The 114,290-nt window shown below is 70.5% G+C and carries 99 protein-coding genes, 1 tRNA gene and 1 pseudogene (2 of these 101 only partly in view); 54 read left to right on the top strand and 47 right to left on the bottom strand.

Annotation, left to right across the window (positions count from 1 at the left end; all coding sequences use genetic code 11):
* A protein-coding gene (locus ACZ69M_RS12265) for an SGNH/GDSL hydrolase family protein (RefSeq protein WP_470049100.1) crosses the window boundary here: on the top strand, positions 1-1,219 show its 3' portion. 134 nt of this gene lie to the left of the window's left edge; 1,219 of the gene's 1,353 nt are visible here — the last part of the coding sequence; its start codon lies beyond the left edge, outside the window; its stop codon occupies positions 1,217-1,219.
* Between the two features lie 40 nt (positions 1,220-1,259).
* Here the strand turns inward: ACZ69M_RS12265 and ACZ69M_RS12260 are convergent, their stop codons facing one another.
* Genes ACZ69M_RS12260 through ACZ69M_RS12240 form a run of 5 tightly spaced genes read right to left on the bottom strand, consistent with a single transcriptional unit; the run spans position 1,260 to position 8,602 of the window.
* Positions 1,260-4,085, bottom strand: coding sequence for a DUF5682 family protein (locus ACZ69M_RS12260; RefSeq protein WP_470049098.1), 2,826 nt, complete (start codon positions 4,083-4,085; stop codon positions 1,260-1,262).
* A complete protein-coding gene (locus ACZ69M_RS12255; RefSeq protein ID WP_352050774.1) occupies positions 4,082-5,194 on the bottom strand; it encodes an ATP-binding protein in 1,113 nt (370 codons plus the stop codon). The genes ACZ69M_RS12260 and ACZ69M_RS12255 overlap by 4 nt, the downstream gene beginning before the upstream one ends.
* 59 nt (positions 5,195-5,253) lie before the next feature.
* Positions 5,254-6,714 (bottom strand): vWA domain-containing protein, encoded by a 1,461-nt coding sequence (locus tag ACZ69M_RS12250; protein WP_470049096.1) that lies wholly within the window; start codon positions 6,712-6,714, stop codon positions 5,254-5,256.
* Positions 6,711-8,129, bottom strand: coding sequence for a hypothetical protein (locus ACZ69M_RS12245; protein WP_470049094.1), 1,419 nt, complete (start codon positions 8,127-8,129; stop codon positions 6,711-6,713). Before ACZ69M_RS12245 ends, ACZ69M_RS12250 begins: the two co-directional genes overlap by 4 nt.
* Positions 8,099-8,602, bottom strand: coding sequence for a hypothetical protein (locus ACZ69M_RS12240; RefSeq protein WP_470049092.1), 504 nt, complete (start codon positions 8,600-8,602; stop codon positions 8,099-8,101). Before ACZ69M_RS12240 ends, ACZ69M_RS12245 begins: the two co-directional genes overlap by 31 nt.
* Before the next feature lie 275 nt (positions 8,603-8,877).
* On the opposite strand from ACZ69M_RS12240, the gene ACZ69M_RS12235 reads away from it, so the two are divergent.
* Positions 8,878-9,111 (top strand): hypothetical protein, encoded by a 234-nt coding sequence (locus ACZ69M_RS12235; protein ID WP_470049091.1) that lies wholly within the window; start codon positions 8,878-8,880, stop codon positions 9,109-9,111.
* Positions 9,112-9,211: 100 nt separating this feature from the next.
* Positions 9,212-9,676 (top strand): hypothetical protein, encoded by a 465-nt coding sequence (locus tag ACZ69M_RS12230; RefSeq protein ID WP_470049089.1) that lies wholly within the window; start codon positions 9,212-9,214, stop codon positions 9,674-9,676.
* 79 nt (positions 9,677-9,755) lie between these two features.
* On the opposite strand, the gene ACZ69M_RS12225 is transcribed toward ACZ69M_RS12230, so the two are convergent.
* Entirely contained in the window at positions 9,756-10,247 is a 492-nt protein-coding gene (locus tag ACZ69M_RS12225; RefSeq protein WP_470049087.1) for a hypothetical protein, read from the bottom strand.
* Positions 10,248-10,439: 192 nt separating this feature from the next.
* The gene (locus ACZ69M_RS12220; RefSeq protein WP_060899524.1) at positions 10,440-10,643 is read right to left on the bottom strand and encodes a cold-shock protein; all 204 of its coding nucleotides are present in this window, start codon (positions 10,641-10,643) and stop codon (positions 10,440-10,442) included.
* Positions 10,644-10,939: 296 nt separating this feature from the next.
* Here ACZ69M_RS12220 and ACZ69M_RS12215 point away from each other — a divergent pair, with 296 nt between their 5' ends.
* From ACZ69M_RS12215 to ACZ69M_RS12200, 4 genes are all read left to right on the top strand, one after another.
* The gene (locus ACZ69M_RS12215; protein ID WP_470049085.1) at positions 10,940-11,344 is read left to right on the top strand and encodes a LysE family translocator; all 405 of its coding nucleotides are present in this window, start codon (positions 10,940-10,942) and stop codon (positions 11,342-11,344) included.
* 270 nt (positions 11,345-11,614) lie between these two features.
* Positions 11,615-11,688: transfer RNA gene (locus ACZ69M_RS12210), tRNA-Met, on the top strand.
* A 224-nt stretch (positions 11,689-11,912) separates the two neighbouring features.
* Positions 11,913-12,311 carry a VOC family protein gene (locus ACZ69M_RS12205; RefSeq protein ID WP_470049083.1) on the top strand — a complete coding sequence of 133 codons (399 nt, stop codon included), beginning with the start codon at positions 11,913-11,915 and terminating at the stop codon, positions 12,309-12,311.
* A 447-nt stretch (positions 12,312-12,758) separates the two neighbouring features.
* Positions 12,759-13,256: a helix-turn-helix transcriptional regulator gene (locus ACZ69M_RS12200; protein WP_470049359.1), complete on the top strand. Its 498-nt coding sequence runs from the start codon at positions 12,759-12,761 to the stop codon at positions 13,254-13,256.
* A gap of 364 nt (positions 13,257-13,620) precedes the next feature.
* Here the strand turns inward: ACZ69M_RS12200 and ACZ69M_RS12195 are convergent, their stop codons facing one another.
* Entirely contained in the window at positions 13,621-14,529 is a 909-nt protein-coding gene (locus ACZ69M_RS12195) for a hypothetical protein (protein WP_470049081.1), read from the bottom strand.
* A 348-nt stretch (positions 14,530-14,877) separates the two neighbouring features.
* Here ACZ69M_RS12195 and ACZ69M_RS12190 point away from each other — a divergent pair, with 348 nt between their 5' ends.
* Positions 14,878-15,891 carry a trypsin-like serine peptidase gene (locus ACZ69M_RS12190; protein WP_470049079.1) on the top strand — a complete coding sequence of 338 codons (1,014 nt, stop codon included), beginning with the start codon at positions 14,878-14,880 and terminating at the stop codon, positions 15,889-15,891.
* Here the strand turns inward: ACZ69M_RS12190 and ACZ69M_RS12185 are convergent.
* The gene (locus ACZ69M_RS12185) at positions 15,822-16,292 is read right to left on the bottom strand and encodes a dihydrofolate reductase family protein (protein ID WP_470049077.1); all 471 of its coding nucleotides are present in this window, start codon (positions 16,290-16,292) and stop codon (positions 15,822-15,824) included. The two genes, ACZ69M_RS12190 and ACZ69M_RS12185, sit on opposite strands and share 70 nt — an antisense overlap.
* Before the next feature lie 236 nt (positions 16,293-16,528).
* On the opposite strand from ACZ69M_RS12185, the gene ACZ69M_RS12180 reads away from it, so the two are divergent.
* Positions 16,529-17,269, top strand: a complete 741-nt coding sequence (locus ACZ69M_RS12180) for an SDR family NAD(P)-dependent oxidoreductase (RefSeq protein ID WP_470049075.1) — start codon at positions 16,529-16,531, stop codon at positions 17,267-17,269.
* A 65-nt stretch (positions 17,270-17,334) separates the two neighbouring features.
* Here the strand turns inward: ACZ69M_RS12180 and ACZ69M_RS12175 are convergent, their stop codons facing one another.
* On the bottom strand, positions 17,335-17,760 hold the full coding sequence (locus tag ACZ69M_RS12175) for an SRPBCC family protein (RefSeq protein WP_470049073.1): 426 nt from the start codon (positions 17,758-17,760) through the stop codon (positions 17,335-17,337).
* Between the two features lie 29 nt (positions 17,761-17,789).
* Positions 17,790-18,800, bottom strand: a complete 1,011-nt coding sequence (locus ACZ69M_RS12170) for an aldo/keto reductase (RefSeq protein ID WP_470049072.1) — start codon at positions 18,798-18,800, stop codon at positions 17,790-17,792.
* Between the two features lie 147 nt (positions 18,801-18,947).
* On the opposite strand from ACZ69M_RS12170, the gene ACZ69M_RS12165 reads away from it, so the two are divergent.
* Complete coding sequence (locus tag ACZ69M_RS12165; RefSeq protein ID WP_470049070.1) at positions 18,948-19,847, top strand: LysR substrate-binding domain-containing protein; 900 nt, start codon at positions 18,948-18,950, stop codon at positions 19,845-19,847.
* Between the two features lie 296 nt (positions 19,848-20,143).
* On the opposite strand, the gene ACZ69M_RS12160 is transcribed toward ACZ69M_RS12165, so the two are convergent.
* From ACZ69M_RS12160 to ACZ69M_RS12135, 6 genes are all read right to left on the bottom strand, one after another.
* Positions 20,144-20,365 carry a hypothetical protein gene (locus ACZ69M_RS12160; protein ID WP_470049068.1) on the bottom strand — a complete coding sequence of 74 codons (222 nt, stop codon included), beginning with the start codon at positions 20,363-20,365 and terminating at the stop codon, positions 20,144-20,146.
* A gap of 290 nt (positions 20,366-20,655) precedes the next feature.
* Positions 20,656-21,543 (bottom strand): hypothetical protein, encoded by an 888-nt coding sequence (locus ACZ69M_RS12155; RefSeq protein ID WP_470049357.1) that lies wholly within the window; start codon positions 21,541-21,543, stop codon positions 20,656-20,658.
* A 485-nt stretch (positions 21,544-22,028) separates the two neighbouring features.
* Positions 22,029-22,592 carry a hypothetical protein gene (locus tag ACZ69M_RS12150; protein WP_470049066.1) on the bottom strand — a complete coding sequence of 188 codons (564 nt, stop codon included), beginning with the start codon at positions 22,590-22,592 and terminating at the stop codon, positions 22,029-22,031.
* Positions 22,593-22,761: 169 nt separating this feature from the next.
* Entirely contained in the window at positions 22,762-23,034 is a 273-nt protein-coding gene (locus tag ACZ69M_RS12145; RefSeq protein ID WP_470049064.1) for a helix-turn-helix domain-containing protein, read from the bottom strand.
* Between the two features lie 101 nt (positions 23,035-23,135).
* A complete protein-coding gene (locus ACZ69M_RS12140; RefSeq protein ID WP_470049062.1) occupies positions 23,136-23,573 on the bottom strand; it encodes a glutaredoxin domain-containing protein in 438 nt (145 codons plus the stop codon).
* A gap of 271 nt (positions 23,574-23,844) precedes the next feature.
* Complete coding sequence (locus ACZ69M_RS12135) at positions 23,845-24,099, bottom strand: EamA family transporter (protein ID WP_470049060.1); 255 nt, start codon at positions 24,097-24,099, stop codon at positions 23,845-23,847.
* Positions 24,100-24,157: 58 nt separating this feature from the next.
* On the opposite strand from ACZ69M_RS12135, the gene ACZ69M_RS12130 reads away from it, so the two are divergent.
* Positions 24,158-24,682 carry a P-loop nucleotide/nucleoside kinase family protein gene (locus ACZ69M_RS12130; RefSeq protein WP_470049058.1) on the top strand — a complete coding sequence of 175 codons (525 nt, stop codon included), beginning with the start codon at positions 24,158-24,160 and terminating at the stop codon, positions 24,680-24,682.
* Between the two features lie 118 nt (positions 24,683-24,800).
* Here the strand turns inward: ACZ69M_RS12130 and ACZ69M_RS12125 are convergent, their stop codons facing one another.
* The 3 genes from ACZ69M_RS12125 to ACZ69M_RS12115 form a co-directional block, all read right to left on the bottom strand.
* Positions 24,801-25,205 carry an actin-binding ADF family protein gene (locus ACZ69M_RS12125; protein ID WP_470049056.1) on the bottom strand — a complete coding sequence of 135 codons (405 nt, stop codon included), beginning with the start codon at positions 25,203-25,205 and terminating at the stop codon, positions 24,801-24,803.
* A gap of 281 nt (positions 25,206-25,486) precedes the next feature.
* A complete protein-coding gene (locus ACZ69M_RS12120; protein ID WP_470049355.1) occupies positions 25,487-26,350 on the bottom strand; it encodes an SCO6745 family protein in 864 nt (287 codons plus the stop codon).
* Between the two features lie 58 nt (positions 26,351-26,408).
* Complete coding sequence (locus ACZ69M_RS12115) at positions 26,409-26,951, bottom strand: YbhB/YbcL family Raf kinase inhibitor-like protein (RefSeq protein WP_470049054.1); 543 nt, start codon at positions 26,949-26,951, stop codon at positions 26,409-26,411.
* A gap of 95 nt (positions 26,952-27,046) precedes the next feature.
* On the opposite strand from ACZ69M_RS12115, the gene ACZ69M_RS12110 reads away from it, so the two are divergent.
* On the top strand, positions 27,047-27,727 hold the full coding sequence (locus tag ACZ69M_RS12110; protein ID WP_470049052.1) for a GntR family transcriptional regulator: 681 nt from the start codon (positions 27,047-27,049) through the stop codon (positions 27,725-27,727).
* Between the two features lie 330 nt (positions 27,728-28,057).
* Positions 28,058-28,723, top strand: coding sequence for a nitroreductase (locus ACZ69M_RS12105; protein ID WP_470049050.1), 666 nt, complete (start codon positions 28,058-28,060; stop codon positions 28,721-28,723).
* A gap of 170 nt (positions 28,724-28,893) precedes the next feature.
* Here ACZ69M_RS12105 and ACZ69M_RS12100 read toward each other — a convergent pair whose 3' ends face one another.
* On the bottom strand, positions 28,894-29,400 hold the full coding sequence (locus tag ACZ69M_RS12100) for a hypothetical protein (protein WP_470049048.1): 507 nt from the start codon (positions 29,398-29,400) through the stop codon (positions 28,894-28,896).
* An 86-nt stretch (positions 29,401-29,486) separates the two neighbouring features.
* On the opposite strand from ACZ69M_RS12100, the gene ACZ69M_RS12095 reads away from it, so the two are divergent.
* From ACZ69M_RS12095 to ACZ69M_RS12085, 3 genes are all read left to right on the top strand, one after another.
* A complete protein-coding gene (locus ACZ69M_RS12095; protein ID WP_470049046.1) occupies positions 29,487-30,077 on the top strand; it encodes an SMI1/KNR4 family protein in 591 nt (196 codons plus the stop codon).
* 223 nt (positions 30,078-30,300) lie between these two features.
* Positions 30,301-31,203 (top strand): hypothetical protein, encoded by a 903-nt coding sequence (locus ACZ69M_RS12090; RefSeq protein WP_470049044.1) that lies wholly within the window; start codon positions 30,301-30,303, stop codon positions 31,201-31,203.
* 196 nt (positions 31,204-31,399) lie between these two features.
* Positions 31,400-31,822 (top strand): pentapeptide repeat-containing protein, encoded by a 423-nt coding sequence (locus tag ACZ69M_RS12085; protein WP_470049043.1) that lies wholly within the window; start codon positions 31,400-31,402, stop codon positions 31,820-31,822.
* Between the two features lie 235 nt (positions 31,823-32,057).
* Here ACZ69M_RS12085 and ACZ69M_RS12080 read toward each other — a convergent pair whose 3' ends face one another.
* Positions 32,058-32,780, bottom strand: a complete 723-nt coding sequence (locus ACZ69M_RS12080) for a hypothetical protein (protein WP_470049041.1) — start codon at positions 32,778-32,780, stop codon at positions 32,058-32,060.
* Positions 32,781-33,047: 267 nt separating this feature from the next.
* On the opposite strand from ACZ69M_RS12080, the gene ACZ69M_RS12075 reads away from it, so the two are divergent.
* The gene (locus ACZ69M_RS12075; protein WP_470049039.1) at positions 33,048-34,001 is read left to right on the top strand and encodes an alpha/beta hydrolase; all 954 of its coding nucleotides are present in this window, start codon (positions 33,048-33,050) and stop codon (positions 33,999-34,001) included.
* Complete coding sequence (locus ACZ69M_RS12070) at positions 33,998-34,852, top strand: alpha/beta fold hydrolase (protein ID WP_470049037.1); 855 nt, start codon at positions 33,998-34,000, stop codon at positions 34,850-34,852. The genes ACZ69M_RS12075 and ACZ69M_RS12070 overlap by 4 nt, the downstream gene beginning before the upstream one ends.
* A 66-nt stretch (positions 34,853-34,918) precedes the next feature.
* Here the strand turns inward: ACZ69M_RS12070 and ACZ69M_RS12065 are convergent, their stop codons facing one another.
* Positions 34,919-35,677 (bottom strand): peptidoglycan-binding domain-containing protein, encoded by a 759-nt coding sequence (locus ACZ69M_RS12065; RefSeq protein WP_470049035.1) that lies wholly within the window; start codon positions 35,675-35,677, stop codon positions 34,919-34,921.
* Between the two features lie 220 nt (positions 35,678-35,897).
* On the opposite strand from ACZ69M_RS12065, the gene ACZ69M_RS12060 reads away from it, so the two are divergent.
* Positions 35,898-38,315, top strand: a complete 2,418-nt coding sequence (locus ACZ69M_RS12060; protein WP_470049353.1) for a SpoIIE family protein phosphatase — start codon at positions 35,898-35,900, stop codon at positions 38,313-38,315.
* A gap of 24 nt (positions 38,316-38,339) precedes the next feature.
* Here the strand turns inward: ACZ69M_RS12060 and ACZ69M_RS12055 are convergent, their stop codons facing one another.
* The 3 genes from ACZ69M_RS12055 to rpmF form a co-directional block, all read right to left on the bottom strand.
* Positions 38,340-38,732, bottom strand: coding sequence for an SCO5389 family protein (locus tag ACZ69M_RS12055; protein ID WP_470049033.1), 393 nt, complete (start codon positions 38,730-38,732; stop codon positions 38,340-38,342).
* Between the two features lie 68 nt (positions 38,733-38,800).
* Positions 38,801-39,763 carry an ATP-binding protein gene (locus tag ACZ69M_RS12050; RefSeq protein WP_470049031.1) on the bottom strand — a complete coding sequence of 321 codons (963 nt, stop codon included), beginning with the start codon at positions 39,761-39,763 and terminating at the stop codon, positions 38,801-38,803.
* Position 39,764: 1 nt separating this feature from the next.
* On the bottom strand, positions 39,765-39,935 hold the full coding sequence (gene rpmF, locus ACZ69M_RS12045) for a 50S ribosomal protein L32 (protein ID WP_351704261.1): 171 nt from the start codon (positions 39,933-39,935) through the stop codon (positions 39,765-39,767).
* 208 nt (positions 39,936-40,143) lie between these two features.
* Between rpmF and ACZ69M_RS12040 the strand changes: the two genes are divergently transcribed.
* The 7 genes from ACZ69M_RS12040 to ACZ69M_RS12010 all read left to right on the top strand — a co-directional run bounded on the left by ACZ69M_RS12040 (position 40,144) and on the right by ACZ69M_RS12010 (position 43,756).
* Positions 40,144-40,824: a DUF6445 family protein gene (locus tag ACZ69M_RS12040; RefSeq protein WP_470049030.1), complete on the top strand. Its 681-nt coding sequence runs from the start codon at positions 40,144-40,146 to the stop codon at positions 40,822-40,824.
* Entirely contained in the window at positions 40,821-41,039 is a 219-nt protein-coding gene (locus ACZ69M_RS12035; protein WP_470049028.1) for a hypothetical protein, read from the top strand. The genes ACZ69M_RS12040 and ACZ69M_RS12035 overlap by 4 nt, the downstream gene beginning before the upstream one ends.
* Positions 41,040-41,376: 337 nt before the next feature.
* Positions 41,377-41,523, top strand: coding sequence for a helix-turn-helix domain-containing protein (locus ACZ69M_RS12030; RefSeq protein ID WP_470049026.1), 147 nt, complete (start codon positions 41,377-41,379; stop codon positions 41,521-41,523).
* Between the two features lie 166 nt (positions 41,524-41,689).
* Positions 41,690-42,079, top strand: coding sequence for a luciferase domain-containing protein (locus tag ACZ69M_RS12025; protein WP_470049024.1), 390 nt, complete (start codon positions 41,690-41,692; stop codon positions 42,077-42,079).
* A 112-nt stretch (positions 42,080-42,191) separates the two neighbouring features.
* Positions 42,192-42,362, top strand: coding sequence for a hypothetical protein (locus ACZ69M_RS12020; RefSeq protein ID WP_470049022.1), 171 nt, complete (start codon positions 42,192-42,194; stop codon positions 42,360-42,362).
* A gap of 78 nt (positions 42,363-42,440) precedes the next feature.
* On the top strand, positions 42,441-42,683 hold the full coding sequence (locus ACZ69M_RS12015) for a hypothetical protein (protein WP_470049020.1): 243 nt from the start codon (positions 42,441-42,443) through the stop codon (positions 42,681-42,683).
* 260 nt (positions 42,684-42,943) lie between these two features.
* Positions 42,944-43,756 (top strand): acyl carrier protein, encoded by an 813-nt coding sequence (locus tag ACZ69M_RS12010; protein ID WP_470049018.1) that lies wholly within the window; start codon positions 42,944-42,946, stop codon positions 43,754-43,756.
* 232 nt (positions 43,757-43,988) lie between these two features.
* Here the strand turns inward: ACZ69M_RS12010 and ACZ69M_RS12005 are convergent, their stop codons facing one another.
* On the bottom strand, positions 43,989-44,648 hold the full coding sequence (locus tag ACZ69M_RS12005) for a TetR/AcrR family transcriptional regulator (protein ID WP_470049016.1): 660 nt from the start codon (positions 44,646-44,648) through the stop codon (positions 43,989-43,991).
* 205 nt (positions 44,649-44,853) lie between these two features.
* Between ACZ69M_RS12005 and ACZ69M_RS12000 the strand changes: the two genes are divergently transcribed.
* Positions 44,854-47,094: an MMPL family transporter gene (locus tag ACZ69M_RS12000; RefSeq protein WP_470049014.1), complete on the top strand. Its 2,241-nt coding sequence runs from the start codon at positions 44,854-44,856 to the stop codon at positions 47,092-47,094.
* A 164-nt stretch (positions 47,095-47,258) separates the two neighbouring features.
* Here the strand turns inward: ACZ69M_RS12000 and ACZ69M_RS11995 are convergent.
* Positions 47,259-47,466, bottom strand: a pseudogene (locus ACZ69M_RS11995) (FGGY family carbohydrate kinase); the annotation flags it as partial.
* 11 nt (positions 47,467-47,477) lie between these two features.
* Complete coding sequence (locus ACZ69M_RS11990; RefSeq protein WP_470049013.1) at positions 47,478-48,329, bottom strand: MIP/aquaporin family protein; 852 nt, start codon at positions 48,327-48,329, stop codon at positions 47,478-47,480.
* 502 nt (positions 48,330-48,831) lie between these two features.
* Here ACZ69M_RS11990 and ACZ69M_RS11985 point away from each other — a divergent pair.
* A complete protein-coding gene (locus tag ACZ69M_RS11985; RefSeq protein ID WP_470049011.1) occupies positions 48,832-52,149 on the top strand; it encodes a right-handed parallel beta-helix repeat-containing protein in 3,318 nt (1,105 codons plus the stop codon).
* A gap of 67 nt (positions 52,150-52,216) precedes the next feature.
* Positions 52,217-53,407, top strand: a complete 1,191-nt coding sequence (locus ACZ69M_RS11980; RefSeq protein WP_470049009.1) for a S8 family serine peptidase — start codon at positions 52,217-52,219, stop codon at positions 53,405-53,407.
* 34 nt (positions 53,408-53,441) lie between these two features.
* Here the strand turns inward: ACZ69M_RS11980 and eccCa are convergent, their stop codons facing one another.
* Positions 53,442-57,362: a type VII secretion protein EccCa gene (gene eccCa, locus ACZ69M_RS11975; protein WP_470049351.1), complete on the bottom strand. Its 3,921-nt coding sequence runs from the start codon at positions 57,360-57,362 to the stop codon at positions 53,442-53,444.
* Between the two features lie 224 nt (positions 57,363-57,586).
* Here eccCa and eccD point away from each other — a divergent pair, with 224 nt between their 5' ends.
* The 11 genes from eccD to ACZ69M_RS11920 all read left to right on the top strand — a co-directional run bounded on the left by eccD (position 57,587) and on the right by ACZ69M_RS11920 (position 83,155).
* Positions 57,587-58,987 carry a type VII secretion integral membrane protein EccD gene (eccD, locus tag ACZ69M_RS11970; RefSeq protein ID WP_470049007.1) on the top strand — a complete coding sequence of 467 codons (1,401 nt, stop codon included), beginning with the start codon at positions 57,587-57,589 and terminating at the stop codon, positions 58,985-58,987.
* 35 nt (positions 58,988-59,022) lie between these two features.
* Entirely contained in the window at positions 59,023-60,573 is a 1,551-nt protein-coding gene (eccB, locus tag ACZ69M_RS11965) for a type VII secretion protein EccB (RefSeq protein WP_470049005.1), read from the top strand.
* A gap of 106 nt (positions 60,574-60,679) precedes the next feature.
* Entirely contained in the window at positions 60,680-61,021 is a 342-nt protein-coding gene (locus ACZ69M_RS11960; RefSeq protein ID WP_351296535.1) for a WXG100 family type VII secretion target, read from the top strand.
* Positions 61,022-61,070: 49 nt separating this feature from the next.
* The gene (locus ACZ69M_RS11955) at positions 61,071-61,394 is read left to right on the top strand and encodes a WXG100 family type VII secretion target (RefSeq protein WP_351296532.1); all 324 of its coding nucleotides are present in this window, start codon (positions 61,071-61,073) and stop codon (positions 61,392-61,394) included.
* Between the two features lie 97 nt (positions 61,395-61,491).
* Positions 61,492-61,944 (top strand): type VII secretion system-associated protein, encoded by a 453-nt coding sequence (locus ACZ69M_RS11950; RefSeq protein ID WP_470049002.1) that lies wholly within the window; start codon positions 61,492-61,494, stop codon positions 61,942-61,944.
* Between the two features lie 98 nt (positions 61,945-62,042).
* Complete coding sequence (locus tag ACZ69M_RS11945; RefSeq protein ID WP_470049000.1) at positions 62,043-64,739, top strand: AAWKG family protein; 2,697 nt, start codon at positions 62,043-62,045, stop codon at positions 64,737-64,739.
* Complete coding sequence (locus ACZ69M_RS11940; protein WP_470048998.1) at positions 64,736-65,242, top strand: YbaB/EbfC family nucleoid-associated protein; 507 nt, start codon at positions 64,736-64,738, stop codon at positions 65,240-65,242. Before ACZ69M_RS11945 ends, ACZ69M_RS11940 begins: the two co-directional genes overlap by 4 nt.
* Positions 65,235-65,585: a hypothetical protein gene (locus tag ACZ69M_RS11935; RefSeq protein WP_470048996.1), complete on the top strand. Its 351-nt coding sequence runs from the start codon at positions 65,235-65,237 to the stop codon at positions 65,583-65,585. The genes ACZ69M_RS11940 and ACZ69M_RS11935 overlap by 8 nt, the downstream gene beginning before the upstream one ends.
* Before the next feature lie 6 nt (positions 65,586-65,591).
* Positions 65,592-81,077: a hypothetical protein gene (locus ACZ69M_RS11930; protein WP_470048994.1), complete on the top strand. Its 15,486-nt coding sequence runs from the start codon at positions 65,592-65,594 to the stop codon at positions 81,075-81,077.
* Between the two features lie 184 nt (positions 81,078-81,261).
* Complete coding sequence (locus ACZ69M_RS11925) at positions 81,262-81,879, top strand: type VII secretion system-associated protein (RefSeq protein ID WP_470048992.1); 618 nt, start codon at positions 81,262-81,264, stop codon at positions 81,877-81,879.
* A gap of 76 nt (positions 81,880-81,955) precedes the next feature.
* Positions 81,956-83,155, top strand: coding sequence for an RICIN domain-containing protein (locus ACZ69M_RS11920; protein ID WP_470048990.1), 1,200 nt, complete (start codon positions 81,956-81,958; stop codon positions 83,153-83,155).
* Between the two features lie 43 nt (positions 83,156-83,198).
* Here the strand turns inward: ACZ69M_RS11920 and ACZ69M_RS11915 are convergent, their stop codons facing one another.
* The 3 genes from ACZ69M_RS11915 to ACZ69M_RS11905 are packed head-to-tail and all read right to left on the bottom strand — an operon-like array spanning position 83,199 to position 88,419.
* Positions 83,199-85,343, bottom strand: a complete 2,145-nt coding sequence (locus ACZ69M_RS11915; RefSeq protein WP_470049349.1) for a bifunctional serine/threonine-protein kinase/ABC transporter substrate-binding protein — start codon at positions 85,341-85,343, stop codon at positions 83,199-83,201.
* A 35-nt stretch (positions 85,344-85,378) separates the two neighbouring features.
* The gene (locus tag ACZ69M_RS11910) at positions 85,379-87,601 is read right to left on the bottom strand and encodes a protein kinase domain-containing protein (protein ID WP_470048988.1); all 2,223 of its coding nucleotides are present in this window, start codon (positions 87,599-87,601) and stop codon (positions 85,379-85,381) included.
* Positions 87,598-88,419, bottom strand: coding sequence for a hypothetical protein (locus tag ACZ69M_RS11905; RefSeq protein ID WP_470048987.1), 822 nt, complete (start codon positions 88,417-88,419; stop codon positions 87,598-87,600). The genes ACZ69M_RS11910 and ACZ69M_RS11905 overlap by 4 nt, the downstream gene beginning before the upstream one ends.
* 368 nt (positions 88,420-88,787) lie before the next feature.
* Here ACZ69M_RS11905 and ACZ69M_RS11900 point away from each other — a divergent pair, with 368 nt between their 5' ends.
* Together ACZ69M_RS11900 and ACZ69M_RS11895 are read left to right on the top strand one after the other, a co-directional pair.
* On the top strand, positions 88,788-89,780 hold the full coding sequence (locus ACZ69M_RS11900; RefSeq protein ID WP_470048985.1) for a phospholipase D-like domain-containing protein: 993 nt from the start codon (positions 88,788-88,790) through the stop codon (positions 89,778-89,780).
* 130 nt (positions 89,781-89,910) lie between these two features.
* Positions 89,911-90,480 (top strand): GNAT family N-acetyltransferase, encoded by a 570-nt coding sequence (locus ACZ69M_RS11895; protein ID WP_470048983.1) that lies wholly within the window; start codon positions 89,911-89,913, stop codon positions 90,478-90,480.
* Between the two features lie 61 nt (positions 90,481-90,541).
* Here ACZ69M_RS11895 and ACZ69M_RS11890 read toward each other — a convergent pair whose 3' ends face one another.
* Positions 90,542-91,381 (bottom strand): LysR family transcriptional regulator, encoded by an 840-nt coding sequence (locus ACZ69M_RS11890; protein WP_470048981.1) that lies wholly within the window; start codon positions 91,379-91,381, stop codon positions 90,542-90,544.
* A gap of 93 nt (positions 91,382-91,474) precedes the next feature.
* Between ACZ69M_RS11890 and ACZ69M_RS11885 the strand changes: the two genes are divergently transcribed.
* A complete protein-coding gene (locus ACZ69M_RS11885; RefSeq protein WP_470048979.1) occupies positions 91,475-92,212 on the top strand; it encodes an SDR family oxidoreductase in 738 nt (245 codons plus the stop codon).
* A 30-nt stretch (positions 92,213-92,242) separates the two neighbouring features.
* On the opposite strand, the gene ACZ69M_RS11880 is transcribed toward ACZ69M_RS11885, so the two are convergent.
* Positions 92,243-93,499 (bottom strand): glucarate dehydratase family protein, encoded by a 1,257-nt coding sequence (locus tag ACZ69M_RS11880; protein WP_470048977.1) that lies wholly within the window; start codon positions 93,497-93,499, stop codon positions 92,243-92,245.
* Between the two features lie 231 nt (positions 93,500-93,730).
* Positions 93,731-94,672 carry an LAETG motif-containing sortase-dependent surface protein gene (locus ACZ69M_RS11875; protein ID WP_470048975.1) on the bottom strand — a complete coding sequence of 314 codons (942 nt, stop codon included), beginning with the start codon at positions 94,670-94,672 and terminating at the stop codon, positions 93,731-93,733.
* 487 nt (positions 94,673-95,159) lie between these two features.
* Here ACZ69M_RS11875 and ACZ69M_RS11870 point away from each other — a divergent pair, with 487 nt between their 5' ends.
* Together ACZ69M_RS11870 and ACZ69M_RS11865 are read left to right on the top strand one after the other, a co-directional pair.
* Complete coding sequence (locus ACZ69M_RS11870) at positions 95,160-95,834, top strand: TetR family transcriptional regulator (RefSeq protein WP_470049347.1); 675 nt, start codon at positions 95,160-95,162, stop codon at positions 95,832-95,834.
* Positions 95,835-95,966: 132 nt separating this feature from the next.
* The gene (locus ACZ69M_RS11865; RefSeq protein ID WP_470049346.1) at positions 95,967-96,395 is read left to right on the top strand and encodes a Zn-ribbon domain-containing OB-fold protein; all 429 of its coding nucleotides are present in this window, start codon (positions 95,967-95,969) and stop codon (positions 96,393-96,395) included.
* Positions 96,396-96,457: 62 nt separating this feature from the next.
* Here the strand turns inward: ACZ69M_RS11865 and ACZ69M_RS11860 are convergent, their stop codons facing one another.
* The 3 genes from ACZ69M_RS11860 to ACZ69M_RS11850 all read right to left on the bottom strand — a co-directional run bounded on the left by ACZ69M_RS11860 (position 96,458) and on the right by ACZ69M_RS11850 (position 99,161).
* A complete protein-coding gene (locus tag ACZ69M_RS11860; RefSeq protein WP_470048974.1) occupies positions 96,458-97,264 on the bottom strand; it encodes a pectate lyase in 807 nt (268 codons plus the stop codon).
* Between the two features lie 36 nt (positions 97,265-97,300).
* The gene (locus ACZ69M_RS11855) at positions 97,301-98,281 is read right to left on the bottom strand and encodes a pectate lyase family protein (protein WP_470048972.1); all 981 of its coding nucleotides are present in this window, start codon (positions 98,279-98,281) and stop codon (positions 97,301-97,303) included.
* A gap of 355 nt (positions 98,282-98,636) precedes the next feature.
* Complete coding sequence (locus ACZ69M_RS11850) at positions 98,637-99,161, bottom strand: hypothetical protein (protein WP_470048971.1); 525 nt, start codon at positions 99,159-99,161, stop codon at positions 98,637-98,639.
* A 303-nt stretch (positions 99,162-99,464) separates the two neighbouring features.
* Here ACZ69M_RS11850 and ACZ69M_RS11845 point away from each other — a divergent pair, with 303 nt between their 5' ends.
* From ACZ69M_RS11845 to sigJ, 3 genes are read left to right on the top strand one after another with little or no spacing between them, the layout of a single operon-like run.
* Positions 99,465-99,890: a hypothetical protein gene (locus tag ACZ69M_RS11845; RefSeq protein WP_470048970.1), complete on the top strand. Its 426-nt coding sequence runs from the start codon at positions 99,465-99,467 to the stop codon at positions 99,888-99,890.
* Complete coding sequence (locus ACZ69M_RS11840) at positions 99,887-100,711, top strand: SDR family oxidoreductase (protein ID WP_470048968.1); 825 nt, start codon at positions 99,887-99,889, stop codon at positions 100,709-100,711. Before ACZ69M_RS11845 ends, ACZ69M_RS11840 begins: the two co-directional genes overlap by 4 nt.
* Before the next feature lie 7 nt (positions 100,712-100,718).
* On the top strand, positions 100,719-101,639 hold the full coding sequence (gene sigJ, locus ACZ69M_RS11835) for an RNA polymerase sigma factor SigJ (RefSeq protein ID WP_470048966.1): 921 nt from the start codon (positions 100,719-100,721) through the stop codon (positions 101,637-101,639).
* A gap of 107 nt (positions 101,640-101,746) precedes the next feature.
* Here sigJ and ACZ69M_RS11830 read toward each other — a convergent pair whose 3' ends face one another.
* Together ACZ69M_RS11830 and ACZ69M_RS11825 are read right to left on the bottom strand one after the other, a co-directional pair.
* Entirely contained in the window at positions 101,747-102,133 is a 387-nt protein-coding gene (locus ACZ69M_RS11830) for a PPOX class F420-dependent oxidoreductase (RefSeq protein WP_470048964.1), read from the bottom strand.
* A 44-nt stretch (positions 102,134-102,177) separates the two neighbouring features.
* Entirely contained in the window at positions 102,178-102,816 is a 639-nt protein-coding gene (locus ACZ69M_RS11825) for an HAD family acid phosphatase (RefSeq protein ID WP_470048963.1), read from the bottom strand.
* Between the two features lie 229 nt (positions 102,817-103,045).
* Here ACZ69M_RS11825 and ACZ69M_RS11820 point away from each other — a divergent pair, with 229 nt between their 5' ends.
* Positions 103,046-104,392, top strand: coding sequence for an NAD(P)/FAD-dependent oxidoreductase (locus ACZ69M_RS11820; protein ID WP_470048961.1), 1,347 nt, complete (start codon positions 103,046-103,048; stop codon positions 104,390-104,392).
* A 420-nt stretch (positions 104,393-104,812) separates the two neighbouring features.
* Here ACZ69M_RS11820 and ACZ69M_RS11815 read toward each other — a convergent pair whose 3' ends face one another.
* A complete protein-coding gene (locus ACZ69M_RS11815) occupies positions 104,813-105,193 on the bottom strand; it encodes a type 1 glutamine amidotransferase domain-containing protein (RefSeq protein ID WP_470048959.1) in 381 nt (126 codons plus the stop codon).
* A 137-nt stretch (positions 105,194-105,330) separates the two neighbouring features.
* Here ACZ69M_RS11815 and ACZ69M_RS11810 point away from each other — a divergent pair, with 137 nt between their 5' ends.
* Together ACZ69M_RS11810 and ACZ69M_RS11805 are read left to right on the top strand one after the other, a co-directional pair.
* Entirely contained in the window at positions 105,331-106,161 is an 831-nt protein-coding gene (locus ACZ69M_RS11810; protein ID WP_470048957.1) for an SAM-dependent methyltransferase, read from the top strand.
* 115 nt (positions 106,162-106,276) lie between these two features.
* Entirely contained in the window at positions 106,277-107,659 is a 1,383-nt protein-coding gene (locus ACZ69M_RS11805) for a S1 family peptidase (RefSeq protein WP_470048955.1), read from the top strand.
* Positions 107,660-107,748: 89 nt separating this feature from the next.
* Here ACZ69M_RS11805 and ACZ69M_RS11800 read toward each other — a convergent pair whose 3' ends face one another.
* Both ACZ69M_RS11800 and ACZ69M_RS11795 read right to left on the bottom strand, forming a co-directional pair.
* Positions 107,749-107,937: a hypothetical protein gene (locus ACZ69M_RS11800; protein ID WP_060896602.1), complete on the bottom strand. Its 189-nt coding sequence runs from the start codon at positions 107,935-107,937 to the stop codon at positions 107,749-107,751.
* Between the two features lie 103 nt (positions 107,938-108,040).
* Positions 108,041-109,213, bottom strand: coding sequence for an ROK family protein (locus tag ACZ69M_RS11795; RefSeq protein WP_470048954.1), 1,173 nt, complete (start codon positions 109,211-109,213; stop codon positions 108,041-108,043).
* Positions 109,214-109,397: 184 nt separating this feature from the next.
* On the opposite strand from ACZ69M_RS11795, the gene ACZ69M_RS11790 reads away from it, so the two are divergent.
* The gene (locus ACZ69M_RS11790; RefSeq protein ID WP_470048952.1) at positions 109,398-110,600 is read left to right on the top strand and encodes a Gfo/Idh/MocA family protein; all 1,203 of its coding nucleotides are present in this window, start codon (positions 109,398-109,400) and stop codon (positions 110,598-110,600) included.
* Positions 110,601-110,625: 25 nt separating this feature from the next.
* Here the strand turns inward: ACZ69M_RS11790 and ACZ69M_RS11785 are convergent, their stop codons facing one another.
* Positions 110,626-111,321, bottom strand: a complete 696-nt coding sequence (locus ACZ69M_RS11785; RefSeq protein WP_075028209.1) for a L,D-transpeptidase family protein — start codon at positions 111,319-111,321, stop codon at positions 110,626-110,628.
* Positions 111,322-111,512: 191 nt separating this feature from the next.
* On the opposite strand from ACZ69M_RS11785, the gene ACZ69M_RS11780 reads away from it, so the two are divergent.
* Positions 111,513-112,931, top strand: coding sequence for a pyridoxal phosphate-dependent decarboxylase family protein (locus tag ACZ69M_RS11780; RefSeq protein WP_470048949.1), 1,419 nt, complete (start codon positions 111,513-111,515; stop codon positions 112,929-112,931).
* Here the strand turns inward: ACZ69M_RS11780 and ACZ69M_RS11775 are convergent.
* Positions 112,897-113,673 carry an SDR family NAD(P)-dependent oxidoreductase gene (locus ACZ69M_RS11775; RefSeq protein WP_388517255.1) on the bottom strand — a complete coding sequence of 259 codons (777 nt, stop codon included), beginning with the start codon at positions 113,671-113,673 and terminating at the stop codon, positions 112,897-112,899. The genes ACZ69M_RS11780 and ACZ69M_RS11775 overlap by 35 nt on opposite strands.
* Positions 113,674-113,691: 18 nt before the next feature.
* Here ACZ69M_RS11775 and ACZ69M_RS11770 point away from each other — a divergent pair, with 18 nt between their 5' ends.
* Positions 113,692-114,228 carry a hypothetical protein gene (locus tag ACZ69M_RS11770; RefSeq protein WP_470048947.1) on the top strand — a complete coding sequence of 179 codons (537 nt, stop codon included), beginning with the start codon at positions 113,692-113,694 and terminating at the stop codon, positions 114,226-114,228.
* Positions 114,229-114,230: 2 nt separating this feature from the next.
* On the opposite strand, the gene ACZ69M_RS11765 is transcribed toward ACZ69M_RS11770, so the two are convergent.
* Positions 114,231-114,290, bottom strand: the final stretch of a protein-coding gene (locus ACZ69M_RS11765) for an SDR family oxidoreductase (protein WP_470048946.1). The gene runs 855 nt beyond the window's last position; the window shows 60 of its 915 coding nt (coding positions 856-915); the start codon falls outside the window, past its right edge — the gene reads right to left on this strand; its stop codon occupies positions 114,231-114,233.

Below are 114,290 nucleotides of genomic sequence, written 5' to 3'. Positions count from 1 at the left end.
GTCGAACGGGCACTGGGTGAACACCTGGGTCTCCATGCCTCAGCTCACCGAACCCGCCAACATGCCGCCCGCGCCGTTCACGCGGGACGGCCGGGTGCTCGCCGACGCGACCCTGCGGCAGACCATCCACGTGTCGGTCGGCGGACGGCATCTGCGGCTGCGCTTCTCCAACGCGTTCGGCGGCGCGGAGCTGCCGATCACCTCGGTCCCCGTGGCGCTGCCCCTCGACGGGCAGGCGGGCGTCAGCGCGATCCGGCGCGGCACCTCCCGCCCGGTGACCTTCGGCGGCCGCCCCTCGGTGGTGGTTCCGGTGGGAGCCCCCGTGGTCTCCGACCCCCTGGACTTCGACCTCGCCCCGGGGACCAACCTCACCGTGACGGCCTACCTGGCCGAGGGGCAGGCGTCCACCAGCATCACCTCCCACCCCGGATCCCGGACCACCTCCTACCTCCTGTCCGGCAACCACGTCGGGGACGAGGACCTGCCCGGAGCCACCCCCACCGACCACTGGTACTTCCTCAGCGGCGTCGAGACCTGGTCGCCTCGCACCGGCGCGGCGGCCGTGATGCTGGGCGACTCGCTGACCGACGGTCGCGGCTCCACGACCAACCTCAACAACCGCTGGCCGGACGAGTTGCTCAGGCGGTTGCAGGCCGAGGAGAGTCCGGCCGGGGTCGCGATCCTCAACCAGGCGGCCGGCGGCAACCGCGTGCTCCACGACGGTCTCGGGCCCAATGCTCTCGCCCGACTCGACCGTGACGTCCTCGCGCAGAGTGGTGTCGCATGGCTGCTGGTCTTCGAGGGAGTCAACGACATCGGCACCGCCGAGCCCACCGAAGCCGCCCAGAAACAGGTCACGGCGGATCTGATCGCGGCCTACGAACAGATCGTCGTGAGGGCGCACGCACAGGGCATCCGGGTGTACGGAGCGACCTTGACGCCCTTCGGGGGCAACACCGGGTACGACGACGCGGCCGGATACCGGGAGGCCTCCCGTCAGGCGGTCAACCGGTGGATCCGCACGAGCGGCCGCTTCGACGCCGTCGTCGACTTCGACCGGGCGGCCCAGGACCCCGGGCAACCGGCCCGTCTGCGGACCGCGATCGACGTCGGCGACCACCTCCACCTCAACCCGGCCGGTTACCAGCTCCTCGCCGCCGCCGTCCCCACGCGACTCTTCCGACTCGCTCCACTTCCTGGGGACTTCGGCCTCGATTAGCACCCGGTCGGAATATGGACGAGCGTTCTCGGGCCCGATGTCAGGGGGCGGCCAGCAGCGCCTCCAATGCCAGCGCCGTATCGGGGTGAAGACCGAGCAGCGCCGCCCCGGACGGGCCGGGAGCCGCCGTCCGCCACGTACCCTCACAGCCCAGCAGGCTCGCCAGCGCGTCGCAGGTCGCGGGGTGGGCGGCGAGCAGCGCGGCGCCGGGGCCGTCGTCCGCGCCGGGCGCCGAGGGCACGGCCTCCGGCACCGACTGCGCACGCCACGGCGGCACCCACGCGTCCAGCGCCGCCAGCCGGCCGGGGAAGATCCGTCCGGCCTCCCGGATCAGCAGCGGGGCAAGCTCTGTGCCGCTCGCACGCAAAGTGGTGATCAGGGTGGGCAGCCAGGGCAGGAGCACCGGGTCCGGCAGCCGTCCGAACGCGTTCGACACTGCTTCCACGACGAAGTCGGTGAGGGCAGGGACGGGCTCCAGGGCGTGTACGAAGCCACTGAGGTAGCGCGGATAGGCGGGCACCACCAGCGGGTTGCCGAGAAGCTCGTCGCACCTCGCCCGAAGGTCGGCCCGGGAGAGGTTCCCGAGCTGTGTCTGCGCCGCCCACAGCAGGGCCGTCTTCGAGGGGTCCGCCGGATGGGACTGGCCGACGGCCAGTTCCAGTTGGGTACGGTCGCAGCCCAGCGACAGCGCCAGGCTCTCCATGCTGAACAGGAAGCCCAGCATCGCCGCCACATGACCGACGGTGGCGTCCTCGTCGGTGAACGCCGTGGGCAGCAGGGTGCAGTAGTGCGCGTACCCGGTCTTGACGAAGGACTCGATCCATGGCGGCAGCGTCGGCTCGCTGGTGCGGTAGTACGCCAGCAGCCGGCGCACCCGGCGCAGCACCTCCGGCGCGCCGTCGACGCTGCGTTCGGTCGCCAGCACCTCCAGCGCGCGGGTGCCCAGTTCGTCCGCGAGGCGGCGGCTGCGCAGATACAACGTCGCGTCCTCGACGGTCCCCAGAACGGTCGACGTGGTGGCCTGCGGACCGTACGCCGTCCGGCGCAGCCGCTGTTCAAGGACCTGTTCGATGCTGACGCCCTCGTAGCCGAGCTCGATGAGCGCACGCTGGTGGGTGCCCAGCGCCAGGTCCCACGACTCCTGGATCGACCGCTCCCCCAGCTTCCGCTCGCCCATGATCGGCCGCGCGGCGCCCTGGGGCAGCAGATGGCGGAGCATCCACAGCACGTCGGAGCAACGCTCCAGTTCCGGCTGGGCGGCTATGTTCAGCAACGCCCTCTGCACTCCGCGCTGTTGAAGCTTGAGGTTCAGCGGCGCGAGCCGGTCGTGCACGTCGCGCGCCAGCGGTGGCAGCGCGTCGTAGCCGACCTGTCCGACCCGGTCGCCGCCCATCATGATCTCCACGAGCCGGCGCACATCGCGCCGGCCCGGCACGGTGTCCTTCTCGATGCAGGTGACGGCCGCGTCCTGGAAGTCGTACGGCGTCGGCCTGGCCCGGTCGCGCATCCCGGCCAGCAGGATCGACGTCTCGAACACGGCGATGGCGTCGGCGGTGGAGGCGAGGTAGCCGTTGCGGCGCGCTGCCCGCACGATCTCCACGGACCAGCCGAGCAGTTCCTCCTCGTCCAGCCGGTCGAGGACGGGTGGTCGCCGCAGGAAGCCGGTCAGCTTGTCCGCGGGTGGCAGCGCCGGCACCGGAGCCGCCGCGGCCACGGTCTTCTTCGCCCTCGACTTCTTCGCGCCCGCCTGTCCCGCCAGGCGGTAGGGCCGCACACGGGTGCGGCTGACGTTCTTCGCCCAGACGGTCGCGGCGATCGACACCGAACCGGCGGCGAGTCCGAACTGCGCCTCGATCGCCGCGTGGCTGGACGGGATCAGGCCGTGCTGCCACTTGGTCGCGCTGCGCGGGGCGATCTCGAAAATGTCGGTGCCGTGGACGCCGAACTCCTCGACCCGGCTGGCCGCGTGGAAGGCTCCGCACACATAGAGACAGTCGTCGGGATCGGTGCCGGTCGCGGCCAGGTGCTCGCGCATCCTGGTCCACATGTAGCGCTCGCGGTCCTCGTCCACCCGCACCCGGTGCGGGTCGCCGGGTGCGAGGCGCCGGAAGAGGCTGCCGATCAGGAGCATCACCTGGCGGTAGGTGTCGTGGTCGCTGTCACCGAGCGGCAGTTCTACGTACTGGTGCCACCACTCCGACCAGTGCCGCACCCTGCCGTGCCGCAGCAGGTGTTCCTCCAGTTCGGCGAAGCGCGGGCGCAGGTCGCCGATCTCCACGCCGACCGCGTCGCCGTGCAGTGCGGCCTCCTCCTCGACGGGCGGGGCGTCGGGGTCGGCGGGCTCGCCGGCGTGCGTCCCGCGTGCGTCCCACTGGAAGACGTGGTCCGAGGAACGGTCGACCAGGACGAGTTCGACACCGGGCGTGTCCAGTGCGTAGGCGATCGCCTGGTACTCGGCCGAGGCCTCGGTGATCGGTGCGACCACCGACAGCGGAGACCACTCCGCCGGGAAGCCGTCGATCTCGGTCGCGAAGGCCTGAACCGCCACCGGGAGCCTGCAGTTGCGCAGTTCGGTCAGCAGCGGCGCCATGTCCTCACACAGCTCCAGGTACACGACCTTCGGCTGCTTCTCCCGCAGACGGCGTGCCATGGCCAGCGCGGAGGCGGGCGAGTGGTGGCAGACGGGGAAGATCTCCAGAGGCTCGCGCACCGCGCGGTCCACGTCCTCGACGATGCCGAGGAGGATGCCCTCCAGGGCGTCGGGCCCGTCGGCCAGCGTCGCGGCGGCCCCCTGCAACTGCGCGCGCAGCGCTTCGAAGGTGCCTTCGTGCGTGGTCGAATGCATGCTCTCGTGCGTGCCGCTCATGACAGGGTGGCGATCGCGTCGCGGCCGCCCTCCAGGAACTCCGGCCAGGAGCCGCCCTCTTCCTTGCTGCGCGGCTCGACCACTCCGTGCAGGTACTTGTTGAGGATGGCCAGGTCCTCGGGCTCGCGCCGGGCCAGTGACCCGACGAGCGAGGAGGCCAGGGTGTGGGCGGTCAGGGCGCGTTCGCCGAAGAAGTTGCTGTGCAGGATCGCGTCCTCGAGCACACCGATCTGCTCGGCGGTGGACAGCGCGGACTCCAGCTTCTCGTCGTCGCTGCCGGCCGCGGCCGCGGAGGCGCGCAGGTCGGCGAAGCTCTGCAGCAGCACGTCGAGCAGGGTCGGCGGCACGTCCAGCTCGATCTGGTGACGGCCCAGCAGTTCCTCGGTGCGGAAGCGGACGATCTCCGCCTCGCTCTTCTTGTTCGTCACCACGGGGATGCGTACGAAGTTGAAGCGGCGCTTGAGCGCCGAGGACAGGTCGTTGACGCCCCGGTCCCGGCTGTTGGCGGTGGCGATGATCGAGAAGCCGGGCTGGGCGAAGACGATGTTGTCGCTGTCCAGCTCCGGGACCGAGATGTACTTCTCGGACAGGATCGAGATCAGCGCGTCCTGGACGTCACTGGTGGAGCGGGTGAGTTCCTCGAAACGGCCGATCGCGCCGGTCTCCATCGCGGTCATGATCGGCGACGGGATCATCGAGTCCCGCGACTGCCCCTTGGCGATGACCATGGACACGTTCCAGGAGTACTTGATGTGGTCCTCTGTGGTGCCGGCCGTACCCTGCACCACCAGCGTGGAGTTGCGGGAGATCGCGGCGGACAGCAGCTCGGCCAGCCAGCTCTTGCCGGTGCCGGGGTCGCCGATGAGCAGCAGACCACGGTCGGAGGCGAGCGTGACGATGGAACGCTCGACGAAGCTGCGGTCACCGAACCACTTCTGCGAGATCTCCCGGTCCAGGCCGTCGGAACGCTCGGAACCCAGGATGAACAGACGGACCATCTTCGGGGACAGCCGCCAGGAGAAGGGCTTGGGGTTGTCGTCGATCGACTCCAGCCAGTCCAGTTCCTCGGCGAACTTGATCTCGGCGGGGGCACGCAACAGGTCGGACATCACAGGGCCTTTCTGAACGGAGAAAAGATGAGCGAGGAGTGTCTGAGCGGGCGGGACGCCTAGGCGAGGAACGTCTTGAGCTCGTGGACGAGCTTGCGGATGTGGCCGGAGAGCACCGGCGTACCCAGGTCCTTGAAGCGCTCGCGGAACCACGGGTTGACACTGCCGCGGCCGGAGCTGGTCACCGAGCCGACCGGGATGAACCTGGCTCCCGAGCGGTGGATGGCGGCCATGCTGTCGAACAGCGGCTCGGACCGCCATTCGTAGAAGTCGGAGATCCACACCACGACGGTGTTGCGGGGCTCGGCGATCTTCGGCTGGGCCAGGGCCATGGCGACCGTGCCGTCGGTGCCGCCCCCGAGGTTGGTGCGCAGCAGGGTCTCGAAGGGGTCGTGCACCCATGCGGTGAGATCGAGCGCCTGGGTGTCGTACGCGATCAGATGGACGTCCACCTTGGGCAGCCCGGCGAATATGGAGGCCAGGATGGTGCAGTTCACCATCGAGTCGACCATCGAGCCGGACTGGTCCACGACGACGATCAGCCGTTGCGGCGTCGTCTTGCGTGCGGTGTGCCGGTAGTAGAGGCGGTCGACGTACAGCCGCTCCTCCTCCGGGCTCCAGTTGGTGAGGTTCTTCCAGATCGTGCGATCGAGGTCGAGGTTGCGGAACACCCGCTTGGGCGGGACCGAGCGGTCGAGCGCGCCCACCGTGGTCTTCTCCACCTGGGTGCGCAGCACTTGGGCGACCTCGTCGACGAATCGGCGGATCAGGGCCTTGGCATTGGCCAGGGCTACGCCCGAGAGGTTGTTCTTGTCCCGCAGCAGCTGCTCGATCAGCGACATGCTCGGGGTCAGCTGCGCGGCGAGCTGGGGATCGGCCAGCACCTCGCGCAGGCGCATCCGCTTGACGAGATCGGCCTCGATCGCGCCGAGTTCCGGGCCGATCGCCGGAATCAGCCGGCTGAGGTCGGGGGTCGGGCCCGGGCCGCCGGTACCGGTGGGGCTGACCCCGGGTCCCGCGGTGCCTGCCCCGGACCCCGCGCCGGCGCGGCCACCGCGCAGCTCGCCCGGCTTGCAGCCGAGTGCGCGCTCCAGCCAGCCCGCGTCGGACTGCCAGCGCGCCAGCTGTCCGGCGGTGACCGTGCCGGTGCCGGCGGCGAAGACGTTGAGCAGCACCTTCGACACCAGTGCCGCGCGCCGCACTTCGGCGGCCCGGTCCCGGGCCTCGTCGTCGGCCTCGGGCACCATCAGACCGTCGAACTCCTCGGCCAGGTCCGGGTGGCGCTGCACGATCGAGTCGACGGAGGCTCCCGGGTCCAGCAGCGCGGACGGCAGGCCGATGTCCTCGACGACGGCGAGGCTCGCCGACTCCAGCGTCGCCTGCTCCTCGTGGTCGAAGAGCCGGGCGAGGAGCCGCCAGTACAGAACCTGACGGCGGTTGTCGTGAGAGTGGTGCGGGTCGTGAGAGTCGTGAGGGTCAGCTTCGGGGTGGGGTTGGGGTGAGGTCGTCGCGTCGGTCATTTCCGCAGCAGCCTTCCGGCGCGCTCCCGCAGCACGGCCACGGCGTCGGTGGCGGCCTTCTCGGCCTTGACGCCGACCTTGTCGGTCGTACCCCCGGCCCATGCCCCGGCGTGGAGCGCGACGGGCTTCTTCCGCACGGTCGTCTCGACGGCCAAGGGCTGGACGCGATACGTTCCGGCGTCCCAGCGGAGCAGCCCTATGCAGGCCTTCGATGTCGCGACGGCCTCGGGGGTGAGCGGGCCGGCGGTCGGAACGCGGTCGGTGTCGACGGCGAGAGGGTGTCCGGCGACCGTGAACGTCAGTGTCTCGTCCTCCTGCTGGGCGGCGTAGCCCTCCAGGAACACGGGGACGGCGATGCTCGTCGGGTGCCGGTCCAGCGGTGCGGTCGCCGGGTCGGTGGCGGTGGGCAGGGCGACTCGGGCGGTGGTGAAGGCGTCGGCGGGCTCGCTCGGGCGGGCGTGCTCGTCGCTCCAGATGAGGTCGCCCTCGGCGGTGACCGGCATGTCGGTGAGCTCCATCGAGCGGCCTTCGCCGACGGCTGCCAGAAGCGACATGTGCGGTCGCAGCAGCTGCCAGAGGCCGGCTCCGACGACCGTGTCGGGCTTCGGCACCGACACGGTGGCGCGCACCAGGCCGGGCGCGGAGCCGTCGGCGGGTTCGAACACCGCGTGGACCTGGGCCTGTGCCGCGGTCGCGTGTTCCTGGAGGTCGACTCCCAGGGGCAGCAGGCGACCGGTGGCGGCACCCGGCGCGGGCATGTCGGCGGCACCGGGCAGCGTCAGCAGCATGCCGCGTGACCAGAGGTCGCCCCAGCGGCGTGCCGGGATCCTCTCCAGGGCGGAACCCGGGCAGGACGCGGCGAGTTCGGCGGCGAAGCCGTCGAGGAGCGTCGCCGGTCGGCGCAGGGACGGGTCCGGAAGCATCGCGGAGACGACCTGTGCCGCCCCGGAGACCACCTCGTGGTCGATGCCCTGCCATCCGGCGCGTGCGAGATCGCACAGCCAGGCGCGGGCGGCGGCGAGCACGTTGGCCGCCTGCCGCCCACCGGTTGCCGGGACGGTCTCCTCGCCGCGGGGGCGACCGGTCGCCTCGGTGACGCGGGTCATCAGTGCGTCGTGGGCGGAGCCGAGCAGTGCGGTGCGGGCGGCGGCGAGGGCGACGAAGTGGTCTTCGCCCGCTGCTCCGGCCGCCGCCTTCGCCGCCGCCTCGGCGACCCGGGCGGCCAGCGGTGTCCCCGCGACGGCGTGCGCGAGCTCGGTCAGACCGGCGGCCTGGGCGGGCTGCGGACGGAGCAGGCCCGCGACGAGAGCCTGGTCGAAGGCGTCGACGGCCGCCAGCGCTTCGTCGAGCCCGGCGATGGGGTCGGAGAGCAGGTCCGCGCGCATCACGCCACCGCCCTGGTCGGCGGGAACCACTGCATCTCCGGCAACGGCGCGGTGGTCGGGGCGAGTTCGAGATAGGCCAGGTGGCGCAGGAACCGGCTGAAGACGGGCGCGGCGGCCTTGGTGTCTCCCTGCGCCGGTCGTGTGTTGTCCATGACGTGGGCGATGGCAGGTCCGCTCGGCTCGCCGTCCGCGAGCTCGACCCTCAGATAGCGGGCGACGCGCTCGGCGCCGTACTGAAGCACCGCCTCGTTGATCAGGGCCCGGATGTGATTGCAGAACATGCCCCGCGCGCCGCCGCAGGGGCGGTTGTTGTTGGTGCTGCAGGCGAACGCGTAGGTGCCGGCCGCGACCGACGAGACGTAGACCCGCTCGATGTCCGAGCCGCTGGACACCACACCCTGGAGACGTCCGTCGGCCAGCTCGACGAAGGGCACCTTGGCGAGCTTCCGCGGCCGCGCGGGCACTGTCACCCGTGCCGTGCTCGACCTCTCCCAATCCGACAACGCACCATCTCCTATGCATCAGAGGGGACTTCCACGCCACTTCGGCGGGACACCACTGAACATAGTGGCGACCACTGACAACGCCGTTTCGCGGACGACCACCGAGGCGGGCAGGGTCGGTGCGCGACGCCGTGAGGCCGACTGACTCTGACGTCGGTGGTGGCCGGCACGATGCTCCGCTTCGAACTCGTACACCCGCTCGACGGCTTGGACTCCCACCCCTGGTCCTCCTCCAGCCACGCCTACGCGAAGCGCTGCCGGAGTTGCACGGAAGCGTGCTGCATCAGGGGACGGTCTATGCCGCACGTGCGGAAGTGGCCCCGTTCCTGGCCAGGATCGCGGTGTCCGGCCGCCAGGTGGCTGACATGCTGATGCTGCTCGGAGGCATGGCCGAGAGCGAGGACGAACACGGCGTGGCACGGGGCACGGTCCGGGCGGCCGTTGCCGGACAACTTCCGCTGCTCCTGCCCCTGCTGGACGCCGCGGAGCGGAGCCCGCGGGGACGGTAGGCGCGCTCGGTCCCCGGGCGGCGAAGCGGTCACACCCGCGCTGGACGCGGACACGGCGCTCGCCGAGGCTCTGTGGCACGTCACAAAGGACGCCGCCGCGGTGGTCGCCGCTCTGGACTCGGTCTGCGCCCGGGCCGAACACGACTCCTGGTCCCAGTGGCCGACGGTGCGGGCCGCTCGCACGACGGCGCTCCTCGGCCCGGCGGGACGTCCGCTCACCTCCCGCCTGAAGACCCTGCTGGACAATCCCGTGCGGGTGCCGGCCGCGGTACTGGCCCTCACGGCCGTGGCGGAACCCGCCTCACTGGACCGCACGGCGCTCGCCGCGGCCGTCCTGCGGTCCGCCGGACAGGAAGCCGACCCGACAGGTGCCCGCGACGCCCTGGAGGCCCTCGGTGTCGCCGCCTTGACCGCCGACCACCTGCACCGGCTGTCCGCCCTCGCCGACGGGGACGCGCGGATCATCCGATCGGGAGTGGAAAACCGCATCACTCACCGGGACGCAGCCTTCCGGAACCGCGTCCGGGCACTCGTCACCACCTGCACGGCCCGCACTACCGCCTGACGCAACGGGACATCATCCGCCGCGGCATGCTCGTCCGGGCGTGGCCGCACCCCGCTCCATCGGGGATCTATGGACCGAGTCAACTGGGCTGGTCCCGGTGTTGCAGCTGACGGCTCGCTGCGTTTCGTACGCGGCGGGTTCGTCCGCGTTCGGCCAGCAGCGCGAGGGCCTCGGGCGAGGCCACGATCTGCGGGGTTGTGGCCATGCGCTGGAACCAATCGGATGCGCCGCTCAGATCCTCCGCGGTCCACGGCTCGCCCAGGGCGATATCTCTGAGCAGGGTCCACTCGCGCAGACGGAGGGTGAGGAAGTCGCGATCCACGATCACCCCGGTCATGGCCTGGGCCCAAGCCGTAAACGCAGGACCGGTCAGCAAATCGGCAGCCCGGCGATCCAGATGGCGGCCCACTGCACTGTCCGCCATCGTCGTGTCCTGGTCACGCAGGACGGCAGCCACCAGGTCGGCCTCGTCCGCCTCGGCGACGGCCTCGAGGGCCTGCAAGTAGCGGGCGAAGCGCCGGTGCTCGGCGGGCTCCTCGGTGGGCTCCTCGTCGGTGTGGAGGCCGGTCATGCCGCGAGTCCCTCCGGCCGTTCAACAGGCTCGCCGCGCTCGAAGCGGGCGCAGGGCCGGACCGGGGAAGCCAGGCGGGGTGTGTTCACCGCGTCCCGGCGGACCTGCGTGGATCGGCAAGTGACCGTAAGAGCCACGCCAGGGTCCCGGAGCACGTGCTCCGGGACCCTGACATACGTCCTGACCGCGAGGTCAGGCGGGGGTGATGTTCTCCGCCTGCGGGCCCTTCTGGCCCTGGGTGACGTCGAAGGTCACCGCCTGGCCTTCCTGGAGCTCGCGGAAACCGCTGGCGTTGATGTTGGAGTAGTGCGCGAACACGTCAGGTCCGCCACCGTCCTGGGAGATGAAGCCGAAGCCCTTTTCTGCGTTGAACCACTTGACGGTTCCGCTGGCCATGCTGGTGCCTTCCAGTCGATATCGGGTTCCGCACCGCGCGGACCCGGAGGTGATCGCCCTGGTCCTGCACTGCACAGCAAAACGCCCACGCCGGAGCGCGGGCAGATACTGCGAACCACGACATCTGAGAACGACGCTACACGGCGAAACTGCCCACCGCCAGAGAGCAACAGTCATGATCCGCACGGGTCGCACGGAAGCCCGCCGCAGGCCCATGGCCGGCGCACCGCGAGCCGAGCGGCCGGCGCAGGTCCAGGAAGCAATACAGCGGCGAACAGCCCGCTTGGCAGCAGGTCGTGGACCTGGCGCAGGATGCGGTCGGGCCACGCCGTCGCGTCGAAGTCCGCCCGTACGAGGCGCACGTGATCGGGCCGGGTGAGGAACCGGCGGAAACGGCGGCGGTGTCGCACCGGCGGGCGTACTGGCAGGGGCTGGTCACCAACTTCGCCAATCCCAAGGCGGTCGTGTTCGCCGTCTCCTTCCTGCCGCAGTTCGTGCCGCAGGGCGCTCCCGTACTGCCGACCTTGCTCGCCTTCTCGGTGATCTGGGCCGTGATCGACCTGCTCTGGTACCTCCCGCTGATCTGGCCGGCTGGACGGGTCCGCGGTGTGCTCCAACGGCGGTCGATTCACCGCCGGATGGAGCAGATTTCCGGAGCTGTCCTGGTCGGGCTGGGGCTGCGCCTGGCGGTTGAGTCGTAGGCCGTCGGAACCGGATCCTGTCCCGTCCGCTCGGCCTGTCCGCTTCCGGCCCTGCTCCGGCAATCGAAGGAGACGGCGCGGCAGCGGGGGACAGCGCGGCCGAAGCGGTTGGCCTGCGCGGCGGAGCCCGTCATCCGGTGCAGCCACAGCCCTTACGCCACCGACCCCATCCGTTCCTACGTCAGATACAGCCGACCTCGGTAAGCCGACGGGTCCACGGCGATCATGGTCTCAGGGCCGGGATAATTGGCGTAGGGTGGAGGAATCCGACGCGGGGTGGAGCAGCTCGGTAGCTCGCTGGGCTCATAACCCAGAGGTCGCAGGTTCAAATCCTGTCCCCGCTACTGAAGCCTGAGGGGCCGGCACCATGTGCCGGCCCCTCAGGCATGTCCAACCCCAGGACGCGCGAGGCACGTACCGCTGGGAGCTCAGCGCGGACACAACGCACTGGATGTTCCGCAGCACTGAGGGGCCTTCCCCCCGTGCGGTTGGTCACGGTGGGTGGCAGGTCCTAGCCTCGTCCTCGAAGGACCAACGCCTGTAACCGGAGGGCAGCACCATGGCCTCGATGCCACAGAAGATCACCACTTTCCTCATGTTCGAGGGCAGGGCGGAGGAGGCGCTGACCTTCTATATGTCGCTGTTCGACGACGCCGAGGTGGTCGACATCTCCCGCTACGGCGCCGACGGCCCCGGCGAGGCGGGCACGGTCCAGCGCGCCACGTTCTCGCTCGCTGGACAGCGGTTCATGTGCATCGACAGCTACGTCAAGCACGCCTTCGGGTTCACCCCGGCGGTTTCGCTCTTCGTCGAGTGCGACACCGAGGCCGAGCTCGACCGCCTCTACGGCGCCCTCGCCGAACAGGGCACGGAGCTGATGCCGCTGGGCTCGTACGGCTTCAGTGCCAAGTTCGGCTGGGTGAACGACCGCTTCGGCGTCTCCTGGCAGCTGAACCTGCAGAAGTGACAGTGGTGCGGCACAAAATCCCGAACGGAAGATCGTAAGCGGCTGTCAGTCATCAACTACTGAACGTCACCGCTGCTCATGATCAGCCTACCGGCGTGAAGCCGTCCGGGAGGTGGAGGTTCCCGGCCATGGTGTCGCCGGCGCTGGTGAAGGTGACGTTCCGCACGGTGATGTCCTTGGCTGACCTGTCCGGGAGAGCAGCCGTGAGGCCGCCGCTCCCGTGGTCGAGGTGAAAGCCCGCGGAGCCGGTCCGAAACCATGCGATGCACGGGCTGACCACCATGCAATCGGTGCACCGGCGACTGAGGGAGTCACTGCTGAAACGCGCCCTGACAGGGCACCCCACCAGGCTCTGCGGCTACCTGGCCTGGAAGGCATGGACCACCGCAGCGAGATCCGCGAGTTCCTGACCTCCCGCCGGGCCAGGATCACCCCCGACCAGGTGGGCTGCCCAGCTACGGGGCCCGCCGGGTTCCCGGGCTGCGCCGCGCGGAGGCCGCACAGCTCGCCGAGGTCAGCGTCGAGTACTACGCCCGCCTGGAGCGGGGGAGCCTCGCAGGGGTGTCCTACACCGTCCTGGACGCGCTCGCCCGCGCGCTGCGTATGGACGACACCGAGCGGGCCCACCTCTGCGACCTGGCCCGCGCCGCCGGAACAAGCCCGCGCCGACGCCGCAAACCGGCGGATCCGCAGGGAGTGCGCCCCAACGTTCAGCGGCTCCTCGAGGCGATGACCGACACCCCGGCACTGGTCATCAACGGCCGCACGGACGTACCGGCGAGCAACGCACTCGGCCGGGCCTTGTTCGCACCGCTCCACGACACCACGACGCGGCCTCCCAACCACGCCCGGTTCATCTTCCTCGACGCCCGCTCCCAGGATTTCTGGACCAACTGGGACCACGCAGCGAACGACGCCGTGGCCCTTACTGTCGACGAAACCTGAGCAATCGGCCTGGACCCGTCCGGCGCACCGAGAGTCGCCACTCTCGTGACGGCGTTCTCGCCGGGCTGCGCCCGCACCGCCCGCATCTCGACGAGCAAGCCGGTCTCATGCACATTTGGACCCGGTCCGGAGGCCGATCGGTCATGCAGGAACCAGCGTCCTACCTGCGAACCACGAGTGGTTCCACCCGAACGGCGTGTCCTCCAGGCGCACTTCGCCCGCTGTTCCGAAGCCAACGAACGCGACCGAGCGGTCACGGTGCACCAGCGCCGCCGCAGTCGGCGCGATGAGCTGGGGCCCGCCCGACGTCGAGCTGCTGTCGGAGTCTGCGAACCCGCTTCCGAGGCCGACATCTGTTGCGGCGTCAGCTGCTTGAGCGTGGCGGTGCCCCTGGGATGTTCGCATGGCGGGACCGGAAGCGTTTGAGGAGGAGCGCCGTGCCGGCAGCAGCGAGGAGTACCCCACCCGCGGCCCAGGCCACCACTTCGGTGCGGGATCCCCCGGAGGGACGCGCCGCCTGCCGCGTGGGGCAGGTGGTTGTTCTGGAGGCGGGGGCGACGCGCAGCCGGGCCCAGGGCTGGTTCGGGTGGTTCTTGTCCAGGTCGGGAGTGTGCCGGTAGACGGGGTAGAGGCCGGGCGCAGCATCGCATCTGAGGGTGGCGGTGGCGGTCAGGACCGCTCGTGCGCCGCGCAGGACGGGCCGGTCGGCGAAGGCGGGGGACGAGAGGGCGATGACCCCGTCCAGTCCCTCGTCGTCGTTGTCGGTGATCGTGATGCGGCTGCCGGCGCGGAAGGACCTGACATCCCATTGCGACTGGGGCCAGGTGGTGTCCGCCGCCCAGTGCTCCTCCCGGTCGGGCGGGGGCATCTTCTTGACCTTGTCCTGGCAGGCGCGACGCGCGGCCTCGTCGTCCGGTTCCACGCGTACGTGTGCCCACGGGGCCGCGTGCTCGGCCGGGCGTGAGGATCCGGCGCTGGTCAGCGCGACCGGGTAGGTGCCGGGCCGGGCGTCGCAGGCGATGGTGACGGAGGCCGTCAGCCGGGGTGCCGTCATCCGCATCCGCCCGGCCTTCAGCAATACCGGGGAGGTAATGGTGTCGCCGTTCACGGCCTGTCCGCTCGCTGCGGTAACGGCCAGCCTGTCGCCGGGATGCACCGACCGGACACTGCCGAGGGGCAGCGGTGCCGGTTCGGCGGCGGAGGCCGGGCCGGCGGCGAGGAGGGGCAGGAGGAGCGGCAGTGCCACCATCGCCGCGGTGCGGAATCGGTCCATCGCCTCGCCTGTCTGCCTTATGACGCCACGTCAAGCCGCATGTGACGCTACGCTACCAACCGTCACGACGAACATATGTGCGATTATGCGAGATCTGTATCGCCTGCCGTTCGGCTTCCTCCAAGACGGAAAGACACCTCGTTGAGTTCCAGTTCCACATGGATTCCGGCCCTGGCGCTCGGTCTGTGCGCGGGCATGCTCGGCACGAGCCAGGCGCTTGCCGCCACCGGCGCTCCAGTGCAGTCCCGCACTCCAGTGCAGTCCCGTACTCCGGTGCCGTCCGGCACTCCGCTACCGTCGGTCCCCGCTGCACCGTCGGCCCGTCCGACAGGACCCGGGGCGGCGGCAGTGCCGCCTGTCCCCTCGGCGACGCCGACATCCGCGCAGCCCAGCCACCCCCCTGTCTCTCCGGCCTCCTCCGGCGGCCCCAGCCTGAGCGAGGAGGAGAAGTACTGGACAGCCAACCGCATGGACAACGCGGTGCCCCTCGACAGCGCACCCGGCCGGGCCCCCGTAGCCTCGGCGCCGCACATCGGCACGCGCAGCAGGCCGCCGGCCGGCACGCCCCGTCCCGAGCACTTCGGCGGCCACCCGATGGTGGGCACGTTCTTCTACGACGGAAAGCCCTTGGGCGGAAAGAGCACGTACTGCACGGGCAGCGTGGTGCACACGGCCGCCCATGACATCGTCCTGACCGCCGGGCACTGCGGCCGCGGTCTGCAGGGGGCCACGCACCGCATCTTCGTGCCGCAGTATCGCGACGGGCTGTCCGCCGTGCACCAGCCGCGCGGCGTTTTCGCGGTGTCGCAGATGTACATCGATCCGCGCTACGTGGCCAACACCAAGAAACCCACCTCCGACCTGGACCTGGCCTTCGCACAGGTCGGCCCCAACAGCCGGGGCAAAGTGGAGGACGTGACGGGCGCTCTGACGTTCACTCCCACCAGCAAATACACCCACAAGGTCACGGTGATCGGGTATCCCAGCTCCGAAAGCGTCAATGCGAGGCACCAGGCGATCCGCTGCCCCGTCACCACCTCGCGCCTGCCCGGCTACCAGCAGGTGCGCATGACCTGCACCGGCTTCTACGGAGGGGTCTCCGGCGGCCCGTGGATCGAGGACTACAACCGTGCCACCGGTACCGGCAAGGTCGTCGGCAACACCGGCGGGTACAACGGAGGTGGGAACGACGCCAACGACGACTGGGTGACGTACGCGCCCATCTACGGCAAGGACGCCAAGAACCTGTTCAACGACGCCGCCGCCCATCGCACGGTGGGCGCGAGACCGCCCTACCAACCGTCGACGGACGCCCGGTTCTGCCCGGCCCGGCGGGCACCTGGACGCCCGACCTGGCGATGACGACCGGCGACTGCACCGGAAACGGGGCCATCGACGACCTCCCTGACCGGCTCGAGGTTCCGCCGCCCGGCGCCCAGTCCCTCGAAGAGCCGCAGTCCCTCTCCGAGGAGCACGGGCACCACGTGCAGCCGAAGCTCGTCGATGAGCCCCTCCCTGAGGTACTGCTGCACCGTGCTCGCCCCGCCCGCGATGTCGACGTTCCTGTCCCCCGGCGGCGGCCTTCGCCTGGTCACGGGCGCTGTGGATGCCGTCGGTGACGAAGGTGAAGGTGGTGCCGCCCTCCTTGACCAGGGCCGGCCGGGGACGGTGTGTGAGCACGAAGACCGGGGCCCTGAACGGCGGGTGGATCCACTCGAAGAGCGGCTCGGCGCCGTCGCCTCCCGGGTTGTCGAGGGCGACATTGGTGCCGGCGATGCACCCGTCGAGCGAGATGGCCATGTCCGCGGATACGGTCACGACGGGTTGCTCCTGAAGTGCTGGGATGTGCCTTCACTCTCACGTCGATCGGGAGCCGGCGTATTCGACATGCCCGGTGACACTCGACAGACCCGCCCACCAGAGCGTGCCCTCCCGGCGGCTGAACTCCAGGGCGGATTCCCGCCAGCTTCCGGCACTGGCGCCAGCAATGCTCAACCTGATGAATCGACTTGAAGGAAACGTGGCCCTGATCACGGGCGGAAGCCGGGGTATCGGTGCCGCTGTGGCACTACGACTGGCCGAAGAAGGCGCCGACCTCGTCCTGACCTATGAGAACAACGCGGAACGCGCCGGCGAGGTCGTGGAGCAGATCAAGGCCAGGGGGCGCCGAGCCCTTGCCATCCAAGCCGACAGCGCGGTCCCTGAGGCACTCACCGCCGCCGTGGACGAGGCCGCCGCGACGTTCGGCAGACTCGACATCCTGGTCAACAACGCCGGGGTCTTCCTCGTCGGCCCACTTGAAGACCTGGGGTCGGCAGAGATCGACCGCACTCTGGCGGTGAACGTCCGGGCACCGTTCGCGGCGTCCCAGGCGGCAGTGCGTCATATGGACCAGGGCGGCCGGATCATCAGCATCGGCAGCAATGTCGCCGAGCGTGCGGTCTTTCCCGGACTGGCGCTGTACTCGATGAGCAAGACGGCTCTGGTCGGGATGACGAAGGGCCTGGCCCGGGAGCTCGGCCCGCGTGGAGTCACCGTCAATCTGGTGCACCCCGGCCCCACCGACACGGACACCAACCCCGCCGACGGGCCGAACGCCGAGATGATCGCCGGCTTCACCGCGGTTGGCCGCTATGCGGAAGCGGCCGAGATCGCGGCCACCGTCGCCCACCTGGCAAGTGCGGACGGCGCGTACATCACCGGAGCCTCGATCCACGTCGACGGCGGGTTCACCGCGTGACACGCGAGCTCCACTCCGCAACCAACTCTTCGCCGACCGCAGCTACGAACGGGCCTGCCGCCTCATCACCCACCGACAACTGCGTCGAGTGTCTTCTTCAGCGCGGCCAGACCCTCGGCGTAGATGCCGTGGAACAGGGTGATCGCTTCTTCGTCGCTCGTCCCTGCCGGTGTGAAGGTGCCGGACCACTCCACACGGCTCTGGCCGCCGGACACTTCATGCACGGTGAGGGTGGAGCGGTAGTCGGTGACAGGGAACGGGGCCTGGAGAATGGAGTAGCTGTACGTGCGCGCCTGGTTGTCGAACGCTTCAAGGCGTTCGACGATGACGCCGCCTTCCTCGTTCGCGAGGCTGCGGACACGGCCACCCTCACTGAGCGTGCTCGTGGGAATGTAGGGCAGCCAGTCGGGCAGGGAGTCGAAGCCGCCGATGAGCTGCCAGACGCGCGCGGCGGGCACGGGGATGTCGATGGTTGCGGTCGTAGTGGCCATGGTCGTCTCCTCAACAGGTGCGGTAAAAGTCAGGCGCTGGGTACGGGGGCGTTCTGAGTGACCAGCCCTTCCGTGCGCAGAGCCGTCCAGAAGGCCGCCGGAACCCTCTCGCCGAGTGCGGCGGCGTCCTCTGCGATGCGGCTCGGCCGGGAGGCGCCGGGGATGGCGGCGGCGACCGCGGGGTGAGCAAGGGAGAACTGCAGCGCTGCCGCCTTGATACCGACGCCGCGCCGGCCTGCGAGTGCCTTGATGCGCTCCACCTTGGTGATGACCGGGGCGGGGGCCTTCTGGTACTCGAAGTGCTGCCCACCGGCCAGGACGCCGGAGCTGTACGGTCCGCCTACGACGATGTCGACGTCCTGGGCCTTCGCGGCCGGCAGCAGCCGCTGCAGGGCGCGCTCGTGGTCGAGCAGCGTGTAGCGGCCGGCGAGAAGGAACGCGTCCGGCTTCGGCTCGTCGAGGTCCAGCGTCAGCTCCAGGGGCTCGACCCTGTTGACCCCTAGGCCCCAGGCCCTGATGACGCCTTCGTCGCGCAGCTTCTGCAGCACCCGGAATGCGCCGGTACGGGCGGTCTCGTACGCGGCGAGCCACTCGTCGCCGTAGAAGTCCTGCGCGACGTCGTGCACCCACACGATGTCGAGGCGGTCCGTCTTCAGTCGCTTGAGGCTGTCCTCGATGGAGCGCAGCGTGGCGTCGGCCGAGTAGTCGTTGACGATCTTGTTGGGGCGTCCGTGTTCGAACAGTCCGCCCTTCTCGCCCAGGTCACGGGTGGCGGGATCCTCGATCTCGTCGAGGATGACGCGGCCGACCTTCGTGCTCAGGACGAACTCGTCGCGGGGGCGTCCGGCCAGGGCTTCACCGAGCCGGAGCTCGGACAGGCCCGCGCCGTAGAAGGGCGCGGTGTCGAAGTAGCGGATGCCGTTGTCCCAGGCGGCGTCCACGGTGGCCGCGGCCTCTTCGTCGGGTATGGCCCGGAACATGTTGCCCAGCGGTGCGGTGCCGAAGCCCAGGCGGCCGGGCAGGAAGGACTTGATGGCCATGGTGCGGATCCTTGCTGTACGAGTTGCGATGGATATGCCTTATACGCCGTTCGCGCATTCCGTCGGTCTGACACGTTCGAGGCTAGGATCTAGACTTGAGACTGTCCAAGACTTACTTGGACACACTTGAGTCCCTAGAGGTCTGACATGCTTGACCTGCGGCAACTCCGCTACTTCGTCGCCGTCGCCGAGACCGAACACGTCGGCCAGGCCGCCGAGCGGCTGCACATGTCCCAGTCACCGCTCAGCCGGCAGATCGCGCAACTCGAGCAGAACCTGGGCCTCACCCTGTTCGAACGCGGCCAGCAGAGAATCCGGCTCACCCGGGACGGCCAGGTCTTCCTGGCCGAAGCCCGTGCGCTACTGCGGCATGCTGATCGTCTGGAGAACCTGGGCCGACGGCTGGGCCGCGGAGAAGAGGGCGGCCTGTGCATCGGCTACGTCGCCGACGCCATGCACACCGGCATCCTGCCCGGCGCGCTACGCGCTCTGCACAACGAACGCCCCGGCATCCACATCGCTCTGTACAACCTGCCGCCCACCGAACAGTTTGAAGGCCTGCGGCAGCGCAGCCTCGACATCGCGCTCGTCCATGAACCTCCGACCGCGGATGAGTCTGACCTACTGGCCGCACCCCTGCTCGAGGACCCGCTGCTCCTGGCCCTGCCCGCGGGGCATCCCCTCGCCGACCAGGAAAAGGTGACTCCCGGGGACCTCGATGGTCAGCCATGGATCGCAGTCGAGAATGCCCAGGACCCCTCTTGGCGGGACACCTTCGTCGCCACCTGCACGGCTGCCGGCTTCACCCCCGACATCCGCCTCGACGCCGCCGAGCCACTGACCGCGCTCGGCCTGGTCGCCTCCGGGCTCGGACTCGCACTCGTGCAGAAAAGCATGGTGCGCGCCACCACCGAGGATGTCGCGGTGCGCGAGCTTCCCTGGCACGACACATGCATCCAGCTGTGGGCCGCATGGCACCGAGTCGACCTGCGGCCCCTGGTGACATCGTTCCGCGCCACAGTCCTGAGCACCAGCAGCGCCACCTAGGACCTGCCCGACAGGTCCCCGCCCTGGTGGGCGGGGTGTGCAGATGCCGGCGGGCGCCCGGTCGCCCTATGGAAACCGATCTCGATCAGGCATGGGTGTCGACGCACCATCGCGGACACGCGCTGCTCCATCGTGTCGATTCCACGACCGGCCTGATCGATACGGACTTCGTCGTCATCGACGACTGGTTGCGAGACCGGCGTACTCGGGCTCAGCAACGGAAGCGGACGGAGGCGCCGGGCCGGGCCCACCGTGGCCCCGACCCCGCGCCCACGTGAGAGGTCACGCCCAGGCGCTCAGATGGTGACGCAGATGTTGTCCTCGATGGTGCGGCGGTCGCGCTCCAGGCCGCCGCAGACGAGGCGGTTGGACTGCTCGTAGCCCACCGTCCACTTGTGGGACGCGGCGCTGACTCGAGGGGAGCGGAATTCGCCCCAGTAGGCACGCAGGGTCCCAGGCAGGCCGTCCTTGGTGTAGGCGGTGATGTCCTGGACGAACTTGTTGTGATGTGCGGTCATGACGCAGATGTACTTGCCGCAGTGGGAATCGACTCCGCGCGTCGCGGCGCCGGCCGGCACGCCGGCTGCAAGGGGAGCGACGGCAAGCGCCGCTGCGAGGATGAGGCCGAAGCGAGTGATCTTCATGCCCGGCCCAACGCCCGAAGTGGCCGGCAGACACGCGAACATCCCCGTCCGGCTCGCTGTGGCACCGCCGACTGCGGCCGTTCCCCCACGAGGCCACCGCAATCCCCGCATCGGCGAACGCGGCCAGGCGGCGGCATACCGCCACCGCTCAAGTCCGGCGTTGGTCAGTCGGACTGTTCGGGCCCCGTGGACGGGGTGCTTTCGGCTGACCCCCCGAAGTCCGGGCTGGTGAAGTCCGGGCTGGTGAAGCTCGGGCGCGGACCCGCCGCGGGGCCGCCGTCGGGGCTGCTGAACCCCGGCCGGTCGTAGCCGAGGTGCGGCATGCGGCCGGTGGTCGGTGTCGGTGACGGACGGGTCAGTGCCGCCGTGCCCGGATCGGCGAGGGCCTCCCGGAGGAACGGCATGATGCCGCGCTCCAGCAGGGCCTCGCGCCAGGCTTCCCTGGCCCGGGCCACCTCCGCGTTGAGCTCGCCGGGTGCTCCGGCGTGGAGCGAGGACGAGCCGTCGCGCAGAGCGGTGAGCAGCAGCCCGGCCGCGGCGACCAGGATCGCGGCCGCCGTGACCGCGCCGAAGACCCACCCGGTGGTCAGCAGGGTCTGGGCGAACGCCGACTCGGGGGTGAGGACCTTCAGGACGAACCCCACGAGCAGGAAGATCGCCGCGGCTGTCCCGGCGAGGACGGGCGCGAGCACCGCGACGACGGCGATCACACCGGCCCCGGAGGTCTCGTCGCGCTCTCCCCTGGTGGCGGCGAGCCCCATCGCGCCCGCGTCCGGCTCCCCGGAGCCTGACGCGTAGGCGGACCAGGGGGTGGACGGCGCCGGGCGGCGCAGTTCCTCGCGGACCTTCACGTAGTGCGCGTACTCGGTCGCCGCGGCCGCCGTGATGAGTGCGGTGGCGTTGAGCGCCATGGTGCGCAGCTGTTCGGCATTGAGCCGCCGGCCGACAGCGGCGAGTTCCGGGCGGTGTGGGGCGGAGCGCAGCACCTCATCGAGGATCCGCTCGTATTCCTGGCGGTCCTCGCTCAGCAGGTGCTGCGGAACCGGATCCACCCACCGCGAGCCGTGTTCCCGGCGGCCCTTGCCCGGTTCGCGGTGCGGCACGCCGCCATCTTTGTGCTCGGGGCGTCCCTCCTCTTGCGCCCGTGGTCGCTCGCCCGGTGTGTACGGCGGCAGGACGGGGCTGCTCGTGCGGTCGCTGAACCGTGCTTTCGTCTCCCCTTCCGACTCATTCCGCACGGATGCGTCGGACGCCTTCGCCGGGTGCACCCGGATGCCCAGGACCGAAGTCAGCAGACTGCGCGCACGGGGAGGTCGGCGCGGGCTCGCGACGCCACTCGGTTTTGTCGCAGCGCGGTTGGTGTCGGTGGGGATACCTTCGGGCGGTTCGGAAGTCCTGGAGGAAAAAGGAGTTGGCGAGACGACGGTCCGCACCCGAGTGTCGACCGGCTTGAACGACCCGGTGGGCCGCCGAAAGCCTGGTGAGCGGCGCGAGATGACGGCCAGGACCCGGCCGGCGAAGGATTCAGCGGCCGGCGTCATACCTGCCCCCCTGCGTCTGATGATCCCTGTGGCGCGATGATGCCTGCGTCCGGCTGCGCGCTGTCTGCGGGAGGACCCGCTGCCTGTGGCCGGAGGGGAACACCGTTGGCGTGGCCGTAACCGTAAACCGGCTGCGCTTGCCCCTGAAGGGCTTGCTGCTGTGCCTCCTCGGCCACACCGCCCAAGGCGGCCCGGCCGGCGCTCTTGACCGCCAGTGGCACCAGCGTGGCGAGTTGTTGAACGGCTGACAGTGCCCCTAAGCCGACCATATAGGCCACGAGCGGGTTCACACTGTGCGGGTAGGTCGCGGCGAGGGCGCCCGTCGGGGCCCCACTCACGAACAACCGCAGCACCGCGGCAACGCAGTAACCCGGCCAGCCGGGCGCGGGCAACTGCTCCTCGCCGGGCCGTACATCGGGCCTGCGCCGAGGAGGCTCGACCGTGTCCGGCTGCACGTTCCATGGCATTTTGTGGTGCCACTTGACGGACTTGATGACGTCGACGGCCTCCATGGTGGCACCACCAGCCACCCCCACCCACGCGGCCATCAACCAGTCCATGAGCCGAGATTAGAAGGTCGCACAGTGTCAGGGAACGACCTCGCAATATTCGCCCCAGTCACACGGCATCTTCACCCTGCGTGATCACGACGGGCCACAGCACCGACCACACCGGCCACACCGGCCACACCGAGCAGGACAGCATGATCCGCCACTCCGTCATTTCGCCTCACCAGAGGAACCGACCCCGTACGGCACTGGACCGGGGCCCGTCGCCGAAGGCCGGCCGGCGCACCCTGCGGAACCGGCACGTGGTCTCCATCCTCGGCGGCAGCGAGCGGCCGCCGAGGTAGCGCTGCCAGGAGCTGACGCTGAATCCGGTCTTGGCGGCGAGCGACGTCAGGCTCAGCTCACACCGGTCCTCGCACCGCCGCAACTCCCCCACCAGCCGCTGCAATTCCACCGGTACGTCGTCGCGCTCGCGCCGCCGACGGGCTGCCATCCGCTCCTCCCGCCCCGCAAGGGCAGCGGGCCTGCCCCACCGCGCCATCGTACGAGCGCGCCGAGCCACTGCCGTCCGCTGCCACGAAGCACCGCTTCCGATCAGGTGGAAGGGGAGAGCTGTTGGCGCACCCATTCGGGATCGGGGTTGACGTGCGGCCGGCCCGCCACGACGACGGTCGGCACGGTCTCGTCGCCGTCGTTGGCCGCCCTGACGGCTGCCGCTCCAGCCGGGTCACGCCAGATGTCGACCCAGTGCAACTGGCGGGCGCTACGGCCCAGCCGGATACGCAGTCGCAGGCAGTACGTGCAGCCCGACCGCCAGAAGACGACCGGCCGGCCGTCCACCGCGCTGCGGCGTTGCGCCTCCAGCGCGCCGATCGACCTCGGGAAGATGAGAGGTGAGTTCACGGCTGCGAGCAGCACAAACACCAGCAGGAGCGCTGCGGCTGCGCCGGGCTGCCCCCTGAAGACCAGCCCTGCCGCGACGACTGAGCCGCAGAGCACGAACAGCGTCGGCAGGATCCAAGCGCGCATCATGAGGACGCAGGTTATCGGCGAGTCGAAGTGCTCCTCGAACCAGGCCGCTCACCTGGGCGTTCGCCGGCCGTCCGGGCTGCCTTCGGCTGATCGTGTGCTCCGGCCAAGGATGCACGTGACCAGGACGAAGGCCGTGCGGGCGAGTCTGTCGACGCGGGCACGGCGCGAGGTACGACGCGTTGATCCCCAGGCTGCCAACGGGCGCCCAGGGAGCGTCTTTTGGACTACCGCGCATGAATGATCGACGGGGCTCGGTAGCCGCCAGGCGCCGCTACGGGCCGTCGCCCCACTGTCCCCGCTCGATCATGCCCAGCACCACCCCGCCGATGATGATCACGCCGCCCGTCACCTGGGCGAGCCGGATCGACTCCCCGTTGATCACGACGGCGCCGATGACGCCGAAGACCGGGACCAGGTTGAGGATGTTGACAGCGACGCTCGACGCCATCCTGCGCAGAACGTAGTTGTGATCGTCTTGTCCCGCGCGCTGCGGGGCAGCGGCGTTCCAGCTCTTTGCGCGGCTCACGCGGAACGGGAAGCTGAAAGCAGTTGTCCTCCATGTGGTTTCCATGAACGATCCGGGTGTGACCACGTTGTTTCTGACGGTCGGCCTGCCGGGGGCCGGCAAGACCACGAGGGCTCGGCAGCTGGCCAAGCAGCACAGCGCTCTGCGGCTGACGCCGGATGAGTGGATGATTCCGCTGTTCGGCGAGTCGGAGTCGGACGGCAAGCGCGATGTCCTGGAAGGACGGCTGCTCTCACTCGCTCTGGAGGCACTGAGGCTTGGAACGAACGTGGTCCTGGATTTCGGATGCTGGTCTCGTGACGAGAGGTCCGCGATCCGCTGGTTGGTGGAGGCCGCGGGCGCGTCCTGCCACCTCGTGTACATGCCGGTCGACCAGGAGACCCAGCGCGCACGGATCGCCCACCGCCAGTCGACCGCTCCGGATCGGACGTTCCCGATGAGCGAGGCGGACCTCTCGCACTGGAGGACGCTGTTCGAGGAGCCCAATGCCACGGAACTCGATGGGCAGGAAATCGGCGGTCCGCCTCCTGGGTGGCCGGGCTGGCTCGAGTGGGCCGCCGATCGGTGGCCGTCCTTCGCATGACTCACGGGGGACGAAGACCACGCTCCCGCAGAGCCCACGCGTGGCCGTCGGGATCGGTGAACTCGGCGGGGCAGCCCGTCGCCGATCCAGTCCGCGCCACCGCCAGGAGGAAGGTAAGTCAACAGGCCTGGGAGACAAGCGCCTTGTACTCCACGTCGGACAGGTCTGTGGCCTGTACGTGGAGCTGGACACCGTCGAGCAGGTTCCGGAGCGTGCCGTAGCCGGAGGAGTGCGCGACCCTCTCCTCGGCGTTCGTGCCCGCCGGGCACCAGGAGATCAGCACGATCTTCTCCTGACGGGTCCCGTCCGCTGTTGCGAAGAGCAGGTCGTGGACGACGTACCGGGGCTCGTCGGCAGGCAGGGCCTTCAGTAGTTCGTCGTGTGTCAGGTTCCCCTTGGCGTCGGGGATGACGGTCTTCAGCTTGTCGCTGAGCCGGTAGATCACTGTGTTGATGTCCCGCCTGCTTTTCAGCTCCTGGAAGGCGCTGATACAGCTGTCGTCCACTGAGATACCACCGCTCACGACGAGTCCTTCTGATCATTGGGAGAGCAGGCCAAGCGGCTCAACGAACCGGCTCCCCGGGAGGTTCTGGGCCGCTCGCCCGCTTCGTGGCGAGGAAAGGTCGTGATCAAGCGGTCAGGTCATATCCCTCCTGGTCGGGCCGCCACGGCGCCGAGCCGACGGACGGCTTCGGCGGCGTGAAGTCCCCGGCGGGCGCCGGTGATACGACCGCGCTCGCGGCGGTGATCCAGACGCCCGGCGCCAGCCGCTTCTTCGGCTGTACGCCCCTGGACCCCTCGGCCTCAGCCCTTGCCGAAGTGCTCCGTGGGGAACGCGCCCGCCGCCCTGAGGGTTCTGGTGAAGCCGCCGGCCAGCTCGGTGAGGCGCGCGGTGGCGGCAGCGCCGAGGTGGTCGTACGGGGCGGCGTCGAGGCGGTCGGTGAGCGCCTCGGCCTCACCACGCAGGGCCGTGCCCGCCTCCGTGAGGTCCCCCGCCTCGTCCAGCAGCCCGCGCTCGCACAGCCGGTCCCTGGCGGCGGCCCACTGCTCCGCGGACCACCCGCGTGTCCGCATGAACAACGCCGACGTCGGCGCCGTACCGGTGGCGTTGTGCAGGACGAGGGCCTCGATCCCGGACAGGTCGGCCACCGCCAGAGCGGCGAGGTGACCGTCACCCCGGTGCTCACGCAGCAGCGTCGCGGCGTGCCACAAGGCCAGGTGCGGTTCCTCGGGCACGGAAAGGGCGGCGTTGGCGGCGTACAGCGGCCGCGCCTCGCGGCGGCACGCCTCGGTGGCGCGCAGCGCCAGCTCGGCCGCCTCGGCCATCCCCTTCGACGTGAGGGCCTCCTCCCCGAGCAGCCGCCGCAGCGTCCCGTCCGCACCGCGCAGTCGGGCCGCGAGCACCGCCTCCGGCGTGGTGACGGCCCACGCGGCGGGGATGTACCGGGCCACGTGCTCGTGGTTGAAGTTGTGGAACGTCGCTGTGACGGTGCCCGCGCCGACCTCGCCGAGCGGAGCCGCGCGGCCCGCGAAGTAGGCCATGGCGCCGCGCTCCAGCCCGAGTGCCGCGAGTTCGTCCTGCTGCTCCGGCGCGAAGTACACGGATGTGTGCACGGGATTGACGACGTTGTGGCAGCGGCGTCCCGCGCTCGCCTCGAATGCGGTCATCTCGAATGAAGTCATCAGGACGAGCCGCCCGGAAGGAGCTGCCGGCCGCACCCGGGCCTCACTCGCCGGCCCACGGCACGAGGACGGCTCGGGCGAGCGTGTGCTGGAGGATGAAGAAGCTGAGGGCGGCCGGGGTCGACTCCGGGGTGATGCCGAGGGTCGTCACGGACGGTATGTCGAGTGCGTTGACGGCGATGTAGTAGCGGTGCTTGCCGGTTCCCGGCGGTGGCGCGGCGCCGACGTAGGCGGTCGCGCGAACGTCGTTCGCGACGTGGAAAGCGCCGTGCGGCAGGCCGCCGTTGCCGGGCGTGCCGGCGCCGGCGCCGGCGTCGAGGGACGTCACGTCGGCGGCGATGTCGGCCACCGCCCAGTGCCAGAAACCGGACGGGGTCGGGGCGTCCGGGTCGTACATCGTGACGACGAAGCTGCGGGTGGCGGCCGGGAAGCCGACCCACGACAGCTGGGGGGAGCGGTCCTCGGCTCCGGCGGCGCCGCTCATGGCGGCGAACTGCGCCACCGGCAACGGGCCTCCGTCGGTGACGTCCGCGCTCGTGACGGCGAACTGGGGAACGGCGGGCATGGTGTCGTACGGACTGCTCATCGGGTCTCCCATCGGGACAGACGCTTGCTGACTTTCAATAATCAACCACACTTTTAAAAATGCTGCCAGCTGTCAAATGTTGTAAGATCCGTCCTGTGGCGAGAGGAGCCGGGCAGCAGACCCGCAGTGAGGTGGTGCAAGACCGCATCCGGGCCGACATCCTGGGCGGCCGGCTCCGGCCTGGCCAGCGGTTGAAGTTCCCCGAACTCAGCGAGCAGTACGGGGTGAGCACCGGCGCCGTACGCGAAGCCCTGCTCAAGCTGGTCGCCAAGAACCTGGTCAGCTCCGAGGCGCACCACGGTTTCCAGGTCACCGACGTCACCGCTCGCGGGCTGGCCGACCTGACCGACACCCGCACCGAGATCGAGTCCCTCACCCTGAGCCGCGCCATCAGTGAGGGCGGCCTCGCGTGGCAGGCTCAGGTGCTGGCCGCCCACCACACTTTCGAGCAGACCCCGCGCGGCGACGGTGACCAGCCGAGCGAGGACTGGCTGATCGCCCATGCCGACTTCCACACCGCGCTCCTGGCCGGCTGCGCCAACCCCCGGCTGCGCGACCTGGCCGCCTCCCTGAGGGAAGAGGCCGAACTGTACCGGCGGTGGAGCCGGCCCACACCGGCAGAGACGAACCGCTGGACCGACCAGGCCGTCCACAAAGAACACCGCGACCTGCTCGACGCGGTCATGGCCCGCGACAGCGAGCGGGCCGACGCCGTCCTGCGCCGCATGATCAGCTCCACGTCAGGCATGGTCCTGGACACCGAGCCGCACGCGTGACGCGCGGCTGAGGATCGCGGCGAGGCGGCATGCACCGGCCGTCCGCCGAAGCTCGCCCCAGGGGACCACGAAGCTCGGCACGCGGTACGCCGTGGGCGACCTGGCGAACGCGACCAGCGTGCGCGCCGCCGTGGACCGCGCCGAGAACCTGTACGGCCGGCTCGACATCGCCGCCATCCGAACCACCGCCGGGACGGGCGGTCAACAACCTCGTGTGGGCCCTCGTGAGAGCGGACAGCGCCAAAGCTCCGCCCGGTCCGCTCGCCTGATGCGACGATCATCCACGTGTCTTCGCTGCCCGCCATGGAGTGAGTGAGAGGACGAGAAGACGTGGATGTGTACGAAGCCGTGGACAGTCGCAGGGCCGTGCGGGCGTTCAGCGATGAGCCGATACCCAAGGAGGTGCTCGAACGAGTTCTGGCCGCAGCGACGCGGGCCCCGTCGAGTGGGAATCTCCAGCCTTGGCATGTGTATGTCGTGACCGGTGAGCCCTTGGCCGAACTGAAGAGACGCGCGACGGCCAGGGCGCTGGCGGGAGACCCGGGTGATGAGCGGGAGTATCCGATGTACCCGGCCGAACTGACCTCACCGTACCTGGACCGTTTCTCCGCCGCGGCTGCCCAGCGGTACAAGGCGTTGGGAATCAGGCGCGACGACCCCGACAGGCCCACGAAGATCGCCGCTGTGAACTCGGAGGCGTTCGGGGCGCCGGTCGTGCTGTTCTGCTACCTCGACCGGACGATGGGGCCCGGGCAGTGGGGGGACGCGGGGATGTACTTGCAGACGGTCATGCTGTTGCTGAGGGCGGAAGGCTTGCACAGCTGCCCCCAGGTGATGTGGACGATGTTCCGCGAGACCGTCAGCAAGGTGGTGGGAGCCGATGACGGGCTCGTGCTGTTCTGCGGTGTCGCGGTGGGGTTCGAGAAGGAGGGCGTGCCACGGGTGCGTACCGGGCGGGCGGACATGACGGAGACAGTGAGCTTCATCGGAGTATGACCAGTATGAACCGCTGACTGACCAGCGATCCTCACGACAGACGGGTCGTCAGTCAGTGGCTGCCGGTGAAGATTTCGCGGACCGCGTAGTGGACCGCGCGTAGCCGGCGGCCGGCACCCAGGTGGACCGCACCAGCAAGTGGACCGCGAGCGCGGCGAATCCGACGCCGATCAGTCGGAGGTCAGTGAGGCACGGATCCGGGTGACGGCGCGCAGGATTTCGTCCCGGCTCCTCGCCCGCTTGATCCACGGCGGCAGACGCGCCACCAGTGTCATCTTCCGTCTGGTGTCGTACCAGGGTGCTCGTTCACGCAGCGAGGCCTGGACAAAGCGCTGGAGCAGGTCCAGATGGTCCAGGTTGTATGCCCACAACCACCCATGACGGGTCTCGCACTGGAGCCACAGTGGCGTGCCGAAGTACGGGTCCGTCGCGGGCTGAGCCGTACCCCGGCTGAACGAGACGCGACTGGCCGTCGACACCCGTGACAGCCCGCAGTTGCGGCAGACAAGACGCCTGGGCGTGAACAGTGTCACTCTCGCGTCTCCGGCACCCTCGGGTGACGGCACGACGTGAGCGACCTTCGCGCAGTGGGGGCAGCGCACGAGGATCGAGCCGATGAAGTCGTACCCCGTGCTCCGCGGATCCCGGAACCGATGGGCGGCAGACGGGAAGACCATGCCATGAGTATGAGCTACCGACGAAATGCAGTTCGAGCGCGCAGGCGCGGCGGGCCGGGCGTGGACGTCCTTGTTACGGTCGCTGGATGGAGAGCTGGGATGTGGGCGGCGTACGCGCTCGGATACTGGAGATGGCGGCACAGGATCCGGGACGGGAGCGCTTCGGGGCGGACACGCACCGGTACGTGTTGGCACCCCCGCTGCCAGCCGCGGAGATCAGTACGTTCGAGGAAGCCCACGGCATCGATCTGCCGGCGGAGTACCGGTCCTTCGTCGCAAAGGTGGGAAACGGCCCCGCCGGTCCCGGTCACGGGTTGATGCCGTTGGCCGCCCCCAGGCAGGAAGGCGGCGGGGAGTGGGCCATGGACGACGAGTGGGAACAAGACCGGCTGCCGGGCCGACTCGCCGAGCCCTTCCCTCTCGCCGAACCCCTGCCCGGCCGGATTGACACGTCGGCCGATGCGCTGATCCGGGGCACACTCATGGTGGCTGACCAGGGCTGCGGCATCTACGTCCGGCTGATTCTGAACGGCCCCCGAGCGGGCGAGGTCTGGCAACTCGACCCGGACTGGGGCGGCTTCGTCCCGGCGAGCGCCGGGTTTCGCGCCTGGTACACCGATTGGCTGCAGAGCCCGCACATACGCCCCACGCCGTCCGGGCCAAGCTTCCTACCTTGATCCAAATATCAGATGATCCGGTCAAGTTCGCTCGTCCCCTCAGGTGATCTGGCTCCTGGCGTCGGAGCAGGTCACCGGGGGTGTTGAGGGGCCGTCGGCGTCCGCCCCTCACCGGGCGTGAACACCTGAAGAAGGTGCCTGGGCCGGTCGCGGCTATGATCCGCATCTTCGAGTGAGTGGGGGCCTGGTGGGTATATTTCGGCGTGGAGAGCGTCGTGACGGGGTGGACCTCCCGCGCGACGGGGAGTTCGCGTTCCTGTCCGAGGCGGAGGCAGCCCGGTTGCGTACCTTCGTCCGCGAGGCCTTCGCGGAGCGCGGCATCGAGGTAACGGTCGAACCGGGACGCGTGACCACTGACTCGGGCTGGCGCTTCGGCCTCTCCAATCTCGCGGCCGTGTGCCACCACGACAGCCGCGGCCCTCGGTGCTGGCGAACGCTGGTAGACGAACATGTCGACCGGGTCATCCGCTCGATGGATGGGCCACAGGCGCTCAGGGCCCTGCCGCACGAACGGCTCCTGGCCCAGCTCTACCCCCGCTTCATTCCCAGCGATCCCGCGCTCCTGAAGGCCTTCGGGTACGGTCCCCGATCGGTCCCGGGGCTGCTGGAGGTGCTGGCGCTCGACCTCCCGGAAACGGTCGACATGCTGACCGCGGACTCCCTCTCCGATCTGGGTGAAATCACGGCCCTTCGGGACCGCGCGTTCCAGAACCTACGGGCCGTCCGCGTTGACAGGCACAAGGTGGTCAGGGACAAGGACGGCTCCCACTTCGACGTGCTGACGGGAGGCTCGTACTTCATCGCGAGCCTCGCCCTGGTCCTCGACGAGGTCGTACGCCGCTACACCAAGGACGCACCCGCGCCGGACGGAATCCTGGTCACGCTGCCGCACCGGCACCAACTCGCCTTCCACGTCGTCCGCGACAGGAGCGTGGCCCCCTCGCTGCACGCCATGGCCAGGTTCGCCGCCGTGGGCTTCGAGCAGTCGCCGGGCGCGCTGAGCCCTTCGGTGTTCTGGTGGCACGAGGGCAGCTTTGCCCAGGTCGCGACGCAGGACGACGCCGGCCTGCACATCAGACTCACCCGGGAGGCCATGGACCTGGCGGCACGTTTCGCGGGCGGATAGCCAGGCAGTGATCTGGTCCTCGCAGGTCCGAGCGCTGACTCCGAACCAGATCACTCGAGACGGGACACCCAGTTTGGGAGCGTGCTCGTTGCCGTGGGACCGCCGACCCATGTGAGCCCATGCGACACCGGACAGGGCACCGGTGCCGGCAGCCCGGCGGCGACAGCCCGCTCCCAGAGCCGGCACGATGTCCGACATGGGCCGACCGGAGACGTTGAAGGACAACCTCGCCGCCCGCCGTCAACATGCGACTCTCCAGCGGGAGTCCTTCGACAGCGCGGATCTCGCGTCGGTGCGCTTGCAGCCGTTGTGGTTCACACGGTGCACATTTCGGGGGACCGACCTCCGCCAAGCCACCCTCGACGGCTGCCACTTCAAGCTGTGCGATCTCCGCGGAGCCAATCTGAGCGGGGCTTCCATGAGGGGCGTCACGCTGGCGGGCTGCGACCTGACCGGCGCCGACCTCCGGGCAGCGGACCTGACCGGTGCCCGTTTCGGCCGGGTCCTCACCGGTACCTCGCCTCATGGGCTCACCGACGCCACCGACGTCAGGCTGGACAACGCTGTTCTCCGCGACCTTCAGCTCGACCAGGTCATTGGGTGGCCCATCATCGGGTAGTCGGCCGATACTCGAGGCGCACAGACCGCTTCCATCTACCAGAGGACCCCTTGGAGTCGATTGGTGTCAGGCCATCCGGAGGCGCAAGGGCGGCCTGCGGTGTTCCCGTCAGGTCCGGCCACGTCGGCAGGTCGTCCGCCGGTCAGGGGGTGAGTGGCGTCCGCGACCGCAACGGGGGCGGGCGGTCATCCACCGCCAGAGAGGCTGATGGCGGCTGACACTCAGGACCGCGTCATCAGCCGCGAGAGATCTCGGCGGTGGAGGCCAGCCGTAGGCCGGCCAGGGCGAGGAAATCGGTGAGTTCGATGTGGCCACCGTCGGTCCCGTCGTCCCACATCGTCCAGAGCCTGGACTCCTCACCGTCCCACGTGTCGGTGTCCTCACTCGGATGCTGCTCGACGGTCCCCTCCCCGTGCCGGTACCGCAGATACAGGTACTGACCGCCGGTCGTCCACGCGTCCCACTGCGACGGGAAGCCACCGCAGGTCTGCACCACCCGGGCGAGGATCACGTCCTCGTGCAAGTGGCTCTCGACCGGGCCCAGGTGCTGGTCATGGGCGAGGACGAGCTCGTCGTCGAGGGCGAGTAGGCGGATGCTCCCGCCGGGGAACTGGAGCGTGAGTCCGGCCCCGAAGCCGACGCGCGCGTCCCGATGGCTGATCTCTCGGACCGAGCGGACCGGCTCGCCGATGAACCGGGTCACCGACAGGCCAAGAGGATCCTCGACGACCACGACGCTGCCGTACTGCTCCATCGAGTACGGCTCGTGCGGCTGGTCGATCGTCAGCGACAGGCCAGTGCCGGGTGTGTGGAAGCGGACCGGGCCGAGCCCTTCGAGATGGAGCCACAGATGCAGCAGCGACGGCTCGCCATCGGCGTAGTGGTGCCAAGCCGTGGTCACCCGCAGCAGCCGCTTGCCGATCAGGTCGGCGGCGAACAGCTCCTCATCGTCGGTCACCCGCCGATGTTCGCATGGCTCCCCATACCGTGGCGCCGGGTTTCGCTCGCCTCCAAGCCTGGACGCTCACCCCTGTGCGCGTTCGGTTTTCCACCGCGGTACTCCTGCGGCCCGTACAGGTGTGTCCCCGGCGGGGAGTGTGACGAGGTGTCGCGGCGATGTCACACCGGGGTCCTCATGACCCCTCTTGGATGCGGAGGCTCGGCGAAGACGCGGCAGACGCGCGCGGGAGGCCGGTTATGACAGGACTTATGACAGGAGGCTCTCATGAACGACATGACCGATCCGGTGTCCGGGGAGCGGCAGAAGGTCCGTTTCAGCAGTGGTGGCAGCGAGTGCGCTGCCTGGCACTATCCGGGGAGCGACGGCTCCTGTGTGATCATGGCGGGCGGGTTCGCCGTGACGAAGGAACCGGCCACCGACCTGTTCGCGCGGCGGTTCCACGACGCCGGGTTCGGCGTGCTGGCCTTCGACTATCGCGGATTCGGTGAGAGCGGTGGTCGACCGCGCCAAGTCGCCTCGGTCAGCGGGCAGTTGGCGGACTGGCGAGCCGCCGTCGCGTTCGCAGCGACCCTGCCGGGAGTCGACCGGAACAGGCTGGCGGTCTGGGGATTCTCCGCATCCGCCGGTCACCTCCTCCGGCTCGCGGCGCGCACCCCGCACCTCGCCGCGGTGATCGCCCAGACACCGAACGTCGGGGGACCGGCCGCCGCACGCCTCGCGGCGCGCCACCAGAAGCCACTCGCCCTGCTGCGCCTGCTCGGCAGGGGCGTCCTCGACACGGCCGGCGGCCTCCTCGGCCGTCCGCCCCTGCTGGTGCCACTCAGCGGCGAGCCCGGCACGGTCGCCGTTCTCACCACGCCGGACACGGCCGACGCCCCGCGCGCGCTCAATCCCGGCGACCGGTATCCGCACTGGCGGCAGGAGGTCGCGGCCCGCTCGGCGCTCGGCCTCGGGTTCTACCGTCCCGGCCGTGACGCCTCCCGCGTACGGTGTCCGCTGCTCGTCGTCGTATGCGAGGAGGACCAGTCCGCCTCGCCCACGGCGGCCGTGCGCGCGACGCGGCAGGCGCCCCGCGCGGAGCTGGTGTGGTTGCCCGGCGGGCACTACGCGCCGTTCCTGGACGCCCACGAACGGGCGGTCGACGCCGAGTTGTCGTTCCTGCGCCTGCATGTGCTCGATTCCCCGGTGGCCTCCGTCGCCTCCGTGGAGCGCGGATGACGACGGGGGAGGTCGAGCTGTCGGCGGGGACGGTCGCGTACCGGGACACGGGTGGCGACGGTCCGGTGCTGGTGCTGCTGCACGGGCTGATGATGGACGCCTCGCTGTGGGACGAGACGATCACCGAGCTCGCCGCCGACCACCGGTGCGTGGCGCCGACCCTGCCGCTCGGGGCGCATCGGCACGGAATGCGGGCCGACGCCGACCTGTCGCTGCCCGGGGTGGCCCGGCTGGTCGCGGAGTTCCTCGACCGCCTCGATCTGCGGGACGTCGTCCTGGTCGGCAGTGACACCGGCGGTGCGCTCGTCCAGCTCATGATGGGCGACGGTGCGGCACGGGTGGCGGGGGTGGTGCTCGTGTCGTGCGACGCCTTCGACAACTTCCCGCCCGGGCTGACGGGCCGGACGCTCGTCCTCAGTGGCAGGCTCCCACCTCGGCTGTTCGGGATGTTCATGCAACAGATGCGGCTACGGCCGCTGCGCCGCACGCCGGTCGCCTTCGGGTGGCTGACACTCCGGGGAGACGCCGCCACCGCTCGGTGGATCAGGCCGGTCCTCGAACGGCCGGAGATCCGCCGCGACACCGTACGCACCTTGCGCGCGGCGGCGGCGGACACCGGTCTGCTGCTCGTCGCGGCCGAACGACTGCCGCACTTCGACCGCCCCGCCCTTGTCGTCTGGGCGCGCGGCGACCGCGTGATGCCGCCCGAGCATGGCCGACGCCTCGCCGCGCTGCTCCCGCGGGGACGTCTGGTCGAGATCGACGACAGCTACACGCTCGTCCCGTTGGACCGGCCGACGGAACTCGCCCGGGCCATAAGGGAGTTCACCCGGTCGTCCGCGGCCACCTGACGGTCCTGGCGCGCTCGGCACCCGTTCGCCGGCCATACGGCCATGGAGCCGCAGAGCCGTACGGGGTCACAGCGTCGTACGGGATTCGAGGTCGGCGCGGGTGTCGTTGCCGTAGACACCCGTCTCGTCGCCCCGGATCCCGTACCAGAGCTGGAAGCGCGCGACCGCGGCCGTGAGCGTGGCGTCGTAGGTGCCGTTCGTGGAGCCGTGGTCGTAGACGTTCGGGATCCGCAGCAGCCGCTGCTGCAGGTCCTTGACCGCGGGGCCGCTGTCCCCCTCGCGCAGGGTGCCCGCCCCGTCCGGGTCGGCGCTCGCGGACGGGGCCTGAGCGGCGGCCGTCGTGGGCGCGCCGGTCGGGGCTCGCCCGGCCTGCGCTCCGGCCTCCTGCTCACCGCCGGGCAGCAGCAGCGCGAGGGCGAAGCCGACGAGGGCCGCACCCGTGACCCCGATGACGACCGCCGCGCGGCGGTGTCCCGTGCCCCAGCCGGCCGTCCGCCCGCCCGCGCGCCCGCGCTCGCGGTGGACTCCGGGAGCGGAGGAGGGCCCGCGAGCCCCCACCGGTCTCCCGCCCCGGGTGTAGTCCTCGCCCACGAGGACGGGTGGCAGTTCCTCGGTCGCGTCCTCGGCCACCGGCGGCGTCACGGCGACCGTCGTGGCCGGTACGGCGATGACCTCGTAGTTCTCGTCCGAGTCGGGCCCGTGCTGTTCCTCCCGCACCTCCTTCAGAAGTTGCGCGAGTGCCTCCGTCCGGCGGCGCCGCTGAACATAGGTGGGTTCGATCGCCCGTCGCCCCCCGGGCTGCCCTGGTTCGGGCGGTGTCGGCACACTGCTCTCCTTCCGTGCGCGCGGTTTCACGCCATCCCCGTGGAGTGATACGTGGCCGGCGGCCCAAGGGTTCAACGGCGCCCCAGGCCCCCGAGCCCACGTGGTCGTACAACGTGAAGAATGGGCAAATAACGGGTAGGACCACCTTCGGGGAGCGGAGAGGGTCGCCGTGGCTGCGAGCGAGGAACGAGACGTGTCGGCCGCCCGCCGGCGCTTCGACATGGCGGACGCCGCGCCACTGCTGCTCGACGCCCGGATGACGGTGACCAGCTGGACCGCGGACGCCGAGCGCCTGCTGGGGTACGCGCCCTCCGAGGTCCTGGGCCGCCGCGCCGCCGACCTGCTGCTTCCGGAGGACGCGGCCCGGATCCCGGACCTTGCGGCGCGATGCAGCGACGGCGGCGGCTGGGCGGGACTGCTGTCCGCGCTGCACCGGGACGGGCACGCGGTCCGGTTGATGGTCCGGGCCGTCCCGATACGCGAGAGCGGCGGACCGACACGCTGGGTGGTGCTGCTCGCCGATCTGGCCGGTGGCCCCGGCTGGGACATGAGCCGGTCGGTGCTGGAGCGGATGAACGCCCGCTCGCCGGTGGGCATCGCCATCGTGGACACGGACCTGCGCTATGTGTGGTCGAACGCCGCGCTGGAGCAGTTCGGCGGGGGAGCGCCGCACCGGCGGCTGGGACGCAGGCTCGCCGACATCCAGCCGGGCCTGGACGCCGAGACGCTCGAGGCGCAGATGCGCCGGGTGCTGGAGAGCGGCCGACCGGTCGTCGGGTACGAGCACGTGGGCCGCATACAGTCCGCGCCGCATCGAGAGTCCGCGCACTCCCTGTCGTTCATCCGGCTGGAGGACGACCACGGCCACCCGATCGGGGTCTACTACACCGTCGTCGACGTCACCGATCGCTACCGTGCGCGACGGCGGCTGGCGCTGCTCGACCGGGCCGGCGAGCACATCGGCCGCAGTCTGGACGTCCAGAGCACCGCACAGGAGTTGGCCGACGTCGCCGTACCGGGGCTGGCCGACTTCGTCACCGTGGACCTGCTGGAGTCCGTGCTCAGGGGAGCCGAGCCGGTGCCCGGCCCGCTGAGCGACACGGACGTGGTGTCACTGCGGCGTGCCGGACAGCAGTCGGTCCGGGCCGGTATCCCGGAAACCGCTGTCGAGGTGGGTGAGGCCGCGACCTACCAGACGACCTCTCCCCCGGTCCGCGCTCTGGCCGAGGGCCGGTCCTGGCGTGAGGCGCGGCTCGATCCGCAGGCCAGGAAGTGGAGCACGAGCGCCCGCGAGGGGCCGGCCGCCTCCTTCCTCGACCTCGGGCTGCACAGCGCGATGATCGTGCCCGTCCGGGCCCGTGGCGTCACACTGGGGATCACCACATTCTTCCGGCGCGACTGCGAGGACCCCTTCGACGAGGACGATCTGAGCCTGGCGGAGGAGTTCGTCGGCAGGGCGGCGCTGTGTCTGGACAACGCCCGTCGTTACACCCGTGAGCGCGACGCGGCGCTCGTCCTCCAGCGCAATCTGCTCCCGCACCGCTTCCCCGAGCAGAACGCGGTGGAGGTCTCGGCCTGCTACCGGCCCGCGGACGAGCTGACGGGCCTCGCCGGGGACTGGTTCGACGTCATTCCGCTGTCCGGGGCGCGGGTGGCACTGGTCGTGGGCGAGGTGACCGGTCACGGCATCGACGGCGCCGCCGCCATGGGGCGGCTGCGGGCCGCCGTACAGACCCTCGCCGATCTGGACCTGTCGCCCGAGGAGGTGCTCGCGCACCTGGACGACCTGGTCAGCCGGGCCGCCCGGGAGGAGGGCAGCGGCGCGGACACCCTCACCAGCGGGATGCAGGCCGTCGGAGCCAGCTGTCTGTACGTCGTGTACGACCCGGTGAGCGGGCGATGCGCGATGGCGGGCGCGGGGCATCCCGCACCCGCGGTCATCGCTCCCGACGGCACCGTCACGTTCGCGGACCTTCCCCGCGGTCCCGCGCTGGGTGTCGCCGGACTGCCCTTCGAATCGGTGGAGTTCACCCTCGACGAAGGCAGTGTGCTCGCCCTGCACACCGACGGGCTGATCGCCACGCCCCGCACGGGACGGGATCCGGACGCGGGCCGGGAGCGGCTGCGGGGCGCATTGGCCTCGCACCGTCAGCCGTTGGACGGCATGTGCCGCACGATCGTGGACGATCTCGTGCCGTCGCGGCCGTACGACGACGTGGCGCTGCTGATGGCGCGCACCCGTCGGCTCGGCGCCGAGCAGGTCGCGACCTGGGACCTGTCCACCAATCCGGCCATGGTCGCCGAGGCCAGGAAGGTGGCGACGCAGCAGCTGAGTGCGTGGGGGCTGGACGAGCTGGTCTTCACCACCGAGCTGGTCGTGAGCGAGCTCGTCACCAACGCGATCCGGTACGCCTCGGGGCCGATCCGGCTGCGCCTGATCACCGAGCGGGCGCTGATCTGCGAGGTCTCCGACGGCGCCGCGACCGCACCGCATCTGCGGCATCCGAAGACCACCGACGAGGGTGGCCGCGGGCTGTTCCTGATCTCCCAGTTCACCCGGCGCTGGGGCACCCGTTACACCCCCGAGGGCAAGGTCATCTGGGCCGAGCAGTCGCTGACCACCCAGCCCACGACGTGACGGACGGACGCGTGGCCGCGGGGTTCAGCAGTCGCGGAACTCGGGTGACTGGTTGAGGATCTGCGCACGCTGCGAGGTGAACCGGGAGTGGGTCGCGCCGCCCCGGCCCTCGGGGCGGAAGACGGCGACGCGGTGGCAGTTCATGAAGGCGAGGGTGACGCCGAAGTGCCGCTCCAGGCTGCCGCGGATCGCGTCGCTGGCGAGCGCCCTCAGCAGCTGGCCGCGTTCCCTCTCGGAGGGCGGCGGAGTGTGGTTGTCGGCGAACTCGGCCGTACCGTCGCGGAGTTGATGAGCCAGGTCGGCGATGAGGTCGTACGCGTACGGCAGGGACGTACGGACGGTGTCCACGAAGTCCGCTTCGCGGACCGGACCGCGTTCGGCTTCGGCGAGCAGCTTCGGGGAGACGTCGAGTGACATGAGAGTGGCAGTCCTGTCGCTAGGTGGTTCGGTGGTGCGCCGGTCGTACTCCGGCCGTGCGCGGGGGATCAGTCGGCGGACGGTTCGAGGGCGGTGGGGCCGTGCCGGAAGTCGGGGTCGATCTGTGCGGAGAGGTCGGTGCCGGTGGCCCGGTCGGCCCAGGCGGCGGCGTTGCGGAGGTGGAAGGCGACGGCGTGTTCCTGGAAGGCCGTCCAGTCCTTGGTACGGGCGTCCAGGGCCGTCCGCATGTGGCGCAGCGCGTGGATGTTGTGCGGTTCGAGGCCGCCGCGGGGTCGGCCCTGCTCCTGGGCGCGCACCCAGGAGGAGTGCCGGACGTACGTCAGGAGGTCGTCGCCGACGTGTTCCTTGAGGAAGAGCAGGTCGTCCTCGGCGGTGACCTTGTTGCCGATCACCGCGATCGGGATGCCGAACTCCTCGGCGTGGTCGCGGTACTGGCGGTAGACGGAGACACCCTTGCGGGTGGGTTCGGCGACCAGGAAGGTCATGTCGAAGCGGGTGAACAGTCCGGAGGCGAAGGCGTCGGCACCGGCGGTCATGTCGACGACCACGTACTCGCCGGGCCCGTCGACGAGATGGTTGAGGTACAGCTCCACCGCGCCGAGTTTGGAGTGGTAGCAGGCCACGCCGAGATCGCTCTCGTCGAACTCACCGGTGACCATCAGCGGTACTCCGCCGATCCGTTGGAGGTGCGAAGTGTGCACCGGGTCGTCGCCGAGGAGACGCAACAGGCGTGAGCCGCGGCCCGGCGGGGTGGTCTTGATCATGGCCTCGGGCGAGGTGATGCGCGGGTTGCTGCCGCGCAGGTGGGCCTTGATCTCGCCGAGTCGCGCACTGAGGGGCGGGGCGGCGAAGGTCTCGTCGTCGCCGAGGCCGAGGGCGTGGGCCAGGTGCTGGTTGATGTCACCGTCGATGGCGACGACGGGCGCGCCGGAGTGCGCCAGCTCGCGGGAGAAGAGGGCCGACAGCGTGGTCTTGCCGCTGCCGCCCTTTCCGACGAAGGCCGCGCGCATCTCAACCCTCCGGGTGGAGCAGGCCGCGCTCGTACGCCTTGGCCAGCCGCTGGGGTACGAGGTGGGAGGCGCCGTCGACGGTGATCGGGACGAGCCGCGCCGTGGCGGCCTTCCACTGGGCGCGGCGGTGGCGGGTGTTGCTGCGGGACATCTTGCGTTTGGGCACGGCCATGTCGGTCTCCAAGGTAGGTGAACACGACCGACGCTACCTGAAAATGGATCTCATTTCCAAGCTGGCGCGCGGGGCGCGCACGGGAAGCGCACGGGGCATGCGCGCGTCACAGAGGGCGCTCGGACAGCCTTGACGCCAAGCGAAGTTGACAGATTGTTGACCAATTCCCAGGCGAGTGGTGACCGAGGCCGCCACTATGGTCGGCCGCATGTCCTCACACCCCCCACGGACTCCGCCCCTCCCTGTCCTCCCCTATCGGAAACCGACCCGTGACCGGGACTACTGGGTCTTCGACGATGTGCTGCCCGACGTGGACGCCGTCCGGGAGCGCTGTCTCGCCAAGGACGAGTGGGCCAAGGGCTACCCGTACACCTCGGAGAGCTGGCCGGGCCTGCGGACGATGCCGGGGCTCGAACCGGGCGAACTGGCCCGCGTGGAACGGCTGGTGAAGAAGGCCACCGGCGCGAAGGAGCTGTGGGTGCAGAGCACGCCCTCCGGGGGCACGCTCAATCACAACTGCGTCCAGGTGGTCGGCAAGGACGAGGGCCAACCGCGCCCGCACACCGACTCCCGCGCGCTGTGCCGGTACGCCGCCGTGCTCTATCTCAACCCGGTCGTACCCAAGAGCTGCGGCACGAGCTTCTACCGGCAGAGCCTGCCCGGCGGCCGGCTCGGCGGGAACGTGGTGGCGGCTCCGCACAACAACCTGGTCGACGCGCTGGGTACCCGGTTCGTGGCGCCGGACTCCTTCATCGAGGACCTCGAGGTCCCGCACCGCTACAACCGGCTGCTCCTGTACCACGCCAACTTGATGCACAGCGCCACCGGCTACTGGGGCAGCACGATGGAGGACAAGCGGATGACCGCGGTCTTCTTCTGGATGGCGTGAGCCCGCGTGCGGACGGCGTGAGTCCGCGCACCGATGCCGAGCGGCCCCGGATCCTGGAGTCCGGGGCCGCTCGGCTGTGCGGGGCGGTGGTGCACGAGCCGGTGCGCGGGGTGGCGGAGGGCACCGCCGACCGGCTCGCCGTGGGGCTGCCCGCCGGGGGCTTCGGCCTTGGGGCGATGTGGGCGCTGGTGTCGGGGCCGAGCGGCGGCAGGTGACGGCGTTCGCGCGGATCGCCCACCGGGTTGCGGCGCATCCGATGCGGAGCAGGGCCGAGGACTACCGCACCCACCGGGCCGAGAGGGAACAGCTCGCCGTTCTGCCGCACGTCGGTCCCACCGTCACCGGCTCCGGCGACTCCATCGAACTCCCCCGCGGCGCCCACTCGGTCGCCGCACCGGCCATCGCTCCCTCCACGACCCCTCCGAACGCGCCGTCGCCCGCTCCCGGCGGGAACACGGGCTCGCGCCCATGCAGCCGCGGCGACGGCACGGGACTGGCTGCGGGACCTGCTCGACGACCAGGCCGGGAATCGTATGCCCGTCCTTCATCCGCGTGCTCGGCCCGCAGCGGTCGTACATCCATGCGAACACCCTGCGCTACCGACTGACGGAGGTCGAACAGAGCGTCGGTATCAATCTCGCCGATCCCGGCATCAGGCTCGTCCTCGCCCTCCAGCTCGAGGCACGCGACCCCGCCTGACCCATCCGTCCCGTACGACCTCGCCCTCGACCTCGGGGAACGCTGCCCGCTCGGGGAGAAACGCCCCTGACTTCCACCCGCCATTTCCGGACATGCGCGGGCTACGGCTCAGTTACAGCTTGCTCAAGTCCTGGTGGCCGGACGGTGAGCCCTTCATGATGGGCGCATGACGTTGGCCTCGCGTGCCATGACACAACTGGCGGGCTGGCCGGACCTCGCAGAGGCCCGGCCGAGCTGCGGCACAGGGCGGGCGCTGAGTTCGGCGCAGGGCGAGATCGTGCACTTCCATTCGGATCACGATGTCGACCTGCACCTCACAGCGCGTGCCATTCACCGTTTCCAGGATTATCTCCGGGGCGCCACCGCGGTCCGGATGGTGCCCGATTCGCGGTGGGTGACGATACGCCTCGAGGTGGACGCCGACATCGGCCTGCTCTTCACCCTGGTGAGCCTCGCTCTTCAGTCCCACCAGACATGGCCGGTTCCGGGCGACTCTCCGTCGGCGGACTGCAACGACCTCCGCAGCCTGGCGCTTCCGCGCGACAGCGTCGGCTGAGCCGTCACCGACGCCGGACGGGGGCGGGCGGTGGGGTTGATCAGTTGATCAGCAACACGAGTGGCGGCTCCCGTGTTCCCTGTGCGGTGGAGGGCGGGCACGCAGCAGATCGATGGCACCCGCCCCGACGTGCACCGCCTCCACCTTCCGGCGGGCCGAACCCACCTTCGCCGCACCGCAGTCGCGCGAACTCGACGGGCACCCGGTGTCCCACGGCCGACGTCTCACCGCCGAGGTCGGGCCCGGCGTGCTGACCGTCCTGCCGCCCGCCCGGGAGAAGTGAACGGGCACCGCCACCGAGGTCCCCGGGACCCGCGACACGACCGGCGACGAACTCCCGGCCGACGAGGCACCGGCACCGATGCGCCGCTACGACCGCCGGCCGCTGCCGCGCGACCCCTGCGTCCGGTTCCGCTACGCCGACGTCGTCGACGACGTACTGGACAGCAGCCGCCACAGCGACGGTGACGGTGACGGTGACGGTGACCAGAACGTCCTGTGGTTCGGTCTGGTCTTCTCACTGGTCAACGTCACCATCGCGATGTGCCAGATCGAACGCGGCGCCAACCGGTCGGACACAGGGTGGCGCGAAACACCCTTCTGAACAGGCCCTGGACCTACCTCCCCGCATCCCCTTCGCCCATCCGCCGAGGGCAATGCGGGGCGGCCTGCGGCCGACGTCCAGGTGAACACGCAACCCGGACAAATCAACCTCCTGCCACAGCCGCGTAACAGCGGCCGGACAGGGCACAACTCCCACCCCACCCCGCCGGTCGAACCTGCTGCGTCGCACACCTGCGCCGCGGCGGAACCGGTGCCGCCCGGCGTAACTCCTTTAGTCCCGACCGAAGTTGGAGCTGCCCTGTGTCCAGGAAGTCCCTGCCGACGCGGCTTGCCGCCACCGCCGCGCTCCTGCTCACCGCAGGCGCGCTGTCCGCGCCCGCCGCCTCAGCCAAGCCCTCGGACGCCTCCCCCGGCGACGCCTACGTGCTGACCGTGACCACCAACCCGACCAGCACCAACTACGACAACCGCCACGTCGACGTCACCGGCACCGTCACGAAGGCCGACGGCACCCCGGCGCCCAACATCCCCGTCACCATCCAGGAGGTCGTCCAGTTCACCACCTGGAACCCGTGGGGCGACCCGATCGACCCCAACTACTACGAACCCCGTGACCTGGGCACGCCGGTCAGCGACGCCAGCGGGAACTTCACCGTCCCCGACGTCGACATCGACCACGTGACCGGCAGCAGCCTGCTCAACGTCCAGCGCGGGATACGGATCACCGCTCTCTACGACGTGGACGGCGACCTCAACACCCCGCAGGACGGCTACTTCGCGGACACCACCGTGGCCGCCAACGCCAAGTCCAGCTCCGTCAGTTACCAGGTCAACAAGAAGAAGGTGAAGGCGGGCGACACCCTCACCATCCTCGGAAAGGTCACCCTCCCCAAGGGGGTCGAGCCCAGGGGTACCGAGGTCTTCCTGCAGACCTACTGGGAGAACGAGTACCACGTGAAGACGACCGCCGAGGACCACGGCTTCTTCGTGCTGACCGTGCGCGTCTCGCGCGACGACGACACGTTCGTGCTGCGCACGGCCCCGAAGGACCTCTACGTGGCGGGCGTGGACCAGTCGCTCCCGATCACCAACACCTCGCTCCCCCGCACGTAGCCTCCACAGGAGGGACTTTCCGACGTAGAAGCGGCCTTCGTCTGATCCTGTGCTCGGTTACAGAGGCACAGGTACAGCGCGAAGGCCGTGGGCGTGAGCCTGACGGTCCGGTGCGGATGCCGGTCGACCTCGCGCTCACTCCCGAACCAAGCACGGGGGCGTGCTTGCGCGGCGGCCGCTGCCGATGCGTAACACGGACGAGAGCTGAGCAGGCGGCGGAACAAGACGCGTTTCAGGACTCCGTCGGCAGGCGCAGCAGGTCGGCCAGCTCGGCGTCGTAGAACCGCGCGGGGTCGAACCCCATCCCGGTGAAGTGGCCGGCGAGTTCCAGGGACAGGACGCCGTGCAGGCGGGTCCAGAAGGCCAGGGCCCGGTGGAGCGTGGCGGGCGGGGCGGGGTGGCCGCCCGCCCAGTCCCGGTGTTCGGCGAGGTGGGCATCGAACGGGGTCACCGGGCCGTCCGCGGACAGTTCGACGCACGCGTCGAGCAGGTACGCCATCATCTCGGAGGCGATCGCGGTGATGTCGTCGGGCGCGTGATAGCCGGGTACCGGGGTGCCGTAGACGAGGAAGTACCGCTGGGGGTCGGCCAGGGCCCAGCCGCGCAGCGCGTGCGCGAGGCCCGTCGCGTCGGCACCCGCGGTGCGCGCCGCACGGAGGGTGTCGGCGAGGCTGCGGTACGCGTCCCTGACCAGCTCGGTGATCAGCTCGTCGCGGCTGGCGAAGTACCGGTACAGCGCGGGCCCGCTCATGCCCATGCTCCTGGCGATCGCGTTGAGGGAGAGCGCGGACGCCCCCGCCGTGGCGATCTGCTCCCACGCACGCTCCTTGATCTCCGCACGCACCTGGGTGCGGTAGCGCTCGCGTGGCGTCGTCGCCTCTGCTCCGTCCATGACCTGCCCTCCCTCACCGTCTAGTTAGAGGCTATCACGATGGTTATTGACACTCCCTTCGCGAGTGAGTTACAACTTCTAACGAACCAGAGAGTGAGTAACTCACTGCGGGGTATTCGGGCCTGGCGGGGCGCACCGCGCCGGCGCCGCCGTACATCCGGCTGCTTCAGGCCACTTCCACGTAAGAACGCAAAGGAGAACGCACGTGTTTGAACGCTTGGCCGAACTGGCGATTCGCCGGTCCCGGCTGGTCCTCGTCATCGCCGTCGTGGCCGTGGCCCTCATGGGCGTGTTGGGAGCCGGCGCATTCGAAAAGCTGCGCGGAGGCGGCTTCGACGACCCCGCCTCCCCGTCCACCCGGGCCGCGAAGGTCATCGACGAGAAGTTCGGCGGAGAGACGAACCTGGTCCTGCTCGTCGAAGCCCCCGCCGGCCGCATCGACACCCCCGCCGCCACACAGAGCGGACACACCCTGGTGGCCGACCTCAGGAAGGAGAAGGAGCTCACCAACGTCGTCTCGTACTGGGACACGGGCAGCCCCGACCTCCGCTCCCGGGACGGCCGCGAAGCCATGGTGCTCGCCCATGTGACAGGCGACGAGACTCAGCAGCGGGAAAACGCCCGGAAGATCCTCGACGCCTACACCGGGACCCACAAGGGCGCACTCACGGTCCAGGCCGGAGGCGGCGCGGCGGTGGGCAACGACCTGTCGACACAGGTGGTCGACGATCTGGTCCTGGCCGAGACCATCGCCATACCGCTCACCCTCGTGCTGCTCCTGTTCGTCTTCGGCAGCGTGGTCGCGGCCCTGCTGCCGCTGGCCATCGCCGTCATCGCCGTCATCGGTTCGTTCGCCCAGCTCTCCGTCCTCGGCAGCGTCACCGACGTGGCCGACACCGCGACCAACCTCACCACCGCCCTGGGCCTCGGACTGGGCATCGACTACGCCCTGCTGATGACCAGCCGCTTCCGGGAGCAGCTCGCGGCAGGGGCGAGCGTGGACGACGCCGTACGGCGCACGGTGCGCACGGCCGGCCGCACCGTCGCGTTCTCCGCCGCGACCGTGGCGGCGGCACTCGCGGCGCTCCTGGTGTTCCCGCAGTACTTCCTGCGCTCGTTCGGCTTCGCCGGAGTCGGTGTCGTCGCCATCGCCGCCCTCGGCACCCTGTTCGTGATGCCGGCCCTGCTGGCCGTCCTGGGTCACCGGGTCAACAGCGGGCGGCTGCCATGGGCGAAGCCGGGGCACTCCGGCGCCCGGGCACCGATGTGGGGACGGCTGGCCCGCACCGTCATGCGGCGGCCCGCGCTCACCGCGCTTCCCGTACTCGCCGTACTGCTGGCGGCGGCGAGCCCACTGCTGGGCATCACCTTCGGCACACCGGACGAACGTGTCCTGCCCACGGACGCCGCCAGCCGCCAGGTCTCCACAGCACTGCGGGCGGACTTCGACGGCAGCGAGGACTCGGCCGTTAACATCGTCATCGACCAGCCCGTGAACAAGGCTCCGTTGGAGTCGTACGCGGTCGAACTGTCCGGGCTCAAGGGTGTCATACGCGTCGAGACCAGCACGGGAACCTACGCCGAGGGACAGTCCACGGCGACCGCTCCCGGCAACGCCGCCCTCGGTCGGCCCGACGCGCAGCGCATCAGTGTGGTGAGCTCCCTGACACCGAAGTCGGACGCGGCCCAGAACCTGGTCAAAGAGGTGAGGGCACTCATCCCGCCCGCCGGGACACACCCCCTGGTCGGCGGAACCGACGCCGTACTGGTCGACTCCAAGGACTCCATCGGCGGCCGGCTCCCGATCGCCGTGGCCCTGGTCGCCCTCACCACCTTCGTCCTGCTCTTCCTGTTCACCGGCAGCGTCGTGCAGCCGCTGCGCGCCCTGGTCCTCAACGTGATCAGCCTGGCGGCGACCCTCGGCGTCATGACCTGGATCTTCCAGGACGGCAACCTCTCCTCCCTGCTCGGCTTCACGGCACAGCCGATGGAAATGTCGATGACGGTGTTGATGTTCTGCATCGCCTTCGGCCTCTCGATGGACTACGAGGTGTTCGTCACCAGCCGGATCAAGGAACTCCACGATCTGGGCCAGGACAACGAGACCGCCGTGGCCGACGGCCTCGGCCACACCGGACGCATCGTCAGCGCGGCGGCCTTCCTCCTCGCGGTGAGCTTCTTCGCCTTCGGCACCGCCAAGATCAGCTTCATGCAGATGTTCGGCCTGGGCAGCGGGCTGGCCGTCCTCATCGACGCCCTCGCCGTACGCGGGGTACTCGTCCCCGCCGCCATGCGTCTGCTCGGCCACTCGGCCTGGTACGCACCCCGCTCCCTCCGCAAGCTCCACGACCGGTTCGGCCTCAGCGAAGGCGGCCCCGAACCCACGCCCGCAACGGAACCCTCAACAGCAACGTCGCCGTACGTGAAGGACGCGACGGGATCCTGACCACCCAACACCGGGCCGCTGACCCTTCCGCCGCTGGACCGGGAGCAGATCCTGTACGTACGGCGAACGGTCCGGGCCCGGTGTGCTGCGGTCAGGATGGAAGAGACACAGGACAAGCGGTAGGCGGAGTTCCGCCTACCGCTTGGGCGTTGGGCTCGCCGACGGCCACCCTGTTGCTCCCAGTCCGTGTTGCGGAACAGCGCGTGTCCCCGCTCGGCCGGCCTCGCGGACGCCGTCGACGTTCTCGAGGATCCACTGGATCCAGACGATGGCGTTGTAGTAGGGGCGGCCGTTGCGCGGGTCCCAGACGACTGTGGTCCCCCGCTGGTTGGTGATGCCGATCGCGGCCAGGTCTGTCGGGGACAGGTTCCCTTTCGTAGGTGTCACTCCTTGGGGGTGGGAGCGGGGATGCGGCCCGGGGGCTCCGGCTCCGCCGTCGGCAGGAACTGGCCTACGAAGAACTTGTACAGGGCAGCGCCGACCAGACCACCGACCAGGGGACCGAGGATCGGCACCCAGAAGTAGAAGTTCCCGTACTGATCTCGCCATGCTCCGCCGTACCCCGTGAGGAAACTGGCCAGACGGGGACCGAAGTCACGTGCCGGATTGATCGCGTAGCCCGCGTTGGTGCCCCAGGCCATGCCGATGGCCACGACGACCAGGCCGATGATGAACGGGCCCATGTTGGCACCGGGGGGTGTGTTGAGCAGGTCCGTGATGGCCAGGATCAACAGCAGCAGGATGGCGGTGCCCATGACCTGGTCGCGAAACGCGCCCCACTCGTAGACCGGCAGGTTCGTGTTGCCGTTGGCGGGGAGCGTGGAGAACACGAACTGCGTCTTGAGGGTGTGTCCGGGGTCGGCCTTCGCCAGTGCCTCGGTGTAGTTCCACCGCACGAGGAGGGCCGCCACGAAGGCGCCCGCCGTCTGCGCCAGCGCGTAGGGCACCACCTTGCTCCACGGGAAACCCTTGAACGCGGCCAGGGCGAGGGTCACCGCGGGGTTGAGATGCGCACCGCTCAGCCGTGCCGCGACGTAGACGCCCAGGGTGACGCCGAGGCCCCATGCCCAGGAGATGCTGTCGTGGTTTCCGAGGCCACCCGGTGGAGTGGTGAGCGCTCCGCCGGCGACCACCTGGGCCACCACGCCGCAACCGAAGAGGATGAGAATCATGGTGCCCGCGAATTCGGCCGACATCTCGCCCACCAACCCGGACCTGCTCAACCGCTCACTCATGGAAGCCCGCTTCCCGCCGGCTCAGGACCGGCCGTCGACTGCCCGGGTCCGCAGGGCATCAGCATAGAGCGATCAAGGAATAACCGCACAAACAGTGAAATGTCATGCACTCAGACCTGAAACGCTCACAGCCACGCAATGAGTCATCACTCTACGTAGCGATGATAACAGGACAAATCGATACCGCCAGTGGAACGCTTTCCGGAGACTGCGACACTCCGTGACCGCTCCGGATGGTCCACCGGCGGCGCCGGTGCCGAGTCCTGCCGTCGGGGGTGCGGGAGCGGGTGGTGCCAGAGGCGTCGCAGGTGGCGGAGCAGGGCACCGCGCCCGCTTCGCCGGTCCGGTGCGCCCCCGTGCGATCTCCTGTGAAACAGTGGCACAACTGGCCTTCCCTGGCCCGGTCCTGCCCTCGCCCTGCATGATTGTGCTGCCCGTGCCAGGCACCGTCAGACACCCCGGTCCGGTGGCGTCTCGGTGTCGTCCATAGGAGGTTTCACGCTTGTCACGCCAGTTGTTGACGGTCGGCCAGGAGCGGCCGGACGGCTATCGGACGATCGGTGAAGCCCTGGCGAGGGCTCGCAGCGGCGCCGTCATCAGCGTGCTTCCCGGGACGTACGCGGAGAACCTGACCATCACCATCCCGGTCACCATTGTGGCGCAACAGGCCCGCGGCACCGTCGAGATAGCCCCCCGCCGGGGCAGCGCGGTCGTCCTCAAGGCGGACGCCGTGATGCTCAACGACCTCGTGCTGCGCGGCCGGGACGAGGAGTTGCCGGTCGTCGACGCCCCTCGCGGGCAGGTCGCCATGGACGGCTGCGAGGTCACGGGCGCGGCCTGGGCCGCGCTGCTCGCCCGCGGCAGCGGCTCGCTGGCCATGCGGGACTGCCGGATCAGCAACCCGGGCGGCGCCGGGGTCGTCGTCACCTCCGCGGTGGACAGCTCCATCGAGTCCTGCACCCTCGAACATCTCGGTACCTCCGGGGTGGTGATCGGCGAGGGCGGCCGGGTCACGGTACGCGGCTGCACCATCCGCGACGCACGCGGCAACGGCGTACTCGCCAACGGGGAGGCGCAGGGTTCCGTCGAGGAGTGCGACATCTCGTCCACCGACAGCCCGGCCATCGCCCTGGAGGACCACTGCACCACCCAGGTGCTGCGCACGGTCGTGCACGACACCGGCACAGGCATCCACCTGACCAGCCAGGCCCGTACTGTGCTGGAGGACGTACGGGTCATGGGCACCGCCGGCCCCGGCATCGTCCTGGGCGGCGGTACCGACCCGCTGCTGCGCCGGTGCCGTACCGCCCGTACCAAGAGCCACGCGGTGCTGGTCACCGAGCGCTCCCGCGGCACCTTCGAAGACTGCTGGCTGGACGCGGCACAGGCGCCCGCACTGCGGGTGACGGGGTCCGCCTCACCCGTCCTGGTCGGCCTGACGGTCCGTGACTGCGCCGGGACCGCCGTGCTCCTTGAGGAGGACTCGGCGGCCGAACTGGACCGGCTGGAGATCATCGACGCGGCCGGTGCGGGCATTTCCATACGCTCCGGCGCCAACCCGCTGGTGCGCCGCGCCCGCATCAGCGCGCCGGGCAGCCATGGCGTGGAGATCGTCAAGGACGGCCGGGGCCGGCTGGAGGACTGCGAGATCGACCGGTCGGGCGGCGCCGGCATCCGGGTCGAGGACGACGGCAATGTCTACGTCGGCGGCGGCAGCGTCGTCTCGTCGTCCGCGAGCGGCCTGTCGGTCGGCCCCGGCGGCATCATGACCGTACGGGACTGCAAGGTCGAGGCCCCGGCCGAGGGCGGGATCACCGTGGACGGAGACGGTGAACTCACCGCCACCCGCGTGCGGGTGAACGGCAGCGCCGGCCATGGCGTGCTGGTCTCCGACGGCGGCCGGGGGTCCTTCAACGCGTGCGAGGTCGCCGGGAGCGCCAAGAACGGCTTCCAGATCGAGAGCACCGCCCCGGTCTCCGTGGTCAACTGCACCGCCCGCGACAACACGGGCGGTGGCCTCGTCCAGGCCAGGCCCGGCGACCGGCTCGCCGTCGAGGGGCTGACCAGCACCGGGAACGGAAAGCGGGACGCGTGGGGCATCGGCGACGTCGAGGGCACCGACCCGGCGGCCGGCGGCGAGCACGACGGCGGGGGGCTGACCCGCGAGGACGGACCGCTGGCCGCGCTCGACGGACTCATCGGCCTGGACAACGTCAAGCACCAGGTCCGTACGCTCGTCAACCTCACCCAGCTCGCACAGCGGCGCGCCCAACTCGGCATGTCCGCACCGCCGATGAGCCGCCACCTCGTCTTCGCCGGGCCGCCCGGCACCGGCAAGACCACGGTGGCCCGCTTGTACGGCACCATCCTCGCGGAGTTGGGCGCGCTGCGCTCCGGGCATCTGGTCGAGGTCTCCCGGGCCGACCTGGTCGCACAGATCGTCGGCGGCACGGCCATCAAGACCACCGAGACGTTCACCAGGGCGCTCGGCGGGGTGCTGTTCGTGGACGAGGCGTACACCCTGCTGTCCGACGGCCGTGGCTCCGGCGCGGACTTCGGACGGGAGGCCGTGGACACCCTGCTGAAGCTCATGGAGGACCACCGCGACGACATCGTGGTGGTCGCCGCCGGGTACTCCGCCGAGATGGAGGCCTTCCTCTCCTCCAACCCCGGTCTGGCGTCCCGCTTCTCCCGCACCGTCGAGTTCGAGAACTACTCGGTGCCCGAACTGGTGGCGATCATGGAGAGCATGTGTGTCCAGCACCAGTACGAGCTGGACGACACCACCCGCAAGGCACTCGCCGTGCACTTCGAACGGATGCCGAAGGACGCCACCTTCGGCAACGGGCGTGCGGCGCGGCGGGTGTTCGAGGAGATGGTGGACCGTCAGGCATTCCGCCTGGCCACGCAGCCCGACGTCACCGAGCGGGACCTGACCCTGCTGCTGCCGGAGGACCTCGGCGAGGAGGCCGCGCTGCCGGACGAGGCCGGGGCGGGCGGGGAGAGCGATCCGCTGGCCCGGCTCGGCGACCTGGTCGGCCTGGCCGCCGTCAAGCGGGACGTCACCGACCTGGTCAACCTGCTGTCCACCGCACGGCAGCGGGCGGCCGCCGGACTGCCCGTGCCGCGCATCAGCCACCACCTCGTCTTCACCGGCCCGCCCGGCACGGGCAAGACCACCGTCGCCCGGCTCTACGGCAGGCTGCTCGTCTCGCTGGGCGTGTTGCCACGCGGCCAGCTCGTCGAGGTCGCCCGCGCGGACCTGGTGGGCCGGTATGTGGGCCACACCGCGCAGCTCACCCGGGAGGTCTTCGAACGTGCCCTGGGCGGGGTTCTGTTCATCGACGAGGCGTACACCCTGACCCCCAACGGGCCGTCCGCCGGCTCCGACTTCGGGCGGGAGGCCGTGGACACCCTGCTCAAGCTCATGGAGGACCACCGGGACGAGGTCGTGGTCATCGTCGCCGGTTACACCCAGGAGATGGAGCACTTTCTGTCCTCCAACCCCGGTCTGTCGTCCCGCTTCTCCCGGCGGGTGGAGTTCCCGGACTACTCCTCCGACGAGTTGGTCACCATCGTGCGCCAGCACGCCACGGCGGCGGGGTACGAATGCGGGCCCGGTACGGGACAGGTGCTGCGGAAGTACTTCGAATCGCTGCCGCGCGACCGCTCGTTCGGCAACGCGCGGCTCGCCCGGCAGGTACTGGAGGGCATGATGACCCGTCAGGCCGGCCGGCTGAGCACGCTGGCCGCTCCGGGCATCGACGACCTGCGACTGCTGCTGGCGCAGGACGTGCCGTGGCAGGAGCCTGCCGAATGACGAGCCCGCGAGGGTACGGATGCGGGAGAGGCCGGAGGCGTTCATGACACGCTCTAAAATGCGTGTCATGCGTCGCCTCCCCCCTTCCCTCCGGCCCATGATGCCGCTGCTCCTGACGACGGTGACGGCGCTGGGGGTGAGCGCTCCCGCGGCCACCGCAGTGGGCACGACCGTACGGCTGCCCGTGCTGAAGTCACAGCTTGCCGACGGGGCCGGCTGCACCGGTGCGTCGGGCAACGTGGCCTCGGCGGTGCCGTGGGAACAGCAGAGTCTGGACCTCGCGCGGACCTGGCAGCTGGGCAACGGCGCCGGAGTGACCGTGGCGGTCGTCGACACGGGGGTGTCGCAGCAGGCATCCGTCCTGAAGGGACGCATCACGGCGGTCGGCGGGGCGGGCACGGACTGTGTGGGCCACGGCAGTTTCGTCGCCGGTCTCATCGCCGCCGCCCCGGTGAAGGGCGTCCGCTTCGCCGGGGTCGCCCAGGGGGCGCGCATTCTGGGCGTCAGGGGTACGGACGACCGCGGGAAGGCGACCGCGGCGACGGTCGCGGCGGGCATCCGGGCCGCGGTGGACGCCGGGGTGAAGGTCATCGAGGTGTCGCCGGCCCTCGCGCAGAGTTCCGAGGCGCTGACGTCCGCGGTGCGCCATGCCACCGATCACGACGCCCTGCTCGTGGCCGCCGCGGTCCCCGACGCCCCCGCGAAGGTCACATCGTCCTCCGCACCGCCGCCTCAGGACTACTGGCCCGCCGCCGAGCCGGGTGTCCTGTCGGTCCTCGACGTCGACGTCAAGGGCGCACGCCCGGACGGCGCGTACAGACCCCGCGGCGCTCGTCTTGCGGCGCCGGGCGACGGGGTCGTCGGCACCGGGCCCAAGGGCACGGGCCACTTCATCGGCTCCGGGGCGTCCCTCGCCGCGGGCTACGTCGCCGGTACGGCGGCCCTCCTGCGCGCCACGCATCCCGATCTGACGGCCTCGGAGGTCGCCGGGCGACTGACGGCGACCGCCTATCCGGCCGACGTCCCGCGGCTGGATCCGTACGCGGCCCTCACCTCCGTACGGGACGTGTCCACCGGTGCCGCCCGCGCCTCGGCCGCCGAGCCGGTGAGTCTCCCGTCCGACGAGGCCGATGCCCGCGCGACGCGCCGCGCCGTCCTGCTGGCCGCGGGAGGCGGCGGCGTCGTCCTGCTGGTCGCCTGGGCCGCGGTGGTCGTCCCCCGCGGCCGGGCGCGCGGCTGGCGACCGACCCGACGCTGACCGTCCCGGCCGGGCAAGGCCGGCCCGGGCCGGGTCACTCCCCCACGAGCGCCGTCTGGATCAGCGTCGCCTTGCGCCGGACGATGCGCTGCGCCCGCCCCGGCGGCAGGTTGCGCGGCTTGGTGTTGCCGAAGACATAGCCCTCGGACGGCGGGCAGGACATCAGCAGTCCCGGCGTGTTGACCTCGTCGAGCCGACGCAGCAACTGGTCGTTCAGTCCTCGTCCCGCACCCGTGGCCGAGCGGACGACGACCATGTGCAGGCCCACCTCGTGGCCCAGGGCGAGATGGTCGAAGAGCGGGGCGAATGGGTGGTCGAAGGCGTTGCTGCCGCCGACCATGTCGTAGTCGTCGACCAGGATGAACAGTCGCGGGCCCGTCCACCAGTCGGCCTGGCGCATACGGGCCGGGGTGATGTCAGGGCCGGGCAGCCGGGTCTTGATGGCCCGCGCCGAGCCGCCCACCAGTTCCCGGAGGCCGTCGACCGAGACGGCGTGCCCGAGGCGGTACTCCTGCGGCACCGCCTCGACCAGCTCGCGCCGGTAGTCCACGACCAGGATGCGGGCCTCGGCCGGGGTGTAGCGGGTGGTGATGGCTGAGGCGACCAGCCGCAGCAGGTTGGTCTTGCCGCTCTCGGTGTCGCCGACACCGACGAGGTGCGGGGTGCGGCTGAAGTCGTGCCAGACCGGGGACAGTGTCTCCTCGTCGAGGCCGAGCGGGATCCGCAGGCCGTCCGCCAGTTCCGGCGTCGGCAGTTCGGCGACGGGCAGGCGGTGCGGCAGCATCCGTACGGGCGGGGCGGCGGGTCCCGTTCGGTGCGCCGTGATGCGCTCCACCAGTTCGGCCACCCCCTCGGTGAGGTCCTCGGCGCTCTCGTTGCCGTCGATGCGCGGGAGTGCCGCGAGGAAGTGCAGCTTTCCGTCGGTCGTCAGGCCGCGGCCGGGCGAGCGTGGCACGGTGGCCGCCTTGCGGACGTCGACCACCGAGTCCATGGTGTCGCCGAGCCGCAGTTCCAGCCGGGTGGCGATCTGATCGCGGACCTGGGCGGACAACTCCATCCAGCGGGCGGCGGCGACGACCAGGTGGATGCCGTAGTTCAGGCCGCGAGCGGCGATCTGGTTGAACGTCGGGACGAGGGTGTCGAAGTCCTGGCGGACGGTCGACCAGCCGTCCACCACGAGAAAGACATCGCCGTGCGGTTCGTCGGCGAACTCGCCTGCCGCACGGCGCCTGCGGTAGGTCGCCATCGAGTCGATGCCATGGTCGAGGAAGAACTGCTCGCGGTGGTTGAGCACCGCGGTGACCTCGGCCACCGTACGAGTGATCCGTTCGCCGTCCAGCCGGGCCGCGACCCCGCCGACGTGCGGCAGTCCGGCGAGGGCGCTGAGTGTGCCGCCGCCGAAGTCGAGGCAGTAGAACTGCACTTCGCGCGGGGTGTGGGTGAGGGCGAGCGCGGCGATCAGCGTACGCAGCACGGTCGACTTGCCGCTCTGCGAACCACCCGCGACGCCGAGGTGCCCGCCGCTGCCTGCGAGGTCCACCACGAGCGGGTCGCGTCGCTGCTCGAACGGCTTGTCCACCAGGCCGACCGGCACGCGCAGCTGTCCGGTTCCCGGCCATCCTGCCGAGGTGAGACCGCGTTCGGCGTCCGGGACGAGCCCGGGCAACAGCGCGTCCAGGGTGGGCGGCAGACCCAACGGCGGCAGCCACACCTCGTGGGCGGGCGGCCCGGAGTCGCGCAGCCGGTCCAGGGCCACCGACAGCAGTGAGGGACCGGTCTCCTCCTCCCCGGCAGTCGCCGGCTCCGGGTCGGGCAGCTGGGCCGGGGCGCGCGGCACCACCCAGCCGGCCGTCCACGGCACCACCTGGCTGGCCACCCGCGCCTGCGCCGCCGCGCCCCGACGCCGGCGGTATCCCCCGGAGACATAGGCCGCCCGGAACCGGGTCAGCGCCTCCACACCGCTCTTGAGGAATCCGGCACCCGGCTGTGACGGCAGCTGGTACGCGTCCGGAACACCCAGCACGCCCCGGCTCTCCATGGCCGAGAAGGTACGCAGGCCGATGCGGTACGAGAGATGGCTCTCCAACTGGTGCATGCGCCCCTCGTCGAGGCGCTGCGAGGCCAGCAGCAGATGCACCCCGAGGGAGCGGCCGAGGCGGCCGATCATCACGAACAGGTCCATGAACTCGCGGTGCGTGGCCAGCAGTTCGCTGAACTCGTCGACCACCACGAAGAGGCTCGGCAGCGGATCCAGTGCCGCGCCGCCCGCCCGTGCCTTCTCGTATTCCAGCGCCGAGGTGTAGTTGCCGGCCGCCCTCAGCAGTTCCTGACGGCGTATCAACTCGCCGTGGAGCGCGTCCTGCATGCGCTCGACGAGCGCGACCTCGTCCGCCAGGTTGGTGATCACCGCGGAGGTGTGGGGCAGTTCGTCCAGGCCGAGGAAGGTCGCGCCACCCTTGAAGTCCACCAGGACGAAGTTGAGTGTTTCCGAGGAGTTCGTGAGGGCGAGGCCGAGGACGAGGGTGCGGAGCAGTTCGCTCTTGCCGGAGCCGGTCGCCCCGATCAGCATGCCGTGCGGGCCCATACCGCCCTGCGCGGACTCCTTGATGTCCAGTTCGACCGGGGAGCCGTCGGCGCCGACCGCGACGGGGACCCGCAGCCGGGCGGCGCCCGTGTTGCGCCGCCACAGCGTGGCCGGTTCATGGCGGTGCAGGTCGGGGATGCCCAGCAGAGCGGTCAGTTCCACGTCCTTGGACAGTGGCTCCGCGGCGTCGGCGGTCAGGCTCATCCGGTACGGCGCCAGCATCCGGGCCAGCGCCTCGGCCCCCTTCGGACCGATCGCGTCGGGGCGGCCGAGCGGGGTCGTCTGTTCCTTGCGGCTGCTGTCGGTGCGCACCAGCCGCAGGGAGTCGCCGCGCACGTCCAGCCGGAGCGTGGTGCGCCCCGGTCGCCAGCGCAGGGCACCGGACAGGTCGCAGACGACCGTGTTGCGGAATCCGGGCCCGTCCAGCCGGTGCCCGGCGGGCACGGTGACCCCGTCCACCACGATCACGGTGAAGGGCTCGTCCCGGCCGGGCAGCGCGTCCGGGTCGAAGGCGGGGCGCTCGGCGAACTCCGCACCCAGCAGGTCCTCCAGGTCGTTGAAGGCCGACGCCACCATCCGGGCCGGTCCGGCGCCGTCCTGCTCCTGCGGATGCAGGCTGTGCGGCAGCCACTTGACCCACTCCCACTCGGCGCGCCGTTCGTCCGAGACACACAGCGCGATCCACAGCTCCTCCGGCGGGTGGAAGAGCGCCAGCTGACACAGGGCGGCCCGCACCGCGGACCGTACCGCCTGTTCGTCGCCGCGCAGCAACACGCGTGACCAGGACCGCAGATACAGCGCGATCGGCTGGTCGGGCACGGTGCTGTAGGCGCGTACGAACCGGCGCAGCGCGTGTGCCGACAGCGGGTCGAGGTCCTCCACCGGTTTGGTCGACAGGGGCGTCAGCCGCATGCCCAGTTGCTGGTCGCCGACGGCGATGCGGACCTCGGCGAAGTCGTCGTCCTTGGGCCGGCGCTCCCACAGTCTGGTGGTGCGCGCCATCGAGCGGAGGGTCTCCGGCGCCGGATGCCGCCAGGCCAGCGCGCGTTGCTGTTCGATCACGGCCCGGTGAACTTTGCGCCGGGTCTGGGACAAGTAACGCAGATAGTCGCGCCGCTCGCCGCGCAGCCGCTGCTTGCGGTCGCTGCCCTTGCGCATCACCTGACCGACCATCATGGCGGCCGCGGCCAGCACCATCATGCCCAGTGCGATGTACGTGAAGACACTGGCCGAGGCGCCGGGCCGGACGAAGATCAGCATCATGGAGATGGACATCATCGCCATGGGCAGATACGTCCACACGGCCGAGTTGTCCGGCACGGTCTCCGGCAGCGTCGGCGGCTCCTGGAGGTTCAGCTCTCCCTCGGGCATGTCCGGGCCGCGTCGGCGGGCGGGGCGGCGGAACAGGACAACGCTCAACGAACCGGCTCCTTTTACGGCGGCGCCGTAGACGGACGGGATGCTTTGACAGGAGGTCAAGCTGGGGAAGCCCCGGGGCCGTTCGCACCGGCCTCAGTGTTATCAGTAGTCTGCATGTGCATCACACCTAGGTCCAAGTCTCGTCGGAGACGCTCCCCGGAGGCCTGACCCATTCCATGACTGACAGCTCGGTGGCGGGCCTGTGCCGCCTCACCGTCCGTGCCCCCGCCAACATGCTCGACCTCGCAGTGCCCGCGGACGTACCGGTCGCCGACCTCCTTCCGATCCTGCTGCGTTACGCGGGTGAGGAACTGGAGGAGAGCGGCCTGGAGCACGGCGGCTGGGTTCTGCAACGCCCCGGTGACCGTCCGCTGGACGAGGAAGGCACGCTGGAGACCCTCGATCTGAAGGACGGCGAGGTCCTCTACCTGCGTCCGCACACCGAGGCGTTGCCCGAGGTGCGCCTGGACGACCTCGTCGACGGCATCGCGGGCGTCACCCGGGACCGCCTGCACGGCTGGAGCCCGGAGGCGAGCCGGCGCCTGCTGCGCGCCCTGGTCGTCCTCGCCGTTCTGACGGGTCTGGGTGTTCTTGCCTGGCCGGGCGGCCCCGTCACCGCCCGCGCCGCCACCGCGGGCGTCGCCGGGCTGTTGCTGCTCGCGGGCGCCGCCTCCGCCGGCCGTGCGGTCGGGGACGCGGCGGCCGGCGCGACCCTGGGTTTCCTCGCCGCGCCCAGCCTGGCGCTGGCCGGCTGGCTGCTGCCGGGCGGCGAGATGTCCGGTGCCCATGCCCACCATGTGCTCGGCGCCCGGCTGTTGGCCGCGGGCGCCGCCGGGGCCGGGGGCGCGGTGCTGGCTCTGGCGGCGGTGGCCGTGTACACCCCGTTCTTCCTGGCCACTGCCGTCGTGGCGATCACCGCCGCGGTCGCGGGGGCGTTGATGAGCGTGCTGGACGTGTCCGTCGACGCCGCCGCGGCCGCAGTCGCCGCGCTCGTCGTCCTCTTCGGCGGCTTCGTACCGGCCCTGTCCTTCCGGCTGGCCGGCATGCGGATGCCCGCGCTGCCGACCAGCCCGCAGCAGTTGCAGGAGGGAATCGAGCCCTACCACGGCCGGGATGTGGCCACGCGCACCGAACTTGCGAGCGGCTGGATGACCGCGCTGTACGGCGCGACCGGAGTCGTCTGCGCCGGTTGTCTGGTCGCACTGGCGCGGCGGCCCAGCCTCGCCGAGGCGCTGACCGCCGTGGCGCTGTCCCTGCTCCTGCTGCTGCACGGGCGGGGCATGGTCAACGTCGGGCAGCGGCTCACCCTGGTCGTGTCCGGCACCTGGGGCGTGTTCCTGCTGGCCGTTCAGGCCGCCGCGACGCTGGACACGGCCCAGCGGCCGACGCTGGTCGGGGGGCTCCTCGCGCTGGCCGCCGTACTGGCGATCGTCTCCTGGACCGTTCCGGGCCGGCGTATGGCGCCGTACTGGGGCCGGGCCGGCGAGCTGCTCCACTCCCTGCTGGCGATCGCCCTGCTGCCGCTGACGCTGTGGGTGCTCGGCGTCTTCGGTGCCCTGCGGGCGATCAACGGCTGACCGGCGGACCACAGGGAATCGGTGGACGAACAATCATGCAGTCCAAGCGCGACCAGGTCCAGGCCCACGCCTTCGTCATGAGCCGGCTGACCTCCGGCATGCTGCTGGCCGACCCGGACGCCCCGGAGAGCCCGCTCGGGCGCACCACGCGCGGCGTCGTCATCGGCACCGTCATCGCCGTGGTGATCTCGGCGGGCGCCGTGGTGTACGGGCTGATCAACCCCGGGGGCAACGACTCCTGGCGCACGGCGAACGGCCTGATAGTCAACAAGGACACCGGCGCCCGCTATCTGTACGTCGACGGCCGCCTCAGGCCCGTGCGCAACTACGCCTCGGCCCTGCTGATCGGCGGCGCCGACCTCAAGACCACCGACGTGCGGACCGCCTCGCTGCGCGACACGCCCGTGGGCACCCCGGTGGGCATCCCCGGCGCCCCGGACTCCGTGCCGGACGCCGGTGACCTGGACGGCGGAGCGTGGCAGGTCTGCTCCGTAGTCGGCACCGTCCCGGACGCGGCGGGCAGCGGTGTGCCGACCGCGGTCACCACCGTGGTCGCGGGCGCCCCCACGGAGGCCTCCGGCGTGGGCAGCGACCAGGGCATCGTGGTGAGCGGCCCGGACAATGCGACGTACCTGGTGTGGCAGGGCAGCCGGCTGCGGCTGGACAAGGCCTCCGGGGCCGCCGTCTCCCTCGGCTACGGCTCGGTCACCCCGCGCCCGGTGTCCGCTGCCTTCCTCGACGCCCTGGTCTCCGGCCCCGCCCTGGCGGCGCCCTCCGTTCCCGGCCTCGGCGACAAGGGGCCCTCGCTGGGCGGGCGGAGCAGCACGGTGGGCCAGGTGTTCCAGGTGCGGGTGCCCGGCTCGAACGCGCAGTACTACCTGCTGCGGCGCGAGGGACTGGTGCCGCTCACCGACACCGGCGCCGCCCTCGTGCTCGGCGACCCGGACACCCGCAAGAAGGCGTACGGCGGAGCGGCGCCCGCCGCCGCGGTGATCGGTGCCGCCGCGCTGAAGGAACACGCCGCCCCCGGCACCGAGGGCCGCTCCCCCACCTCCGCCGGGCTGCCCGACTCCCCGCCGCGCGCGGTCGACGTGGCGGAAGGTTCCTCGGCCTGCGCCCGGGTGGAGCCCGGTGACGCGGGCACCAAGGTCACCACGGTGCTGGTGCCCGTCGCCTCCCTCGCCCCGGTCGCACAGCCGGACTCCACGAGTGTGACGGCGGCCTGTCTGCGGGTGGACGCCACCGTCGTAAGGCCGGGTCACGGCGCGCTCGTACGGGCGCTCGGTGCGGACGGTACGGCTGTGGGCGACACGACGTACCTGGTCGCGGACAACGGTGTCAAATACCGTGTGCCGTCGGCGGCGGCGCTTCAGTCCCTCGGCTACGCCGAGAGCGACGTCGAGGCGCTGCCCTCACCGCTGCTGTCCATGCTGCCCTCGGGGCCTGACCTGAGCCCGGAGACGGCCGCCGGCGGCGGCGCGGGAGCGGTGACGACACCACCGGGCTGCGCTCCGGGCAGCGCTTCGTCCGGCGGACCGAGCGTCGGCTCACTGGGCGGCAAGTTGCCTACAGGTTACGGAAGTTGAACTTCGTCACACTGAAGGAACACATTTCCCCAGCTCGTTGCTGCTTCCTCTGCGGCAACTCTAGTCTCACAAGAACCGGATCATCGGATCGATCGAGAGGCAGACCATGGCAGGCGATGGCCAGCAGTCAAGCGAACAGTCGACACGCAACGGCATCCAGGCCCTGGAGTCCGCCTTCTCCGGGATCATGAAGGCGCGCCAGGACGTGGACGGTACCCGGGCGACCCTGTCCAGCGGCTACCAGGGCAGCGACGGCAGTCAGTACGGGCAGCTCCTGCAGCAGTGGGACGACCAGGTCAACGTCATCCTGCGGAACCTGGAAGACATGGTCGACAAGCTCAACACGAGCCTCGTCGAGCACGGCAAGGCCCAGGGCTCCTCGAACGACGCGATCAACCAGGCGTACAACGCGTCCGACTCGGCCTTCCACCAGCTGACCGGCTCCTGACCCGGCCGCACATCACGTCCCCGCACCGACGACCGAGACGAGAGCACCGATGCCCGACAACCTGTCCGACGGCTTCATCTACGTCGACTACCAGCACATGGAGAACGCGGCCGACGACATGGTCCAGCAGACCAGGGCGATCGCGAACACCCTGTCATCGCTCGAAGCCGAGCTGAGCGAGCTGAAGAAGACCTGGTACGGCTCCGACGCCGAGACCTACACGCAGAAGCAGGCCGCCTGGGACGAGGCGGTCCGCAACATGGAGCAGCTGCTCACCTCGCACGCCGGCCTGCTGACGGACATCTCCGGCAACTACAAGTACAGCGAGAACTCCCTGGCGCAGATGTGGTCCGAGGTCACCATCGGCCGCTGAGCCGCCGTCCGTTCCCACACCCCGCCGTTCGCCGTCCGGCCGCCGCGCCGCGACGGCGGGCCCGGCACAGCAGCAGGACGCAGAGCAGGAGGACGCCATGGCGGACCTGACACACCTCGACTCACCCGGGCTCCAGGCGTTCGTCGACGGGGACCTGGCCGATTTCATCAGCGCGCTGGACAAGATCCGCAAGGACGACCCGGCGGGCACGCAGGCACTCAAGAGCCTTCTGGACGGCCGCAACACACCGAGCACTCTTCAGGAGAACCCGTTCCTGGCGATCGGTCTGATGGCCGGGGGCGACGACGTGCACGGCGCGAGCCTGATCTCGAAGATCAAGGACATGGCCCAGTCGGTCGACGACATCTTCGGGGCGCAGAAGACCCTGTTCAAGGACGTCGACTCGGACCTGCGGGAGACCATCAGGACGCTGCTCAAGACCCAGGGCACCAGTCTGACGTCGATCGACGGCGAGAAACTGCTCGACATCTTCTCCGACGTCGACAGCGACCTCGGCGACACGGGCGGATCGCACACGACCACCTCCTAGCCCCTGGTCCCGCCGGACTGCGTCACCTCCCATGAGTTCCGCGCTCCCGCCGGACAGCGCCGCCCATCCGTTCCCCCACCTCCGCGGAGCCACGTGCCATGCCAGCCACCAACGACGCCGACGACTACTGGGGCAAGGCCGTCACGCTCTACACCGGCTATCCCGTGCCCAGTCGCAAGACGGCCTTCGACAAGCTCAAGAGCAAGGAAGGCATTCCGCTCTTCCGCATGGACATCCAGTCCATGGACGTCCGGGCGGTCACGGCCGAGGACTACTCCGCCATCAGCGGTTGGATGAAGCACGACGGCGAGGACTACGACCTCGTCTTCTATACGGCCGGCGGGGACGGGGCGCACAGCGGGGCACAGATGCATCGGGCGCGGATCGTCCTGATCGGGGTGCCCGACGACGCCAACGGCAGGGCGCGGCTGCTCGACCCCGGTGAGATGACCTCCGGCGGCGCGTTCACCGGCCGCTACGGCGACCAGTGGGACGCCGGCCCCATGTCGCAGTACATCAGCGGGGCGAAGGCCGCGCTCGACAAACTGCTCACGGACCACACCACTCGGGGCTTCTCGTACGCCGGGGCCACCGTGCTCGACGCGGAGGCCGTCGACCTGAACTCGTTCGAGCGGACGGCCCAGGCCTTCGACCGGGCGACCAAGTTCTTCATCGACCAGGCCGCCCACCTGGAGCAGTGGGAGACGTCGCTGGGCAGCGAGCAGTCGTCGTGGAAGGGCCAGGCGGCGGGCGTCTTCTGGCATCTGGTCCACCAGTTGCACAAGAACTACGACAGCTACGTGGAACAGCTCGGCGGGGTCGACTACCACGCCGCCCACACCACGCTGAACGGCATCTCCCCCAAGTCGAAGTTCGGGGACACGCTGGCGATGGCCCAGCAGCAACTGGTCACGGAGCTCACGAACCTCCAGAACGCGTGGACGACGTGGGCCAACTCCGCGGAGCACGATCCGCACCGTTCGGTACTGGAGATGCTGGACGACCTGTCCGCCTGGGTGCTGGCCAACAACGTGCCGTACATCGAGGAGACCACCACGTACGGCGGCGAGGCGGGCAGCAGCACCAGCTATTCGACGCGTGCGGAATTCAAGGAGAACCACCCGGTCTACGGCAACCTCGACGACATCCAGTCCTGGAAAAAGCTCGGTGAAGCCGCGGTCGAGCGCTGGAACAACTATGTGAACCAGACACTGGTGCCGGTCGCCACACAATCGCTGTCCACACTCAACGGCGACTGGATCGACGCGGGCTCGGAATTCGAGGAGCCGCTGAAGACCAAGGACACCTCGTCGCTGACGGAGTTCTACCAGCAGGAACAGAACCAGCTCAACCAGGATCAGCTCAACAAGAATCAGCAGGATCTCAACAACGCCCTGAACAACAACCAGCAGAACCTCAACGACGGTCTGAACAACCTCGGCAACAATCTCAACAACCTCGGGAACAACCTCAACGACGGCCTCGGAAACATCGGCGACGGGCTGAACAACGGGCTGGGGAACATCGGCAACGGTCTCAACAACAGCCTGGGAAACGTGACCACCGGCCTCAACAACAGCCTGGGCAATATCGGCGACGGTCTCAACAACGGGCTGAGCGGCCTGAACAACCTGAGCACGAACCTCAACGGCGGTCTCAGTGGCGGCCTCGACGGCAACACCGGGCTGAACAACGGCCCGTCCGGTCTCAACACCGGGCCGGGTCCGGCGCTCTCCTCGAGTCTCAACGGCCTGGGCCTCAATTCCGCCCTCGACAACGGCGGTTCGAGCACCCTCACCAATCCGGGCGGCGGCACGACACGGCTGAACGCCGACGGCACCCTCACCACCGACTTCCCCGACGGCAGCCGGACCACGTTCAACCCGGCCACCGGCACGATGACGACGACCTCCCCGAGCGGCCAGGTCACCACCACCCGGCTCAACACGGGCGACAGCTTCACCAACCCCGACGGCTCCACGACGACGCTGAACGCCGACGGCACCCTGACCACGAAGTTCCCGGACGGCACGAGCACCACGCTGAACCCCGCCACCGGGGCCGCGACCACCACCCACCCCGACGGCTCGGTGACCACGGCCCACCTCAACACGGGCCTCGGCTCGGGCACCGACAGCCTCACCCACCATACGAACAGCGGGTCCTCCACCGATCTGAACAGCCTCAACGGCCTCAAGGGACTGGGCGGTTCCACCTCCCTGCATTCCGGCGGCCTGAACTCGGACGCGCTGAACCCGGGCTCCCCGCACTCGGGTGCGCTGAACTCCGGCGCTCTCCACTCCGGCTCCGACGGTCTCAGCGGTGACGACCTCGCCTACGACGACTACGACAGCACCCCGTTCACCGGAGGCGCTCTCGGCGCACCCGCCGGCTCCGCCCTGACGGCCGGCAGCGCCGCCGCCCAGCCCACCGGCGGCACCCCGCTGAATCCGGGCGGCCTCGGCGGGATGGGCGGCGCCGGTAACTCCTCGAGCAGCGAACGGGTCCGCAAGGTGCTGGACGAGACCGGCGGCGCGGCCCTGCGCCGCCCGACCGTCTCCCGTTCGCGGGCGGGCGGGGACGAGGAGGAAAGGGAGATGATCCTCACTCGCGGCTCCACCCCCACCAGCAGCTCCGGTTCGCCCTTCTACCCGCCGGGCGGCAGCTCGCCCGCGGCCGGCCAGGGGAACCAGTCCACGGAGAGCGGCGACCGGGAGCGGTCCAGCTGGGTGCCCGAGGACGAGGACGTCTGGGGCACCGACGAGGGTGGCGCGCCGGCGGTGATCGGCCGATGACCCGGGACGCGGCGGGCTCGGGCCGCCAGGAGCCGGTGCGGGCCCTGTCGATACAGCAGCGCCTGGCCGAGGCGATGACCGAGCTGGAGAACGTACAGGCGGGCGTGGCCAAGGCGGAGGAGGAGCTGCGGCAGGCTGCCGTCACCGTTCGGTCCAGGGACCGGGCGGTGGAGGTGACCGTGGGCCCGCAGGGCGAGCTGACCGGGCTGAAGTTCCTGGACGGCAAGTACCGCACCATGGCGGCGGCCGAACTCGCCGCCAGCGTGCTGGAGTCGGCGGAGCAGGCCCGCACTCAGATGTCCCGCCGGGTGAGGGAGACATTCGAACCCTTCACCCGGCCCAGCGCCACCGTGCCGGAACTGACCGGAGTCGACGTCGACTGGGCGAAGATCTTCGGACCCGGCGTGCTGGAGGACCCACGAGGCAGTACCGGGCGGACGAACGACCACCGGTTGCGGGACGAGATCGACGAGGACGCGGAGGACGCGAACCACCATGGCTGACGGCAACTCCTACTTCGCCGACCCCGCCCGGATCCAGGGTGGAGTCCGGCAGATCGACCAGATCAGCACCATCGCGCAGGAGATGATCCGGGACTTCGTGAACGAGGTGAACCTCACCCGGGACTGGCCGGGCACCAGCGACAGTTTCGCCAGGGAAGTCGCCCCGCAGGAGAAGAAGGAGCGCGACAGCTCGGCAGAGACCGGGCAGGCCCTGCGCGATGCCATCGTCTCCGTCGCCGACGGCACGACCGCCAACCTGAAGAACATCCTGACCACTCAGGGCGGAAACCTGGACGCCATCCATGAGTCGTCCGGCGGCGGGCACACCGGCGGAAGGCACTGAGCCTCCATGGCGATCGAGGCCTCGCCCCAGCTCAACAACCTCCTGTTCGTCCTCATCGGCGAAAGGCTGCTGCAGGCGAACGAGGATCAGGCGTACGCCAGCCATCTGCCGTACAAGCAGCTGAGCAAGCGAGTGCTGGAACTGTCCGACGTCATCGAGCAATCGGTCGTCGGAACGGGCAGGGCGCTGCCGCCCCAGGTGGGCAACAACTACGTACGGGCCATGAACCTGTTCGTGAACGACGGTGGCACGAACTACCTCAAGGATTTCGCCGACCAGCTCGACGAGATCGCCGAGGGGCGCGCCCAGACGTCGATGAACATCACCGAGTCCAAATGGCAGATCATCGCCGAGCTGATCCGGCTGCTCATCGAACTCGCCATCATTCTCGTGATGTCCATCTTCAGCGGTGGCTCGTCGGCGGGCGAGGCCGCCGTGGCCAGGGCCCGCAGCCGCGTGGTGATCCTGACGGTCATGGACACACTGCTGAAGCGGACGCATCTGATGCCGACGCTGAGCGAGGCGTTCGAAGAGGCGTTCATGACCTTCGCGGTCCGGCTCGCCATGATGGTCGCGGGCCCCGACGGCCGCCGTCCCAAAGGATTCGACTGGGCCCAGATCGCCCAGGACGGCGCTTTCGGCGCCTTCGCCTCCCTGTTCCACGGAGCTTTCTCCCACTTTGGGGACGCTCTGGGCAAGTTCTTCAAGAACGACTTCAAGAACAGCCCCTTCGGCAAGGACTTCGCCAACGACATCGCGCCGAAGACGGTCAGGAACGACATCAGCGACATCGCGGGCAACAACTCCCGCTTCTCGCCGGACCACATCGTGCGCGACCTGGGCCGGGACAGCCGGGACTTCGTCACCGAAGGCGGGTCCGAGTCGCTCGCCGAGTTCCTGGGCAGCGGTCTGTTCACCGGCAACTGGTCGACGAGCTGGGACACGTTCCTCGGCGCGGGCATCAGCGGCAAGATCGAGAACACGCTGAGCGAGGGGGCGGCCGGCACCGGGAACTGGGCGAGGAACACGTTCGGGCTCAACACCCCTACGGTGAGCCTCGACTCGGGCGGGGACCGGAACACGGCGCGCGAGGGCTCGGACGGGCTCGGGGGCGGTGGGCGGAGCGCGTCGGGAACAGGCGGCACGTCAGCAACAGGCGGTACGTCAGTAGCAGGCGACACATCGGGAACAGGCGGCACATCGGTTCCGAGTACCTCTGGCTCCGGTGGTTCCAGTAGTTCCGGCGGCACTCGTACGCGTTCGCTGCCCGACTCCGACTCCAGCCCCATCCCCAACCCCAACTCCGAGGGCTCATCCGTCACCCCGCCCCCCGTACGCACCAGCACGGCCGGCACAGGCACAGGCAGCCGGAGCGAGACGGAGAGTCCCACCACCGACGTCCTCACGGAGGGCGGGAGCACACCGACACCGGCACCGACGCACACACAGCCGCAGGCACAGATCCATGCTCCGGCCCAGACCCGGCCCCCGGCCGAACACGACACCTGGCAGCGGCTGTTCGACTCTCCGCACGCCTCGCCCGTCGAGCATCAGGCGCTGCTCGACGAGATCGCTGAGCACCGCGGCGGGTCCGTACCGTCGCCGGAGGAACTCGACACGCGCCGCATGGTGCACGACCATCTCGCCTCGCTGCCGGGGGTGACGGTCGTCGTGGACGATGCCGCGAACTTCGGTCACCAGGCCGCGGCCACCATGCTGATGGACTCGCTCCATGAGCTGGGCTACCCGGGGCACATCACGGTGATCGCGCCGGAGAGCGTGCAGGACCGGCTCAGGCTGCTGGTCCCGGACGCGATGAACCAGCGGATCGACTGGCAGACGGGCACGTTCGACTCGGGTTCCCCGCAGCCCGCCTCCGCCGGCACGGGCCACGCGGACTCCCTGGTCCTGGTGGCGGCGAGCGACCGCCTCGACCCCGACCCGGAGACGGCCAAGAACTTCCTGGACTTCGTCGGGTCCGACCGGGCGGTCGTGCTGAAGCCGTACGCCTGGGACGGTTCCCACCGTCTGCTCTACACCCGGTCCGGACCCGACTCCCCGGTCACGGTCCACGACTGGGAGAACGACGGCACGGACACCCCGCCGATCCCCGGCAGCGCCCTGTACCGCTTCCACGTCCCGACGTTGACCGGGCCCGAGCTGGACGCCCTGATCACCACCCAGGTCGGTGGCGCGCGCGGCGAGGGTCTCGGGGCCCTGGCGAACGCGGTCCGCGACGGCCGGGCCGATCTGATGCCGGTCTACGGTCTGCACAACGTGGCCGCCCCGGGCCGTGCCTCCGCCGTGGGCGCGCTGGCCGGCGGGGTGCACGAGGCGGGGCTCGGCAAGCCCTCGGTGGTGCTGACGCTCGGCGACGCCACCGTGCCCTTCGCTCCCCGGCACACCGCGGACTGGCTGGTCCACGCCGACCTGGACGATCCGGACCTGGCGGCCAGGATCGCCGGTCTGGGCCCGGACCAGGTGCTGGTCGTGAACGGCGGACGGCTGCCGCAGGACGTGTTCCGGCAGGTGTACCAACTCGGTTCGCTGCCCGCCGTTCTGGAGGGCGCCAACACCAGCAATCTGGTACAGCTCCTCGGCCGGCCCTTCATCTCCGTACTGACCCACCACACGCCGTACGACCGGCTCGACCCCGACGCCGCCGACCGGCTCCAGGGCGTCACCGACGCCGTCGTCCGCGAGAGCGAGTGGGGCGCCCGTCTGGAGGACTCCCCCGGGTGGCAGGAACTCCAGGCGGCCGATACCGCAGCATCGGTGCTGCGCTCGCTCCCCGCGCAGGACGGTGGCCGGCTCCTGACGCAGGACGAGATGCAGCGCCTCACCGACGTGCTGCCGACGGAAAGCATCACCGACATCCTCGGGGACGACGACACCGTCCGACGGATGGTGGACTACGACCCGAACGACATGCGGCAGTTCAAGCAGCAGATGCGGAATCCGGCCGAAGTCGTCGTCACCACCGACCAGGTCGCACGGCTGGGGGACGCGGTCCACGGCTACCGCGCCGAGCAGGAGGCCGTCGTACGGAACGCGACGAGCGGATACTCGGTGGCTCCGCGGCCGGAACAGACCGAGGTCATCGGGGCCGCGATCAGGGACTCGCTGGACGAGGGGGCCGGGCTCCACGCCTACTTCCAAGGGCTGGCCGCCCAGGCCCGGGACCCACGCAACGACCAGGTGCTCCAAGCCCTGAACCTCGTCTACTCCGGCGCGCACACCCCCCTCTCCACCACCCCTCCGACACCCGTGCACACCGTCTCCCGCGATCCGAAACCGGCACCGGCACCGGCACCGGCACCCGAGGTCACCCCGCAGGAGGCCGACGCACCGAGCCCGGTCCGTACGCTCTCGGCCCCCGTGAACGGCGCGCCGCAATCCCCGGACTCGGAGCCCACGTTCGGCGTCGTCACCGAGTCCGGCGCCGGATCGCACTCCAGCGACGACGAGGGCGAGAACGAGGACGAGACCTGGTACGACGCGGAGACCGGGCCCGACCCCTCGCGGTCGGCCGACCGGCGGCCCTGGCTGGTGTCGTCCGACCGCTGGCTGCTGGTCGACAAGGTGGACCTCGCGTCCGGCGAACCGGAACCGGACCCCACGACGGGCGAACCGGCGAAGGAGTTCCGGCGGATCCCCTACGAGCCCTCGACGCGGGTCTTCCGCGAGGTGAACGGCACCCGGGTCGGGCTCACCCCCCTCGGTGTCCGGGACTGGCTGACCGAGTCGGGGATCCACGTGCCGCCGGGATTCGTACGTGAGGCCGTGGAGGCCTACCTGTACCGCGGAACCCGCGACGGTGCGGAAGTCGTCTACCGCCCGGACGACGCGGCGCGACTGCTGGCGGATCTGCGGGCCGCCGCGCACGCGGAACTCCAGGCCGGCCAGGACCAGGTGCTCGACGCCGTCGTCGAGACCGCCGAGCTGATCACCGACAAGTACCCGCCGGACCGCTACTTCTACCTGGGTCTGGGCCGTAGCCCCGCCGCTGTCGTCGCGGCCCTCCAGGCGTCGGGGCACCAGGCCGAGTCCGTGCCGCTGTCCGACTTCCGTCCCGGCCCGGGGGACGCCTGGTCGGTGCTCCACGACGCGTTCGCCACCGGGCCCGACAAACCGCCGCTGACCGAGGACCAGCGCCGCATGCTCTTCGAGCACTTCGACGAGTTCGTACGACCACATGTCGGCCGCGGCAAGGACATCCTGCTCATCGACTACACCCAGACCGGCCTCTCGCTCTTCGCGGCCCAGCACCACCTCGGGCAGTACTTGGCCGAGCGCGGCACGGGCGCCCCGGTCAAGGCCCTCGCGATGCACCAGGACATCGACACGGCAACCCTCGGCAAGACCATCGACGCGGTCAGGACCCCGCGCAACCCGCTGCGCCATCCGCTCGACTGGTACTTCAACACGGACCGACGTGTCGAGTGGGGCCGTAACACCGACACCTTCCCCCTCGGTCACGACAGCGCGCTCGCGGACAACGGTCCGGTGCTCGGGCAGGCGTTCAAGCAGGAGGCGTTCGACGAGCTCGCGGAGCACGGGTCGTACAAGCTGCTCCAGAAGACGCCGCAGGAGTTCGGGTCCGACCGCCCCCGGCGCCGGCACGCCCAGGACGCGACCGGCTACCAGGCGCTGAAGGACCTGATCAGGACCCGTCTCGCCGCGAGGGACGGAACCGCCGGAACCGGCGAAGACGACCGGAGCGACTCCGTCGCCGATGTCGTCGCCGAGTCCGGGCCGCCGGCCCCGGTCGCCCCGCCCACCCGTCTCGTGCCCCGGCCCGTGAACTCCGTAGGGCCCCTGAGCTCCGTGAACCCCGTGAGCTCCGGCGGCGCCGGACCCTCCGTACGCACGCTGGAGGACCGTACGGTGCCGGACACCGAGCTGCGTCGGCTCACGTTGACGGGCAGCGACGGCCGGCCGGTTGGCCAGGCGTCCTACACCTCCAAGGACTGGGCGCGGCGCGAGGGGCGCATGCCGGCGGTGCTCACCGGCGCGACCTACTCCGACCACCGTTCCGACAAGGCCTCCCTCGTCGGCTCCCCGCACGCCCTGCCCTGGCACAACGGGAACGCCACCTTCTTCGCCGGGCACGGCACCGCGACCCGCGTCACCCTGGCCCTGTCCGACGGCACGACCGTGCAGGTCACGGGCAAGGAGCTGGCCCGTCATCTGGAGCGCGGGCTGGATCTCGGCCCCAAGGACCGGCCCATCGTGCTCTATTCCTGCGCGACCGGCCGCCCGCCCGAGCACGGCGGTCTGCCGGTCGCGCAGCACGTGGCCAACCTGACCGGGCGGGTCGTCCACGCCCCGAGCACCGAGGCCGGCACGGCCGTCGACAGCGCGGGCCGAGTGCGGCCGATCCTCTATCTGGACTCCGACGGCACACCGGGCGCCTGGGCGGCCTTCACTCCCGAACCGGCCGATGAGGCCCTGGACGACCTGGCCCGTGGCGCAGGGCTGCACGACGGCCCCGGGCCCGCGGACCCCTGGGCACGGACGCGTACCCTCCAGCTCGTACGGACCCTGCGCGGAGCCTTCGGGACCGGCATCGAGGACTCCGCCGACCACCCCGCGCTGCTGCGCGGTCTGGCGGCGCTGGACGCGCTGCGCTTCAACGTCGGCCCCGACGGATCCGCCGCCCGCCACAGGGACGGCCGGATGACCCCCGACCTGTTGCGCCGCATCGCCCGCGAGGTGCTGGGGCTGCCGGACACGGCGACGCCGGAACCCGCCCACCTCTCTGCCGTCCTGGCCGCCGCGGGCACGGCCCGTGACGCCGACCCGGGCACTTCGCCGGACCAGCTGTCCGTGTCCCCCTCTCCGGCCACAGTCCCCGCCGCCCCTACCCCCCGGTCCTCCAGGGAGAGTTCACCGGTCGCGGACGCCGTCCTGGACGGTGGCGCGAACGGGTCACCGGAGGCGACCGCGGACCGCCCGGTGACCGAGCGGATCCCCCCGGGCGACGGCCGGCCCGGGCTCGACGTGCTGAACGTGACCGGTGACGGCGACTGCTTCTTCACCTCCGTGCTGGCGAGCGCCGCCCGTCAGCACCCGGTGTCCGCCGTACGCATCATGACGGTCCGTCAGCTCCGAGATCACGCGGCGGACTGGTTCGCCGGCTCCGGCCTGCGGGACGCGGAGCCCCTGCGGATGGATCCGCTGGACGTCCTCGTGGGAGACCTTGACACCGACACGCTGCGCCATGTCCTGGGCGGGGTGGCGCTGCCCGCCCTCACACCCGGGCAGCGGGCCCGTGTCGACGGCGCCCCCGCGGCGCAGCGGGCCCGGTTCGCCGACCAGCACCACAGCGACCTCCTCCGCACCCGGCTCGTCGCCGAGTTGCACGGGAACGACACGGCGGCGCGGGAGCACTGGCAGCGGCTCCTGGCCACCGTCTACCCGCGCTGGGCGCAGGCGGCCCCGTCCCTCTCCGAGATCGCCGGAGCCACGACCGGAGACCTGGTCGAGCGTGCGATCCGCGACGTACGGCTCTGGGCGACGCCGTTCTTCGACCGTGCGCTGCCCGTGATCGCCCGGAGCACCGGGCTCGACGTGGTCGTGGTCCAGAACGGCCTGCCGGACCATCATCTGGCCGAGGGTGCCGTCGGCCCGGTGTACGTCCACTACAACGGCACCGACCACTACTCGGCCGTGGCACTCACCGCCGCTCCGGACGGACCGCCCACGACGCCCCCGGCGCCCCCGGCATCCCCGAAGAAGAAGGTCCACTTCGCACCCGACAGCAAGGACGGCACGGACTCCGGCTCCGGCTCCGGCTCCGGCTCCGGCTCCGGGACCGAACACGGCCAGAAGGGCGCGAAGCCCACGATCGACAAGCCCGCGGCCGAAAAGCCCAAGACCGACAAGCCCAAACCGGCCTTCTTCCGAATCGACTCCGAGCTCGACACCCACCGTCCGCCCCGCCTGGACCGCTCCATGCTGCCGCCGCCCCGCACCGGTCGCCCGGTGGTCTTCAGCGACGGCAGCCGGCTCCCCACGTATCTGACGGGCGACGGCAATGACGAGACGGCGGCGGGCAGCTACGGCCAGGCCCGGGTCACCCTGCGCGGTACCGATCAGGTCGTGGCGGAGATCGGCGGGCGAACGGGCCTCGGCGAGGCGGCCGAGCCCGGTGCGGGCGAGGCCCTCGCCGACCTGGAGCGGGCGCTGCGCGAGACTCCCTGGGCCTTCCATGGCGACGGCTACGAGTCCCCTCCGTTCCGGGACGCCAAGGGGCGGGTCAGGGTACTGCGGGTCACCACCCGTCCGCACGGCAACTGGGAGCGGTTCACCGACGGCTACGGCGCCCCCTTCAAGTTCGACGGGGTCCAGCGCAGCCAGGTCACCACGGGCGCGACCAAGACCCTGAGCACCTCCGTGCGGATCGCCCCGGGCTTCGCCATCGGACCGCCCACCACGGGCGCGCTCGCCGCTTACGGACGCGTCGGCGGCGTCCTCGGCTACCACCGCTCGTACGACTACGGCATGCAGGACCAGACCCTCAGCCAGGTCGAGACCCGGATGGGCGACGGCTCCCATCTGCACCTGGACGACGTCCAGTACGAGGTGTACGTCTCCGGCCCGCGGACCGGCGTCACCCGCTCCGGGCTGGCACCGGCGTTCCTCACCGGCGAGAGCCACTTCACCTTCGGGGTACGCGGTGGTCTGTCCGTGCGTCTGTCGGACGGGGAGACCTCGCCCACAGGAGCCGGGCGCGTACCGCGGACCATGAACCTCGGGCCGTCGTCCGACTACCGCCTGGTGCACACCGAGGGCTACGGACCGGTCAAGGAGATCCGCGACTGGGCCCTGAGCCGGGTCGGCGCGGAACCCGGCGCCGCCGCCTACGAGGAGATCGCCGGCTTCTTCACCACCGAGAACTTCCACCGCGTGGCCGACCGACTCGCCCGGGACAAGGTCACCACCCGTCAGTTGCTCGGCGAGGACCCGGAACGTTCGTCGCGGGGCGCCTTCGTGGTGGAGCGGGTGGTTCCTGGCAAGGCCGTCCTGCTGACCGAGTCCGCCGCGGCGGAGATGCGCAACACGGTCCAGCGGGCGGTGCGCAACGAACGCTCCCTGGCCAAGTCGTACACCCAGGAGATCAACGCCGGAGTGGGCCCCAGTGTCACCTTCGGCGACTTCTTCGGGGTACGCGCCGGGCTGCGGGCCATGGCGGGCCTTGCGGGCCGGTACTTCCGTACGACGACGCACGGCAGCGTCTTCGGCGGCACCGCCAGCCGCAAGATCGTGGGCCAGGCCAAGAAGGTACCCACCGACCTGTACCTGGTCGCCAAGACGGTCCATGTGCGCAAGACCGGCGACGCCCGGGCCACGGCGTTCACCACCTGGAGCCTGGACCGGATGACGCGCACCGAGGCGCGCCGCCAAGCCGGTTGGGACGACGGCACGGCCCTGCGCCGCCGCAACGGCAACGAGCCCTTCGCCCCGGTCTACCTGACCAAGGACGACCCGGCGGTGCTCGGCATGAGCAGGCCCGAAGCCTTCGTCCACGACGACGGTGAGGCGGTCCATGGTGATCCGGGCCGCACGGACGGGAACGGCGCGGCTCACGGCGCCGACGGTCCCGAGCGCACCCTGCTGGACACCTTCACCGACCAGGTCATCCGGGCCGCCGCCCGTGAGTACCCCGGTATGGTCGCCCCGCTGGAGGACTTCGGCGATCCGTCCGACCCTCGCTGGCACAACACCGAGCACTACCGGATGGCGCTCCAGAACACCCTGAACGTCATCAACACCCTGTCCCACCACAGCATGACGGGCGACCTCGAGGCGCTCGTCACGACCGGCCTGCGGATCGGCCTGGTCGTCCCCGGGCGCTTCACCCGCACCTACCGCTGGATCTGGATCGACGGCCGGCTGACCGACCGGCGCTACGAGGGCACCCAGAACGACCTGATCGTGCGTTCCAGCGCCCCGGGCACCGAGCGCCTGGACGGACAGCAGAACGTCGTACGCGGTTACGAGGCCGGAGCGGACGTCTCCGTGTCGGTGCGGGACTCCGGCAAGGACGGCATCGGTCTGCCCCCGAACATCGGCACGGTCGCGGTCGGGCCCCGGTGGGGACGGCAGACGGGCCGCAGGACCGGTTACGGCGCCACGGTGTCCTTCGAGTCGCTCAGCATCGGCGCCTCTCCGTCTCATCTGCACAGCTACCGGCTGGAGTTGTCCGCCCAGAGCGGCGGCTACTGGCGCTTCCGCAACCTGTGGCGGGGCATCGCCTCCCTCGGTCTGCTGGGCACCCACCACTTCGTACGGCGGGAACCGCAGACGTACCTCGTCGGCGGCACCGCCGGCCGTCCGGTGACCGGCCGGGTGGTGCTCGCCGTCCCCGCCGAGCACACGCCCACCACCGACCCGCACACCGGATCCGGCGCCCGTACCCCGGCCCGTGTGGAGCGGCTGGACCCGGCCCGGGCCAAGGCCCTGGCGACGGGCGACGTACGGGGCAGTGCCGCGGAGCACGGACCGAACCCCTTCGGCGACCATCCTCACTACCCGCTCGGTGTAGGTGCTCACGCCGAGCTGGGCGAGGCCGCCGAGGAGGTCATGAGGGACGCCTCGGGCGGCTCCTGGCACTTCGCCGAGACCGGCGCCCCCGCGCACGACGCCATGCTGCGGGCGTTCCAGCCGCAGTACCTGACGGCCGGCTCCGACCAGTCGTCCGGGCCGGCCGGCTCGCGGATCACCGGGCTGTTCGGCAAGGGGCCGTACCTGAACCGGCTGGGCGCGCTCGCTCATCGCATGCGCGTGACCAATCCCCGGGTCGTCTCCAAGCCCACCAAGATCGAGACGGAACAGACGCTCGGCAGCGATCTGCAGGCTTCCGGAGCGGTCACCACCACCCAGACCTTCAGCGTCACCCGTAGCGGGGCCTTCCTCCACACCCACCCCGTCGGCCCCTCGGCCGCCGGCTCGTACGGCGTCGTCAGCCGCAAGGGACGGCTGCGATCGCGGACGCACAACGTCAACCGCACCGTCACCGCCGACATCAACCCCGTCGACGAGAGCCACAAGGTGCTCGTGGTCGGGGACACCCAGCACGACATCGCCGGGGCGGTGCACGCCGACGGGTTGCTCTCCCCGCTGCACTCCCTGGTCACCTGGACACGTGATCGCTGGTCGGGACGGCGGCTGACCTTCGCTGCCGACTGGCTCGGGCATCTCTCGGAGAAGACCGCCCACCGCGTCGGACTCCTCAGGGACCGGATGGGCGATGTACCCCGGTACGCCGCCAAGGCCTGGAGCCAGCCCCGGTGGCTGCGCGACAACCCCTTCGGGTCGTACCCGGTGAACTCCCTGGACACCACCGAGGTACTCGCCGACTTCGACCGCGAGCTGCGCGGTCTTGGCATCGACGACGCGAGCCGCGATCGCGTGCACTCCCTGGTCACCCCGCGCGCCGTGCGCGCCCTGCGGGAGCAGCTCACCTCGACCGGCGCGGCAACCCGTACCCGCGTCGGCGGACCCGGGTGGCGCAGCGTCCGCGTCGGCGGGCGAACCGCCGCGCTGAAGGTGGAACTCGTCGCGGACGAGCCGCAGTTCGACGGCCTGGGCCACAGCGCGGTCCTCAAGGACGGCAGGCATGCCACCGAGACCAACGAGGACACCGTGGTCAGCGGCCGCAGCAAGGCCCTGGGCGTGAACGTCGGCGAGGCGGTGCGCACCGGCGACCCTGTCGCCCGCGCCGCCGGACCGACGTACGGCGAGGTCGGGTCCAGTACCCAGCAGACGACGAGCAGTCGCTCCACGGCGCGGTGGCGGTCGAACATCTTCTACGCCAACGAGCCGTACGCCGAGTACCTGACCGGGTACACCCTGCGGCTCACCCTCGACCTGGGGGGCGACCGTGTCGTCCGCGCGGAGGGCCCGGTGGGCCGACTGCGCGAGCAGTTGCCGCTGAGCCTCAGCGTCCCGGAGACCGGGACGGCCACCGAAGGCCCCCTCGCCACACCCGAGTTGAGCGTGCCGGCCCCGTCCGTCACTGTCTGGGCTCCGGGTGGCGACACTCTGAAGGCCAAGGGGGAAGCGCTGCGGAAGGCCATCGACGAGTGGCGGACGGTCCCTCGGCCTGACGGTGCGGGCAAGCCGTTCCGGAAGCCTCCGGTCGGGTTCGACGTGCGCCGGATCGTCGGCCTCACGGGCCTGCACGCCGCAGGTGATCTGGCCATCGCCAGAGCGTACGGCGCATCGGCCGGACCCTCGTCCGGACAGCGACGAGACCTTTCCGGAGACGATCTGGACAAGGCGCTGCGGCAGGCCCGCCGGACCCCGCTGACCAGGCCGGGAACGGCATCCGCGCTGGCACTGCACGACGGTACGGGCAACGCCTCGCTGGCCGCCTTCTTCGGCGACAGCACGACCGACGACGGCTTCCAGGTCGCGGGGCTGACCGAGGACAGTTTCGTCGGCGGCGCGCAGGGCGAGTACCGGCTCTACTCCCGGCCGGACTTCACCGGGGCCCAGCTGCTGGCGGTGGCTCCGGACGCCACCATGGAGAGCGCCGAACGGGACACCGTCGGAGGCGACACCTCCGTCGCCCGCAGCGGCGCGCACGACCCGGCGCTGGGCGGTGGCCCGCTGCTGGCCACCGGCGCGGCCGGCACCGCGGCCCTGGCCGCCTCCGGTTCCGAAGCCACGGCCGCCGAGACCGACGCGGCCAGGCTGGGTGGCGCCGAGGGCGCGCAGATCACCCTCAAGCCGAAGACCGGCCGCGCGTTCCTCTTCGCCATACCGACCAGCTGGGTCGGAGTGGCCGAGGTGGAACGGAGCTTCAAGGACAGCCGGGCCGGCGCCTGGCTCGGGGAACACCTGGGGCCGTTCGGCCACGTCAAGCCCGGTCCGCAGGCGGTGGAGGCCGAGACCCGGGTCATCGCCTGGGTCCGCGAGGACGTCGCCCGGGATCTGGGTCTCGTCTCGGACGACACCTTCCCGTCGCGGGTGGCCGACGCCTGGGGGAAGGTCACGAAGGCGAGCGGCGCCTGGGTCGCCGCCGACAACGCGTACTGGAAGCAGCGCCGCGCGATGCCCGACGCGCGCGACCGGTACCAGCGACTGAAGCGTGAACTGACGGCCGCGAAAGGCGAGTTGTCGAACACCCCGGACGCGGAGGGCGCCCGGCGTCGCGTGCGTGAGGTGACCTCAGGGCTCAAGGCGGCCCGGCGCGAGCTGCACCAGAGGTGGACCGCTCTCCGGGAAGGCCTGGCCGAGGCGAACGCCGCCGCCGCCGAGTTCCACCGCGTCCGCGCGGAGACCGACCGGCTCACCCGCTGGCACCGGCTGCCGGCCGAGCGCCGCGCCGGAGTGGCCGAGCCGGCACCGGTCGCCTTCGACCCGCCGCCCGCGAAGAGCAAGCACCGCCCGGCCCGCTACACCGCCGGTTCCGGCACGCTCGTCGCACCCTCCGGCGAGACCTACACGCTCCGGGACGTGCCCACCGACGGCGACGCCTTCTACCACGCCCTCGCCGAAGGCCTGCACCACGCCGACCCCGATCTCCTGGCCGCCCAAATACCGGTGACGGAACGTCAGGCGTTGATCACAGGCATGCGTGAGCTGCTCGCCGACCGGCTGCGCGACCAGGGCAACGCAGACCTGCTGGCCTTCACGGCGCCCGACACCGCGGACGCCTTCGGCGCGGCCGATCTGCTCGACTCCGGTGTCGCCTTCGACGAGGGCACGCCCGAGCGCCGGGAGTACGAGGACACGGGCCACATACCGCTGCACGCCGTGCTGCCCGACGACCAGCGCGGCGGACTCGCGGCGACGCAGCTGCGCCGGTCAGGCGCCGCGAAGGACGAGGCCGGATGGGATCACGGCGCCGCCGACGTCCTCCCGGCGCTGGCCGCCCGTACCTTCGGCGTACGGGTGTCCGTGGTGGGCGGCGACGGGACCTCCCAGGAGTTCGCACCCCTGGACGTGAAGGGGCCGGAGTCCGTTCCCCCGGACGCGAGGGGGCCGGGTGAGGACGGTGCCGACGGCCTCCCGCACATCGTCCTGCACCTGAAGGACCGCCACTTCCAACTGGCGGTCCCGGATGCGGGCGGCCCGGCACCCGACGACCGGCCGCCGCTGCCCGCCCCGGCCGGACCCCAGCCGCATCCCGTCGACGAGTCGCCCGCGCCGGAACCCGAGCAGGACGAGCAGGCCGCCGCCGCGACCCTGCGCCCCGCGCACCGGCAGGTGCCGTGGACCGACACACCCTCGGCCGCCGGCACGGGGCGCTACGGCATCATCGCCGCCGATGCCACGCTCACGGCTCCGGACGGCACCGTCCACGTACTGGTCGAGCCGTCGGGCGACGGCAACGGCTTCTGGTCCGCGCTCGCCTCCGCCCTCCACCCCGACCGCGGACGCGATCCGGTCGCCCTGGTCCAGGGCAGACCGCTCCCGTCGTCCGCGCGGCTGGACCGCCGCTCCCCGTTCACCCACGCCGAGCTGGAGCGGGCCGGGGTCACCCTCGGCTCCGCGCAGGCCGAGGAGTTCCGCCGTGACGGCGGTCGGCTGCCCGACGGCGTACGGCTGACCGCGGGCCAAGAGCGCACGCTGATCCGTACGCAGCTGCACACCCCGCGGCACTGGGACGACGGCAGCGCACGGGCCGCGGCCGAACTCGCCGCCACCGCCCACCGCGCCACCATCGTCCTCGTCTCCGAGGACGGCACCTTCCAGACCCATGCCCCCGCCGAGGCGGTGGACGGGCGGACGGTCACGCTGTACCGGCGCGGCGCGGAGTACCTGCTGGCACGCCCCAAGACCCCGCAGACGCCGACGACCCTGAAAGCCCCTCAGAGCCCGGAGACCCCGGAGAGCCCGAAGACGTCGGAGACCTCGGTGGCTTCGGTGGCCGAGGAGCCGACCAGTCAGCCTCTGACCGAGAACGGCGACCAGGACACCGGCGCCGACGCCGTCCCCGACGCCGACGCCGACGCCGACCCCGTCTCCGTCTCCGACGACCTCACCGAAGCCGACCTGACCGACGCCGTCAGAGAGCGGCTCAACGCCCCCGCGCTCCTGGACACCCCCGTCACCCGCGAGGACGTGGACGGCCTGGACAGCGACGCCGGGGCCGCGATCGCCTGGAACCTGGTCCCCTCCATGCCACTGCGCGAGGCCGGCCTCGACGATCTGAACCGGGCCCGCATGGTGCTGCGCAGACCGGATCTCGACCCCGAGCTGGCGGCGGTGCTCGGCAGACGTCTCGCAGACGCGGAGCCGGATCCGGCGCGGGTGCTGTGGCAGCCGGGATACGCCACCGGCGACCAGTTCGGCATCGCCGCCGCACTCATCGCCGACGAGAACCTGCACGTGGCCGTGATCACCGGAATTCCGGGCCGGGAACAGCAGGACAAGGGCCCGGCCGTGCACGCGTTCTACCTCGAGAGCGGCATTCCGGCCCGTCGCGTCCACCTCGTCCCCCTCGGCAACGACAAACCGCAGAAGGCGGCCGAGGCCAAGGCAGCCGAGATCCTCGGCCGCAAGCTCACCGCGAAGGAGCGGAAGACCCTCGTGATCCCGGTGGGCTCCGGAACGACATGGATCGGCAGGAACTTCGGCGTCGAGGTCCGCCGCAAGGTGCGCGGCGCGTGGCGACTGGACGACGCGGGCTTCCCCGTCCCGGCCCGTACCGCGGTCGGGAACTGGCTCGCCGGGCGCGACATCCATCCGTCACGCGAGCGGGACACGGTCATCCTGTGGTCGCGCTTCAGCGGCAAGAAGGGGGACGTGCACGTCGAGCACGACACCGGCTACCAGGGGATTCGCCAGATCCTGACCCGGCTGCGGGAAGAGGGCGACAGGACGGGGCGGCGCCCGCTCGTCGTCATCGCGGGCGACGCCCACGCCGACCCGGGGCACGCACACAAGTACCCGGACATGGTACGAGAGTTGCGGGCGGAGGGCCTGGACGTCCACGACCTGACAAACTTCTGGGTCAACGACAAGGCAGGGACGACGAGTTGGGGTGGCGACAGCCGTACCGGCCAGATGCGCCTTTACGAGTACCTGCGCCGCGACAGCCGTGCCTCCCGCCATCTCGGGTTCCGCAGCGGCAACCTCGAGGCCTTGGCACTGGCCGGGCACAGCGTCCGCTACATGGAGGAGCCGGGCAGCGAGGGCGGCGAACGGATGGAGAAGTGGCACGCCGCCCAGAACTCCCTGCACACCGCGACCGGCGGGCTGGCCCCGGGCTACGAGCGCCTGCCGGTGACCGCACCGCCGACGCGGTCGGGCAAGTTCCTGGTCGGCCTGAGGACGCAGGACGGCGGCCACAACCCCGCCCCGGACCTCAAGCGCCCGCCCTGGGTGTACGGCGCGCCCGCGAGCCGCGCGGAGAAGCCCGCCGAACTCCGGGCGAAAGCGAAGGGTTTCGCGGTGGAGGACCTCGACCGGATCATCCGCTATCTACTGGGCCCGGAATCCGGCTCGGCCGGCTCGGCGAAGGAGCCCCGGTGATGCCCCCGTGGCCCGGCTCGGCGGCGGCACGGGCGGCCGTATTGTGTTCACATCCACAACTCCCGTACCAGGAACACCAAGAGCACCAAGAGCACCAGTCGAGCGGAACGCCGGGCGGTGGGACGGGCGTCCGGCCGCGGTGCGAGCCCGCCCGAGGCACCCTTGATCGTGAAGGAGTCACGCAGTGAGCGACAGCCCACCGCCACGGGCCGCCGCGCCGCTCCCCGAGGCGCCGGCCGACGTGCAGGAGGCCGCGCGGCTCGCCCCCGACCACTGGCTCGGCATGGTCGACCCCGCCTGGCGCGGCGAAGGCCCCCCTCCCGTCTGGGCGTTGGTGGGGGAATGGCGCTCGGGTACGAGCGGCGAGATCGAGGAGTGGCGTGCCAACGAGGAGTACCGCCCCTCGCCCGCCGCGCTCGGCTGGCCGGAGCCGACGGACGAGGTGGACGAAGCCGTTCAGCGGGCGTCGACGGGTTACGGCCCCGTCGAGGACGTCCCCCGTCTGCTGGCGGCCGCGGAGGTCGGCGTGCTGCTCGGCCCGACCGGCGGACCGCTCGCCGCGCGTACGCCGGACGGCCACCCGGTGATCCCTGTCTTCACCTCCGCCGACCACCTTCGCCCGGCCGGGCTGCTCGCCTCCGAGACCGTGCCGGTCGCCGATCTCGTCGGCCGACTGCCTGAGGGGCACCGGCTGTACGTCAACCCGACCGGCGCCGTGAGCATGCTGATCGAGACCGACGCGCTGCTGGACGTACTCTCCGCGACGGCGCCGGAGCCGAACTCGCCCGCGGTTGCCCCGTGATCGACACGCTCGCCCCTCCTGACGTGGCCCACGTCCACGTCGCACCTCCCACCACCGTCTTCACCGGAAGGACGCCATGACGGCCTCCCCCTCCCAGAACTCCCCGAACGAGCCGACACAGGCCGAGACCGAGGAGTCCCGGCAGACCGCCACGGCCATCGCGAGCGCCACAGCGACCGCGACCGCGACCGCGACGGTACGCATCGAGCCGGAACCCGAGCCCGAACCCTCGGCCGGGGAAGTGGAAGCGGCGGCGGAGACGGAGCAGGCGCACGCGTCGACCGCGCCCGGTGAGGAAAGCGAGCCCAAGGCCGCCACCGCCACCGAACCGGCCCCCGATTCCGCGAACTCCGAGGCGTCGGCCACCACCGCCACCGCGGCGGCGACCGACGAGGAGGTGTCCGGCGGTACGGCCACGGAGACCGCGGCCGCCGCCCAGCCCGGGCGGCCCCACAAGAGTCTGCTGGCCGGGGCCGCCATCGTCGGCACGCTGCTGGTGGCCGTCCCGTTCCTGGTGACCGGTGGAAACGACGACGGCGAGAACCGGGTCGCCCGGGCCGGCGCGACGCCGGGCACCGTCCTGGGGGGCGCGCTGCAGGACTCGGGCGCTCCGGGCGCCTTCGACTCGGCGGCGCCGTCCCCGGAGGGCTCCGCCAAGCAGTCCCCGGCCGGGAAGACACCGGACCACAAGGCGTCCGGGCAGGCGGGCGGCTCGGGCGGGGGGCCGAAGTCGTCAGCGCCGGCAGCCGGGCAGCACGGCTCGTCCTCCACCTCCTCCTCGTCCACGGGCTCCGGCGGCAAGAAGTCGACGACCGCGAGCAGGCCGTCTTCGTCCGGCACCAAGACGTCCTCCGGGTCCTCGGGCTCGTCCGGTGCCGCCTCGTCCACGGTCGTGGGTGTCTCGGTCTGGAGCCACGCCACCGGCCGCTGCATCGACGTGTCCGGCGGCCGGGGCAAGGACGGCACAGCGCTCGACATCTGGGACTGCGGCAGCGGCGCCCGGATGAAGTGGCAGTTCATGTCCGACGGAACGGTGCGCGCCATGGGCAAGTGCATGGACGTCGCCTGGGGATCCACTGCGGACGGCGCAACGATCCAGCTCGCCAACTGCAGCGGCAACCCCGCCCAGCAGTTCCGCCTGAACGCCGCCCACGACCTGGTCAACCCGCAGGCCGACAAGTGCGTGGACGTGCGGGACAAGGGCACCGCCAACGGCACCCGCCTGCAACTGTGGAGCTGCAACGGCCAGGACAACCAGAAGTGGACCAGCCGCTGAACGAGGTGTCGGCACCGGCGACTCCCACGGTGACGGGGCTCGGTCAGGTCTTCTTGAGCTGGTCGTAGCGGCCGAGGAAGCGGGGAGTGCCGTTGTGCAGACGGTAGAGGAAGAGGCCGTTGACCGAGTGGAACGCGTCGGTCCCCGCGTCGAACGCGATGGTCTTGGCGAGCCCCTTGTACGTGGACGAGCGGAGCCTGCGCACCATGGCACCCCGCTCGACCTCGACGTTGCCCAACTCGCGCAGCCCCTGGGCGACGAAGAGCAGCGCGTCGTACGCCTCCAGCGCGAAGCGCTCGACGGCGCGTACCCCGAAGCGCTTCTCGTACGCCGCCACAAAGCGCGCCGCGGCGGGCAGCGCGGCCGGGTCGACGTAGGTCGCGCTGATCACCCAGCCCTCGGCCGCCGGGCCCGCCTCCCTGAGGAACGCGGTCTCCAGAACCGGTTCCGCCGCCATGCGCGTGCCCTGGAACCGGGCCTGTTCCAACGCGCGGGCCAATCGGGCGGCCCGGTGCGGTGAGACCCCGCCGTACACCACGGCCTCAGCCTCGGCGGTGACTACGGCGGCGGCGACCGGGCCGAAGTCCTCGCTGTCCGCGGGGACGACATGGGTGGTGGTCGCGCCGTTGGAGGGCGGGAACATGGTCAGGTCTTTGACGATCTGCCAGCTGACGCGGCCCGCCGCCCTGTCGTCGACGAGGGCGGTTCTGCGGCTCTTCTCGGTGTGGGTGAGGTAGTGGATGAACGGCGTCGACAGCGCGTACTCGTCGGGCCTGAGCTGGAAGAACGCGCGGGTGGAGATCTTGGAGTACACATCGGTGGCGGAGGAGACGCTCACGATGGACAGCAGGGCCTTCTCGTAGCGGGCGACGGCGGCCTCGGCCGTGGCGGTGCCGGTCGGGCCGATGACCGCGTACACCGCGTGGTCCGCGACGAACCTTCCGGCGACCTCCTGGGCCCGCTTCGCCTCCCCGGCGTCGTCGAGGACCTTCAGCGCCAGATCGAAGGTGCGTCCCTCACGGGAGCGGGAGTTGAAGTCCTCCACGGCCAGCCGCGCACCCCGCTCCTGCGCCCGGCCGATCGACCTGTCCGCTCCCGACAGATCTCCGTGCAGCCCGATGACGTACCGGGACAGTGGTCCCTGGCCCGTCGTTCCGCCGCCGGCCGCGGACCTGGACGCGGCCCAGGCCGCCAGTCCCCCGCCGGTCACGACCACTCCGGCCGCGGAGCCCAGCGTCAGCAGGCGGCGCCGTGACAGGGCGGGCCGCTCCGGCGGCTGCACGAGTGTGTTCGGCCCGGGGTCGGGCAGTGCCAGGACGGCGGCCGAGCGTTCCGCGATCAGCCGGGGCAGCGCGGACGGCAGCCAGTCGCCCGTCCGTTCGTCCTCACCGGCCAGGGCGTCCCCCACCTCCCGCGCGGTGGGCCTGGCCCGCGGGTCCTTGGCGAGGCAGCCGGTGAGCAGCGGGACCAGGGCCCACGGTACGGCGTCCAGGTCCGGTTCCTCGTGGACCGTACGGAAGATGACGGCGGCCGGAGTGCCGGTACCGAACGGGCGGCGGCCTGTCGCGGCATAGGCGAGGACGCAGCCCAGCGAGAAGATGTCGCTCGGCGGGCCGATGTCACCGGCCCGCGCCTGCGCCTGTTCGGGCGAGAGGTATCCGGGCGAGCCGATCACCACGTCGCTCGCGGTGAGCGCGGTGGCGCCGGTGGAACGCGCGATGCCGAAATCGATCAACCGGGGCCCGTCCAGGGCGAGCAGGACGTTGCCCGGTTTGACGTCCCGGTGCACCAGGCCCGCGGCGTGCACCTCGGTGAGCGCTTCGGCCAGCCGGGCGCCCAGGACCCGCACCGTACGGTCGGGCAACGGACCGTACAGCGCGACGGTCTCGGCCAGCGACGGGCCCGGTACGAAGGCGGTCGCCAGCCAGGGCTCGCGGGCCTCCGGTTCCGCCGCGGTGACCGGCACCACCCACCGCCCGGTGAGCCCGCCCGCCGCCTCGGCCTCACGGCGGAACCGGGTGCGGAAGTCGTGGTCGGCCGCGTACTCGGCGCGGATGACCTTCAGCGCGACCAGTGCGCCGCCCGTCGAACGGGCCAGGTAGACCACGCCCATGCCACCCGCGCCGAGCCGGCCCAGCAGCCGGTGGCCGCCGACGAAGGGCGGGTCGCCCGGTTTGAGCGCGTGCACCCCCGCGTGCACCTCTGAGTGCACCCCGCTCACTGCTACACCTCGGAGGGCGCGGCGCCGAGGAAGCGGAAGCGGCCGCCCTCGACCTGGTGCAGGAAAATGCCCCAGCCCGCGAACGTGCCGTCCTCCGGTTTGAAGGAGAACTCCTTGGTGATGCCCCGGTAGCGGCTCCTGCGCAGCAGGGCCGGCAACTCCTGGCGCTTCGGCGGCCGTCCGCCCTTCGTGGCCTTCACCAACTCCTGGAGAACGAGGTTGACGGTGTCGTACGCCTCGGCGGCGTAGTACCCGGGCGCGGCACCGAAGCGCTTGCGGAAGGCGGCGGTGAAGGCCGCCGCGGCCGGTACGGCGGAGGGGTCGACGAAGGAGGCGGTCAGGAGCCATCCCTCGGCCGCGTCCCCCGCCTGTTCCAGGAACGCCGGGTCGATCACGGCCTGCGGGGTGAGCCGCGGCCCTTCGAAGCCGGCCGTCGCCAGTCGGCGGGCCACCAGTGCCGCGCCCTGTGCGTAGCCGGCGTAGACGAAGGAGTCGATCCCGGCCCGCAGCATGTCGTCGATGACGGGTCCGATGTCCTCCGTGCCGTCCGCGCCCGCAGGGATCACCCGGGGGTAGGCGGGGCGGCCCAGCCGGCGCAGCATGGTGGCGTTGATCGAGGCGGACTCCGTTGAGTACGTCTGCGCGGTGCGGTCCTGGAGCAGGCCGGGGCGCAGCACCCCTTTCTGCTTCCTGAGATAGATGCTGATCGGGATGGCGACGGCCGCGTCGCTGGGGCGGCAGTGCACGAAGGACCGGTACTGCTGCGAGGTCAGGATCAGGCCCCCGGCCGAGACGCACAACAGCGGCAGCAGTGCCTCGTCGTAGGTGCCCAGGACCGCATTGGCCGTCTCGTCGTTGGTCGGGCCGAGCACGGCGAGCACGTCGGTGTCCTGGATCATTTTCCTGGCCGCGGTCTGGGCCCGCCCGGCGCTGCCGCCGTCGTCGGCCGTCTTCAGAGTGAGCTCGAAGGGCTTGCCCTTACGGGAGTTGAACTGCTCGACCGCCAGGCGCGCACCCCGCTCCTGCGCCTCTCCCGCCGTCCGCTGTGCCCCGCTCAGGTCAGCCTGCACTCCGATGGCCCAGCCGCCGGCCCGCGGAGCCGGTGCCCCCGGGTTGTCCCGATCGCGCAGGGCGGCCCAGACCGCGGCCCCGCCCGCCGCCATGAGCACCGCCGCGCCGGAGAGCAGGAGCAGGCGCCGCCGGCCGGGCGACGCCTGTTCCGTGTCCCCCGGTGCTTCGTCCCCCGGTGCTTCGGCGACGGTCGGCTCGATGTCGGGGAGCGCCAGCATCTCGGACGAGCGGTCGGCGATGGCCCGTACGACGCCCTCGGGCAACCAGTCGAGCCGGCCGCCTTCGGGGACCGCGTCCTCGACGAGCAGCACCGTGCAGATCTGCTCGGCCGTCGGGCGGTCCGCCGGGTCCTTCGCCAGGCACAGGTGCAGCAGGGTCAGCAGCTCGGTGCCCGCTGCCTCCTCCTCGGATTCCTCGTTGTCCGCGGCGTTCTCCTCGGCTTCGATGCCGGCCAGGTCGGGTTCGTCGTGGACCGTTCGGTAGAGCAGGGCGTCCGGCGTGCCGGTGCCGAACGGTGGTCGGCCGCTCGCCGCGTACGCCAGCAGGCAGCCCAGCGAGAAGATGTCGCTGGCCGGGCCCAGTGCCGCGCCGCGGGCCTCGGCCTGCTCGGGTGAGAGGAAACCGGGCGTTCCCACGACCAGGTCGGTGGAGGTGATCGCGGTCTCGTCGGTCGCGCGGGCGATCCCGAAGTCGATGAGGCGCGGGCCGTCCACGGCGAGCAGGACGTTGGCGGGCTTGACGTCGCGGTGGACAAGACCGACGGCGTGCACTTCGCGCAGTGCGGCGGCGAGCATCCGGGCCAGCACGCGCACGCTCCGTACAGGCAGCGGACCGTGGCGGGCGACCGCCTCCTCCAGAGAGGGGCCGGGCACGAAGGCGGTGGCCAGCCAGGGCGCCGCCGCATCCGGGTCGGCGCCGGTGACCGGCACGGCCCAGGGGCTGGTCACCCGGCGGGCCGCCTCGACCTCACGGCGGAACCGGGCGCGGAAGTCCGGCTCGTCCGCGTACTCGGCCTGGATGACCTTGACGGCGGCGAGTGTCCCGGCCTCCGTACGGCCGAGGTAGACCACGCCCATGCCGCCCGCGCCGAGCCGGGCCAGCAGCCGGTGGCCGCCGATCGTGGCGGGGTCGGTGGGGAGCAGACGCCCGCTCATCCCGGCCCCTCCAGTTCGCTCTCGGTGAGCGTCAGCATCTGCCCCACTCCCTGCTGCAGCGCGGCATCGACCTCTTTCCCGGACCGGCCCTTGGAACCCCTGCCGGAGACGGCCACCGTGACCTGGCCCAGACGGCTCTGTATCCAGTAGTAGTAATAGGGGCCGCCGAGTTCGACGCTGTAGTACTGGCCGCCCTCGGTGAGTGTGTCCTCGGCGGTGGAGTTGCCCAGCAGGCCGAAGGCCGACCCCTGGGAGAGCAGTCCGGTGATCCGCTCGCCTTGGCGGAGCTGCTGGTCGGGACAGCGCAGCGCCTCTTCGAGGGTCTCGGCCATCTCCCAGTCGGCGTCCTTCGCCGTTCGGTGCACGGTGACGACGGCGGCGACGCGGATCGGGCCCTTGCCGTCCTGCGTGGGCAGTTCGCTGTAGCGGGTGAGGGTGGCGAGTACCGTCGCGGGCAGTGGATCGCGCTGCCAGACGCAGTTCGCGTCGAGCGCGGGCCAGAAGCCGGGGTCGCTCTCGTACGGGTCGCGCTTCACGAAGCCGGGGCCCCAGTTGACGGGGGCCGCCGCGACGGCGCGGGCCAGGCGTTCGGCCTCTGCGCGGGTCTTCGGCGCGCGGCCGGGATCGGGGGTGAAGCCCAGGCCGGTGGCGCTGGGGCTCGGGGCCGGGCTGGAACGTGTGCCGCTGCTCGCGGTCGCGTTCTTGGAACCGGGGGGCTCGGCGGCCTCGCCACCGCCCCCTCCCGAACAGCCCGCCAATAACAGCCCGGTGGTCAAGGTGCCGCAGCAGCACAGCCGCACCCGTCTCCGATACTCCATCGCCGTCCCCCATCCGCACACCCGTTCCCCGCAGGGAGCGTATCGACTGTGCCGCGACGGGACTACGGCTGTGACCGCCCACCGGCAATACGTAGTCCTTTTCGGTCAGCCGCCGGCGTCGGCCGGTTCGGGCCCCGAGTACTTCCAGCACTCCACGTACTCCCAGCACTGGGCGTACGAAGATTTTACGATCGCGCGAGGATCGCATGAACCGCTTCCCACCTGCACGAAGTCCCCTTTGTCCGCATACACGGCCGGCCGGTAACTCCGCGTTCACCAAGCCTCTCTTCCTCACCGTTCTACGCGCCTGCTGTCATGCACGTGCCCACCGCCTCCCGGGTGGACATCAACTCGACTAGGAGCCACGTATGTTGTGGAAGGTCCTCGGCCGCGCGGGTGTCACGCTGGCCGCCGGCGCCGCCGTGCTGGCCACCGCCGTCCCCGCGAACGCCGCAAGCTACTCCGCGTTCGCCTTCTCGCAGAGCAGCAGCCAGCCGACCATCTACGGCTTCATCAACTCGGCCACCGCCTCCCTCGACATGACCATGTACGAGCTGGAGGACACCACCGCCGTCAACGACCTCATAGCCCTGAAGAACAAGGGCGTCACGGTACGGGTGATCCTGGACGGCGCGCACAGGTCCGCCAATCAGTCGGCGTACAACGCCCTGACGAGTGCGGGCGCGGGCGTGGTCTGGTCCTCGTCCACCTTCGTGTACACCCACCAGAAGACCGTCACGGTGGACGACGCCAAGTCGCTGATCCTCACCGGCAACCTCACCTCCCAGTACTATCCGACCGGCCGTGACTACGGCGTGTTCGATGACGACAGCCGCGATGTCGCCTCGATCGTGAAGGTCTTCAACGCGGACTACTCGGGCACCGCGATCACCCCGACCGACGGCGACCATCTGCTCTGGTCCCCCACCGACTCCCGCAACCGCCTGTTGTCCCTGATCAACGGCGCCACCACGACGCTCGACGTCGAGGAACTGGAACTCAGCGACAGCGCGGTCGTCAACGCCATCGTGGCCAGGGCGCAGTCGGGCGTCGCCGTACGGCTCGTCCTGGAGAGCCCCTCCAGCTACTCCAGCGAGGTGTCCGCGATCGAGGCGGCCGGTGGCACCGTCGTCGGCTACTCCGACCCCAACGGCTTCTACATCCACGCCAAGGCGATGGTCGCCGACTACGGCCTGTCCACCCAGAAGGTGGAAGCGGGTTCCATGAACATCAGCAGCAACTCGCTGAGCAACAACCGGGAACTGGGCATCATCCTCACGGGCACCGGCGTGGCCCAAGCCGTTGCCACCACCATCGAGACCACCTTCACCAGCGACTACTCGGGCGGCACCACCGCCTAGGACCCGCCGGGAGAGCGCCGGCCACGGCGGAGATTCGCTTCAGGCCGTGCAGGGACCAGTACGTCCAACTACCCACGCTGTACGCCCGGATGCAGCGCCGATGGCCACCGCGGCCACGTACCCTCGACCGATGGACAAGATCACTGTACGGCTGAAGGCAGACGCCACTCCGTCAGCCCCCGCTCTCCTCCTGCGCCCCTGGAGCCCGGCGGACGCTGCCGACCTGGTCGAGCTGTATCAGGACGACGCCATGCGCCGATGGACGAGCTCAGCCGTGAACGACGAGGCGAGCGCGGCACGGTGGATTCAGGACCAGCAACAGGGATGGGAGACGGGAGACCGCTTCGGATTCGCCATCACGGAAGCCCAAGCCCCAGACGTGGAGGGGCAGTTGGTGGGTCACGTGATCCTCAGGAACACCGCCCCGGGCACCTCGTCCGCCGAGGTCGGCTACTGGACCGCGGCACATGCGCGCGGCCGGGAAGTGGCGCCCCGAGCACTGCGGGCGCTGACGTACTGGGCCTTCACCGCCTTCCCCGATGACGGACCGAAGCGCCTTGAACTCGTGCATCAAGTGGACAACACGGCGTCATGCCGCGTCGCGCAGAAGAGCGGGTACGAACTGACCACGCTCCTGCCCGCGGCACCACCCGCCTACCCCCTCACCGCTCACGTGCACGTACGGGAGCGCGACCGCTGACCCAGCCGGGCCGCGACCCTGGCACTGCTGCTGAGGGCTCCGCCATGGGGAGAACAGCCGGTCAAAGACGTGTCGCTACCCGGATCAGGTCGGCGACCGCGCGCAGTCGGCTCTGCGGCGGCCAGGCGATCACCGTTGTCACGGGCGGAGCGTCCAGGACCGGCACGGCGGCGAGATCCCGGCGCAGGTCGGTGCCGGCGGACTCGGGCACGATCACGGTGGTACGGCCGAGCGCGATCAGCTGGAAGAGCTGGCTCAGGTTCCGTACCTCTGCCCCTGGTCCCTCCGGGTAGTTACCGCCGGGACCGGGCCAGCGCGCCATCGGGAGTTCCGGCAGTGCGGTGACCTCGGCCGTCCGGATCCGAGAGCGGCCGGCAAGTGGGTGAGAGCCGGGCAGGATCGCCACCTGTCCCTCGGTACAGAGCGTTTCGGTGTCGAGTCCGGCCGTCGAGTCGAAGGGCAGGTGCAGCAGAGCCACGTCGGCCTGCCCGTCCTGCAGCAGTTTCTGATGCTGATGCGCCTCACAGAGCAGCAGATCGACGGTGGCCGCACCGGGCTCCGTGCGGTAGGCGTCGAGCAGTTTGGCCAACAACTCGCCTGCGGTGCCGGACTTGACGGCGAGGACCAGGCGGGGACGCCTCCGCGCAGCCTGCTGGGTACGCCGCTCGGCCGCGGCTACCGCGCTGAGGATCGCACGCCCCTCGGACAGCAGCACGGCCCCGGCCTCGGTGAGCGTGACCTTGCGGCTGGTGCGCTCCAGCAGCGTGACCCCGAGTTGTCGTTCGAGCCGGGCGATCGTGCGGGACAGGGGCGGTTGAGCTATCTCCAGACGCTGAGCAGCCTTCCCGAAGTGCAGTTCCTCGGCGATGGCGACGAAGTACCGCAGCTCGCGTATCTCCATCCGTTCACAGTAACTCCGGCGCACGGTCGATCGATGTCGCTCAGGTATCGCTGCATGACCGAGACGGTGTTGGTGCCAGGTCGAAGCGCAGCCATGCTCGCTGTCATGAGTGAGAAGACAATCGCGCTGGTCACCGGCGCGAACAAGGGAATCGGGTACGAGATCGCGGCCGGCCTCGCCGCATTGGGCTGGAGCGTCGGTGTCGGCGCTCGGGACGAGCAGCGCGGGAAGGACGCCGTGGCGAAACTGCGCGCGGCGGGTGCCGACGCGTTCGGTGTTCCCCTGGACGTGACCGACGACGAGAGCGTGAGGGCCGCGGCGCAGTTGATCGAGGAGCGGGCGGGACGCCTCGACGTACTGGTCAACAACGCGGGTGTTGCGGGCGGCTGGCCGGAGGAGCCCACGACGATCGACCTCCGGACCGTGCGGCGGCTGGTGGAGACCAACGTCATCGGCGTCATCCGGGTCACCAACGCGATGCTGCCGTTGCTGCGCCGCTCGGCGCACCCGCGGATCGTCAACCAGTCCAGCCACGTCGGCTCTCTGGCCCTGCAGACCACGCCCGGTGTCGACCTCGGAGGCATCAGCGGGGCGTACGCGCCGACGAAGACCTACCTCAACGCCGTCACCATCCAGTACGCCAAGGAGTTGAGCGACACCAACATCTTGATCAACAACGCCTGCCCCGGCTACGTGGCCACCGGCCTCAATGGGTTCAGCGGCACTCAGACCCCCGAGCAGGGCGCGGTGATCGCCATCCGGTTGGCGGCTCTGCCCGACGACGGCCCTACCGGCCGGCTGTTCGACGACAAGGGAGTCGTACCGTGGTGATCTTCTGACGTGGTGTCCACGGCCTCCGGATCACCAGCGTGGAAGTCGGAGCTCGTACTCGGGATGGAATCGCCGCATGTAGCCGGTGTCGTCGCGGCCGCGCAGGCCCGAGTCGAGGTAGCGGCGGTGGAGGCGCTCCAGGGCGTCGTGGTCCAGTTCGACGCCGAGGCCGGGACCGGTGGGGACCTCGACCGCGCCGTCCCGTAGCTCCAGCGGGCCGGGGACGATCACGTCGTCCGTGGAATTCCACGGGTAGTGGGTGTCGCAGGAGTGGCCGAGGTTCGGGAGGGTCGCGGCCACGTGGGTCATCGCGGCGAGGCTGATGCCGAGGTGGGAGTTGGAGTGCATCGAGAGTCCGATGCCGAACGCCTCGCAGACGGCCGCCAGTTCGCGGGTGCAGCGCAGCCCGCCCCAGTAGTGGTGGTCGGTGAGGAGGACCTGGATCGCGTTCTGTTCCACGGCCGGGCGCAGGTGTTCCCAGGCGATCACGCACATGTTGGTGGCCAGCGGCATGGGCGAGGTCTCGGCGACCTCGGCCATACCGGCGATGGTGGGAGTGGGGTCCTCCAAGTACTCGACCACGCCCTCCAGTTCGCGTGCCACGTACCGCGAGGTCTGGACGGTCCAGGCCGTGTTGGGATCCAGGCGGAGCGGGCTGCTTGGGAAGGCCTCGGCGAGGGCCTTCATCGCGGCGATCTCCTCGTCCGGCGGGAAGACCCCGCCCTTCAGCTTGAACGAGTCGAATCCGTACCGCTGTCGCATCACCCTGGCCTGCTCGACGATGCCCGCCGGGTCCAGGGCCTCGCCCCAGCCGTCGCCGATCGCCGGGCGGCCGCCGAGTGCCGGGTGTTCGGCCCATTTGTAGAAGAGGTACGCGGCGAAGGGCACGGAGTCGCGGACCCTGCCGCCCAGCAGATCGCTGACGGGGCGTCCGGTGAGCCTGCCCTGCGCGTCGAGGCAGGCCACCTCCACGGCGGAGGTGATCCAGCCACGCTCGTGGGAGCCGGGCACGGTGGGCAGCAGGGTGGCGTCGATGGCGGCGGCGACGGCCGTGGTGTCGAAGACGTCCATGCCGACGATCACCTTCCCGGCGGCCAGCAGACGTTCGAGCCGGTCGTCGCCGCCGGGGGTCTCGCCCAGGCCCACGGTGCCGTCCTCCAGGACGAGTTGCAGGACGCAGCGCAGCGCGAGGGGCTCGTGTACTCCGCTGGAGTTGAGGAGCGGCGGATCGCTGAAGGCGATCGGTGTGACGATGAGCTGACGGATGCGACTGTCGGTCGAGTTCATGTGCGGACTGCCTCCAGGTCGGGGTCGATCGCACTAAGTTCATGTCCGTGAGCTCGCTTCATCAATCTGAATCACTCAACGGGCCCCGGCGCTCACGTATCCGGTGAGTGCCGGGGCCCGTCGAAGAGTCGTCGCGATCCGATGACGTGAGATGACAGCTGACAGATTTCAGATTTCAGATTTCAAAAAACACCTGTCAGACGTCAAACCTCAAACGCCCAACGACAGCCGTCACGAGCTGGTGCGCGACGAGCGTCGACGCCGGGTGACGACGGTGATCGCTCCACCGGCCACGAGCAGAGCCGCGGCGCCGCCCGCGATCGGCAGCGTGTTGCCACCGCCCGTCTCCGCGAGGTCGCCGGGCGGCGTCGACTGGCCGCCGTTCGGCGAGGGAGCCGGCGGCGTGGTCGAGTCCGAGGCCTCCGGGGTGGCCGGCGTCGTCTCCGGGGTCGACGGCTCGTCGGGCGTCGTCGGGGTGGGGCTGCCGGGAGTCTCCGCGGGCGGCGTGGAGGCCGGCGGAGTCGAGGCCGGAGGCGTGGTCTCGGGCGTGCTCGGCGGCTGCGCCGTGCAGTCCTTCTTGCCGCCGTTCCACGCCATGATCAGCTTGTCCTTGATGACCGCACGGTCCGGCCCCTTGGGCAGGTCGCCGTGCTCGAAGCCGTCGTTGGCGTCGAACCTGCCGTCGAACTTCACCGCGCCGCGGTAGAGGTCGATCTGCGCGTAGCAGCCGACGTCGGGCACCGCGATGTCGAGGGAGTCGGTCTCGCCCGGCTTGACCTTGACGCTGTCGAAGTCGTGGAAGACCTGCTCACCGGAGGTCTTGAAGGTGGCCCCGTGGGTGCGGTACGCGGCGAGGGAAGCGGTGCAGGACCCGGCGTCGCCTGCCGCGCGCACCTTGATGTGCACCTTGCCGTCGTCGGTGGGCTTCAGGTTCTGGTCGTCGACGCGGACCCAGTCGTAGAAGTTCGTCCCGTCCAGGGAGAACTCGCAGCGATCCGCCGCGGTCACCGTACCGGCGCCCTGGCCGGGCTTGTAGGCGCTGTTGCCGCTGTCCCAGCCGTCTCCGCCGGGCGTACCCGTGGCCCAGGCGCTGGTGGTGGCCGCGGAGAGGGCGAGGGCCGCCGCGCCCGTCCCCAGCAGGCAGCGAAGGGTGACACGTCTCGCTATGGACATGCAGATCCCATCTCGATGATCCAAGACCCGGTCGTCGGCGGCAGGGCAGCACAAAGCAGCCGGGGGCCGCACCGGGGATGAGTGGTCGAAGAACACTGGGCCCACTGGTCACATGGGCCACAGCTCGACCACATAGTCGATCACTGTGCAGGGGCTGTCAACCTCCTTGAAAACACAACGAGTTCACACGTTGCCACATTTCCGACACATAGGGAATCAGTTGTTCCGCGTCGACTCGACGGCGGCCGGTCCACGGTCGCCCGCGTCGGACCGAGCGCCGCGCTCCGCGCTCCGACGCCGACGCCGACGCCGACGCCGACGCCTTCACCGACGGGGCACGCGATCGACCAGCACCTTCACCCGGAGCACTCAGTTCCCTCGATCATGTGCACTGAGTGCCACACTTCCCGCGCGATGCTAGGTTCCGTCCATGAGCGAGGCACCCCGTGGCGGCGACACCGCAGACACGACGACGGCGAAGCCGCCCATGCGGGACGCGCTGGTCGCGGCGGCCTTCCAGCTGTTCCTGGAGCGCGGGTACGAGCAGACCACGGTCGACGACATCGTCACGCTCGCCGGTGTCGGCCGACGGTCCTTCTTCCGCTACTTCCCGTCCAAGGAGGACGTGGTCTTCCCGGACCACGAGCGCTGCCTGACCGACATGAAGGCGTTCCTGGGTGCCGGCACCGGCGAGGAGGAGCCGGTACGCAGGGTGTGCGACGCCGCCCGGCTGGTGCTGCGCATGTACGCCGAGAACCCGACCTTCTCCGTGCAGCGCTACCGCCTCACCAAGAAGGTCCCCGGCCTGCGCGCGTACGAACTGTCGGTCGTCTGGCGTTACGAGCGCGCGCTCGCGGAGTATCTGCGCGGCCGCTTCTCCGGCCGGCCCGACGGCACGCTGCAGGCCGACGTCATCGCCGCGGCGGTGGTCGCCGCGCACAACAACGCTTTGCGCTCCTGGCTTCGTTCGGACGGACAGAGCGACCCCGACACCGCCGTGGACCACGCGCTGGGATACGTACAGACCTCGTTCGGCGGCTCCCCCGGAAAAGGTGCCGCGCCGGGCGAGGAGCACGAGGACGTGGTCGTCGTGATCTCCCGGCGCGGGGCACCGATGTGGCGCGTCGTACAGGAGATCGAGTCCGCGTTCGGCCGGGAGTGAGACGCCGCATCACCCTCACTTCCTCAGATGAGGGTACCGAGTGCCTTTACGAGTGGCACTCAGTGCCATACCCTGTGGCTCGTGCGCGGCATTCCGGGCACCTCAGACTCCGGCCCAGTGCAGGGAGATGACATCGTGTACCCCTCAGGAATCGCCCTTCATCCGGGCGTCGGACCCGCGACGGACATACTCGGCAGCGACTCCGCGCCGAGCGGGACGTCGTCCTCGGACGCTCTCCTCTTCCAGCGGTGCCGCTGGTGCGGGACGGCCATGTACCACCGCCTTCTCTGCCCGGTCTGCGCGGGCAGCGACCTGCGGACGGAGACGAGCGCGGGAGCCGGCGTCGTACGCCACTCCACCATCGTCCACCGCAACACCCCGGCGGCTCGTAACGTCTCCCTCATCGAGATGGCGGAGGGGTTCACCGTGCGCGGCCGGGTGATGGGCGCGCCCGCCGACGTCCACAGCGGCGACCGGGTCCAACTCTCCACCGCTCAGGATCCCGTGCGCAGCCAGCCCGTGTTCCAGCTCATCGACGGTCCCTATCGCGGCTGGAGTTGACGTGGGCCGGCTGGACGAAGCGGCGCGCGCCGCCGGTTCGTCCAGCCACCGGGAGAGATCCCTCAGCCGTACGTGATGTCGGACGTCGCGTACTTGCAGTAGGTGCTGTCGGGGCCGGTCCCGTTCGTGGTCGGTTCGGCCCCCGTGTTGTTGCCGATGTACTTCTGGCAGGGGATGATCTTCTTGCTGGAGTCCCCGACGATCCTGATGGCCTTGAGGGTGGCGCTGTCGCCGTAGTTGGTGTTGATGCCGACGAGCTTGCTTCCCTTGTAGGTGGCCTCGATCCCGTTGAGGTTGATCGCCCGCTTGTACTGCGTCTTGCAGTTGCCGCACGAGCGGACGAACGTGCCGAAGGTCTGGACCGCGAAGTTCGAGACGTTCAGCGTTCCGGCGCCGTTGAACTGGAACACCTTGTCGCTGGCCGCCTTCGCGCCGCCACCCGACACGGTGTAGACGTTGGACGACGAGGAGCCCAGGAACGTCGCCGCGTCCTCGCCGACATCCTCCCACCAGACGTTCTGCAGCGTGCAGCTGCCCAGGCAGTGGATGCCGTCCGCGGCGGGGGCGCCGATGATGACGTTCTTCAGAACGGTGCCGGCGGCCAGCTCCAGGATCGGTCCCTGGTCCTCGTCCTGGCTGCCGGAGCCCAGGTCACCGGTGCCGTAGAGCCGCTTCATCCCGTAGTCCTTGGTACCGGAGACCGAGATGGTGGCGGAGACGGCCTGACTGCCGTTCGCGGTGGGCCAGGTGGCGGCACTCGCCGGAGAAAGGCCACCTCCTGCCATGATCACGACAGCCGACAGGCCGACTGCGGCCAGGGAGCCGGTGAGGGCGCGGCGTCGGGCGCGCGGGCGTACTGATGAGGTCACGTCCCGATTCCTCCTTCTGAACGAACGTGGGGGCGGTCAGAGCTTTCCGGCGCCCGCGCCGGACGTCACCGAGGCGACGACACCCGAGGCCGGCTCGGCGGTGTAGCTGTAGGGCGGGGTGGTGAAGGTGCCCACCTGCGAGATCTCGGTGGCGGCTCCCCCGAGGTCGTTGCCGCGCAGGTTGGCGTAACCGTCGACGTCGCTGTCACGGTTGGTCGTGACGGCGACCGTCGTGGTGCGGAAGACGTTGTTCTCGACGAGCATCTGGGCACCCATGCGGGAGTGCACGGCGGTGTCGGCCCCGACGACGTAGTTGTCGTAGAAGTGGCCGGTGCCGAAGCGCAGGCTGGGGATGCGGGAGTTGACGTTGTCGAACCAGTTGTGGTGGTACGTCACTCTCAGATGCCCGGTGTCCTCGCTCGCGTTGTTGTCGCTGTGGCCGACGAGCGAGCCCTTGTAGTGGTCCTTGAAGGTGTTCCAGGACACGGTGACGTAGTCGGAGCCGTGGTTGATGTCGAGCAGACCGTCGTAGTAGTCCTTTCCGTGGTCACGGTCGGACGAGAAGGCGTTGTGGTCGATCCACACCTTCGTCGACGCCTGCACGGTGATGCCGTCGGCCGGCTTGAGCGGCTTGCTGATGTTCAGGTTGCGGACGACCACGTTGGCCACCTTCTTCAGCCGCAGTCCGCCGCCGGTGAAGCCGGACGCCGAACCCACGCCGAGAACGGTGGTGTTGGAGCCGATGTCGACCTGGCCGCCGAGCGTGATCAGACCGGTCACGCGCACCACCTTGGCGGTGTCGCCGGTGACGGCCGCCTTGAACGCGTCGAGGGTCGAGACCGTGACGGCGGTGGCTCCCCCACCGCCGGTGGCCCCGGCGCCGAAGCCGACCGGCGAGGTGTCGGCGGCCGAGGCGGACGAGGGGAGGACGAGGGCGGTGGTGACGGCCAGTGCGGCGGCCGTGGCCGTGGCCAGGGCCAGTCTGCAAGTGCGTGTCCGTGGGGGGCGAGTACGCATGCGGGTGCGTCCCTTCGGGGTGCCGTAGGTCATGTACGCGAACGATGTACACCATGGCGAACAGCACGAGGCGCCCATGACACCTTCACCGAGAATCGCCAGCTCCAGGGAGGGCACACATTCCCAGGTGATGCGGCTCGGAGATCTGGTGTCTCGCATATGAGATGCCAGGCACGGGTCAGGCTGCTGAACGGGAAACGTAAGGGGCAAGCGCTTTCTAGTCAACGCTTCGCGCAGCACACATCCGGTCAACTCCCGTGCCCCGCCCGGCCGGTGGACACAAGGAAGCCGGGCCCGATCCACGGAGGGATCGGGCCCGGCGAGGTGGTTCGGTCGCGTCGCGACCGGTGGCGCGTCAGCTGAGGCCGAGGTCGGAGAGGGCGGTGGTCCAGTCGTTGATGATGGCGTCCTGGGCGTCGGAGAGCGAGACCGTACCCGCGCAGACGGCCTTCTTGAGCTTGTTCTCGACGGTGTCCTTGTTGGCCGCGGTCTTGGTGCCGTACTGCGGCTCGGGCCAGAGGTTGAGCTCGCTCTTCGGGGCACCGCCGAGTTCCAGGGGCACGAAGTGGTCTTCCTCGTAGTCCGAGGTGCTGGTGTCGGTGTAGCCGTACTCGACGATCTGCTTCTTCTTCAGGGCGGTGGTGTACGAGCTGGAGGGCCGTACGGTCGCGGTCCAGCCGGAGACACAGATCGTGGAGCCGATGGTGGACTGGGTGACGTCGGGGTTGAGGGCGCCGGGCTGGCAGCTGGGGTCCGGCAGGGGAAGGTACGCCTGGCTGCACGTCGCGGCGTGGGCGCTGCCGGTGGCGACGGTGATGCCGGCGGCGGCGAGGGCGAGGGCGGACAGGGAGGTGACGAGGGAGCGGGGTATGCGGGACATCGTGGGGGTCTCCCGATGTGGTGCCCGGCAGGAGTTCCGGGCGGTCGTGCGCATGACAGCACCAGGAGCGTCTATGCGGGTAGACCCTTTGACCGGACCGAGAGACGTTTGATTGAAGGTTTGTCCATGACCTGACAGCATCGGATGAAGTCATGGCCTCGGCTTGGTTGTTCAACGCGATACGGCCGAACGGCGGGCCCCGTCGCTCCGGACGCCTCCCCACCAAGGAGGCGCGTGGCGGCCGGCCTCACACGGTCGGGGCAACGCGCCTCACATTCGAGGGGGCTGTCTCGTCATAGAGGTATGAACTCGAACATCAGGTACGCCAGTCTCGGCCTCCTGGCCGTGACCGGGCTGTACACAGGCGTCTGGGCCTACTGCTCCCCGACGAGCTGGTGCGCGAACTTCCCCGGCCTCGGACTGAGCTGGCTGCCCCAGCTGGGCCCGTACAACGAACACCTCGCCAAGGACGCCGGAGCCATGTTCCTGGCCCTGGCCGTGCTGGCCGTCATCGCCCTGCGCGACGTACACAACACCCGGCTGGTCCGGACGGCAGGTGCCGTGTGGTTGCTCTTCAACGTGCTGCACTTCAGCTACCACGTCCAGCACCTCGACATGTACAACACACGCGACCAGATCCTCAACGTAGTCCTCCTCGCCGCACTCATCCTGCTCGCGGCCCTCCTGCTGTTCCCCGCCCTCCCCGCACGACAGGACCGCACACGATGACCCAGAACGGCGACAGCGGAGACAACGGCAGCGTGAGCGCGAAGGAGGAGCCCGGCATGCGGGTGGCGGTGGCAGGCGGAACCGGGCTGGTGGGACGACTTGTGGTCGAGGAGCTGACGGCTGCCGGGCACCACCCGGTGGTACTGGCCCGTTCCACGGGTGTGGACCTCGTGACCGGCACCGGACTCGGCGGGGCCCTGGCCGGCGTGGACGCGGTCGTCGACGTCACGAACGTGACGACCACGAGCGCCAGGAAAGCCATCGCGTTCTTCGACCGCGTCGCCCGCACCCTCCAGGACGCCGGTGAAAAGACTGGGGTTCGCCACCACGTCCTGCTGTCGATCGTCGGGATCGACCGGGTCGGCCTCGGTTACTACCAGGGGAAACTGCGCCAGGAAGACGTGCTCAAGAGCGGGCGGACGCCGTGGACGGTGCTGCGCGCCACCCAGTTCCACGAGTTCGCCCAGCAGACCCTCGACCGCGTCCCTGGACCACTCGCGGTGGTACCCCGGATGCGGACCCAGCCCATCGCCGCCCGTGAGGTCGCCCACCGCCTCGTCCAACTCGTCTCCGCCCCGGCGCAGGGCATGGCCCCCGAACTGGCCGGACCCCATGTCGAACAGCTCGTCGACATGACAGGCCGGCTGCTGCGGGCCCGTCACCAGCACCGGCTGCTGCTGCCCGTGAAGATGCCCGGCGCCACCGGCACGGCCATGACCGGCGACGGTCTGCTCCCCGCCGGGCCCGGCCCCCGCGGCAGCCAGACCTTCGACGAATGGCTCACCCTGCACACCGCTCACCACGCCCACCAGGGAGGATGACGGCCCCGTGTCCACACCCCCGGGACCCGCCCAGGACCCCACCCTCGGCACGCTCATGGCCGAACGCCGCCGTCTGCTCAACGTCGGCTACCGCATGCTCGGATCGCTGCAGGACGCCGAGGACGTGGTCCAGGAAACCTACGCCCGCTGGTACAGCCTGTCCGAGGAGGAACAGCAGGCGATCGGCGCGCCGTTGGCCTGGCTGACGCGGGTGGCCTCCCGGATCTGCCTCGACCACCTCGCCTCGGCCCGCGTCCGCCGCGAGCACTACACCGGTGAGTGGCTGCCCGAGCCCATCCGGCACAGTGCCACGTGGACCAGCACGGGCGATGAGGGCGGGGCCGATCCGGCCGACCGGATCACCCTCGACGAGTCGGTCAGCATGGGCATGCTGGTGGTCCTGGACTCGTTCACTCCCGCGGAGCGCGTGGCCTTCGTCCTCCACGACATCTTCGGCATGCCGTTCGCCGAGATCGCCGACACCCTGGGCCGCACCCCCGCCGCCTGCCGGCAGCTCGCCTCCTCCGCCCGCCGGCGCATCGCCGACCGGCGTCCCGGCAGCAGCACCCCGCAAGAGCACCGGCAGATCGTCACCGCGTTCCGCCACGCCTGCCAGACCGGCGACCTCGACACGCTTGTCGCGCTCCTCGACCCCGCCGTCGAGTCTCGCAGCGACGGAGGCGGCAGGGTCCGCGCCGCCCTGCGCCCGGTCATCGGCCGGGACAAGGTCGCCCGCCTCTTCCTCGGCCTCATGCGCAACGAACCCGGAGTCGAACTCGTCGAGGAGGACGTCAACGGCACCCCCGGCGTCAGCGTCCGCATCGCCGGTACCACGATCGCCGTCGTCGCCCTGGACATCCACGACGGTCTGGTCACCGACGTGTGGATGGTCGTCAACCCCGACAAGCTCCATGCCTGGACCGGCTAGTTCTCCATGAACTTCCCGTCCGGACAGGTGAGTTGTCCGCCACGGACAGGAGGGGGTGAGGGCCCGGCGGTGGCCGGGCCCTCACCCCCTCCTCACGTGGCCATGCCTCACGCGGTCAGGGAGATACGAATCCCGACCGTGCCGTCCGTGCCCCGCCGCAGACGGCTGCCGAAGAGGGTGAGACGGCCGAGGATGCCGTACTTCCCGGCGATCAGCTGCCGGTAGCGCGCGGAGCCGGCCTGATCGAGGATCTCCGCCGTGGCCGGGACTTGCTCCCCGGTCGGTTTGCCCCGCGCGTCGCACGGACCCACCAGGACGTCGGCCCGGTTGCGGATCCGCTTCACCTTCCAGGAGTCCGCGCTGGTCCAGGCGCCGAGCGCCGCACCGTCCCGGACCACCCACACCGGCGTCGCCACCCCCGTACCGTTCTTGCGGTAGCTCGTGATCAGCAGGAACTTGCTTGAAGCGAGCGCGTCCAGTTTCGTCTCGTCCATGCGGGGAGTCTAAGCAGTCACGGCAGGGAGTCCACGCCGTCCGTTCAGGACAGCTGGCCGTTGTAGTCCGGCAGCTTGAACGTGCGCTCGGCGTGGCCGCCGACGAGGTCGGAGTCGTTGTTGCCGACGTTGGCGATGATCGTGTAGCCCCGCGACTCGATCTCCGCGCGCTTGCTGGTCTTGTAGGCGCTGACCTCTTCGAACAGATCGGGCAGGTCGCGCGTGTAGAGACCGGAGACCGGGTAGCCGACGCTCGTCAGGTTCCACTGCGTCAAGGAGGAGATGATGCCCGGACGTGCGCTGATGAAGAAGATGTCGACGCCGCGGGAGCGCGCGTAGCGGGCGAGGTCGAGCGAGGGCTTGACCGCCGGGGTCGGCAGTTCGTACCACGGGTGGAAGTCCGTCTCCAGCGTGGTGTTGTCGATGTCGAAGACGAGGGCCAGCTTCTGCCCGGCGGCGTTCGCGGTGCGCTGCTCGACGTAGGGCCGCGCCTGGTCGATGACCGCCTTGACGTCGCTCTGCCAGGTGGCGTAGTCGACCGCGGCCGTCGTCGCCGTCGCGCTCACCGTCGTCTGGGCCGGAGCCGCGGCGGCGGTCCCCGCAGCGGTGACCGTCCCCCCGATACCCAGCGCCACGACCGCCGAGACCGCGCCGATCCGGCGCCCCACACCGCGTCCTGTCATGCTCGTCCCCTTTTCACGTCGGAGCGGCGAGGTGCCTCGACCGTCGCCGCTGGACAGATGATCGTGCCTGAGGATGTACAAGAAGGGAAGACGAAGTTACTGATCGGTAGAAGAACTCGTGGCCGCCGTCCTCCGCTCCGGCGCGGGGTGGCACTCGGGGTCGTCCCGTGTGAGCCTGGGCTCGCGGGTGGCGGGCCACGATGTCGGCACACGGAGAGAGGTAGCTGGGATGGACGCACCGAACATCGTGATCGTCGGCGGCGGGTTCGCCGGCGTCGAGTGCGCACGCGGACTCGAGCACGCCCTTCAGCCGGGTGACGCCCGGATCACCCTCGTCAGCCCCACCGACTACCAGCTCTATCTGCCGCTGCTGCCGCACGTCGCCGCCGGTGTCGTCACCCCGCAGTCCGTGGCCCCCTCGCTGCGCCGGATCCTGCGCCGCACGACGTTCATGCCGGGCGGGGTGATCGGCGTGGACCCCGCGTCCAAGAGGTGCGTCGTACGCAAGATCACGGGGGAGTTCGTCGATCTGTCGTACGACTACCTGCTGCTCACGCCGGGCAGCGTGACCCGCACCTTCGACATCCCCGGTCTCCTCGACGAGGCGCGCGGGATGAAGACGCTCGCCCAGGCGGTGTATCTGCGTGACCATGTGATCGCCCAACTCGACCTGGCCGCGGCCACGTCGGACGAGGACGAGCGGGCGGCGCGACTGCAGTTCGTCGTGGTCGGCGGCGGATACGCGGGCTCCGAGACCGCGGCCTGTCTGCAGCGCCTGACCACCGCCGCGTCGAAGCGCTACCACCCTCGCCTGGATCCGGGGCTCATCAAGTGGCACCTGGTGGACGTCGCCCCCAAGCTGCTCCCGGAGCTCGGCGACAAGCTCGGGGCGAGTGCGCTGCGTCTGCTGAGCGAGCGCGGTGTGGAGATCTCGCTCAAGACGACCGTCGCCTCGGTCACGGAAGGCAAGATCACCCTCACGGACGGCCGGGTACTGCCGTCACGGACACTGGTGTGGACGGCCGGTGTCGCGGCGAGCCCGCTGGTCGACTCGCTGGGCGCGGAGACCGTACGCGGCCGGGTCCTCGCCGAGGCGGACTTCAAGGTGCCGGGCCTGGACGGGGTGTTCGCGCTGGGTGACGCGGCCGCCGTGCCCGATCTGGCCAGGGCCGACGGTTCCTACTGTCCCCCGACCGCCCAGCACGCCGCCCGGCAGGGCCGACACGCGGCGAAGAACCTGGCGGCGCTGCTGCAGGGGCAGCCCATGACACCGTACAAGCACAAGGATCTCGGCCTGGTCGTCGACCTCGGTGGCCACGACGCGGTGTCCAAGCCGCTCGGTATCGGCCTCAAGGGCGTGTCCGCGCAGGTCGTGGCCCGTGGGTACCACCTCTACGCGCTGCGCACGGGCTCGGCCCGGTTCCGTACGGCCGCCAACTGGTTCCTCAACGCGGTCGCGGGCGACGACTTCGTGCGCACCGGCTTCCTCGCCGACCGGAAGGGCACCCTGCGGGAATTCGAGCACACCGACACGTACCTGACGCCGGAGGAGGTCGCCGCCCGCCTGAGCCGTTAGGGCCGCTCCGGCGGATCACGCCGCAGCCGCGGGGCTGTTCAGGAGGGCGAGGTAGCGGCGGGCGAAGAGGTAGGCGTCACCCGGCCAGCGGGCCGAGAGGTAGCGGCCGTCCTCGACGACGAACGCGTCCGTGTCGTCGGTGGCGGTGCCGCGCCGGGTCAGGGTGCGGGGGACGTGGCCGGGGCGGTGAAGGCCGCCCTGACCTCGTCCTCGACCTACGCGGGATAGGTGCGGTATTGACGCCCTCTCCCGCCCGAGGGCAGGAGATTCCGGTCCGTACCACTACGCGGTACCACCTTGGGTTCCTGTTTCACGGGCCCCTGCCGACCGGTGAAGGTCAGTCTGACAAGGCCTCCGCAGGCCTGACTTCCCGCCCGTCCGGCGGTAGGTCCAACACATACGGTGTTGGACATGACGACCCTAACGTGGTGCTGCGGCCCTCTCAGCCGCTACGGGCAGGCTGCCTGACACCTTCGCCCTGAAGGGTGGAGCACCGGGCCGTAGTTCGATTCGGCCCAGCAGCAGGCCGTCGTACTCCTTCATGTCGGCCTCGGCCCAAGAGACGGTGGAGGTGAACTCCGGTGACCTCGTGAACTGCTCGTAGAACCGCCGGGGTTCCTCGGCGGCGCCCAGTTGTCCGAAGAGCACCCCCCTCAGCAGCCGTGGGTCCGCCGCCGGCCGGGTGCCCGCGCGCTCGGTGGCGAGCACCATCTCGTGCCCCGCATCGGTGAGGATCCGCCAGGGAACGGCCACTTCGGTGACGTCGAAGTCGCGGTCGGGGACCGGCATCAGCACGCGCATGCGCCCATCATGGCAGGCCTCGGGGTCGCCGACGGCGCGGCCGGTCGGAGAGTGACAACATCCCTTTTCCGATGGCTTGTTGACGCCTACATTGCCCGTTGACACGTCATCACAGGAAATGCCCAGGAGCTGATTCCGTGCCCGAGAACCCGGCCGCCTCGGAACTCCCCGCCGAAGGGGTGCTCAGCCGGATCATCACGACCCGCCCGCACACGGCCCGGATCTGGAACTACTGGCTCGGCGGCGGCGACTACTACGAGGTCGACCGGGCGGCCGGGGAGCGGATCCGCCAACTGCACCCGGGCATCGGCGACTACGCGCGGGCGGACCGGCTGTTCCTGGGACGCGCCGTACGCCATCTGGTCACCGCGTGCGGAATACGGCAGTTCCTCGACATAGGCACCGGCCTGCCGACCGCGGACAACACGCACGAGGTGGCGCAGCGGCTCGCACCGGACGCCCGGATCGTCTACGTCGACAACGACCCGCTGGTCCTCACGCACGCCCGCGCCCTGCTCACCAGTACCCCCGAGGGCCGCACCGACCATCTCGACGAGGACCTCCGCAATGTGGACGCCATCCTCGAACGCGCCGCGAGGACACTGGACCTGAGCGAGCCGGTCGGACTGATGCTGCTCGGGGTCGTCATCTTCATCGGCGACGACGCGGAGGCGTACGACATCGTGCGCCGGCTGCTGGAGGGGCTGCCCTCGGGGAGCCATCTGGTCCTCTCGCACACGATCACCAGCCCGGTGATGCCGGACGTGGACGCCGCCGTCTCCTACTGGAACCAGCACGGCACGCCCTGGATCACCCAGCGCACTCCCGAGGCGGTCACCCGGTTCTTCGACGGTCTCGATCTCCTGGAGCCCGGTGTCGTCTCCTGTTCGCGCTGGCGTCCGCAGCCGACGGACGGGGACGAACCGGCGGAAGTGGCCATGTTCGGCGGGGTGGGCCGCAAACACTGAACCGGAGAACGGCCGGGGGTGAACGCGAGGGCACGGGCGCACGTATGGAAGGAGGGCTCACGACCGGAGCCCCGGCGGCGTCGACGCCGCACCGTACGGCTTCGGGAGCCCATGCATGAGGCACGCACGACGACGGATCGTCCGACGAGGGACGCGACTCGCGGCCGTCGGCGGGGTCCTCTGCGGAGGGTTGATGGTGACGCACGCCATGGCGAGCGAGCCGTCCGCCGCGTCACGTGCCCCCCAGAGCGCCACCCTGGCCGCCGCGGGCAAGGGCGCGGGTCTGGTGTCGACCCTCGGCACCTCGCGTACGGCGGGCAGTTGGATCGCCGCCGACGGACACCCCGTGGTCGCGGTGACCGACTCGGCCGCGGCGGCCGAGGTGAAGAAGGCGGGCGCCCGGCCCAAGGTCGTGAGCCACAGCATGGAGGACCTCAAGTCCGTGACGAAGGCGCTGAAGGCGGCGCCACGGGTCGCGGGCACCGCCTGGGCCATGGACTACGTCCACAACGAGGTGGTGGTGCAGGCCGACCGCACCGTGTCCGCCTCCGACTGGTCCCGGATGAAGAAGCTCGCCGCGAGCATGGGCAGTTCGGTCCGGATGGAGCGGACCGAGGGCACGTTCACCACGCGGCTCAACGCCGCCCTGCCGATGTTCTCGACCGGCGGACGCTGTTCGGCGGGCTACAACGTGACCAACGGACGCAACGAGTTCATCCTGACGGCCGGGCACTGCGGGCCGGCCGGGTCCGTCTGGTTCGGGGACAACCAGGGCACCAAGCAGCTGGGACAGACGGTCACCACGGCGTTCCCCGGCAGCGACTTCTCCCTCATCCAGTACAACAACGGCCAGAACGACACCGGGAACAACGTCGTGTCGATCGGGGGCGGCAAGGGCGTCCAGATCATCGGCACCGCCGATCCGACGGTCGGCCAGCGGGTCTTCCGCAGCGGCAGCACCAGTGGACTCCACGACGGTGAGGTGAAGGCGCTCAACGCGACGGTCAACTACCCCGAGGGCACCGTGACCGGTCTGATCGAGACCAACGTGTGCGCCGAACCGGGCGACAGCGGCGGTCCGTTGTTCTCGGAGGGCATCGCGCTGGGCGTGACCTCGGGGGGCAACGGGGACTGCACCGCGGGCGGTACGACGTTCTTCCAGCCGATCACCAAGGCGCTCACGGCGCTCGGGGTCAAACTGACCGGACCGGGTGCGGCCGCCCAGGGCGCGGCGGGAGCCACCGCCCAGTCCTCCCCCGCCCCCGCGTCCTCGCAGGGCGCGGCCGTCGTGCCGGGATCCGCCGCGCCCGGCTCGGTCCAGGCGGTCGGGTCGGGCGCCTCCGAGCCGCTCCTCACCCGTCTCACGGACCCGCAGAACATCGGTCCGGGGCTGCTGGTCATCGCCGGCAGCATCATCGCGCTGGTCGCCACGCGGTACATCCGTACGGAACAGGATCGCAACCGTTACCGGCGGCAGTACTCGCAGAGTTGGGGCTGAGTCCGGAGAGCGGACGAGGGACGGGGCGGAGACTCGCAACCAGGAGTCACGCCCCGTTCGTCACGGGACCGCGGGGCGGCCGAGCGGGCTCACGCCGCCTGAGTGGGCGACTGGGGGGCGGCTTCCGCCCACTCCAGGACGAGCCGCTGGTACTCCCGCCGCTCCTCCATGCTCAGCGTCCCACCGGCCCGGAACCACAGGGCCCGGATCTCCTCGTTGACATCGGCGGCGGACCGCACGGAGTCGGTTTCAGGAGTGGTGGACATGGTGTGAAGCATACGGGCCTTGGCGTGAAGGCGCTGTGAGTAAAGGTACACCTTACGACAATATGGACCGTGAACCTGATCACTCGTCCGACGTGGGATCACCCTCCGCACCTGCTCACCTTCCCTCCCCCGTCCCCAGCACCAGCACCTGAATGGCCAGCACCGCGGCCCCGCGCGACCAGTCGTGGAAGTCGGAGACCTTCGTCTCCAGGTTGACCGGATCGGCCTGCGGGTGGCGGTGTGTGAGGATCGTCTCCTCGACGACCGGGCCCGCCACGTCGACGAGTCCGACGCCCTCTCCGGCGAGCAGGATCTTCTGCGGCATGGCGAAGTTGGCGATCTGTGCGACGAGGATGCCGAGCGCGCGGGCCGCCTCGTCGAGGACGCGGGCCGGCAGCGGGTCACCCGCCGCGGCACGGGCGAGGATCTCCTCATAGGTCAGGTCCTCACCGGTGGCGGCACTGACCTGGTAGCGGATGCTGGGGATGGTCAGCAGGGAGATGGCGCTGCCGCGTTCCCCGTCGGGGGTGAGGGGGCCGTACGGGTTCACGATCCAGCGGCGGCCCACGCCCCGCCCGTCCTCGACGGAGGCGACCCGGCTGCCGCCGAGGACGAGGCCGTAGCCGATCCCGGCTCCGATGGTGAGGACCACGAAGCGGTCGAGTCCACGGCCGGCGCCGAACCAGGTCTCGGCCTCCACGAGGGCGGCGACGTCGTTCTCGACCACCACCGGCAACCCGGTGCGCGAAAGGACGAGTTCGGCCAGCGGGACGTCCGTCCAGCCGAGGAAGGCCGACTCGGCGACGACCGAACGTTTCTCGACACGGCCGCCGACCCCGATGCCGATGCCGGCCGGCGCGGGAAAGGACCGGGTGAGTTCCTCGGTCATCTCCGCCAGCAGGTCGGCGACTTCGGCCGGGGTGTGGGTGGTGAGCGGGCGGTCGTGACGCGCCACGATGTCGCTGCGCAGGGTGGTGACGACGCCGTAGACCATGTCCTCGGTGATCTTGAATCCGATGAAGGAGCGGGACTCGGCGACGATGTCCAGGGGCTGTGAGGGACGCCCCTGCCGTACCTCGGCGCTCTCCCCCTCCCCCGACTCGGCGGCCTCGATCAGCAGGCCGGACTCGATCAGCGGTTTGGTCAGCCGGGTGAGACTGCCCGCCGACAGGTTCAGGCGGCGCGCGATCTCGCTGCGGGACAGCGGCCCGTGCACGAGCACCTCGATCGCCACCGCGCGCTCACCCGGACTCAGCGGCAGCCAGCCGGCGGCGGCACGAGTGGTCATGAGGCTTGGACTCCCACAAGATTTTATTTCGCCTCGGAATTAATGACATCACTCTATGGCGCGACAGTTCGCCGGAAAAGATGCGCACTGGACTCTTGACGCCCTGATTGTTCCGCATCAAAAGTAAATGAGTCCAGGACGAGCCCGACCCGTGAAGTCCCCACCACTGAAGGATGTTGCTCAGATGACGTTCTCTCTCGGCATCGTCGGCGCCGGCCAGTTCTCCGGCCAGTTCGCGAAGCTGTTCCTCGCCCACCCCGGCGTCGCCGATGTCCACGTCACCGATCTGCTCCCCGAGAGGGCCGAGGAACTGGCGGCCGCCGAAGGGCTGTCGGGCACCTTCCCCTCGTACGAGGCGATGCTGGAGTCGAGGGCGGTGGACGCCGTCGCGATCTTCACCCAGCGCTGGACCCACGGGCCGCTGGTGCTCCAGGGACTCCGGGCGGGCAAGCACGTCTACTCCGCGGTGCCGATGGCCATCACCCGGGACGAGATCGCCGCGATCATCGACGAGGTACGGGCGACCGGACTGACGTACATGATGGGCGAGACCAGCCAGTACAACCCGGCGACGGTCCACGCCCGCAACCAGATCGCCGAGGGCGCTTTCGGGCGGCTGTTCTACGCCGAGGGCGACTACGTCCACGACATGGATCTCGGGTTCTACGAGGCGTACCAGTACAGCGGCGGCGAGAACTGGAAGGCGACCGCCAGCTATCCCCCGCTCCTGTACCCGACGCACTCGGTGGGCGGGGTGCTCGGCGCCTGGCGGACGCACGCGGTGAGCGTGTCGGCCATCGGAGTGCGCGACGAGCGCGGGGACGGGGTGTTCGACAAGGAGGTCAGCCAGTTCGGCAACGACTTCTCCAACGCGACGGCGCTGTTCGAGGTGGCGGGCGGCGGCTCGTTCCGCGCGAACGAGTTCCGGCGGGTCGGATATCCCTCACACATCCGGGAGTCCCGCTTCCGGTTCTTCGGGACCGACGCCAGCATGGAACAGCTCGCCACGGTGAGCTTCTGGCAGGACAAGAAGGGGGTGCGGGACATCACGGAGCTGCTCGAGCCCAAGCCGACGATGGCGCCGGACGATCCCTCGCTCCAGCACATCGCGCCGGCGCTGCGGGCCGCGTTCACGTCCGGGTCGGCGCCCGTGCACGACCGGGCGCGGCTCCCCCGGGAGTTCGACCACCTGCACAACGGGCACGAGGGCAGCCACCACTTCCTGGTGGACGACTTCGTGACCGCGGTCAACACCCGGACGCTGCCGTCGGTGAACGCGTGGGTCGCGGCCCGCTACACCCTGCCGGGCATCGTCGCGCACGAGTCCGCGCGGCAGGGCGGGGTCAGGCTGGAGATCCCGGACTTCGGGGACGCGCCCGGGGCGTGAGGTCCCCGGACGGTACCGGGCGCCGTCAGGTGCCCGGCTTGCGGCCGTACACGAAGACGTCGTCGCCGTTCTTCAGCAGCGACCAGTACTTCTTGGCGGTGGTCGTGGTCATGTTGACGCAGCCGTGCGAGCCGGGCGGGTTCCACATGCTCAGGCCGACCGAGTGGAAGGCCTGGCCGCCGTCGAAGAACTGGCTGTAGGGCATGGGCACGTTGTAGATGTTCGAGACGTGGTCGATGTCCCGCCAGTAGATCTTCTTCAGACCGGTGCGGGTCTCGTACCCGTCGCGTCCCGTGCGGACCGGCACCGGACCGTAGACGAGCCTGCTGCCGTCCTGGATCCAGCTGAGCTGGAGGGTCAGGTTGACGCAGGCGATGCGGCCCTTGTTGACGGGACACTTGCCGTCCTTGTTGGGCTTGTTCCCGACGGCCTTCTGCTTGTTCATCAGGTCCATCACGCCCCAGGTGACGGACCCGGCGTAGCCCGCGTTCGGGGTGATGCCGTGCTTGGTCTGGAAGGCCTGGATCGCCTTGCAGTCGGCGGTGGACTGACGGCCGTCGACCGGTCGGCCGAGGAACTTCTCCACCTGCTTCTGGTACGGGCCGGTCTGTGTCGTACAGCTCGCGGCCTGCGCGGGCGCCGTGCCCAGCGCGAGCGTCAGCGGCGCGACCAGTCCGGTGATCCCCAGAGCGACGGCTCCCCGTCTGCGTATGTCCCCCATGTCGGGCCCTTCTGTCTGCGTGTTCCCGGGTGTTTCCGGGTGTTTCCCTCGTTCTCCGCCTGCTAGACCCGCGTCGGGGCGCAGGCGTTGTACGGGTGTCCGGTCTGCGACGAAACGGTGACATCGGGAGCAGTCCAGTTACCCCGGATTGGACCAGGCTCCGGGTGCGCCGCCCGCTCTACGCTGCCGCCATGCACCGCACACTCGCCGACGATCTCTCCCGGCTTCCCGAGCTCCTGCAGTCCGCCCGTGACTTCGCCGCCGGGGAGGTGGACGGACTCGACGGGCGTCCCGTCGCCCGCCCCGGAAAGGTGCCCGACCCCGAGCCCCTGCCCGCCGAGGGGCACGGCGCGCAGGTGGCGCTGAGGCGGTTCGCCGAGCGCTGGGCGCCCGGATTCTCCGGTTCCGCGGGCCCGCGCTACCTCGGTTTCGTCACCGGCGGCGCGACGCCCGCCTCGCTGACGGGGGACTGGCTGACCGGCGCGTACGACCAGAACGCGGCCGGCGGCGGCGTGTCGTCGGCGAGCGCGCTGGAGCGGGAGACGGTGGGCTGGCTGCGCGAGCTCTTCGGACTGGGCGAGGCGCACAGCGGGGCGTTCGTGACCGGCGCGACCGTCTCGAACACGGTCGGTCTGGCGATCGCGCGGGAGTGGCTCGGCGAGCGGCTGGGGGTGTCCGTGTCACGGGAGGGCGCCGCCGCGCTCGGACCGGTCGACGTGCTGTCCGGCTCCCCGCACTCCAGCGTCACCAAGGCGCTGTCCGTGCTCGGCATCGGCCGGGACCGGCTGCGCATGGTGCCGGTGCTGCCTGGCAACCGTGAGGCCGTCGACGTCGAGCGGCTGGCCGCCGCCCTCGACGGGCTCGACGGGCGCCCGGCGGTCGTCGTGGCGAACGCCGGAACCGTGGACACCGTCGACTTCGACGATCTGCGCGCCATCGCCGCGCTCAAGGAGCGGTACGACTTCTGGCTGCACGTGGACGCGGCGTTCGGCGGCTTCGCCGCGCTGTCACCTTCGTACGCGCATCTCGTCGACGGGCTCGACGCGGCCGACTCCGTCTGTGTCGACCTGCACAAGTGGCTCAACGTCCCCTACGACGCGGCCGTGCAGTTCACGCGCCGACGGGATCTCCAGGTCCGGGTCTTCCACAACGAGTCCCCGTACCTGGGCCTGCCCACCGGCGACCCCGACTTCCTGCACCTCACGCCGGAAACCTCGCGTCGGCTGCGGGCGCTCCCGGCGTGGTTCTCGCTGATGGCGTACGGACGCGAGGGGCATCGCGAGATCGTCGAGCGGAACATCGCGCTCGCCCGGCTGCTGGGCGAACGCATCACGGACGTACCGGAGTTGCGGCTCCTGGCGCCCGTCCGGCTCAACGTCGTCTGCTTCACCCTCGCGGACGAGCCCACGCGGGAGCGGGTGCACGCGCTGGCGGCGGCGGTCGCGGCCTCGGGCGAGGCCTACGTGACGCCGACCGTGTACGCGGGGACGCAGGGACTGCGGGCGGCCTTCAGCAACTGGCGTACGACGAAGGCCGACACCGAAAGGTCGTTCTCCGTCCTGCGGTCGGCCGCCCTCACGGTCTCACCGCGCTCCGGAAACCCGTGTTGACCGCGGTGAGGCCGCCGTCCACACACAGCGTGGTCCCGGTGATCCATGCCGCGTCCCGGGAGGCGAGGAAGGCGACGGCTGCCGCGATGTCGTCCGGCTCACCGACCCGTCCGAGCGGATAGATCCCCGACGCCTGGGCGAGGTCGCCGTCGCGGCCCTCCCACGCCGGGGTGCGGACCGTGCCCGGCGCGACCAGGTTGACCCGCACACCCCGGGGCGCCGCGTGCCCCGCGAGGGTGCGGGTGAGGGACATGAGGCCCGCCTTCGCCGCGCTGTAGGCATGGTTGCCGAAGTCCTGGATACCGTTCACCGAACCGATGTTGACGATGGCGCCCCGGCCCGAGGCCACCAGGTGCGGGAGGGCCGCGCGGCTGCAGCGGTACGCGCCGGTCAGGGTGAGGTCGAGGTCACGGGCCCACACCTCGTCCGGCTCGTCCTCGAAGAGCGGGGCGTCGGGAGAGCACCCGTACGCGTTGTTGACCAGGACGTCGAGCGAGCCGAAGGAGTCCACGGCGTACGCGACGGCCGCCTCCACCGCCGCCCGGTCCCCCACGTCACACGCCAACTCCTCGGCCCGCGCCCCCAGTTCGCGGATCGAGGCGGCTGTCTTCTCCGCCTCGGCCGGGTCGACGTCCGTGACGAGCACCCGGGCGCCCTCCTCGGCCAGCCGGCGGGCGGTGGCCGCGCCGATGCCGCGGGCCGCGCCCGTGATCAGAACTCCGTATCCTTCAAAGCGCCTCATGACAGATACCGTGCGCCCATGTCCGCGTTCATACAACAACTTCCGGCACTGATCGGCGTGGTCATCGGTGCCCTCGGCTCGTATCTGGCGATCGTGCGAGGCGATCGGGCCCGCTTCCACCGGGAGCAGACGGCCCGCTGGGAGGAACGGCGGCTCGCGGTGTACGCCGACTACGCGCGGTCGCTCAAGAAGAGCGTCACTCTGACCTACCGGGTGGCGTCCTACCTGGGCAACGACCCGCACCCGCACCCCTTGTCCCCGCAGGAGGCCGAGCCGCTGCTGGCCGAGGCCACCCTCGCGCGGGATCCGTCCGGGGAGACGCTGATCCTCCTGGGCAGTCCGGAGGTGGTGGAGCGAGCCCGGACGTGGGTGGTCAGGGTGATGGAGATGGAGCAGTTCCTGCGCGAGGGGACGCATGACCCGCAGGCATGGCAGACCCTGTTGGAGCGTCAGCGCGCCGGGCGCGAGGGCTACTACGCGGCCGTGCGGAACGATCTGGCGCTGCCCCCGGGCCACTCCGCGCGCTGGCCGCTGGTGCCGGTGCGCCCCGCCTGAGCTCACCGGTACCCCGTCGCATCCGCCGGCCTGTCCGCGTCCTGGACCTCGACGAGATAGCG

It is taken from the genome of Streptomyces sp. NPDC107454, from assembly GCF_055582885.1.
The sequence above is the reverse complement of the archived record's forward strand: the minus strand, read 5'-3'. Positions and strand labels throughout refer to the sequence as shown.

What these genes read in the sequence shown, in the direction of transcription:
- ACZ69M_RS12260 (WP_470049098.1), bottom strand. Translation starts at nt 4,085, where the DNA reads ATGAGCGGCACGCACGAGAGCATGCATTCGACCACGCACGAAGGCACC.
- ACZ69M_RS12255 (WP_352050774.1), bottom strand. Translation starts at nt 5,194, where the DNA reads ATGTCCGACCTGTTGCGTGCCCCCGCCGAGATCAAGTTCGCCGAGGAA.
- ACZ69M_RS12250 (WP_470049096.1), bottom strand. Translation starts at nt 6,714, where the DNA reads ATGACCGACGCGACGACCTCACCCCAACCCCACCCCGAAGCTGACCCT.
- ACZ69M_RS12225 (WP_470049087.1), bottom strand. Translation starts at nt 10,247, where the DNA reads ATGACCGGCCTCCACACCGACGAGGAGCCCACCGAGGAGCCCGCCGAG.
- ACZ69M_RS12220 (WP_060899524.1), bottom strand. Translation starts at nt 10,643, where the DNA reads ATGGCCAGCGGAACCGTCAAGTGGTTCAACGCAGAAAAGGGCTTCGGC.
- ACZ69M_RS12205 (WP_470049083.1), top strand. Translation starts at nt 11,913, where the DNA reads ATGCCACAGAAGATCACCACTTTCCTCATGTTCGAGGGCAGGGCGGAG.
- ACZ69M_RS12195 (WP_470049081.1), bottom strand. Translation starts at nt 14,529, where the DNA reads ATGGACCGATTCCGCACCGCGGCGATGGTGGCACTGCCGCTCCTCCTG.
- ACZ69M_RS12185 (WP_470049077.1), bottom strand. Translation starts at nt 16,292, where the DNA reads ATGTCGCCCTCGACAACCCGGGAGGCGACGGCGCCGAGCCGCTCTTCG.
- ACZ69M_RS12180 (WP_470049075.1), top strand. Translation starts at nt 16,529, where the DNA reads ATGAATCGACTTGAAGGAAACGTGGCCCTGATCACGGGCGGAAGCCGG.
- ACZ69M_RS12175 (WP_470049073.1), bottom strand. Translation starts at nt 17,760, where the DNA reads ATGGCCACTACGACCGCAACCATCGACATCCCCGTGCCCGCCGCGCGC.
- ACZ69M_RS12170 (WP_470049072.1), bottom strand. Translation starts at nt 18,800, where the DNA reads ATGGCCATCAAGTCCTTCCTGCCCGGCCGCCTGGGCTTCGGCACCGCA.
- ACZ69M_RS12165 (WP_470049070.1), top strand. Translation starts at nt 18,948, where the DNA reads ATGCTTGACCTGCGGCAACTCCGCTACTTCGTCGCCGTCGCCGAGACC.
- ACZ69M_RS12160 (WP_470049068.1), bottom strand. Translation starts at nt 20,365, where the DNA reads ATGACCGCACATCACAACAAGTTCGTCCAGGACATCACCGCCTACACC.
- ACZ69M_RS12150 (WP_470049066.1), bottom strand. Translation starts at nt 22,592, where the DNA reads ATGGACTGGTTGATGGCCGCGTGGGTGGGGGTGGCTGGTGGTGCCACC.
- ACZ69M_RS12145 (WP_470049064.1), bottom strand. Translation starts at nt 23,034, where the DNA reads ATGGCAGCCCGTCGGCGGCGCGAGCGCGACGACGTACCGGTGGAATTG.
- ACZ69M_RS12140 (WP_470049062.1), bottom strand. Translation starts at nt 23,573, where the DNA reads ATGATGCGCGCTTGGATCCTGCCGACGCTGTTCGTGCTCTGCGGCTCA.
- ACZ69M_RS12120 (WP_470049355.1), bottom strand. Translation starts at nt 26,350, where the DNA reads ATGACCGCATTCGAGGCGAGCGCGGGACGCCGCTGCCACAACGTCGTC.
- ACZ69M_RS12115 (WP_470049054.1), bottom strand. Translation starts at nt 26,951, where the DNA reads ATGAGCAGTCCGTACGACACCATGCCCGCCGTTCCCCAGTTCGCCGTC.
- ACZ69M_RS12100 (WP_470049048.1), bottom strand. Translation starts at nt 29,400, where the DNA reads ATGGTCTTCCCGTCTGCCGCCCATCGGTTCCGGGATCCGCGGAGCACG.
- ACZ69M_RS12095 (WP_470049046.1), top strand. Translation starts at nt 29,487, where the DNA reads ATGGAGAGCTGGGATGTGGGCGGCGTACGCGCTCGGATACTGGAGATG.
- ACZ69M_RS12085 (WP_470049043.1), top strand. Translation starts at nt 31,400, where the DNA reads ATGGGCCGACCGGAGACGTTGAAGGACAACCTCGCCGCCCGCCGTCAA.
- ACZ69M_RS12075 (WP_470049039.1), top strand. Translation starts at nt 33,048, where the DNA reads ATGAACGACATGACCGATCCGGTGTCCGGGGAGCGGCAGAAGGTCCGT.
- ACZ69M_RS12070 (WP_470049037.1), top strand. Translation starts at nt 33,998, where the DNA reads ATGACGACGGGGGAGGTCGAGCTGTCGGCGGGGACGGTCGCGTACCGG.
- ACZ69M_RS12060 (WP_470049353.1), top strand. Translation starts at nt 35,898, where the DNA reads ATGGCGGACGCCGCGCCACTGCTGCTCGACGCCCGGATGACGGTGACC.
- ACZ69M_RS12055 (WP_470049033.1), bottom strand. Translation starts at nt 38,732, where the DNA reads ATGTCACTCGACGTCTCCCCGAAGCTGCTCGCCGAAGCCGAACGCGGT.
- ACZ69M_RS12050 (WP_470049031.1), bottom strand. Translation starts at nt 39,763, where the DNA reads ATGCGCGCGGCCTTCGTCGGAAAGGGCGGCAGCGGCAAGACCACGCTG.
- rpmF (WP_351704261.1), bottom strand. Translation starts at nt 39,935, where the DNA reads ATGGCCGTGCCCAAACGCAAGATGTCCCGCAGCAACACCCGCCACCGC.
- ACZ69M_RS12040 (WP_470049030.1), top strand. Translation starts at nt 40,144, where the DNA reads ATGTCCTCACACCCCCCACGGACTCCGCCCCTCCCTGTCCTCCCCTAT.
- ACZ69M_RS12025 (WP_470049024.1), top strand. Translation starts at nt 41,690, where the DNA reads ATGACGTTGGCCTCGCGTGCCATGACACAACTGGCGGGCTGGCCGGAC.
- ACZ69M_RS12020 (WP_470049022.1), top strand. Translation starts at nt 42,192, where the DNA reads ATGGCACCCGCCCCGACGTGCACCGCCTCCACCTTCCGGCGGGCCGAA.
- ACZ69M_RS12015 (WP_470049020.1), top strand. Translation starts at nt 42,441, where the DNA reads ATGCGCCGCTACGACCGCCGGCCGCTGCCGCGCGACCCCTGCGTCCGG.
- ACZ69M_RS12005 (WP_470049016.1), bottom strand. Translation starts at nt 44,648, where the DNA reads ATGGACGGAGCAGAGGCGACGACGCCACGCGAGCGCTACCGCACCCAG.
- ACZ69M_RS11990 (WP_470049013.1), bottom strand. Translation starts at nt 48,329, where the DNA reads ATGAGTGAGCGGTTGAGCAGGTCCGGGTTGGTGGGCGAGATGTCGGCC.
- ACZ69M_RS11980 (WP_470049009.1), top strand. Translation starts at nt 52,217, where the DNA reads ATGCGTCGCCTCCCCCCTTCCCTCCGGCCCATGATGCCGCTGCTCCTG.
- eccCa (WP_470049351.1), bottom strand. Translation starts at nt 57,362, where the DNA reads ATGCCCGAGGGAGAGCTGAACCTCCAGGAGCCGCCGACGCTGCCGGAG.
- eccD (WP_470049007.1), top strand. Translation starts at nt 57,587, where the DNA reads ATGACTGACAGCTCGGTGGCGGGCCTGTGCCGCCTCACCGTCCGTGCC.
- eccB (WP_470049005.1), top strand. Translation starts at nt 59,023, where the DNA reads ATGCAGTCCAAGCGCGACCAGGTCCAGGCCCACGCCTTCGTCATGAGC.
- ACZ69M_RS11960 (WP_351296535.1), top strand. Translation starts at nt 60,680, where the DNA reads ATGGCAGGCGATGGCCAGCAGTCAAGCGAACAGTCGACACGCAACGGC.
- ACZ69M_RS11955 (WP_351296532.1), top strand. Translation starts at nt 61,071, where the DNA reads ATGCCCGACAACCTGTCCGACGGCTTCATCTACGTCGACTACCAGCAC.
- ACZ69M_RS11950 (WP_470049002.1), top strand. Translation starts at nt 61,492, where the DNA reads ATGGCGGACCTGACACACCTCGACTCACCCGGGCTCCAGGCGTTCGTC.
- ACZ69M_RS11945 (WP_470049000.1), top strand. Translation starts at nt 62,043, where the DNA reads ATGCCAGCCACCAACGACGCCGACGACTACTGGGGCAAGGCCGTCACG.
- ACZ69M_RS11940 (WP_470048998.1), top strand. Translation starts at nt 64,736, where the DNA reads ATGACCCGGGACGCGGCGGGCTCGGGCCGCCAGGAGCCGGTGCGGGCC.
- ACZ69M_RS11935 (WP_470048996.1), top strand. Translation starts at nt 65,235, where the DNA reads ATGGCTGACGGCAACTCCTACTTCGCCGACCCCGCCCGGATCCAGGGT.
- ACZ69M_RS11930 (WP_470048994.1), top strand. Translation starts at nt 65,592, where the DNA reads ATGGCGATCGAGGCCTCGCCCCAGCTCAACAACCTCCTGTTCGTCCTC.
- ACZ69M_RS11920 (WP_470048990.1), top strand. Translation starts at nt 81,956, where the DNA reads ATGACGGCCTCCCCCTCCCAGAACTCCCCGAACGAGCCGACACAGGCC.
- ACZ69M_RS11910 (WP_470048988.1), bottom strand. Translation starts at nt 87,601, where the DNA reads ATGAGCGGGCGTCTGCTCCCCACCGACCCCGCCACGATCGGCGGCCAC.
- ACZ69M_RS11905 (WP_470048987.1), bottom strand. Translation starts at nt 88,419, where the DNA reads ATGGAGTATCGGAGACGGGTGCGGCTGTGCTGCTGCGGCACCTTGACC.
- ACZ69M_RS11900 (WP_470048985.1), top strand. Translation starts at nt 88,788, where the DNA reads ATGTTGTGGAAGGTCCTCGGCCGCGCGGGTGTCACGCTGGCCGCCGGC.
- ACZ69M_RS11895 (WP_470048983.1), top strand. Translation starts at nt 89,911, where the DNA reads ATGGACAAGATCACTGTACGGCTGAAGGCAGACGCCACTCCGTCAGCC.
- ACZ69M_RS11890 (WP_470048981.1), bottom strand. Translation starts at nt 91,381, where the DNA reads ATGGAGATACGCGAGCTGCGGTACTTCGTCGCCATCGCCGAGGAACTG.
- ACZ69M_RS11885 (WP_470048979.1), top strand. Translation starts at nt 91,475, where the DNA reads ATGCTCGCTGTCATGAGTGAGAAGACAATCGCGCTGGTCACCGGCGCG.
- ACZ69M_RS11880 (WP_470048977.1), bottom strand. Translation starts at nt 93,499, where the DNA reads ATGAACTCGACCGACAGTCGCATCCGTCAGCTCATCGTCACACCGATC.
- ACZ69M_RS11875 (WP_470048975.1), bottom strand. Translation starts at nt 94,672, where the DNA reads ATGTCCATAGCGAGACGTGTCACCCTTCGCTGCCTGCTGGGGACGGGC.
- ACZ69M_RS11870 (WP_470049347.1), top strand. Translation starts at nt 95,160, where the DNA reads ATGCGGGACGCGCTGGTCGCGGCGGCCTTCCAGCTGTTCCTGGAGCGC.
- ACZ69M_RS11855 (WP_470048972.1), bottom strand. Translation starts at nt 98,281, where the DNA reads ATGCGTACTCGCCCCCCACGGACACGCACTTGCAGACTGGCCCTGGCC.
- ACZ69M_RS11850 (WP_470048971.1), bottom strand. Translation starts at nt 99,161, where the DNA reads ATGTCCCGCATACCCCGCTCCCTCGTCACCTCCCTGTCCGCCCTCGCC.
- ACZ69M_RS11845 (WP_470048970.1), top strand. Translation starts at nt 99,465, where the DNA reads ATGAACTCGAACATCAGGTACGCCAGTCTCGGCCTCCTGGCCGTGACC.
- ACZ69M_RS11840 (WP_470048968.1), top strand. Translation starts at nt 99,887, where the DNA reads ATGACCCAGAACGGCGACAGCGGAGACAACGGCAGCGTGAGCGCGAAG.
- ACZ69M_RS11830 (WP_470048964.1), bottom strand. Translation starts at nt 102,133, where the DNA reads ATGGACGAGACGAAACTGGACGCGCTCGCTTCAAGCAAGTTCCTGCTG.
- ACZ69M_RS11825 (WP_470048963.1), bottom strand. Translation starts at nt 102,816, where the DNA reads ATGACAGGACGCGGTGTGGGGCGCCGGATCGGCGCGGTCTCGGCGGTC.
- ACZ69M_RS11820 (WP_470048961.1), top strand. Translation starts at nt 103,046, where the DNA reads ATGGACGCACCGAACATCGTGATCGTCGGCGGCGGGTTCGCCGGCGTC.
- ACZ69M_RS11815 (WP_470048959.1), bottom strand. Translation starts at nt 105,193, where the DNA reads ATGCGCGTGCTGATGCCGGTCCCCGACCGCGACTTCGACGTCACCGAA.
- ACZ69M_RS11805 (WP_470048955.1), top strand. Translation starts at nt 106,277, where the DNA reads ATGAGGCACGCACGACGACGGATCGTCCGACGAGGGACGCGACTCGCG.
- ACZ69M_RS11800 (WP_060896602.1), bottom strand. Translation starts at nt 107,937, where the DNA reads ATGCTTCACACCATGTCCACCACTCCTGAAACCGACTCCGTGCGGTCC.
- ACZ69M_RS11795 (WP_470048954.1), bottom strand. Translation starts at nt 109,213, where the DNA reads ATGACCACTCGTGCCGCCGCCGGCTGGCTGCCGCTGAGTCCGGGTGAG.
- ACZ69M_RS11790 (WP_470048952.1), top strand. Translation starts at nt 109,398, where the DNA reads ATGACGTTCTCTCTCGGCATCGTCGGCGCCGGCCAGTTCTCCGGCCAG.
- ACZ69M_RS11785 (WP_075028209.1), bottom strand. Translation starts at nt 111,321, where the DNA reads ATGGGGGACATACGCAGACGGGGAGCCGTCGCTCTGGGGATCACCGGA.
- ACZ69M_RS11780 (WP_470048949.1), top strand. Translation starts at nt 111,513, where the DNA reads ATGCACCGCACACTCGCCGACGATCTCTCCCGGCTTCCCGAGCTCCTG.
- ACZ69M_RS11775 (WP_388517255.1), bottom strand. Translation starts at nt 113,673, where the DNA reads ATGAGGCGCTTTGAAGGATACGGAGTTCTGATCACGGGCGCGGCCCGC.
- ACZ69M_RS11770 (WP_470048947.1), top strand. Translation starts at nt 113,692, where the DNA reads ATGTCCGCGTTCATACAACAACTTCCGGCACTGATCGGCGTGGTCATC.